The organism is Microscilla marina ATCC 23134, from assembly GCF_000169175.1.
Classification (GTDB): Bacteria; Bacteroidota; Bacteroidia; order Cytophagales; family Microscillaceae; genus Microscilla; species Microscilla marina.
This window is the reverse complement of record NZ_AAWS01000021.1, coordinates 1-115343: the sequence shown is the minus strand read 5'-3', so window position 1 is coordinate 115343 and position 115343 is coordinate 1. Positions and strand designations below refer to the sequence as shown.

At 39.7% G+C, this 115343-nt stretch carries 84 protein-coding genes, 1 tRNA gene and 1 pseudogene; 33 read left to right on the top strand and 53 right to left on the bottom strand.

Going from position 1 to position 115343, the window contains the following annotated elements; all coding sequences use genetic code 11:
- Window positions 1-15: 15 nt before the first annotated feature.
- From M23134_RS19740 to M23134_RS19720, 5 genes are all read right to left on the bottom strand, one after another.
- Window positions 16-1677: a DUF4836 family protein gene (locus M23134_RS19740; RefSeq protein ID WP_157558557.1), complete on the bottom strand. Its 1662-nt coding sequence runs from the start codon at window positions 1675-1677 to the stop codon at window positions 16-18.
- Window positions 1678-1778: 101 nt separating this feature from the next.
- Complete coding sequence (locus M23134_RS19735) at window positions 1779-3332, bottom strand: hypothetical protein (RefSeq protein WP_002699117.1); 1554 nt, start codon at window positions 3330-3332, stop codon at window positions 1779-1781.
- A 398-nt stretch (window positions 3333-3730) separates the two neighbouring features.
- Entirely contained in the window at window positions 3731-4936 is a 1206-nt protein-coding gene (locus M23134_RS19730) for a proline dehydrogenase family protein (protein WP_002699116.1), read from the bottom strand.
- 230 nt (window positions 4937-5166) lie between these two features.
- Complete coding sequence (locus tag M23134_RS19725; protein ID WP_002699115.1) at window positions 5167-5664, bottom strand: GNAT family N-acetyltransferase; 498 nt, start codon at window positions 5662-5664, stop codon at window positions 5167-5169.
- A gap of 55 nt (window positions 5665-5719) precedes the next feature.
- A complete protein-coding gene (locus M23134_RS19720) occupies window positions 5720-6217 on the bottom strand; it encodes a GNAT family N-acetyltransferase (protein WP_002699114.1) in 498 nt (165 codons plus the stop codon).
- 317 nt (window positions 6218-6534) lie between these two features.
- Between M23134_RS19720 and M23134_RS19715 the strand changes: the two genes are divergently transcribed.
- Window positions 6535-7329, top strand: a complete 795-nt coding sequence (locus M23134_RS19715) for a formate/nitrite transporter family protein (protein WP_002699111.1) — start codon at window positions 6535-6537, stop codon at window positions 7327-7329.
- Window positions 7330-7415: 86 nt separating this feature from the next.
- On the opposite strand, the gene M23134_RS19710 is transcribed toward M23134_RS19715, so the two are convergent.
- Together M23134_RS19710 and M23134_RS19705 are read right to left on the bottom strand one after the other, a co-directional pair.
- Window positions 7416-12383: a phage tail tape measure protein gene (locus tag M23134_RS19710; protein ID WP_045113927.1), complete on the bottom strand. Its 4968-nt coding sequence runs from the start codon at window positions 12381-12383 to the stop codon at window positions 7416-7418.
- A 13-nt stretch (window positions 12384-12396) separates the two neighbouring features.
- Entirely contained in the window at window positions 12397-13734 is a 1338-nt protein-coding gene (locus M23134_RS19705) for an insecticidal toxin complex (protein WP_002699106.1), read from the bottom strand.
- 510 nt (window positions 13735-14244) lie between these two features.
- Here M23134_RS19705 and M23134_RS19695 point away from each other — a divergent pair.
- Complete coding sequence (locus M23134_RS19695) at window positions 14245-16509, top strand: SpoIIE family protein phosphatase (protein WP_002699102.1); 2265 nt, start codon at window positions 14245-14247, stop codon at window positions 16507-16509.
- Here M23134_RS19695 and M23134_RS19690 read toward each other — a convergent pair.
- Together M23134_RS19690 and M23134_RS19685 are read right to left on the bottom strand one after the other, a co-directional pair.
- On the bottom strand, window positions 16504-17646 hold the full coding sequence (locus tag M23134_RS19690) for an amidohydrolase (RefSeq protein WP_045113926.1): 1143 nt from the start codon (window positions 17644-17646) through the stop codon (window positions 16504-16506). The genes M23134_RS19695 and M23134_RS19690 overlap by 6 nt on opposite strands.
- 378 nt (window positions 17647-18024) lie before the next feature.
- Window positions 18025-19266: a leucine-rich repeat domain-containing protein gene (locus M23134_RS19685; protein WP_198145058.1), complete on the bottom strand. Its 1242-nt coding sequence runs from the start codon at window positions 19264-19266 to the stop codon at window positions 18025-18027.
- Window positions 19267-19698: 432 nt separating this feature from the next.
- Here M23134_RS19685 and M23134_RS19680 point away from each other — a divergent pair, with 432 nt between their 5' ends.
- Window positions 19699-19938 carry a hypothetical protein gene (locus M23134_RS19680; protein ID WP_157558556.1) on the top strand — a complete coding sequence of 80 codons (240 nt, stop codon included), beginning with the start codon at window positions 19699-19701 and terminating at the stop codon, window positions 19936-19938.
- A 19-nt stretch (window positions 19939-19957) separates the two neighbouring features.
- On the opposite strand, the gene M23134_RS19675 is transcribed toward M23134_RS19680, so the two are convergent.
- Window positions 19958-20815, bottom strand: coding sequence for an RpnC/YadD family protein (locus tag M23134_RS19675; RefSeq protein ID WP_045113925.1), 858 nt, complete (start codon window positions 20813-20815; stop codon window positions 19958-19960).
- A 369-nt stretch (window positions 20816-21184) separates the two neighbouring features.
- On the opposite strand from M23134_RS19675, the gene M23134_RS41255 reads away from it, so the two are divergent.
- The gene (locus M23134_RS41255) at window positions 21185-21706 is read left to right on the top strand and encodes a hypothetical protein (protein WP_002699090.1); all 522 of its coding nucleotides are present in this window, start codon (window positions 21185-21187) and stop codon (window positions 21704-21706) included.
- Window positions 21707-21765: 59 nt separating this feature from the next.
- Here M23134_RS41255 and M23134_RS19665 read toward each other — a convergent pair whose 3' ends face one another.
- The 8 genes from M23134_RS19665 to M23134_RS19625 form a co-directional block, all read right to left on the bottom strand.
- Window positions 21766-23979 (bottom strand): NHLP family bacteriocin export ABC transporter peptidase/permease/ATPase subunit, encoded by a 2214-nt coding sequence (locus M23134_RS19665; protein ID WP_002699088.1) that lies wholly within the window; start codon window positions 23977-23979, stop codon window positions 21766-21768.
- A 41-nt stretch (window positions 23980-24020) separates the two neighbouring features.
- A complete protein-coding gene (locus tag M23134_RS19660; RefSeq protein WP_002699086.1) occupies window positions 24021-25274 on the bottom strand; it encodes an NHLP bacteriocin system secretion protein in 1254 nt (417 codons plus the stop codon).
- A gap of 240 nt (window positions 25275-25514) precedes the next feature.
- Entirely contained in the window at window positions 25515-26081 is a 567-nt protein-coding gene (locus M23134_RS38525; protein WP_002699084.1) for a hypothetical protein, read from the bottom strand.
- Window positions 26082-26195: 114 nt separating this feature from the next.
- A complete protein-coding gene (locus M23134_RS19650; protein ID WP_002699082.1) occupies window positions 26196-26909 on the bottom strand; it encodes a hypothetical protein in 714 nt (237 codons plus the stop codon).
- Between the two features lie 404 nt (window positions 26910-27313).
- Window positions 27314-28483, bottom strand: a complete 1170-nt coding sequence (locus M23134_RS38520; protein ID WP_002699079.1) for a translocation/assembly module TamB domain-containing protein — start codon at window positions 28481-28483, stop codon at window positions 27314-27316.
- 791 nt (window positions 28484-29274) lie between these two features.
- The gene (locus tag M23134_RS19635) at window positions 29275-29715 is read right to left on the bottom strand and encodes a DUF3592 domain-containing protein (RefSeq protein WP_045113923.1); all 441 of its coding nucleotides are present in this window, start codon (window positions 29713-29715) and stop codon (window positions 29275-29277) included.
- Between the two features lie 101 nt (window positions 29716-29816).
- Window positions 29817-30557, bottom strand: a complete 741-nt coding sequence (locus M23134_RS19630) for a class I SAM-dependent methyltransferase (protein WP_002699075.1) — start codon at window positions 30555-30557, stop codon at window positions 29817-29819.
- Between the two features lie 120 nt (window positions 30558-30677).
- Window positions 30678-31577 (bottom strand): aldo/keto reductase, encoded by a 900-nt coding sequence (locus M23134_RS19625; protein ID WP_002699074.1) that lies wholly within the window; start codon window positions 31575-31577, stop codon window positions 30678-30680.
- Window positions 31578-31969: 392 nt separating this feature from the next.
- Between M23134_RS19625 and M23134_RS19620 the strand changes: the two genes are divergently transcribed.
- Entirely contained in the window at window positions 31970-32962 is a 993-nt protein-coding gene (locus M23134_RS19620) for an MBL fold metallo-hydrolase (RefSeq protein ID WP_002699070.1), read from the top strand.
- Window positions 32963-33195: 233 nt separating this feature from the next.
- Here the strand turns inward: M23134_RS19620 and coaBC are convergent, their stop codons facing one another.
- The 4 genes from coaBC to M23134_RS19600 all read right to left on the bottom strand — a co-directional run bounded on the left by coaBC (window position 33196) and on the right by M23134_RS19600 (window position 39212).
- Window positions 33196-34410 carry a bifunctional phosphopantothenoylcysteine decarboxylase/phosphopantothenate--cysteine ligase CoaBC gene (coaBC, locus tag M23134_RS19615; RefSeq protein ID WP_002699069.1) on the bottom strand — a complete coding sequence of 405 codons (1215 nt, stop codon included), beginning with the start codon at window positions 34408-34410 and terminating at the stop codon, window positions 33196-33198.
- A gap of 841 nt (window positions 34411-35251) precedes the next feature.
- Window positions 35252-36004, bottom strand: a complete 753-nt coding sequence (locus M23134_RS19610; RefSeq protein ID WP_045113922.1) for a slipin family protein — start codon at window positions 36002-36004, stop codon at window positions 35252-35254.
- Window positions 36005-36369: 365 nt separating this feature from the next.
- Entirely contained in the window at window positions 36370-36999 is a 630-nt protein-coding gene (locus M23134_RS19605; protein WP_002699067.1) for a CatB-related O-acetyltransferase, read from the bottom strand.
- Window positions 37000-37301: 302 nt separating this feature from the next.
- Window positions 37302-39212 carry a tetratricopeptide repeat protein gene (locus tag M23134_RS19600; protein WP_075164047.1) on the bottom strand — a complete coding sequence of 637 codons (1911 nt, stop codon included), beginning with the start codon at window positions 39210-39212 and terminating at the stop codon, window positions 37302-37304.
- A gap of 140 nt (window positions 39213-39352) precedes the next feature.
- On the opposite strand from M23134_RS19600, the gene M23134_RS42760 reads away from it, so the two are divergent.
- A complete protein-coding gene (locus M23134_RS42760) occupies window positions 39353-39574 on the top strand; it encodes a PspC family transcriptional regulator (protein WP_075164046.1) in 222 nt (73 codons plus the stop codon).
- Window positions 39575-39658: 84 nt separating this feature from the next.
- Here M23134_RS42760 and M23134_RS19595 read toward each other — a convergent pair whose 3' ends face one another.
- The 3 genes from M23134_RS19595 to M23134_RS19585 form a co-directional block, all read right to left on the bottom strand.
- Window positions 39659-40669, bottom strand: a complete 1011-nt coding sequence (locus tag M23134_RS19595) for a glycosyltransferase family 2 protein (protein ID WP_002699065.1) — start codon at window positions 40667-40669, stop codon at window positions 39659-39661.
- Window positions 40670-40774: 105 nt separating this feature from the next.
- Window positions 40775-41107 (bottom strand): YbaB/EbfC family nucleoid-associated protein, encoded by a 333-nt coding sequence (locus M23134_RS19590; RefSeq protein WP_002699064.1) that lies wholly within the window; start codon window positions 41105-41107, stop codon window positions 40775-40777.
- A gap of 83 nt (window positions 41108-41190) precedes the next feature.
- Entirely contained in the window at window positions 41191-43125 is a 1935-nt protein-coding gene (locus M23134_RS19585; protein ID WP_002699063.1) for a T9SS type B sorting domain-containing protein, read from the bottom strand.
- A gap of 234 nt (window positions 43126-43359) precedes the next feature.
- Here M23134_RS19585 and M23134_RS19580 point away from each other — a divergent pair, with 234 nt between their 5' ends.
- Complete coding sequence (locus M23134_RS19580) at window positions 43360-43893, top strand: DUF2911 domain-containing protein (protein ID WP_045113920.1); 534 nt, start codon at window positions 43360-43362, stop codon at window positions 43891-43893.
- Window positions 43894-44365: 472 nt separating this feature from the next.
- A complete protein-coding gene (locus M23134_RS19575; RefSeq protein WP_045113919.1) occupies window positions 44366-46168 on the top strand; it encodes a tetratricopeptide repeat protein in 1803 nt (600 codons plus the stop codon).
- 42 nt (window positions 46169-46210) lie between these two features.
- On the opposite strand, the gene M23134_RS19570 is transcribed toward M23134_RS19575, so the two are convergent.
- Window positions 46211-46489 carry a hypothetical protein gene (locus M23134_RS19570; protein ID WP_157558555.1) on the bottom strand — a complete coding sequence of 93 codons (279 nt, stop codon included), beginning with the start codon at window positions 46487-46489 and terminating at the stop codon, window positions 46211-46213.
- 187 nt (window positions 46490-46676) lie between these two features.
- On the opposite strand from M23134_RS19570, the gene M23134_RS19565 reads away from it, so the two are divergent.
- On the top strand, window positions 46677-48347 hold the full coding sequence (locus M23134_RS19565) for a DUF1800 domain-containing protein (protein WP_002699057.1): 1671 nt from the start codon (window positions 46677-46679) through the stop codon (window positions 48345-48347).
- A 127-nt stretch (window positions 48348-48474) separates the two neighbouring features.
- Here M23134_RS19565 and clpB read toward each other — a convergent pair whose 3' ends face one another.
- From clpB to M23134_RS19545, 4 genes are all read right to left on the bottom strand, one after another.
- Complete coding sequence (clpB, locus tag M23134_RS19560; RefSeq protein ID WP_002699056.1) at window positions 48475-51096, bottom strand: ATP-dependent chaperone ClpB; 2622 nt, start codon at window positions 51094-51096, stop codon at window positions 48475-48477.
- 371 nt (window positions 51097-51467) lie between these two features.
- A complete protein-coding gene (locus M23134_RS19555) occupies window positions 51468-51938 on the bottom strand; it encodes a hypothetical protein (protein WP_045113918.1) in 471 nt (156 codons plus the stop codon).
- Window positions 51939-52382: 444 nt separating this feature from the next.
- Window positions 52383-52466 (bottom strand) — tRNA-Leu (locus M23134_RS19550).
- Between the two features lie 86 nt (window positions 52467-52552).
- Window positions 52553-52846, bottom strand: a complete 294-nt coding sequence (locus M23134_RS19545) for a putative quinol monooxygenase (RefSeq protein ID WP_045113917.1) — start codon at window positions 52844-52846, stop codon at window positions 52553-52555.
- A 183-nt stretch (window positions 52847-53029) separates the two neighbouring features.
- Here M23134_RS19545 and M23134_RS19540 point away from each other — a divergent pair, with 183 nt between their 5' ends.
- Window positions 53030-53866, top strand: a complete 837-nt coding sequence (locus tag M23134_RS19540; protein ID WP_002699053.1) for an SIR2 family NAD-dependent protein deacylase — start codon at window positions 53030-53032, stop codon at window positions 53864-53866.
- A gap of 1 nt (window position 53867) precedes the next feature.
- Here the strand turns inward: M23134_RS19540 and M23134_RS19535 are convergent, their stop codons facing one another.
- Window positions 53868-56798, bottom strand: a complete 2931-nt coding sequence (locus tag M23134_RS19535; protein ID WP_082226601.1) for a CHAT domain-containing protein — start codon at window positions 56796-56798, stop codon at window positions 53868-53870.
- 347 nt (window positions 56799-57145) lie between these two features.
- Between M23134_RS19535 and ligA the strand changes: the two genes are divergently transcribed.
- Window positions 57146-59221: an NAD-dependent DNA ligase LigA gene (gene ligA / locus M23134_RS19530; protein ID WP_002699050.1), complete on the top strand. Its 2076-nt coding sequence runs from the start codon at window positions 57146-57148 to the stop codon at window positions 59219-59221.
- Window positions 59222-59298: 77 nt separating this feature from the next.
- On the opposite strand, the gene M23134_RS19525 is transcribed toward ligA, so the two are convergent.
- Entirely contained in the window at window positions 59299-59817 is a 519-nt protein-coding gene (locus M23134_RS19525; RefSeq protein WP_002699049.1) for a DUF1439 domain-containing protein, read from the bottom strand.
- A 217-nt stretch (window positions 59818-60034) separates the two neighbouring features.
- Between M23134_RS19525 and M23134_RS19520 the strand changes: the two genes are divergently transcribed.
- Both M23134_RS19520 and dapA read left to right on the top strand, forming a co-directional pair.
- Window positions 60035-60571 (top strand): DUF6913 domain-containing protein, encoded by a 537-nt coding sequence (locus tag M23134_RS19520; protein ID WP_002699048.1) that lies wholly within the window; start codon window positions 60035-60037, stop codon window positions 60569-60571.
- Entirely contained in the window at window positions 60571-61464 is an 894-nt protein-coding gene (gene dapA / locus M23134_RS19515; RefSeq protein ID WP_002699047.1) for a 4-hydroxy-tetrahydrodipicolinate synthase, read from the top strand. The genes M23134_RS19520 and dapA overlap by 1 nt, the downstream gene beginning before the upstream one ends.
- Window positions 61465-61576: 112 nt before the next feature.
- Here dapA and M23134_RS41250 read toward each other — a convergent pair whose 3' ends face one another.
- Window positions 61577-61750 (bottom strand): lipocalin-like domain-containing protein, encoded by a 174-nt coding sequence (locus M23134_RS41250; RefSeq protein ID WP_002699046.1) that lies wholly within the window; start codon window positions 61748-61750, stop codon window positions 61577-61579.
- 938 nt (window positions 61751-62688) lie between these two features.
- Between M23134_RS41250 and M23134_RS19505 the strand changes: the two genes are divergently transcribed.
- Entirely contained in the window at window positions 62689-63876 is a 1188-nt protein-coding gene (locus tag M23134_RS19505; RefSeq protein WP_002699045.1) for an IS4 family transposase, read from the top strand.
- 245 nt (window positions 63877-64121) lie between these two features.
- Here M23134_RS19505 and M23134_RS19500 read toward each other — a convergent pair whose 3' ends face one another.
- Entirely contained in the window at window positions 64122-64370 is a 249-nt protein-coding gene (locus tag M23134_RS19500) for a hypothetical protein (protein WP_002699043.1), read from the bottom strand.
- 748 nt (window positions 64371-65118) lie between these two features.
- On the opposite strand from M23134_RS19500, the pseudogene M23134_RS42850 reads away from it, so the two are divergent.
- Window positions 65119-65286 (top strand): annotated as a pseudogene (locus tag M23134_RS42850) (IS1634 family transposase); the annotation flags it as partial.
- Window positions 65287-65724: 438 nt separating this feature from the next.
- Here M23134_RS42850 and M23134_RS19490 read toward each other — a convergent pair.
- The 5 genes from M23134_RS19490 to cas6 form a co-directional block, all read right to left on the bottom strand.
- Entirely contained in the window at window positions 65725-66804 is a 1080-nt protein-coding gene (locus tag M23134_RS19490) for an acyltransferase family protein (protein ID WP_002699039.1), read from the bottom strand.
- A gap of 44 nt (window positions 66805-66848) precedes the next feature.
- Window positions 66849-68321 carry a sigma-54-dependent transcriptional regulator gene (locus M23134_RS19485; protein ID WP_002699037.1) on the bottom strand — a complete coding sequence of 491 codons (1473 nt, stop codon included), beginning with the start codon at window positions 68319-68321 and terminating at the stop codon, window positions 66849-66851.
- Between the two features lie 95 nt (window positions 68322-68416).
- Window positions 68417-69541: an ATP-binding response regulator gene (locus M23134_RS38515; RefSeq protein WP_232296821.1), complete on the bottom strand. Its 1125-nt coding sequence runs from the start codon at window positions 69539-69541 to the stop codon at window positions 68417-68419.
- A 16-nt stretch (window positions 69542-69557) separates the two neighbouring features.
- A complete protein-coding gene (locus M23134_RS19475) occupies window positions 69558-75866 on the bottom strand; it encodes a PAS domain-containing protein (protein WP_002699034.1) in 6309 nt (2102 codons plus the stop codon).
- A 659-nt stretch (window positions 75867-76525) separates the two neighbouring features.
- Window positions 76526-77311: a CRISPR-associated endoribonuclease Cas6 gene (gene cas6 / locus M23134_RS19470; protein WP_002699033.1), complete on the bottom strand. Its 786-nt coding sequence runs from the start codon at window positions 77309-77311 to the stop codon at window positions 76526-76528.
- Window positions 77312-77704: 393 nt separating this feature from the next.
- Between cas6 and M23134_RS19465 the strand changes: the two genes are divergently transcribed.
- On the top strand, window positions 77705-78847 hold the full coding sequence (locus M23134_RS19465; protein WP_045113913.1) for a PP2C family protein-serine/threonine phosphatase: 1143 nt from the start codon (window positions 77705-77707) through the stop codon (window positions 78845-78847).
- 10 nt (window positions 78848-78857) lie between these two features.
- Here the strand turns inward: M23134_RS19465 and M23134_RS19460 are convergent, their stop codons facing one another.
- The gene (locus M23134_RS19460) at window positions 78858-81644 is read right to left on the bottom strand and encodes a CHAT domain-containing protein (protein ID WP_002699030.1); all 2787 of its coding nucleotides are present in this window, start codon (window positions 81642-81644) and stop codon (window positions 78858-78860) included.
- Window positions 81645-81760: 116 nt separating this feature from the next.
- On the opposite strand from M23134_RS19460, the gene M23134_RS19455 reads away from it, so the two are divergent.
- From M23134_RS19455 to M23134_RS19440, 4 genes are all read left to right on the top strand, one after another.
- Entirely contained in the window at window positions 81761-82144 is a 384-nt protein-coding gene (locus M23134_RS19455; RefSeq protein ID WP_002699029.1) for a hypothetical protein, read from the top strand.
- A 24-nt stretch (window positions 82145-82168) separates the two neighbouring features.
- Window positions 82169-82570 carry a cupin domain-containing protein gene (locus M23134_RS38510; RefSeq protein ID WP_002699027.1) on the top strand — a complete coding sequence of 134 codons (402 nt, stop codon included), beginning with the start codon at window positions 82169-82171 and terminating at the stop codon, window positions 82568-82570.
- A 191-nt stretch (window positions 82571-82761) separates the two neighbouring features.
- Window positions 82762-83322 carry an exosortase K gene (gene xrtK, locus M23134_RS19445; RefSeq protein WP_002699026.1) on the top strand — a complete coding sequence of 187 codons (561 nt, stop codon included), beginning with the start codon at window positions 82762-82764 and terminating at the stop codon, window positions 83320-83322.
- Window positions 83319-86201: an MSEP-CTERM sorting domain-containing protein gene (locus M23134_RS19440; protein WP_002699024.1), complete on the top strand. Its 2883-nt coding sequence runs from the start codon at window positions 83319-83321 to the stop codon at window positions 86199-86201. The genes xrtK and M23134_RS19440 overlap by 4 nt, the downstream gene beginning before the upstream one ends.
- Window positions 86202-86286: 85 nt before the next feature.
- Here M23134_RS19440 and M23134_RS19435 read toward each other — a convergent pair whose 3' ends face one another.
- The 9 genes from M23134_RS19435 to M23134_RS19395 form a co-directional block, all read right to left on the bottom strand.
- Window positions 86287-86679: a DUF1987 domain-containing protein gene (locus M23134_RS19435; RefSeq protein WP_002699022.1), complete on the bottom strand. Its 393-nt coding sequence runs from the start codon at window positions 86677-86679 to the stop codon at window positions 86287-86289.
- 238 nt (window positions 86680-86917) lie between these two features.
- Window positions 86918-87874, bottom strand: coding sequence for a hypothetical protein (locus M23134_RS19430; protein ID WP_045113911.1), 957 nt, complete (start codon window positions 87872-87874; stop codon window positions 86918-86920).
- Entirely contained in the window at window positions 87871-88935 is a 1065-nt protein-coding gene (locus tag M23134_RS19425) for a cytochrome-c peroxidase (RefSeq protein WP_002699019.1), read from the bottom strand. The genes M23134_RS19430 and M23134_RS19425 overlap by 4 nt, the downstream gene beginning before the upstream one ends.
- Before the next feature lies 1 nt (window position 88936).
- Window positions 88937-89803 (bottom strand): MbnP family protein, encoded by an 867-nt coding sequence (locus M23134_RS19420; protein ID WP_002699017.1) that lies wholly within the window; start codon window positions 89801-89803, stop codon window positions 88937-88939.
- A 185-nt stretch (window positions 89804-89988) separates the two neighbouring features.
- Entirely contained in the window at window positions 89989-90315 is a 327-nt protein-coding gene (locus M23134_RS38505; protein ID WP_157558554.1) for a hypothetical protein, read from the bottom strand.
- Window positions 90316-90507: 192 nt separating this feature from the next.
- Window positions 90508-92568, bottom strand: coding sequence for a tetratricopeptide repeat protein (locus tag M23134_RS19410; protein ID WP_045113910.1), 2061 nt, complete (start codon window positions 92566-92568; stop codon window positions 90508-90510).
- Window positions 92569-93052: 484 nt separating this feature from the next.
- Window positions 93053-95116, bottom strand: a complete 2064-nt coding sequence (locus tag M23134_RS19405) for a tetratricopeptide repeat protein (protein WP_045113909.1) — start codon at window positions 95114-95116, stop codon at window positions 93053-93055.
- 254 nt (window positions 95117-95370) lie between these two features.
- Window positions 95371-97425 (bottom strand): tetratricopeptide repeat protein, encoded by a 2055-nt coding sequence (locus M23134_RS19400; protein ID WP_045113908.1) that lies wholly within the window; start codon window positions 97423-97425, stop codon window positions 95371-95373.
- 355 nt (window positions 97426-97780) lie between these two features.
- Window positions 97781-98704: a glycerophosphodiester phosphodiesterase family protein gene (locus tag M23134_RS19395; RefSeq protein ID WP_002699007.1), complete on the bottom strand. Its 924-nt coding sequence runs from the start codon at window positions 98702-98704 to the stop codon at window positions 97781-97783.
- 421 nt (window positions 98705-99125) lie between these two features.
- On the opposite strand from M23134_RS19395, the gene atpD reads away from it, so the two are divergent.
- The 6 genes from atpD to M23134_RS19360 all read left to right on the top strand — a co-directional run bounded on the left by atpD (window position 99126) and on the right by M23134_RS19360 (window position 104602).
- Window positions 99126-100643 carry a F0F1 ATP synthase subunit beta gene (gene atpD, locus M23134_RS19390; protein WP_002699000.1) on the top strand — a complete coding sequence of 506 codons (1518 nt, stop codon included), beginning with the start codon at window positions 99126-99128 and terminating at the stop codon, window positions 100641-100643.
- A 112-nt stretch (window positions 100644-100755) separates the two neighbouring features.
- The gene (gene atpC, locus M23134_RS19385; protein WP_002698998.1) at window positions 100756-101022 is read left to right on the top strand and encodes an ATP synthase F1 subunit epsilon; all 267 of its coding nucleotides are present in this window, start codon (window positions 100756-100758) and stop codon (window positions 101020-101022) included.
- A gap of 98 nt (window positions 101023-101120) precedes the next feature.
- Complete coding sequence (locus M23134_RS19380) at window positions 101121-101468, top strand: MazG nucleotide pyrophosphohydrolase domain-containing protein (RefSeq protein ID WP_002698992.1); 348 nt, start codon at window positions 101121-101123, stop codon at window positions 101466-101468.
- Between the two features lie 1183 nt (window positions 101469-102651).
- Window positions 102652-102999: a hypothetical protein gene (locus M23134_RS19370; RefSeq protein WP_002698989.1), complete on the top strand. Its 348-nt coding sequence runs from the start codon at window positions 102652-102654 to the stop codon at window positions 102997-102999.
- A 277-nt stretch (window positions 103000-103276) separates the two neighbouring features.
- A complete protein-coding gene (locus M23134_RS19365) occupies window positions 103277-104275 on the top strand; it encodes a sodium-dependent bicarbonate transport family permease (protein ID WP_045113936.1) in 999 nt (332 codons plus the stop codon).
- Window positions 104276-104287: 12 nt separating this feature from the next.
- Window positions 104288-104602, top strand: a complete 315-nt coding sequence (locus M23134_RS19360; protein WP_002698984.1) for a P-II family nitrogen regulator — start codon at window positions 104288-104290, stop codon at window positions 104600-104602.
- Between the two features lie 271 nt (window positions 104603-104873).
- Here the strand turns inward: M23134_RS19360 and M23134_RS19355 are convergent, their stop codons facing one another.
- Window positions 104874-105353 carry a GyrI-like domain-containing protein gene (locus tag M23134_RS19355; protein WP_002698982.1) on the bottom strand — a complete coding sequence of 160 codons (480 nt, stop codon included), beginning with the start codon at window positions 105351-105353 and terminating at the stop codon, window positions 104874-104876.
- Between the two features lie 756 nt (window positions 105354-106109).
- Between M23134_RS19355 and M23134_RS19350 the strand changes: the two genes are divergently transcribed.
- The 5 genes from M23134_RS19350 (at window position 106110) to M23134_RS19330 (ending at window position 110838) form a co-directional block, all read left to right on the top strand.
- Window positions 106110-107162 (top strand): IS110 family RNA-guided transposase, encoded by a 1053-nt coding sequence (locus M23134_RS19350; RefSeq protein WP_002697850.1) that lies wholly within the window; start codon window positions 106110-106112, stop codon window positions 107160-107162.
- Window positions 107163-107661: 499 nt separating this feature from the next.
- Window positions 107662-108315, top strand: coding sequence for an MBL fold metallo-hydrolase (locus M23134_RS19345; protein WP_002698975.1), 654 nt, complete (start codon window positions 107662-107664; stop codon window positions 108313-108315).
- 15 nt (window positions 108316-108330) lie between these two features.
- Complete coding sequence (locus M23134_RS19340; RefSeq protein ID WP_002698973.1) at window positions 108331-108792, top strand: DUF3592 domain-containing protein; 462 nt, start codon at window positions 108331-108333, stop codon at window positions 108790-108792.
- On the top strand, window positions 108789-109481 hold the full coding sequence (gene pssA, locus M23134_RS19335) for a CDP-diacylglycerol--serine O-phosphatidyltransferase (protein ID WP_002698971.1): 693 nt from the start codon (window positions 108789-108791) through the stop codon (window positions 109479-109481). Before M23134_RS19340 ends, pssA begins: the two co-directional genes overlap by 4 nt.
- 175 nt (window positions 109482-109656) lie before the next feature.
- Entirely contained in the window at window positions 109657-110838 is a 1182-nt protein-coding gene (locus M23134_RS19330; RefSeq protein ID WP_002698969.1) for a BamA/TamA family outer membrane protein, read from the top strand.
- Between the two features lie 2 nt (window positions 110839-110840).
- Here the strand turns inward: M23134_RS19330 and M23134_RS19325 are convergent, their stop codons facing one another.
- The 3 genes from M23134_RS19325 to M23134_RS19315 all read right to left on the bottom strand — a co-directional run bounded on the left by M23134_RS19325 (window position 110841) and on the right by M23134_RS19315 (window position 113598).
- A complete protein-coding gene (locus M23134_RS19325) occupies window positions 110841-111755 on the bottom strand; it encodes a DMT family transporter (RefSeq protein ID WP_002698967.1) in 915 nt (304 codons plus the stop codon).
- Window positions 111756-111862: 107 nt separating this feature from the next.
- Window positions 111863-112762, bottom strand: a complete 900-nt coding sequence (xerD, locus tag M23134_RS19320; RefSeq protein ID WP_002698965.1) for a site-specific tyrosine recombinase XerD — start codon at window positions 112760-112762, stop codon at window positions 111863-111865.
- 242 nt (window positions 112763-113004) lie between these two features.
- The gene (locus M23134_RS19315) at window positions 113005-113598 is read right to left on the bottom strand and encodes a NifU family protein (RefSeq protein ID WP_002698963.1); all 594 of its coding nucleotides are present in this window, start codon (window positions 113596-113598) and stop codon (window positions 113005-113007) included.
- A gap of 496 nt (window positions 113599-114094) precedes the next feature.
- On the opposite strand from M23134_RS19315, the gene M23134_RS19310 reads away from it, so the two are divergent.
- Both M23134_RS19310 and M23134_RS19305 read left to right on the top strand, forming a co-directional pair.
- Window positions 114095-114649 (top strand): hypothetical protein, encoded by a 555-nt coding sequence (locus tag M23134_RS19310; RefSeq protein WP_002698962.1) that lies wholly within the window; start codon window positions 114095-114097, stop codon window positions 114647-114649.
- 288 nt (window positions 114650-114937) lie between these two features.
- Window positions 114938-115219, top strand: a complete 282-nt coding sequence (locus M23134_RS19305; RefSeq protein ID WP_002698956.1) for a GNAT family N-acetyltransferase — start codon at window positions 114938-114940, stop codon at window positions 115217-115219.
- Window positions 115220-115343: the final 124 nt, after the last annotated feature.

The following is a 115343-nucleotide window of genomic DNA, read 5'->3' as shown; positions in this document are numbered from 1 at the left end:
CATTGATTTCAAAAACTATCGTGCTGATAAAAACCCTGGTACTTCAGAGAAGTTCATTTTACGAATCATTTCTACTAATGAACGTAGAGAGTTTTGGTCTTTGTTAGTAAACTCTATGATTACCTTGGTGTGTGAGATATTCTTTTTGGCAGGAGATGTTTTAATAGAAAAAGACTCTATTGGAGTATCTAGTTTTTTCAATGAAGGGCCTAAACCAAAAGGTACCAAATCCAGGTTTTCTTCAGGCAGTTTTTTCAGAATTTTTGGGGTCAAGTCGGCATACATCGAGAAGGCACTGCTCCTCCCCAGGTCTACAAAGTTTTTATCTAACCTTGCCCCCTTGTTTTCCATGACTGCATCTTTGATGGTTTTGGTCAATGAGCCAAACAACATTTTATCTTTTACAAACAAGTAATGGGTATTGTCAGCAATTTTAAAGGTATATATATCACCTTTTTTATCTAAATACTTATCAGCCACCAGCTTACCCAACAGTTTGTCCATCGACTCTACATTGTTGATGTCTGCTCCTAACAAAAACTTATAATTGGTTTTGGCAATCGTGCGCGATTCCAGGTTACCGTCTTTGTCTACAGTTTGCTCGGTTATATCTTGTTTTTTTATATCTATCAATGCAGCCATTAAGTCACCGCTTAGCATGTCAAACAACTGATCGGCGTCTAACCCCGTTTCTTTTCTCAAAAATGCGCTTACTCTTTTGGTTAAACCAAAGTTGTCTAATATACTTTTAAACCCTTGTATGTGTAACCCTAAACCAAGCAAAACCATTGGTTTTTTGGCGGGCACATGCGACAATAATTTATTATCTATTTCATTTTTGAATAAACCTTTGTATTGGCTGAGCGCTTCGGTCATATGCCACTTTATATCAGCCACTGCTCTTCCTTTTTCAAACTTGGTAATGCCTATAATGTAGTTTTCTTTGAAGTTGACTCCGGCAAAAGTAAGGTAGTTGTAATAAAATTTGAGGGTGGGGTTTCTCTTAAGCTGCTCTACGGTATTGCCCCAGTTGAGCCAGGCAGCTGCATCATAGTCTTGCTTTTCTATTTCTTCAAAGTACTTGTTGTTTGCCAGTAACGATTCGCTTTCAGGCTGATCACGTAGTTTGAGCAATTGATCTACCCATACTTTTTCGGCTTTTGGGGCATTGGCAGCCAAAGTTATCACAGCACGGTTTGCCCACCCTACAATTACTTTTCCATCAATGATCGTGTATTTCACACCTTCTGACGACTTTATTTTGAGGGGTTTTTCTTTGCGGTATTTTCTCAAAAAAGAATCGAATTTGCTTTCATCTTGCAACATGAAAGTAAATCCCACGTAATTTTCTTTCTCTTTGCCTTTTTTAGGGTTCCATTTTGCAAAAATATACGCTTTACTATTAAAATCTAATCCTGAGTTTTGAATACGCTTGGAATCTTTATCCAGCAAATCGGTAAAGCTTACCATTTTGGCTGTCATCTTCTTAAGGTTCATACAAACCACTGCGGAGGCATCTTTGGGAATAAATTTGTTGTTTTTAGGGGGTTTACCACAACTGCTTAGCACCAAAGTCATCATGACAGCTGCAAGGAGTGAATGTAGGTTTTTTGATTGATAAGTGTTTGTTGAGTTTTGCAAATAACGAAGACTATTTGAGCCATTCAGGATTCTCATAGTGTTGTAAATTTTAAAGTGCAAACTTGATGTCTACAAGTATATGTATTATTTTAATTTTTAAGAAATTTTCAACTCGATTTAGTCTTCGTATGCTTCATTTATTTTCCTTTACGTGCACTCTTTAGCAAGTCTTTTTTAAATGCATTAAACAAAACCACCAATGCGTTCTCACTTTTGTTCTTAAAATTGATGACGCATTTGCCCTGAATAGTTTTTTTGTCTTCGTTGGTAAAGTACATTCTGATATTATTGATGGCAGGAAACTTAAGATCCCTGAGTATTTTCATAAAAGTAGCCGACTGCCCAAGCTTGCTGGCAAAGTGTGCATTTGTTTGAATAGCACCACTCTTGCCCTGCATAAATTGAAGAATTCCACTATTTTGCATGCGTTGATCGTTCAATATACCTGTTCTTAGGCGAGCATTATTGGTAAAATACAGCACTTTGTTTTTTTCAATCATAAACAATTCTTTGTAAAAGGTATAATGTCCTCCATCTTTTTGTACCATACCACTTTGCAAAAAGGTTTTCATCAAACGTTTATACACGGCTTCATTCTCTACCCCTGCTGCTATTACAAAATCAGCCACTGGACGGGTTTCTTTTTCTATAAAAACCTCCTTAGTATATTCATCTATAATCTTTTTTTCGCGTTCTACCATACGTATATCGCTCAAACCAAACACCAGCTCTCCGTTTAGCATGTTAGTCAATTCCTGGAAGTTGGTTCCCAACGACCGTACACTCTTATCTACTCTTGCGTATAGTTTTTTATCTTTTAGCAATTGCTTGATCCCTTCCATACTAAAGCTGGTAGCTGCCAAAAACAAAGGGTTATCTAATGGAATACTATTGACAAGTTTACTTGTAATGGCAGATTTAAATAAATTATTATAGCTCTGTTGGGTACTGTCTCCAGCAAAATAATTTACCTCCATTTCTATTTTACCTTTTTTATAATTGGTAAACACATGACTGTAATTATCTGTCAAGTCTGCTTTGCTGGTAACTAACTGTATTGTTTTGGTTTTATTCAGTTCAGCCATATTGAGCCACAACCCCATGTCTGACTTGGTTTTTTGAAAAACCTTGAAGTTTTTATTGGCACTGAGCAGCATTTTACGCCCACTCAAGTTGTGTAACCTAAATAGTTCCTCTTTAAGGTTTCGGTTGTCTTTCAGTTTTACTGAAGTGAGAAATAACAGGTTCTTAGTATCCCAACCCAAGATATTGCCGTTGCCCAGCTCCATATACTTTACAGTTTTTTCGGTCTGAATACGCGCTGTTTTATCCATTTTTAGAATAAACTCTTCTAATTTTTTGGCGTTATTTAGCGGCAATGCTATGGCAAAATAGCCTTTATTCAAGGCTGTTTTGCCTCCAAATATATAAGGAGTCAAAAAATTGATTCCTGTATTTTTCATTTCTCCAAAGTTGTCTTTGCTTTCATTGCCCATCAATTCGCCTAACACTTCATTAATAAAAGCTTTACGACGAGGAATTTTCAAGCCAATTTTTACCATATTGGCTTTGCCTACAAAGGTAGCATTATGAGGAATTACAGTAAGATGGGTAGATTTTGTACAGGCGCTCAGACATACCATTGCCAATAGCAAATAAAACAATGGTGTTTTTATATGTTTTCTATTCATTGTTACTTATATATACAAAATTATTTTTAGGGGATGTCCCTCACGGTTAAGTTATTTGGTCAATGACATCATTGTTTGTAGGGGCTTGATCGGTGCTTCAATCCATTACTCCTTATTTTATATAATAACACATATCGTACGAAACTATTATAAATATGGGTAGTGAACTACTTTTTAACTCTTTTTTATGCAATTTCGAGAGATACTTTACTATTGATAAAAAGAGAAAAGGCTTTCAGACAATGTTGGGCCTGGCAGATAGGCAAAGTTACTATTTTGGCAGGTAAAATTAAGCTTAACCGGACAAGATTCTATTTTTTTATTTTTCAATCACTCACATGCAAAAAGCCTGGTTGACAACAAGTAATTTGTTATTAACCAGGCTCAAACACTATTGCTTATTTTGCTTTACGCCTTTTTCGTTCTGCTTGAATTAGCATAAACTCCCGGCTACTTTGCCCGGCTACTGAAGTATTTTCGTCTGCACGACGAATCAAGTAAGGCATTACAGATGCTATGGGGCCATAAGGCACATATTTAGCCACATTGTAACCAGCCTTGGCAAGGTTAAAAGAGATATGATCGCTCATACCAAACAATTGAGAGAAGTAAGTATTAGGATCGTCTTTCGCCACACCATATTGATCCATTAGTTGAGTAAGCAGCAAACTACTTTGCTCATTGTGTGTACCTGCACACAAGGCAATCTGGTGACGTTTTTCTACACAAAAAGTAATACCAGCATCAAAATCCTTGTCTGAAGCAGCTTTATTGGGTTGAATAGGGTCAGAGTAACCTTTTTCTTCGGCACGGGCACGCTCTTTTTCCATATAAGCCCCCCGCACAAGCTTGGCTCCCAGCCAATAGTTGTTTTGCTCTGCGTCTTTGTAGGCTTGCTTTAAGTTAGCCAACGATGCCACCCGATACATTTGGTAAGTATTGTATATAATGGGCATATCACGATTATACTTTTGCATCATAGTATAAGCGAGCTGGTCTATAGTGTCTTGAATCCAGGTTTCTTCACCATCTATAAAAATACGCACCTTTTTTTCGTAAGCCTGTTGGCAAACATTATCTATTCTTTGCTGGGCACGTTGCCAGGCTTGTTGTTCAGTTTCAGAAAGCTGATCATTTGCTTGTACTTTTGCCAATAAGTCAAAAGAAGCTAATCCAGTGACCTTAAATACACAAAAGGGAATTTTTTCGGGTTGCTGAGCAGCTTTTTCTATAGTAAGGATGGTTTCACGGGCAGTTTGCTCAAAACTTTCCTCGGTTTTTTCTCCTTCTACCGAATAGTCCAGTATTGTGCCTATATTAAATCTGGCAAGGGTGTCAATGGTTTTTTGAGAGTCTTCGATGCTTTGCCCTCCACAAAAGTGGGCAAATACGGTATTTTTGACCGCCCATTTTACTACAGGCAAACGGAACTTGAATGCCCATTTTACAAATCCAGTACCGGTTTTAACCATCAAGCGACGGTTCATCATAGCAAATAGCCAGTACATCTTACGTAGTTCTTTGTTTGACTTATGAGCAAACGCAACAGAAGTATCTTCAAATGATAATACTTGGTCTTGTTCCTTCGATCGTGTGATTTCCATTGTAAATGTCTCAAAAGGTTTAAGTATGTAAAGATGAGTCAAATTGCTGACTAAAAGAACGCTTTGTAATATTTTCACATAAAAAAGACGCTCTTTAACGTACAAATAACCACTCTACAATACTTTATTAGCTTACCGTAGTATTTTTTTGATCTCATTGAACTAGTGTTCATAAAATGACAGATTGAACAAGTTGTTTGCTTTACCTATTTAAACAGTTGAAAAAAGTGTTACTTGTACACCTTCTCCATTTTATGATCCGTCTCTGAGTGGCCGTTATCATATTGATGAGTAACAGTATCGCTAATGGTATACCCCGCTTTTTTATAAAAATTAATTGTATCTTTATTGCCTATATTTACAAACAAGTCTACTAGGTTTGCCCCTTTTTCCTGAGCAACTTTATCCACAAACTCTAAAGCTGCCTTGCCTAGTTTTTTACCTCTAAACTTCTTCAAAACATATACTTTACTTAGGTGAATACGATCATCCAACAATTGTATACCCAAGTATCCGGTGACTTGACCATTGAGCCATAACAAATAGTACTGGTAATGTGCTTCATTAATTTGCCTGGCAATGGTGTGAGCTGTTTGAAAAGTATCCAGAAAAAAATCTACATGGGCTGGTGGCACAATGCCCTGATATACTTCGGGCATAATCTCCTTGGCCAACTGCTCTATGACTTGATAGTCCGCAGTAGTTTTTGCTTGCTTTAACTCAATCATGATTGCATTTATTTTGAACCTCAGTTTCTTTTTGGTGTAAAACAGACCGACCGCATTATGCAAGTGTTTTCACCATTTTGTACTCTTTTTCTATATATCCATCACCATAGTCGTTATCGAGCGTTTCTACAATAGCATAGCCTAATTTTTTGTATACCTCAATGCTACCTGTGTTTTTTATATGTACAAACAAATCTATAAAATTCACCCCTTTTTCTCTGGCGATTTGGTCTATAAACCCCAACGCTGTTTTGGCCAATTTTTTACCTCTAAATTCTTTAAGCACATATATCTTACTTAAGTGAATATGTTCAGCGTGAAACTGAATGCCCAGGTAACCACCTACTTTTCCCTGAAAAGACAATAAATAATAGGTATAATTTTCTTCATTTATTTGCCTTGTAATGGCTTCAACTGTTTGGTAACTATACAAGAACGACCTGAGGTGGTTAGGCTTCACTATTTGCTTGTATGCTTCAGGCATTACTATGTGTGCTATTTGCTCTATTGTCTCAAAGTCTTCCCTGGTTTTTGCTTGTTCTAACTTAATCATTATGTTTGTTCTTTTTTTCAAAATACTGTTGATGAACGCCACCAAAACTATCTACCACATTTTTAAACTGACAAAACAAAGCCGTTTCTGCCAATAACTACATCTTCAGTTATTTTTTTAATTGATTTTTTGAAACATTCATACACAAATAAATCTTGGGTTAAACAAATATCTACCATCTTAGCTTTTACTTTACGTGAATTATGCGTGAATTTGCAAAATACCCTATTTTTGTTTTCAAAACGGGGCAAAATATTCGTATCATCACATGATCTACACTGTTTTTATTAAGTTTCATCAATAAAACTTCAAAGCTCTTGAAAAAAGGTTATAATCACCCCAAACAAGTAGACGAAATACTCGATCAACAAATCAATACTGCTATTCATGAGTATCGCAGATCGAACTTCAGGTTGCTCGTTTCTGCTTTTTCTGCGGGTTTAGAAGTGGGCTTTAGTGTGTTTCTAATAGGCGCTTTATACTCATTGTTTCACGGTGAACTGAGTAGCGCCACCCTGCACATAATCCTGGCTTTTGCCTACCCCATAGGATTCATTTTTGTAGTCATAGGCAGATCAGAGTTATTTACTGAACATACTACTATGGCTATTTTACCTGTGCTTAATGGCAGCTCTAACCTCAAAAGTTTATTGGTACTTTGGGGCATTATTCTTACGGGCAACCTTACAGGTGGTTTTTTGTTTTCATTGTTATTGGTAGATTTTACCACGGCAATGGACATCATCAAGCCTGAAGCCTTTGCTTACCTTGCCGAGCACCTCATCCACTACTCATGGAACATTATCTTGGTGAGTGCCATCTTTGCTGGATGGTTGATGGGGCTATTGTCGTGGCTATTGGCTTCGGTGAGTGACTCCAGCAGTCAAATCATTGTTGTAATTTTGGTCACCGCCACCATTGGTATTGGAGGTTTGCACCACTCTATAGTGGGCTCTATAGAGGTTTTTTCGGGCATGTTGGTCAGTCCAAAAATCACTTTCGCTGATTATCTCTCTTTTGAGATATGCTCGATTGTGGGCAATGCCATTGGTGGGGTTTTCTTTGTGGGTATTGTAAAATACGGGCAAAAAAGTGACAAAATTGAAGAGTAGCCAAATGTTATTGACTGGTTTAAACCTATTTTAAATAAAAAAGGCGTATTCTCGCAAAGAGCATACGCCTTTTACCTTGTTTACTTCTACCAAAATTTAAGGCTCTTCCAAAGCTTTTTCACCACTTTGTCTACTTCCTTACTGGCATATCCAGCACCTTTCAAAGCATCTTTGAGCCCACTTTTGCCCAATTTAAATGACTTTTTAAGGTATTTACTGGTATCTTTGGTACTTAGCTTATAAGCATTTTTCAATACCTTACCCACATCCTTAGCACTTTTACCTATATCTTTAAGCGTACCAGCGGCTTGTTCAGCAGATTGTCCATATACGTTTTTCAACGCACCTCCCACCTCATCTACTCCTACACCTACTTTGTCCAACACTTTTGCCATGTCTTTGGCCGATTGCTTATAGCTCGACTTCATTACATTGGCAATTTCGTTGGCGCTCTTACCGATCTTCTTAAAGGTTTTTGCGGTATTTTCAGCGCTGAGCTTGTATACTCCTTTCAACATATTACTCATGTCGTGGTTGCTAATACCTGCTCCGTTCAATAAACGTAGGGTTTGCTCAGCGCTTTGCTTATAGGTGTTTTTCAATGCATTCCCTATATCATTGGCACCCTTACCTATACTTTTAAAGGTATTGGTAAAGTCTTTTGTCGACATTTTAAAGGTGTTTTTCAACGCTTTGCCTATTTCGCTGCTGCTTACGCCTATACTTTTCATCATATTGGCGGCTGTTTTACCACTGTAGCGGAATCCAGTTTGCAAGGCTTTGCCTATAGCCTCGCCTCCTTTGCCAATGTCTTTCATTGTTTTTGCGACGTCTTTGGCCGATTGCTTATAGGCATAACGCAAGGCTTTGCCCACTGCTCCGGCATCAACGCCTACCGAGTCGAGAGTTTGTGCTACTTGTTTGGCCGACTGCTTGTAGGCAGATTTCAACCCTTTGGCAATAGTGGTGGCATCTTTGCCAATAGACTTCAGGGTTTGTGCCGCTTGTTTAGCCGATTGTTTGTAGGCAGACTTCAACGCACCAGCTACTGCTTCGGGCGACTCTCCTACTTCGTCCAGTATCTTAGCCACGTCTTTGGTACCAGTTTTGAAAGCATTTTTCAGGTCTTTAGCTATTTCATTTGCTCCAGCCCCCAAGTCTTTCATAATAGGCGCAAAAGTCTTGGCTGTAGTGCCATACACTTTCTTAAAAGCTCTCCCCATTTCTTCGAAGTTCTCACCTGCTTCGTGCATCAATTCGGCAGCTTCTTCTACGCTTTTCTTATAACCTTTACCCAAGACTTTTGCCACTTGCTCGGCACCTTTTCCTACTTCAACAAAGCCATCGCCTATAGCATTCATCCACTCTTCGGCAGTATCAAACAAATCGGTTACAATCTGCTTGATCTCATCAAAAACCCATTCGCCTGCCTTTTTCATATCGGCATTGGTAGCTTTCAGCTCTAGCTTAAAGTTGTGTTTGATGTCTTGCAGTTTAAAACCTCCACTAAAGTTTACAAAAGCTTTTTTGCCGTCGTAGCCCAGTTCCAGGTCAGCGTCTACGTTCAGGTCTATTTTAATCTTCCCCATATCGTCTACCACATCTCCCAGAAACCCTAACTTGGCAAGGTCTATTTTACCTTCAAATTTAAGGGTAAACTCTCCACCTGCGCCAAAGTTTTTCACCGACTCAAAGTGCCCATTGATGAGCGATTCCATAAACACTTTACCAGAAAACGCCTTGCCTGGTATTTTGATGTCAACAGTACGACTTAAGGCAAAAGCAAAACCATTTTTGGTGGCTTTCACAAAGCTTTCAGACTCTAGTCCCAGTAAAAATAAGCGTCCACTAAAGTACAAATGAGGGGGGCGCAGTTCCGGGTTTTTGAGTTCGTTTTGAAAGAAAGTAGACACCGAAAAGAAAGGTCCCGACTTTCCTTCTACGTCTGACAGTTCAAAGAAATTTTTATTATAAATCACCAGCGGCTTGTTGAGGTAAGACTGGGCAGCCACCCCTTTGTTGGTGCGTATGTCTATTTGGGTGCTCCACTCTAAGCCTAACACTGACAATGTACCGCTCATAAAATAGCCCTGTGGAAACACCAGCGTACCCATTTGTGCGCCAGCTGGTGCCAGATAAATTTGTGGGTTCAATGACACACGCAGGTTTTTGCCCACTTTTTCTATTTGATAGTGGCGCATATTATTAGGCATATCGGTCAGGCTCCACGACTTGCCTGGTTTATTTACCACAAACAAAGCAGAGGTTTCGGTAGAGGGTACCGACACTGTACCATAGGATTGGAAAGCTGCCGATATGGCCGTCAAATCCTGGTCATCAAAGTTATCAGCCTCGGTTAGAGGAATATCAAAAGGGCGGTTGCCTTTTACCTCTATACCATCCAAAATGCCTTCTATATCGTCCGGGATGTCAGTCTGAGCAATGGTTTCGGCAATATCTCCCAAAGACAAATCGCTGATGGCACCCGCCAACAAACTCTTAGAAGGGTCGGTGGAGTCGAACAATACAGCAATAGAACTGGTAAAGTCGGGTAAGTTGATGGTACCCGCAATGCCCAAACTTGGAATACCACCCCAGTTGAACCCTAAAGCCAAGGCAAGGTTGCTCAACTGCAAATCGCCAAACTGAAGGGTGCCTTTCATGCTTCCAGAGAAGAAGAAACCTCCCTTTACTAAGCTCATTGCCACATCAAACTGGCACATTTCACCCTGAATTTTCATTTGCAACATTCCAGCAAGGAATAGCTCAGGGGTGCCGTTATTCATGGCGAAACCAAACTTTGCCTGAAACGGATGCTTGCTCATAAGCTCGGTAGTATAACTCACAAACAAACGGGTGTCTTTAGAAGGATTTTTGCCTACCTGAAGCGTTACCCCCAGTTCAGGGTCAAGCCCTAAAACTTGCTTGAGTAGCTTCATTTCCTTCTTTTTAGTATCTATCTTCCACTTGGCGTATACGTTCAGCCCAGCCACCAAACCTCCTGCCTGAGCAGGCATTGGAATGTTAGACGAGGTAAGCGCAGGGTTAGCAAACTGCTCCATTCCAGGAAACTTAAAAGCGGCATCGCTATAGCTCGCCAGCACCAAGGTAAAGTCTTGTAAGTCTACCACTTTCTCAAAGGGTTCAAGAAAACTCATCCCAGGTAATTTAGATGGTTGAGCATCTAACAAAGAAAGTCCTCCAGCAACTCCCCACTTCCCCTCTACTTTTTTTATCTCGAGCGCAAAGTAAGCATCATCTTCGTAGCGGGTGCCCATTTGAAAAGCCATTCCTCCACTGTCTTTCTTAAGCAAAACAGAAGAGTTGTAGAAAGTCATATCAAAGCCACTGGGCAACGATAGTTTTTCCTTAGATAGTTTGCCTACCAACTCTTTAAAATTTAGCTCATCACACTCAGCTTTTATTTTAAAGTCCCCCGGAATGGCATAAAAACCCTTCAGACGTATATTTTTACCAATGCCTACTTCCCCTCTAAAACTCCCTCCTATTTTGCCTGCTTTAGGTATTTTCAGGTCAAAACGAATATTAGAAAACGTAAGGTTTTGTGGTCCCAGGTCTAGCGACCAACTATCTGGTTTTTCCATCAAACCACCCGAAAACGAAATAAAATTTCCAATAGACACCATCAACACCAGGTCGTTTACTACCATATTGGGCAAAGCAGGTATTTCAGGGGCAAACTTTTTCATTAAGCTTCTTATAGGCAGCGTTTGCGCTTCGCCCAACCGCATAGAAATAAGGTAAGCATCACGGCTATTGGCTTCGAGGTCAATCTCTACCCCTTCTATTTCAGTTTTACCCCAAAAGCCAGTCTCAAATTGAGGGTTGTTAAACGGGTTGTTGATCGCAAAACGACATCCAAGCTCGTTTACCACAATATGGTCGTCCCATATTTGCCAATTAAGGTTTTCCATCGCCACTTGCACTGCAAGGTAGCCAATACTAAAACCACTGTTGCCATAACTAAACGAGAAGCCCAAGTTGGTCAACTCCAGTTTTTTTAAGGCATTGAGGGGTTTGGTCATTATATCAGGCAACGTATCGCTCAAACTATTGTCACCTCCCGAAATATCGGCAAGGTCAGCAAGATTGCCTACCGACACTCCCTCACATAAAGCTTCTACAGCAATGGTTTCATCACTTATTTCTCCTACAATGTCTAGGGTAATGTCAGCTTTGGGCAGATCAAGTGTGGCTGTATATGCAGCAATTGGCTGATAGCTCTTGTCCAGATTTTGCCATCCTAGTTTTAAGGGTGTATATATTTGATAAATACTGTTTGTGAGCTTTACCCCTCCCATTGTCATATCTATGCCCAGATCAACATGCAAGTGAATTCCTGGCAACTTATTGCCCGTGAGCCAGGGAAACCCTCTCCTACTGGCTACATTTCGTTCGAGCGCAGGGTTATACATATATTTTTCGTCGGAGGGCACATTGATAAAACCGGACACCGTCAGGGCATCTGTTTCGCCCAAACTATTCTTTAAAATGCCCAGTTGCGCTGGTGGCTTCATTATACCACCAAAGTTTATCCCAGCATCCAAGTCGAGCCCCAGGGAGGTGTCATACCCAGCGTGAGAAGCTACTACAAAAGAGGCCTCTTTAAACTTCAGATCGTCAAGCAAAGACCCTGATGCTGCTGACGCATCACCAAAAGCAGGCAACGTTTTAAACGAATCGCTAAACTTCCAGAAGCCAGATGTTTTGCTGGCATCAATGAGCATATATTTCAATACAGCCCTTATCTCACCCTCAGCATCTACTGCAAAAGAAGCTGTTAAGGGCATACTCGGCACGTTCATAAAACTTGATACACCTGTAATAGTGACCAACTGTAGTTGTTCGTTGGTTTCTATACTTACTTGGTCAATGGCAATGACACTCCCTTCTTTGAAATAGACATTCTTTAAGAATGCATCAAAGTTGTCGGTAAGTTTACCAAGCGGCAGATTAATCTGACCATTGTGTGGGGTTAATTGGTTTACAAGCTCCGAAAAACCTGTGGCTACCATTATATCTTGTGTTTCCATAGTTAGTTTGCGATTAGCCTACCACAGTAGGTTCTTTGTAATGTTTTCTGAAAGGATTGTTTTTAGGATTAGAAGCAATGATGTATTGCAAATATTTATCTTCACCCAGGTCTTTAGCCCAACCAGGGTTCAAGCATACCCTAAAATTTGCATTCACTGCCTTGTCTATCAAGCCTTTAAACTCTCGCTTGACCGTTTCATAATCTCCGTTGCCATCTATGGTAATAATTCTGCTTTTATAGGCAGTGGCCACCTCGTTGTTATCGGGCAAAAAAGCAATAAAAGGATAGTCTACATCATCTATTTTTGGGCGCCCAGCCTCATCACTATGGTGTACCAAGTTGCCCATATTATACCCGCAGTTTTTTTTGAACTTTTCATTCAATATATTTTTAAGTAAAGAGAGGCGGGGAGTAATGTTACCCACCTCTGCATCTTCGTGCACTTCGGTGGCAGAGTAACTAAAGAGGGTAAGGGTAGCCGCTGGGCGCATATCCATTTCTCTGGACATCAACTCCAGCTCCTCAGCCTTTTCGGGCTTTCCATCGAGTTTGTATTGCGCCATTTGCTGCTGCACCAAAGTGCGGTCTACCCACACCGAAAACAAGTCAAAATCGGCAGTAGTGGCATATAAGTGAATAATTCTGTCACTCATATAATCATCCATATTTACTTTTTTAAAGTTAGGATCAACAAATGACTTGACAGGTAAGAATACGGCTGGTTTTTCGGGAACGGTGTAGTATACCTCCCAGAGTTTGGGCAATGAGGTATTGACAAAAGCACTTTGCCAACTTGTAAATTCGTCCGAAGTACGCAAAAAACGTTCTTTGAGGTAAAAACGATAACCTGAAGCTTCTTTGACATAATCGCCCTTGACGTGGGTCATTAGTGGCGAAAACTTGTAACAGGTTGGGGTCAAACCATTTAGCTTGTTCATTTCACGAAATAGCTTCAAACCTGAATCTTCGGGTACTTCTCTTAGCAATCTTAAGTCATTGATGAGTTCCAGACGACGCGCTTCCGAAATCACCACCTGAGTGGATTGTGCCCCAGCTTTGAACGCTTTTTTAATGCTTTTTTTCTGGCTATTTTGTCCGTCTACAGTAAGCCCCGCCTTGCTAAATAATGGATGAGTATTTACAAAACCCGCCATAGGGCCCCAGTTACAAGACTTGGCTTTATTATGAAAGCCCTTAGAGGCATATCCTTCTTCTATAAGCTTAGTGGCATACTTGCCAGGTGCTCGTGACATGATAATGGTTTTTTGTTGCTCGGCAGCATCCAAAAACTGTCTTCCATGACACTCAGGCATGCCTACTGCTTTAAGTGCATTGTCTCCTGTTTGCATCAATAAATTTGTTTAAAGTTTGTTGATTATTTTGTGATTGAGTCAGACACCTTTCCTGAGAAATCTTCTCAAGGTCAGGTTATAAAAAAAGCTTCTCAGAGATACTTTCAGGAACTGAAAGTACCACCATAAGAAGCCCGATATATTGCCATTGGCAAACCAGTGTTTACCAAAAAAATTATACTAATTAATGAATAGTTAATAATACAACCATTTGCCCAAAGTTGCAAAGCAATGTGTTTGAAAAGAAAGAAAATATTGTACACAAGAATGTGTTTTGGTGATTGTACTAAATAATACAACCACATGGAGTATAAGTATTAGGTTTGTTTTAAAAGTATAAAACAAGGCGATAGAGTTTGTAATAGTTTTTTGAAAAAAATATAGGGGAAAAACAGTTTTTTGTATCTTTTTTGGATAAAAGCTTACTCAATACAGCTGGTTTTGCAAATATGTCTTAAGTTTATCATATTCGTTGCCAGGCTTTGCATCATAACTTAAGTTTTTTTAATGACTCACGCTCTTGCTACATATACCTCATTATGGCTTATTGCTGCATTATTGCTGTTAAATATACATTTGCCTTTTGCTCAATCTACCACGACAAGTGAGCCACTACTAACCCTTAATAACTCTGATTTTGATGATTTAGACCTTACACCTTACCTTCAAGTACTTGCCGACCCTACCCACAAGTTATCATTTTCAGATATTAAACATCAATACAACCGACAGTTTACTCCCCTTCGTGGCTACCAAAAGCCTATCAACTCAAACTATACTTATTGGGTAAAGTTGAGGTTGCACAATACCAGTATTCGTTTTATCAAAGGTTTTTTACACTTAGGGGTCAATGATACTACCCATGTGTATATATATGACCATCAGGCAGCCGCTTTTCAAGATAGACAAAATACTGGGGTTATGATTGACTTTAAAGACCGACTGCATGGGTTGGGCAACTGGTACGATCAACTTGCCGAAGTACGCCTGACTCCTCAGGGCTTGTATACCATCTATTACAAAATACACAATTACCCTTCTCAGGTTATAGATTTTCAGACCAAGCTAGTAACCGACCAAAGTCAACAAGCCCATAACAAACGACAAAATTTTACGCAAGGGGTATTTCATGGCTTTTTTTGGCTTATTTTTTTCATTGCCATTACCGTTTTTATTAGTACCAAAGAGGTAGTTTATCTGTTGTTTGCCTTACAAACTATTAGTTTTTCTATAGGCTACCTCCCTAGTTATGGGTATTTAAGTTTTATAAGCCACAATAACATTCATGATTATATTATATGGCTGGTGGCAAGCCAATTAGCAGGGATTTCTTATATCCAGTTTATGCGGGTGGTGCTTCATACTCGCCAACTATCAAAGTATATAGACTATGCCCTTGTGTTGATGATTATCACCCGCTTAATGGCTTTGTTCATCAGTGGGGTATTACTCTATCAATACAAGCACGCTGTGGCTACTAATATGTTGTCAATCATCAACCTGGTAAATATGGTAGCAGGCATCACAATAATAGTGATTGTTTATAATAGGGGAGCTACTTTTGCCAAGTACCTGTTGGTGGGTAGTTTTTTGTTTTTGGCTGGTTTAACCCTCAACAGTGTCGCTTCATTGGGGCTTATTACTGATATTGAACCAGGTTTATTTTTACAGGCAGGCATTTTGTGGCAAAACATTATGTTTGGTGCTGGATTGGGACACAATATTTACCTTAATTTTAAGAAAGAACAAGAAGCCCAGCTCAAGATTCTCTCACTGGAAAAGAATGCCAAAAGAGAGCTGGAACAAAAAGTAGCAGAACGTACTCAAGAACTCAAGAAAGCCAACAGTGAGATACTGACCCAAAATGAGGAACTACAACAACAACAAGAGGAGGTATTGAGCCAACAAGACTTTATTGCGACCAAAAACAAAGAACTTGCCCGTACCAACCACAAACTAGATAGCAGCATCAGGGCCGCCAATAATATTCAGCAAGCTATTTTGCCTCACCAAAGTAAGTTTGATCAACTCCTCAACGACTACTTTATCATCTATCAGCCTAAAGATGTGGTGTCGGGCGATTTTTATTGGATCAACCCTATCAAAACTCACCCACATCAAGACACTTTTCCTCGCCCTGCCAACCCTTCAGTGCTTACCCATACTCACAAGGTAGTGTTGGCAGCAGTAGATTGTACCGGGCACGGGGTACCAGGTGCTTTTATGTCGTTGATTGGGCACATGCTGCTCGATCGAATTGTAAATGTTCTAAAGATTACTAATCCAGCAAAAATCCTGACACGTCTGGATAACGAAGTATTGAATATATTAACCAAAAACGGGGTGCATAGCGATGGAGGAATGGATATGTCTATAGTAGTAGTAGAAAAACTGCCTGATGGGCAAACCCAAATCGATTTTGCTGGTGCTAAAAGTCATTTGGTTTATGTTGATGCAAACGATGCTACCCTTAAGGAAATAAAAGGCAGTAGAAGAGCCATAGGCAGAGAAATAAAACACCCTTTGGGCTTTGAAAACCACCGCCTTACCCTGCCTGCCAATAGCTTGCTCTACCTCAAATCAGACGGTTTTACTGATCAAAATAATGTCAAAAGGCGAAAGTTTGGTACTCGTCGTCTCAAACACACCCTGGCAAAAATACACCACTTGCCTTTGCTCGAGCAAAAAGTATTTTTAAACACGCTACTGGAACGCTACATGCGCGATACCGAGCAACGTGATGATATTTTATTGATTGGAGTAAGGCTATAGACTCTCTTGTATAATGCCCCAAAACATGGCTATACCTGTAGATAATATTTCGTCTGGAAAGTCATAATCTGGATTATGTAATTGTGGGTGATGCTCGCCTGCCCCTAATCCAAACAATGCCCCTGGATAACGTTCGGTAAACTGACCAAAGTCTTCTGACCATTTCATAGGGGCAGTTACCTGTTTCAGCTCCAGTTCGTGGCTTTTGGCTACTTTTTTAATAGTTTCTACACAAGCCACATTATTCACTGCGGCAGCAAAGGCTTCAGTCCAGGCTATTTCAATGCCTAAGTCATATTTTTGAGCAATGGCTTGGGCCTGACTTACTGCCTCATTGGTAAGCTTTTGCATGTCTTTGTTTGAGAAAGTACGCAAGGTAGCCCTTACTTCGGCATAGCCCGGAGTAGTACCAAAAGCTATTTCGCCCAAAAGGGCATGGACAACAGTAATAAGTGTGAAATCTTCAAAACTGTGGGCTGTGGGTAAACCATCCAACATTTGCACAATAGCTGCCATTGCCAATGCCGGGCTTTTACCATCTTGAGGCTCAGCCGCATGCGATGTTTCTCCTATGAGCCTAACAATCATCCCTTTAGATGCTGCACTAAAAGCACCCGGTTTTACTAATATTTGATGTAATGGGCTGCCTGGTAGGTTGTGCAGCGCAAACACATAATCGGGCTGAATTGCCTTAAATTTTTCGTCGTCTAACATTTGTAAAGCCCCCTCTCCAGTTTCTTCAGCAGGCTGAAAAAGTAAACTTACCTTGCCCTTTGGCAAATCTTGTAAAAAAGGCGCCAAGCCAGCTACTATCGCCATATGCCCATCGTGCCCACACTTATGCCCCACTCCTTCGCTGATAGACTTATGGGCAAAATCATTGATTTCGGCTATGGGCAAAGCATCTAGCTCGCAACGAATCAATACATGTTTGCCTGGCTGAGCTCCTTCAAAAGTGGCTACTACACCAGTGCCTCCTACTTGCTCTAGCAATTGCTTGGGCGAGTATTTTTTAAGAAAATCAACTACCCGTTGGGCGGTTTGATGCTCTTGGTTTGACACTTCTGGGTATTGATGCAGGGTTTTGCGAAAGTGACTGAGTTGAGAGGCTGAAAGTGTTTCGGATACTGTATTCATCTTTTTGTAAAATAGTTTGATTGACAATAGTCCATAGTATTTAGTCGATAGTCCATAGCTGATTCGAGTAAATGTTCACCTTGTTAAATGCTGTAAACCAGTATTTTATATTAAGATTGCATACTCGCTTTATTTTTAAAAGTGTTTCGGTTTTATGCCTAAACACCCAATTAAATAGTTTTTAAATTCATCAATGACTGATAACCGAGCCTCTGGCGAGCTCAACAAAGTTAAACAGCAAACAACTTTGACTAAAATCACTGCGGAGCATTGATTGAGTAACTTTTGGTAATGTGTATTATAAACATATTAAGCCCTTAAGCAAAAAATGGTTTTGTAAATCTTCACAAAACCATTTAAAACAAACAAAAAGTAACCTTAAAAATCTATAGTACAATTAGGTAGTCGTTTTTGAATTTTTTTCAGTTTTTTCTTTGAAATAGGGTTGCCTTCCAACACTAAATATTCCAGGTTGGGCAGGTTTTGAATCTCAATAGGTACATCGGTAAGTTTGTTATTGATCAATGACAAGGTGGTGAGATTGGTAAGCTTGCCTATAGACTTAGGTAACTTGATGAGTTGATTGTCGTTGAGCGAAAGTACCTCTAACTGTTCAAGGTTACCCACATTTGCGGGTAATGACGTTAGCTGGTTACTGTCTAAAGCCAATGATTTAAGCTGGGTAAGCTTAGTAATTGCTATAGGAAAAGTAGTGATTCTATTATGTGATAGATTAATGTCTTTCAGGTGTTGAAGTTTGCCAAAACCAGGTGGCAAACCAGTAAGTTTGTTATACAATAAGTATAAATCTTTGAGGGTTTTGAGTTGAGCAATGCTTGCGGGCAAAAAAGTAAGGCGGTTGTGCGACAAGTGAAGTTCTTTGAGGTGCTCTAGTTCGCCTATGCTTTCGGGCACTACAGCCAGGTGGTTTCCATCTACCGAAAGGTACTTCAGGTTTTTGAGTTGGCCTATTTCTTCGGGTATACTTTGCAAACGATTCGATTGAGCATCGAGGTATTGCAGGTTTTGCAACAAGCCAATGCTTTCGGGCAGCACTGCGAGCTTGTTTTTGTTGAGGTAAAGACTCTTCAGGTTTTGTAGTTTGCTTATGCTTTCGGGCAACTCGATGAGGTCGTTGTGCCCCAGGTTTAAAATACCCAAATGTTCCAGTTTACCTATGCTTTCGGGCAAAACAGTCAGTTGGTTATGGTCAAGCCATAAATCTTCCAGATGATCGAGCTCGCCTATACTTTCGGGCAACTTAGTTAGGTGATTATGGTTGAGCCAAAGTTCATGGAGTTTTTTTAGCTTACCTATGCTTTCGGGCAAAGTATGCAAATGGTTGTGATTGAACCAAAGTTCTTCGAGTTGTTGTAACTTGTCGATCGTAGAAGGCAACACCTCTATCTTGTTGCCCGAAACCCCCAACACCAACAAACCAGGGAGGCGGTCAATGCCTTTGGGTAAACTTGTGAGTTGTTGATTGCTTATATTGAGTTTGTGTACAGCTTCAGGATTTTTAAGGGCGTCTTTCATAGACTTATACCCTTTGTATTTTTGTGCTTGGGCAGCAAACATAAATACTATTAGAAAAGAGAAAGAACAAAAGAATGTTTTCACAGGAATTGTCATTGGTTTAACACAAAAAAAAATACACCTGGTTAGGATTGCCAGATGTAGATTCCTTTTTCTGTACAATAAAAGCACCAATTTGGCTTATTCCAGCATTTTTCCTGTTTTTGGTGAACATTATGTAATGATCACTTTGTGGGGCGTCACCTGTAGCAATGGTTATTTAAGGTGATTTATCTGTGCTGTAAATCTTCGCCAAGGCAAACACTGGGGGTAAATAGAAACATTTAACTAAGTGGGTATTAACAAACATAAATCACTGATTACAAACACTTTAATCCAAAAAAACCTCTTGTAAAAGTGTTCGTTTTTAGTTATATTTGTTACATATTCTCACGGTGAGAATTAGCCCAAGAGGTAAGTTTTGACCGACCTCCTCAAGGGCTTTTTGCAAAATATAAATTTTACAGTATGCAAGGTATGAAATTAAATTTGCCTGCCCAACCAGAAGCGATTCCATCATCAATGATTGACTTGTTTGCCCAAAGTTTAAGGGTACGGCTAGAGGTGGTAGTGTTAGATGCCGAAATTCCGCTAGAGCACTTGCGTCATCATCGTCACAAACAACTCAAAAATTATTTGCAAGCTCATCTCACAGAGGTGCAATATTTATTCAACAATTTTGAGCTGCTTGAGTCGCTACGTGTCAAAAAAGAATAACTCTACTGCCCGGTTCTTATCAGGAGTCGGGCTTTTTGATTTGATCAGCCATTTTTTGAACGTCTATTACAGAAAGTTCGGCAATACGCGCTACTTCTTCCAAAGGCATCTTGCCTGATTTGAGTAAGGCAATGACCATTTTAACTACGCCTTGTGTAATACCCTTCTCTATTCCTTCTTGATGACCTTTTTCTATTCCTTCTTGTTGGCCTTTTTTCACCCCTCTTTGGTAAAAAACATCCTTTTCAATGTCATAAGTAAGTCCCATATATTCTAATGTTTGTTCGGTTTCAATTACTAAATTTCTCAATCGGGCAAAGGTAGCAAGTTGCCTGATATACTTTTGTAACGTACCAGGGTCATCAATTAGTTTGACAATTTTTGAAATTATTTGTTTCAAAACAGTTGATACTTTTTTTTGCTGAAAATCACCCAGTACCGCCAGCAAGACTTCTTCAGGAATATCTGATTCAAGCCATTGGGTATAACTGACTTGCCTCAAGTCAAGCAATTCAAACCCTGTAAAAACCTCTTCTGGCTTTAGGCGAGTACGCATTTTGGGCGGTTTGCTGCCTACATAAATCACAAACTGGCGTATGGGAAGTTTATATTTCTGTCGCAAAATAGCAAAATACAGTTGCATTCGCTCTGCCATGCCCTGTTCATCGGTAGACTGAAATTCCAACTGAATAATCATTTGTTCACCCTTAGGTGTCGTTATTTTTCTCAAAAAATCAGCTTCTCGCTCCAGCGTAGTTTGCAATTTATCTTTGAGTTCTTCACTGCTTGCTACTTCTATACCTAAGTAGGTTTTGCTCAAAGACAAAAAGTGTTCGCCAATGTTTTCCTTAAATATCTTGTCATATTGATTGCTCATATCATAGCTTTTGCTCAGTTCAAAGCTACCACAATAAAAACATTTAGACACAATATAAAATCAAAATGTTTAATTTATTTTTTTCATCAAACTCACCCAGAGCTTGTTTAAACTTTCGCAGAATTACTTTACTACACCGCTAAAGTTTATCCCCGACTCGACACTTGACTAAGTACCAGAAATATAAAATTGACTCACAAAATGATTGGCAAATGAATTAATAAGACCAATCTTTGTGTAATTAGAACTTCAATTTAAGCAAAGGCTATTTATAACCTGTTAATTATCAATTATTTAATCACAATAAACAAAAATAATTGGCACACGTTATAAATTAATTGATCTATTCATTTCCAAACTAGTTGAACAATGGCAAAACAAAAAAAGACTGAAAAAGAAAAATCGGCAAAAGCGACTACAACAAAACCTGTAGCCAAAAAAGAAGCGACCAAACCAGCTCCAAAGGCAAATACTGCAAAAGCAAAGCCCGCAGCAAAGAAAGAAGCGACCAAACCAGCTCCAAAGGCAATTACTGCAAAGGCAAAGCCCACAGCCAAAAAAGAAGCGACCAAACCAGCTCCAAAGGCAAATACTGCAAAAGCAAAGCCCGCAGCAAAGAAAGAAACAGCCAAACCAGCTGCAAAGGCAAGGCCCGCAGCCAAAAAAGAAACAGCCAAACCAGTCAGCCAAGCTATAGCTGAAAAAACAAGCAATACAGTTTTTATAGGTTCTATCAGTGATGTGGCAGCTGTTCAACCGATCACAAATATTTTAAGCTTCAGCTTCTTGAGCAATATCCTGGAAGATATTTGTAATGTAGCACAAGGTTTAACCAACAAAGAAGAAAGCATTACACATACTATAAAACAGGTAGCCGATACTTTAGCTTAAGCACAAAAAAGGGGCTGTATCAACCAATACATCCCCATTAGCTTCTTTTATTTTTTATATCACATCTTTATTAATGCAGCATAAGCAGCCTCCTTTGCTTTGAGTTCTTCGTGAGTACCCCGCTCTACAATTTTGCCATAACGCAGCACAATTATTTCATCACTATCACGAATGGTACTTAAACGATGAGCTACTACCAATACTGAGCAAGAGCGACGGCGGATGTTGTTTTCTATTTCTTTCTCAGTCAATGGATCGAGCGCACTGGTTGCTTCATCCAACACCAGTACCGACGGATTACCTACCAGCGCACGGGCAATCTCCAGGCGTTGCCGTTGTCCTCCGCTCAGGTTTTTGCCAGCTTCGGCAATATACCCCTCATAACCATCTTTACGTGAACCTATTACATCATGAATACAGGCATCTTTAGCAGCTTGTGTAATCAAATAATCAGGAATGGTATTGTCCCATAAAGTCAATATTTCTTTGGTAGCACCTTCAAACAGAAAAATGTCTTGGTCTACCATAGCCAACGAGTTATTGACTACTTCACGTGGGATAGAATTTCGGGGTTTGCCATCTAGTAATATCTCTCCACTCCAGGGTTGATACAACCCTGCCAACAACTTGGCAAGAGTAGATTTACCGCTACCCGATCCACCTACTAAAGCTACCCGTTCACCAGGTTCTATTTTTAGATTAAAATCTTCTATCAAAGGCTCAGCATAACGACTGTAGCCAAAAGTAACATTACGAAACTCAATATATCCCTCCAGTTTTTTAGTAATAATGCTGTAGTCAAAACTTTGACCATGCTCAAACTTATGCGCGTTTTGCTCGGTTTGCTCGTCAATAGGGGCTTTCATTATATCATCGAGGCGGTTCATATCGCCCTTAGCTTCCTGTAGCTTTCCACCCAGGTTTACCAGGTTTTCTACTGGTTCTGAGAAACTCGCCATCAGGCTCTGAAAAGCCACCAACATACCAATGGTCATGTAGCCATCCATTACCCGTATACTGCCTAGAGTCAATATAGTAATGGTAGTAAGTGCACTCAGTACAGTAGGCACTGCATTGAGGAATATACCCCAGCTTGCATTTTTTTGTTCAGCATTGACCACCTTGGTCATATAACCCGCCCATTTTCTAAAAAAATCATCCTCTCCTCCACTTGCTTTGATCGTTTCTATCATTTGCAAACCACTCATAGCCACACCAGTCAATTTACCTTCTGCTTGTTGAAACTGACTATAACTTTCTTCGCGTTTCTCTGCCACTAATCGAAGCGCCAGAATATTGACCAAAGCAAACCCTAAGCCTACCAATGACAATACCACATCGTACTGTAGCATAATTACAAAGAAAAATACGATGAGCAGCAAATCAAGAAAATTGCGGGCAAACTGCCGAGAAAGCAATTCTGAGACATCACTGTTGGTTTCTACTCTTGAGCCAATATCTCCAGCGTAGCGTTGTTGAAAAAAATCGACAGGCAACCGCAATACATGCCAAAAAAACTTTGAAGAAGTAGCCAGACTCATTTTGGTTTCTAAACGCAGTAAATAACGGTTTTTGAGCCACTCAAGCACCCCCTGGAGCAACGCTGCAACCCCCATACCCATAATCAATGGAATGAGCCAATCATTAAGCCCTTCTACCAGAATTTCGTCTACAAAGAGTTGTAAAAATACAGGAATGGCAAGTCCTGGTACAACCATCAATAGCCCCACCAATACTACAAACAGCAAATCTTTTTTATAGCCCTTGATACGTTCTCTAATGGCATGCCATATTTGGGGTTTTCGTCCACCTTTCGTAAAATGTGGCTCAGGCTCAAAAGTAAGGACTACTCCAGTAAAAGCTTCGTCAAACTCGGCATAAGATACCACCCTGTGCCCTTGAGCGGGGTCGTTGAGATATACCCGATCTTTGCTTCGGTTGATGCCTTCCAGTACCAAAAAATGGTTAAAGTTCCAGTGAATAATAGTGGGCATAGGCATTTGCAACAACTCTTCGGGGTCTTTGCGATAACCTTTGGCTTTGAGCCCCTGCTTACGAGCAGCTTTTAGAATATTACTTGCCTTGCTACCATCACGAGTTACATCACAATCGTAGCGCAATTGCTCTAAAGGTAAATATTTGCCATAGTGCCCCAACACCATCGCCAAAGAAGCAGCTCCACATTCTACGGCTTCCATTTGCAGCAAATTGGGGGTTTTGGCTCTTTTAGTTTTTTGAACCTTAGCCGTAGTATTTATCTTTTGTTCGCTCATAGTATAGTATGCTATAGATCAACGGGGATTGGTTTGAATAATTAATTGCTCAAACCAGGGATGAGCAAGCCTATAGGTTTTTCTTTTTTAATGATAATATTTGCCGAACACAAGGTTCCTGCATTGATCTTGATTTCAGGTGATCTTTGGGTGGTCCATACATAACCACTATAAGCAGTAGAGTCCTGCTCTAAAGCTACAAACACCGCAATTGGAGGGTCTTGTCCAGTAAATGCCTGCACCAACTCCTGATTACCCAAGATACGGGTCATACCATATTTGGTAGAAGGGTAACCCGACACTTGTACTACTTTACCTTTGATGTAACCAGTTTCTTCTATTTTGACTGTAGTGGGAGCTATTTTTACTTCCATCCCTTGAGCTACTTTTTTACCGTCTTCGGGCGGAATATAAATCACAGCTTCCAAACCTTCGTACTTATGGTCTTCTACCTCAAGACTTATAATAGGCGCCCCCTGCTCTACAAGCTGGCCTTTTTTTGCCATCAACTCTATCACTTTGCCTTCGTAAGAGCTTTTGATGTAAGTCAGTAGATTAAACTTTACGTTCATTTCACTGATATTCCCTCTCAAGTCATTTATATCTGACTCTAGTGTTTCCAACTCTTGGTCTTTTACCCCTGGCAAGGCAAAAATTTGTTGGTTATAACGCTGTAACACTGTTTCTAATGAGTCGTAACGGGTTTTAGTGGTCAGATAAATCAAGTGTGCTTTGTCTACTTCGGCTTTGGGTATACGCTTCCTCTGTAGTAACAACTCCAGGTTTTTAAACTTCAACTCTTGCTGCTTGAGCAACCGCTTGATTTTGCCCTGTTCGTTGTCTTCCAATGCATACTTTGCCTTCAGTAGCTGTTTTTTCCTGGCTGATTTTATGGTATAATTGATAATTCGGTTACGCTTTTCTTTCAGGTAGGTCAGCTTTTCTTGAGCGTTTTCTATTTGCAGTCTTAGTTCTGGTTGTGCTACAATGGCAATGGTGTCATTCTTAGAAACACTTTCACCTTCGCGCACCAATACCTGGCCTACAATACCTGAGCCCATAGAAGTAATGTCAGCAATGCCTCCCGATTGAATCAATATGCCCTTACCCCTGACAGTTTTGGGTAGCTCACCAAAGAAACTCCACAACAACAAGGCAAAGATAAGCCCACCCAAGGCAATCAGAGCCAACCAACTACGGGTAGATGTCACCTGTACCAACTCTTGTATGTTATCGGGCGAAGACAAGCGTTCTAAAGCCTTTTCCCGAAAAACCTGTTTTTTTGTGTCAGCCATGTATTTTGTTGATTAATTGTTTAAATAGTAGCAACTTAAGTGATTAGTGACAAGCGACAGTTAGTGAGTGATGTTGAACATTTGACCTAAACTTGTCATGCAAAACCAATGTTGGGTTAACACTTGCTTGTGAACAGTTAGCATAAAATAAACCAAAACCCATACAAATAAAAAAGACTTTCCACAAAATGCAGAAAGTCTTTTATCTATTGAATAATGGATTAAAATATATAATGATGTTTAACGGAATCTTCTCTTACGGCAACGAGGACCTTTGCCTCCACGACGACGACCAATATGGGGGCCACGGCGGCGGCGGCGGCGCCTTCGTCCAGCTCCTCCGGCAACTGCCTCAAGCTCATCTTCACTTAGCTCACCATCTTCATCTTCAGTTTCCAACGATGGAATCAACAAGTGCCATTCGGTCGCTGTATTTTCGTGAAAATATACCTTAAACTCGTCAGGTACATAAAAATCTGGAAGCTCTTTTGCCAACACACCTTTGGGGTCTATCATCAGCAAATCTTTGAAACTTTTATCTGCCATTGCCTTGTCTAACACCACTTCCATTGGGTCATCATCGGGCATGTCTTCTCCCGAAACTTCAGCATCAGGCAATAAAATAATGTGCATTTCATTGGTGGTGTTCTCATGCACGATGAGGCTTACATTATCAGGAATGGTCACACCAGAAAGTTCTTGTGCAAGGGCTTTACGAGGATCTTTTTTGAGGGCGTTTCGGAAGTTGGTGTCCGTAATCAACTTTTCCAAACTACCGAATCTGTCTAATATCTCTTGTTGGGTCATAATGAAATGATTGTTTAGTAGTCATTTTTTTTAACTACGTGATAACTCTGTGAATAGTTGTTGTTGTAAACGGCTAAAGCAAGCCGTTTGTTGGATTAAAACTAATACCATCAATTATTTATAAATTGATAACCCCAGGGTTACTTCAAAACGAGAAATATCAGAAGAAAGAGTTTCGTTAAGGCTTGTTAACTGTGTAGAGCTTGCCCCGTCAGCTGTAAACCTGCTTAAGGTACCCATAGTATAAGACAAAGCCAGACCAATTCCCAGATTTTGGCTAAACATCAAATCCCATCCTGCTGTCCAGGTAAGCCCAAAGGCGTTTGATTTGACCACAAAGTCATCCCCAAAGAAATTTACCCGATTGGTATAATCTACATACCCCATAGCAAACCCCAGGGTATATATATTTTTGGCATTGTTTGATAAGATGCGTGTAGTAAACGAAGGTCCATAAAATAGATTTACCATATTCTCTGCATAGTCTTTGGTGGCAGAGGCACTATTGTTTTGTAATACCGATACTGTGGTAGTAGCACTTGACTGAAATGAAGCAAACTTGATCCCCCAACCTGTAAACTCACTAGTAAAATAATATAAATCGGCTCCATACTGTAGCCCCGACTGCATCTGCTCTCTTGCTTCGCTTAGGTTGGCATTGGCTTCTCCAGTATTGCTCCCCGTCAAAAAGCTCATTCCACCTCTCAGGCTTAGCCTTAACTTTTTGTGGTCTTCCAGGTATTTAATCTCATCCTTTTTTGGAGTATATTGAGCAAAAGTAAAGTTTGTAATGAGTAAGAATAAAATAGTGTTAGATAGTATTTTCATAATGCAAGAATATTTTAATAAAGTGAAATAATACATCTCGCTATAGTGCCATTAGTATTATGATTGATTTACTGGTGCATTCCACTATTTCTTTTTTATTTTTCAAAAAATAAAAGAAAAGTTATATGCTATCTAACCACTTTTTTATTCTAAATGTTGAGGTTTTAAGCTTATATTTTTTGGTTATTCCTTACTGTTTTTTTATATCAGAAAAAATTACTATATTAAAAGTCGGCTCGCCTATTGTACCACTACTAAATACTGATAGTGAGTTCATTAAAAAGGAAATATACTCTATTATAATAGGCACATACACGCATAAAAAATCCCCACAAAGCGCCTACCTTGGTACTTTGTGAGGAAAATATATTTATCCCAGTTTTTTTCTCTAAAACCTGATAATATTAGTTAGCTTTAGTTACTATTACTTTTGCTCTATAATTGGCTTTGTTGATGGTAGTACCTACACTAGGGTAAGGGGTTACTTCTACCAACTTAACTACATAGTCATTGATAGTGGTCTGAGCCAACTCAGGTTTTCCAGCTTCTTTAGTCAATGTAAATCCAAACCCACCTACTTTGAAGTTTACTTTTACATTGCCTGCCCAAATGCACTGTGCACCTTCAGGACATCTGCTATCTTCTACCTCGTTGAAGGTAAGATCAAAATCCTTGATGTTGACAGTAGTTCCATAGCTCATTTCAAACTCGTTACCAAAAGAAGGTGATTGGGTAATAACAAGGGTAGCCTTGTATATACCTTGGTTTGTTGTACCTGCTACTGGGTAAGGTACTACTTTTAATAGTTCGATGGTAAAACCTTGGTAGTCAAACCTTGCCAACTGAGGTTTACCTGCTTCAAGAGTTAAATCCATTTTTTGGTCATTATTGGCAACAAACAACAATTTTACTCTGCCAGCAGATATACAGTTGGTTCCCTCTGGGCATCTGCTATCTTCCATTACCTCTTTGAATTCAAGGTCGATTGCGCCATTTCTAAACCTGGCATTTGCTCCCAACTTCAACTCGAAAGGAGTATTTAAAACAACTTTTACAGGTGCTGCATCTTTGGTAAGTACTAAAGTGGCTTTGTAGGCGCTTTTTGGAAACTTTATATTCACTGCCGGATAAGGGTTTACATCTATCAGCTTTAAAGTATAACCATTAAAAGTTCTCTGTACAGGTGCAGAGGTAGGCAATACGTTTACAGTTTCAAGATCAAAATTAAAATACTGACCTTGGTAAGCCGAAAACGATACTTTAGCTCCACCAGCGCGTACACACATCATACCTTTTGGACATCTTGCATCTTGTACATTATCAAGACGAATCACAAATCTTGCATCCAATGAATAGCGAATGTCATCTAATCCAATCTCAAAAGGAATACCTAGTTGAATCGCCCCACTTGTTCTGGCATTTGGGTTTGCCTGAGCATTGTCCAAAACGGTTTTTAACTCACCTGATTTTTGTGATTGCTTTACCTTAGCAGGGGCTACATTCTCTTTTTTAGCACAGCTTACTATAAAAGCAGTAAAAACTACAAATAATACAATTTTCTTTAAAAATAACATGTTTTAATGGTTTGTTAGTTGTGATGTGTATATTATTATACCTTTCCTTAATTACCACATATAATCAATATTATATGTAACAATCTGGGCGCAAAGGTAGAAATACATCTAAAAAAACAAAACTTTATTTCAGCTTTCACAAAACCATAAAAAATGATTTAAAATAACATTCATAAACCCATAATAATTTAATACAAAATAATATATTTAAACACTCTATGATTCACCTAATAAAACAAAGGTTTTTATCACCAACTGAATAGTTTTTAATGGTCTAAAAACCTAAAGAAAACAAAGGAAAGTGAGGTAAGTTGATAGTAAAAAAACACTTAAACTTAACATGAGACACAAGAACTTACAAAACATAAGTTGAAACCTATGAATACTACTAAAAAGAAGGGAAATGTGGCGCTTACAATAAAATTAAAATTGCACTTTATAAATTTTATTCAGTTATTAATTTCAGATAGCTCAACTTTACCTATACAATGTTTTGGGAAAGAACAATTGACAAAATAGCAGGAATATAAGAGTAAAAAACCCCTAGAGTAAGTAAACCCTAAATACTTACATAATTAGGGTTTTATTTTTGGGTGTTAAGTAATGCTGCGTTCCTCTATCAAGGGTTACATTTATTTTTATGATAATGAACTCTTTTCCTTAAATCACTATTGAGTGGACACCTAAAGTACACAACAACGGCCATAAGTTCTTTTTTACATATCGGAATATAGCTATCCAGCCTTGAATATTTGTTATCCAAATGCAATACAGCTCTTATACGAGTCTTACTAATAGCGGGCTTGTCTACGTACTTTACGAATAAAAAACCAACGCACCATTAGACCTACAAACATTATAATAACCCCAAGTAGAGTCAGGTAAAGTTCGGCCATGTTATTTTCCCAAAATTTATCTATACGGGCATTGTGAGGGTTGTATTTGTGATAAATTACATCTACCTCCTGACCTATTTTATAATTAAACAAGTCTACGTTTACTTCCAGTTTACTTCTAAATCTGATTTCTTCGTCTTTTTTGGTTGTAAACTTCACAAAAGGAAAGCGGTAAATTGCCTTGGAGCCTATCTCATATACTGTGCCTTTCGTTCTAATACCATTTTTTTTCAGGTTCTGGGTTTTTTGCCAAAACGTAAAGCCATAGATGGCTACTCCACCTCCTAAAATAAACAACACAACTCCTACATAAGATACTCGTCTGTATGCGCTCATAATGATCGTAATTTTTGATTAACCTTGTCTATATTCCACCCACTTCTTTGAAACATTGAGCGTTTCACCAAAGATGGCTTCACATAGCATCAACAAATATATTAACTACTAAAAGATAACTGCTTTGTGCCAAACACTCCTGTAGCACAACCAAAAAAATAAGTCTTAAAATGCGCATCTAGTCCGGCTTCAAGTAAAAAACGATGAAACTGACGGGCATCACCAAAGTCGCTGCAATATTTACCCAACATTTGATAATCGGTCGCATTGCCCAAAAACACCCTCCCAATGAATGGAATAATTACTTTGAGGTAAAACATATAAAAAGGTTTCAGCAACCAACTGTTGGGTTTTGATATTTCTATAAGGGCAAAAGCCCCACCTGGTGCCAATACATGGGCTATTTGCTGGGCGAGCCGCTGTTGTTGGACAACGTTGAAGGTTTTGATACCAAAAGTAGACACTACAAAATCGACTGAATTACCCTTCAGTTCACCTTGTAATACATCAAGTGGTTGGAGGGTTATATTTTTCACCTTGAGTTGCTGTAGACGTTCACCCGCTTTTCGGTTCATTTCGTCTGAAATGTCTACCGCGATAATCTGCCCCTGACTACCTACTTTGCGTTGAATCACCCCCCAGGCTTCTCCCATGCCCGACATGAGGTCATAGCCTTTGGCCTGAGAACCAATGGGCGGCAAATCACTGATACACTGCCGCCGCCACCTTTCGGTAAAGCCAAAAGAAGACAAATAGTTGGCAGTACCATAGGTCTTAGACATACGATCAAACATGCCTTTGACATATTGTGGATCATAAATATCGGTAGAAGCCTTCTTCATAAAAACCAGGTTTATTTCCAGAACTCAAATGTTTTTTTTTAGTAAAGCACTCATGTCCCGTGAGAAATCATAAAATACGCACTTGTTTACAACTTCCCTATTGTATGTCTCACTTATTTTTTATCGGTGAGCGGTATACTGGCTGGGAGCCACACTATTTTGCAGCATTGCATAATCGTCTGTTGTCAAAGCAGGCACTTGGTTTCCATTAGTGCAATCTCTTAGTTGCTCATTGGTGCGAAACCCCACTACTGCTGAAGCCACCACAGGTTTTTGCAACACATATTGACAAGCTGTAAGGGCTGGGGTTATCTGATTTTTACTCCCTATTTTTTGTATTGTTGCCGCCACATTTTGTATAACTGTTGTTGAATGATCTAAATACGACTGAGCAGATTTGCCTGCAAGCAAGCCTTTAGCAAGCGATCCACGGGTAATTACTGATACCTGACGCTGGTAGAGTAAGTCTAAGCAAGTTTCTTCAGGGCGACGATCGAGTAAACTATATTGCATCATTACACTGTCAATATTCGAGCGGCTTACATATTCTCTGATTACATTAGGACGAATAGACGAAATACCATAAGCCCTTATTTTACCGTGGGTTTTCAATTGCTCAAACGCTTCTATTACCTCATCTATGGGGTCGTCTATAGTACCTCCATGCAGTTGGTATAAGTCTATATAATCAGTACTAAGACGCTTTAGGCTATTTTCTATGGCGGTGATGATGTAGTCTTTACGTGGGTTCCAGTTCCAGGCAGTGCCTTCTGCATTCCACTGATTGCCTACTTTGGTAGCAATAATTACTTCTTGGCGTTTTTGCCCCAAGGCACGGCCTAGTAAAATTTCATTTTTACCTTGCTCGTATAAATCGGCAGTATCAAAAAAATTAATCCCCAAGTCTAAGGCTTCTCTTACAACACGTACTGGTTGGGCTTGCGTACTTTGTAACGACATACACCCAAAAGCTATTTGGCTTACTTGCAGGCTCGAGCGCCCTAATTGATTATATTTCATATTTAAGTTGGCTACTTACTAAAGATTACAACAAAAACAACTGATAGCTCATGAATTAAGGCAAGTTTAGATGATCAAGTCCAATGAAAACTTTGTAACTATATTGATTGTTTTAGCCCAAGGGCAAAAGAAGATACTCCACTACTTTTCAACCGATCTCCAACACGTGTAGTTGACGTAAAATAACAAATACAAAACTTTGGCTGAACTTCAGTTGACTGATTCTAAACAACCCTGTGAGTTTGGTAAAACTGCAAAAATAACCTACTCTACCAAACATCACCACTGATCGATATAAGTTGAAATAAACAAGTATTTTATTTCCTTGAAGCACTTTATTTTTTCTGTTTTATTTAGCTTTGCTCAAACACATAAATTAATTATTTATTTCCATGAAGTCATTACTACTTATTTGCTCTGTATTTATTACAGCCCTGACTGCCTGCCATCGCTCCTCTACCAATACTACAACAAAACAAACCCAACCAAATAATACTCAACCAACGCCTGTCAAAGCTCAACAATACTTGGTAGTGCTTGGCATAGCACAAGACGCAGGGTATCCACAGGCAGGTTGTACTAAAGATTGTTGTAAAGATGTATGGCAAAACACTCACAAGAAAAAACTTGCCGTAAGCCTGGGGGTTGTAGACCAACAAGAAGGCAAAAAGTGGATGATAGAAGCTACCCCTGATTTTCGTGAACAATTACAGGTATTGAATAAGTTTCAGGCTTCAAAGTCTATGCTTCCTCAGGGCATTTTCCTTACCCACGGTCACATAGGACACTATAGTGGACTTATACACTTGGGAAGAGAAGCCATAGGAGCCCAAGGAGTATCGGTATACGTTATGCCACGAATGAGGCAATACCTCACCAATAATGGTCCCTGGAGTCAATTAGTGAATTTGAAAAACATTCATCTCCAACCTATTCAGGCAGACTCCAGCCTTCAGTTAAGCCAACAAATCCAAATCACGCCTATACAAGTGCCTCATCGTGGTGAGTTTACCGAAACAGTGGGGTATCAAATAAAGGGTAGTAAAAAAACAGTGTTGTTTATTCCTGATATTAATAAATGGCAAAAGTGGGAGCTAAAATTGACAGAAGTAATTAAAACAATAGACATTGCTTTAATTGATGGTACTTTTTATAAAAATGGTGAAATAGCGAACCGCGATATGTCACAAATTCCTCATCCATTTGTAGAAGAAACCACCGCTTTGTTGAAAGATATGCCTACCTCAGAAAAATCTAAAGTTTATTTTATTCACCTCAACCATACCAATCCATTGATCAACCCTGATAGTAAAGAAAGAAAAGAAGTAAACAAACAGGGGTTTAATATAGCACAGGAGGGGCAAATCATTCGTTTAGATCAATGATTATTTAGAAACACCCCATACTTGGCATAATATTTTGTATAGGGTATAATAAAAAAAGGCAGATTTTAAAAAAATCTACCTTTTCAGCGAAACTATCTTCAAACTTTTACTAAAACTTACTTTGTTAAAACTATCAACAATAAACTTGCTGATAATCCCATAGAAGAGCCTATGTGTCTATACTAAGAACCGTTTTATTAGTCTAATTATTGTATTATTTAAAAAAAAATTATTTAATTGCCCTTTAGTTTTGTCTCTATCAATTTCACAATATCACTCGCAACTTCTTTTTTAGACTTCAAAGGCAACTGATTTACAGCATCTTTACCTCTTTCTATAATAGTAACCTTGTTGGTGTCATGCCCAAAACCTGCCCCTTTTTCATTTAAAGAATTTAGTACTATCATATCAAAGTTTTTCTTTTCCAACTTGCGATTGGCATTTGCTAACTCATCCTGGGTTTCCATAGCAAAGCCTGTAATCACCTGGTCATTTCGTTTAATAGCTCCTAGGGTTTGGGCAATATCTACTGTACGCACCAGCTCAATTTGCATTCCCTCCTGCCCTTCTTTCTTCTTGATTTTTTGGTTTGCCACAGTTTTTGGGGTAAAATCGGCTACTGCTGCTGCCAATACAACGGCCCTTGATTGGTCAAATTGTGCACGGGTAGCTTCAAACATTTGTTGGGCTGAGGTTACCCTTACTATATTTACTCTGGGATGGATGAGGCTCAACTTACTTGGTCCGCTTACCAGCGTAACCTCTGCGCCTTGTTCGGCAAGGCGCTCAGCAATTGCGTACCCCATTTTACCAGTAGAATGGTTTCCAATATAACGCACTGGGTCTATAGCTTCATAAGTAGGGCCTGCAGTTACTATAGCTTTAATGCCTGCCAGAGGTTGTTCTTGGGCAAATATAGAAGTCAAAAAAGCCACAATATGCTCAGGTTCTGCCATTCGTCCTTGCCCTACCAACCCACTGGCAAGCTCGCCATGCTCGGAAGGAATAACGGTGTTGCCAAAAGCTTGTAAAAGCTTAAGGTTATTTTGAGTAGAGGGATGCTGGTACATGTCAAGATCCATAGCCGGGGCAAACAACACCGGACACCTTGCCGAAAGATAGGTAGCCTGCAAAAGGTTATCGCACACCCCATGAGCACACTTTGCCAACACATTGGCAGTGGCAGGTGCTATCAGCATTACATCAGCCCAAAGTCCTAAATCTACGTGATTGTTCCAAGTTCCGGTTTTGTCTTTTACAAAATCTGACAATACTGGATTTTTGGAGAGGGTAGACAAAGTAAGAGGAGTGATAAAACCTTGAGCTGCTTCGGTCATAATAATTTTCACTTCTGCACCTTCTTTTACTAACAATCGGGTTAATAAGGCTGACTTGTAAGCGGCTATGCTTCCGCTTACTGACAACAGTATTTTTTTACCTTTCAGCATTTGTTAAAAGCTTGTTTTTATAATGTAATATGAATAAACAGGCATGTCTATTGAACTATACCAGCATTGCCCGTGCACACAGGCGAGTTATCAGGGCAATATTACTACTTTTTTATTACTCTGTTTCTCAGGTTTTCACTGAATAGCCCTAAAACAAAGAAATTATGGGCTTGAAGGCAAATAAAAAGCACCACGAGTTGTCACGGTGCTTTTTATTATAAATATCTGATTATAAAAGTATTACTTCTTATGTTTGAGCTGGTAGCACCACATTAAAGTGTGTATGGAAATTGTCACTAGTGAACAAAAAACAGGTAACTACCTGATTTTCAAAGTAAATCAAAGTAAACATCCTTTGTCATTGGCTACAAAAAACAAATGACTCGTTTATTTTTTTACATCTAAAAAAATGCTTTTAAACACTGTTTTTAAGGTTTTAGAAAGCTTTTTCAATCATACACGGTTAAAGGTAGGACTACCTTTGAGCTTACAAACCTCTCCTCCTATCAAAAATGTATGATTGCTTGGTTTAGTCATTTTGGTTATGGCATTTATCTAGTACTCTGGACACTAAATATGTAAAGCGCTATTTCACGCCTTTTGTTCACTAGCTTCTCTTCAAAAATATCCCATAGCTACGGCTATGCTCAATTTTTGAAGATCGCCAGTAACCAAAACCGAGCTTTTCGCGAGCTCAACGTAGTTAATCCATCAAAATTTCTACTTTACCTACTCAGAAGCCAGAGCACTAGCTAGCCATTTACTGCATTCAAAATCTTTGTTTTAACTACCTGAATTAATACCTTCCAATTCAATGCCTGTAAATTAGGTCTACATCTATTTATTTTTTGTCGCTTGGCTGGTACAGCTCCCCGCCTATCATAAAGGTATGCTTGCCCGAAGCAGCAATTTGGGTAATTGTTTCCATCATTTTCAAAAACTTGATGTTTTCGTTATCACTCATCAAGTCAGCCGCATTTTTCAAAGCTCTTGCCGTAGCCACCTGAGTGCGCGCTTTGTCTAAATCGGCTTTGGCGCGAATATTTGCCTCTAGTTGTTGAGCAAACAGCTCTTGTATCTTTTTAGGAAACATAATATTATTCAGCAAAACTTGGGTTATCTCCACTCCCTGATTAACCAGTTGTTGCTGAATATTGTGTTTTAAGTTGCCTAATAGTTCTCCACGCTGTTCGTTGAGCAACTCACTTTGAGCACTTGCCAATGTGTTACGCACCAATGTTTGGGCTATATTTCTTATTTGCAGATTGATATTTGTAAATATGTTTGTATTATACGCGTTGCCTGTTGACAAATTTGCGTAGGGACGAAATGCTCCATAATCTGTAACTTTAAACTCTATTTCGTAAGACACACGCAATGAGATGTTATCTTGAGTGAGCACCTCCTGGTTTACTATCGAAATCCATTGATTAACCATTGGTATTGGATAAATGTCAACAACATTGTCCGAGAATTTGGAGAATTTATACACTCCTGATTCTACTGTACGATCAAACTTCTGATTGATATACAAGTAGCCTTTATGATTGGGCCACACTTGTTTTTTATAATGCAGTTTAAATCTAAATTTCACTCTAGTCTCCTTTCTGAAAAACATATATAGAAGAAGACCCTTTACGGGGGAAAACAAATTGAGTAAAACGTGGTTTTACGGTATCCTCTGCTTTACAAACCCACAAAGGGCATCAGTTTCTTCTACTAAACGAACCGTTGTTCAAACGTCTTGATTATGAGTCAAGATTTGTGTAACCAATACAAGCACGGAATCGAACCGTTTAGGGCAATCACCCGCAATACCCTGTAATTTATGTTGCCCCATTTAGGTTTACAGGTGGCGGTTTTCTTTATGCTTTAGAATATGTTTAAAAATTAGTTTTTTGCCTTACTTTCAATACTTTGCAAAGCTAAACATACGCTTATGCTTTTGTGGAAAGTCAATTATTTGCAACTATTCAATGCTTCTGCATCGTTGCTAGTCAATAAATGAACATTTCGGGTAATTTTTTCCAAATCCCAATTCCACCATTGTATTTTCAACAATTGGCTGACTACTTCCGGAGCAAAACGGAGGCGAATTTCTTTTGCCGGATTGCCTCCTACTATAGCATAAGGTGGCACATCTTTGGTGACAACTGCGTGACTACCAACGATAGCTCCATCGCCAATAGTTACTCCTGCCATTATGGTGGCTTTATACCCCAACCACACATCATTGCCAATGGAGATGTTGCCTTTACTAGGGTAGTTTTTACCTTCCATTGCTCCTTCCCACCCACTGCCAAAAACAGCAAATGGGTAAGTAGATATAGCATCAGTCAGATGATTGGCTCCGTTCATAATAAACTGTACGTCGGAAGCTACCATACAAAACTTCCCAATAATGAGTTGGTCACCCATAAAATCAAAATGATACTTTACATTTTTTTCAAAGTTTTCTACATTCTCAAAATCATCATAATAAGTATAGTCACCCACTATGATGTGGGGGTTTTTAATAATGTTTTTCAAAAAACACAAACGGTCATAATGTGTCAATGGATACACGGTGTTAGGGTCGGGTCCTTGCATCAAGTCAGCTTATTAAAACGTGTAAATGGTGGGTAAATCGTTTTTAAAGGTGTAATTATAAAGCAAACTGCATTGCTTGCCTTCAACCAAAAGTAGTAAAAAATAAAGTAAGTTACAATGCTTGCTGTTGCACTAAAAATAACATATCAGCTCAGGTAACTATTGCCATTCTTCTAAAGAAAAAAAGCCTGCTCTTTTCAGAACAGGCTTTGTATATTTTAAGTAGCAAGTTACAAATGGTATGCTTCAAGTAAATAATTTATCAAAGTATCCAGTTTGTAAATGCCCCTTTAAAATCAACATTACTTGATAGCATCCATAAATGAAGCCTTGGTTTTGTACTTAAAGAATTCTGCATCTTTCAACGCTTTTGCCTTCAAGTCACTCTTCAATTCTACTGCTTTTTTCAAGTTTTGAGTAAGCTCTCCTTCGTTGCCCTGACGAGCAGCTACTACTGCCAATGCATAGAAAGTAGTGGCATCTTTATCATTCATTTTTGCCGCAGCATTGAACGAAGCCTTTGCTTGCTCGTAGTCGTTGGCTTCTAACAAGTAAGCCAAACCTTTGTTGAAATAGTTAGGTACAGTACTGGCTGCACTGGCTAACAACTCATAAGCTTCTTTGTATTTGCCATCGTCGCGAGAAGTAGCCTGCTGAATCGCATAGTAACCTTTGATTCCATTCAACAATCCAGTCATCGCAGGGTTGTCACCCGCTCCTATTTCTACGGCTTTCTTAAAAGACTCTTCTGCTTTGGCGTTGTCACCTTTCATCAAGTAAGCCATTCCCATGTTGTAGTAAATCTCACCTGATTCTTTTTTACCTTTTGCCTTTTCAAAAGAAGCCAATGCTTTATCAACATAAGAGTTGTCTTTGGTCAATAAGGCTACATCTAAGTAAGCAGCACCCAAGTTGTTGTTTACTTTCCAGGTATCATATTTAGTTACTGCTTTTTCTAACCATTTTACACGGTTGGTGTAGTTAGGGTTGTTGGCAGCCATATACAAGAACTCAGTCTCAGTCAATTTGTCTGCTGGCTCTTCTCCTTTTACAATTTTATCCAACATGTTCTCCATGTCAGCTTTAGACTTAGTAGTACCTGGCACAGTGATGTCCATTTTTGCGTAACGCATTTTTGGGTAAATCTCGTCCATCATTGTATTGTAGTAAGCAAGGCCTTGTAGTTTCTTTTCTTTTTCTACAAATCCACCGCTTCCGTCTACGATACCTACTACCTCAGTCTTTTGGTCATCGTTCAAAGAACTTCCTTGTACCAAAGTTTTGAATTCTGGCCAGGTAGCTTCCAAAGTTTTGTTATCAAACTGAAAGTCAAACTTCTTTACTTTCTTACCATAATCAAAAGCTTTCATCATCATCTTCATTTGATTACCAACTGCGCTTGAACGCTGACCTGGCAAGTTTTGGTTGATGGCTACACGTCCTTCAGGAGAGTGAGAGCTTGCCCCATTTGCTTTGAACTCAGGGATGTTATCAACGTTTTCAAACTGAGAAGCCATTGCTTTGAAAGCAGCTTTGGCAAGATCAATTGTATTTTTATTGTCACCAGTGGTGGCGGTTACGCGAGCGCTTCCTTGCTCAAAGTTGATGTTGTAAGAAGTAGTTTTATCACTTTCTTTTGTCCAACCATCCTGAGCGTAAGCAAATGGGCTTTTACCAGCAGCGTTAGAAATACCATCTACGGGATTTTTAACCAAACGGCTGGTAGTAGCTACACCTACTACAGGGCTACCAGCGCTCATTACACCAATAGGACCAAATCTTTTGCTTTTTTTACCTTTGCTGGCTACACCATAAATGATAACGAAACCTTGCTCATGCTTTTCTTCGTAAGCAAAGTTCATTTTTTTGCTGATTTTTGGCTCTTCAGTTCCACCAGCATACTTATCACCATCAAATTCAATGGTTCCAGCATTGGTTTTATCTGCAGGATCTTTACCCTTTACAAATTTAGTAGCATCGCCAGAAGCGTAAGCTACTTCTAAGGCATACTTAGTGCCTTTTTTCATCATTTTTACGGGTAACTTTGCTGACAAAGTAAATCCTACATTACTTCCATGCAATTCAAGAGGGTTAGGCTCTACCGTGAGTTGTTGTTGCTCCGCTAACTTGGCCATTTCTGCAAGAGGATCACTACATCCTGTTACAAATGCAATAGCAAACAGAAACGTAAGTCCCAGTAAGCTTCTTTTCATTTGACTCATGATTTAAAAAAATTTAGGTTTTTTAACTTTTAAAGTAGTTTATTGCTGATGCAATTTTAATACTTATTTTTTGTAAAATAAAAAAAAAAATCGCTATTTTGTACAGTTCCTAGTTCACTTTATCGGTTATGATACAGCGAATTCAATCATTTTTTGAGAAACAAGCTTTTGGAGTTTGCACATTTTTAGGAGAAAAGATGGGGATAGCAAAATCAAGCATCCGACTATTCTTTATTTATACCTCCTTTTTAACATTTGGCTCACCCATTATCATTTATCTCTCTATTGCGTTTGTTATGAACATGCGTAAACATTTCCGTAAGGGTAAACATCCTTCTGTTTGGGATATTTAATCCTTAAGGTGGATAAAACTTGCCAGAAACTCAAGCTACTTTTAAACATTGCACAAAGGGTTGAATACTTAGAAAGCGACAAATTTAAGAGATTAAATCATGAAACCTTCTTTTCTTCTTAAAAAAGTACGCAAAAACTAAACTTTGTCTCAACATTTGCGGATGTATTGAATAATTTGGGTTGCTTTTTCGCTTCTTTTGCCAAAACCTTACGTTGGTATAAAATTTCCAATAAGCCTTCGAAATAGCCAAAGCGTCTTTTACCTGCCCTTTGAGCATAAAATGTAACCAAGCCACTCCATCTAACCAAAAACGCCAGCATAGGGTAGTCCATACTTTGCCTTTTGGTAAGTTTTTGTACAACAAAGCCAGGTTGTTTCTAAAATTGAGGAAAGTTTTGCGAGGGTTAGACTTGGGCAATGTGCCCCCCCCTACATGGTACACTTCGCTGGTTCCGACATAATATACCTGATAGCCTGCATTTTTGAACCTCCAGCATAAGTCAATCTCCTCCATGTGAGCAAAAAAATCATTGTCTAAGCCGCCTTGTTGCCAATAAAGTGATGCCCTCACAAACATACAAGCACCTGTTGCCCAAAATATTTCATAAACATCGTTGTACTGCCCTTTGTCTGCTTCTATCTCGTCAAAGATGCGTCCCCGGCAAAACGGGTAGCCCAACTTATCTATAAAACCTCCGGCAGCCCCGGCATATTCAAAGTCAGATTTACGATGAAACGCCTTAATTTTGGGTTGACAAGCTGCCACTTGAGGGTGGGCATCCATAAACTCTACCATAGACTGTAGCCAGTGTGGGGTTACTTCCACGTCGGAGTTGAGCAAGACATAATATTCAGCCTCTATTTCTTTGAGCGCAATATTGTACCCTTGGCTGAACCCAGTATTTCTTTCCATTTCTATTAGACGTACCTCTGGGTAAGTGTTTTTCATAAAATCAATAGAGTCGTCAGTAGACGCGTTATCGGCTACTACAATGCTATGGTGGTCACTATATTGGATAACTGAGGGAAGAAATTTTTCCAGAAAAGCTCTTCCATTATAGTTCAGGATTACTACGGCAACTTTGGGTGTCATGTAAATGGCTACAGTTTTTTGGCAGGTATATAAAAAGTAAAACCTCTTTGACTATATCCAGCAAGGGACTTATATCAAAGAGGAATAAATGAGTAAAAAATAAGTTTACATCATGTTATTGAGGTCGAAACCAGGGATATTGGGCATCACTCCCTGAGTAGCTTTTTGCATTTCTTCTTTGGCTACCACGTCTGCTTCTTCTAAAGCTTTATTTATTGCTGCCACAATCAAGTCTTGCATCATGTCCTGATCTTCAGGTTTTACAAGGTCTTTATCCACCTCTATTGAAATTACCTGCCGTTTACCATTCACAGTAGCTTTTACCATTCCAGCACCCGACTCAGCAGTTACTTTTACCTGGGCGAGGCTATCTTGCACTTCCTTCATCTTATCCTGCATCTCCTTCACCTTTCCCATCAAATTATTCAAGTCAAACATATTTTTGAGGTTTATATGATTCGCATCTTTTTACAAAAATAACCAAAAAGAATTGTTTTCATAGTACCATTACTAATTCGGGTTTAGCGAATCAACGTAAAAGTACCTTTGGTTTTAAAATCATTACCCAGCAAATCGGTCATTTCGATGGTATAAATATATACATCAGAAGTAGCCTCTTTGCCATTAAAGTTACCATCCCAGCCTTGGGTAATATCTTGCGAACGATATACCACTTTTCCCAAACGATTGTACACTGTCATATTGAAACTCTTCACAAAAATGGCTTTTGGCTCAAAAGTGTCATTCAACCCATCACCATTTGGAGTAAAAGCATTGGGCACAAATATTTTAAACTTACGCTTGACCTCTACTATATTTGAGTAACTTACCAGGTTTGTGGCAGGGTTTATATAAGTTTTTACACGGTAACGCAACACTTGGCGCTCCAAGTCTTGCTGAGTATCGGTATAAGTGGTATCAGTAGTAAGGGGCACTGTTTGATACACTGTACCATCTTCTTCTAGCTTCTCCAGTTCATAATTACTAAAACGCTGTTCAGCATTGAGGTAGTGTGTCCATTGCAATTGTACACTTTTGGCTGTTATGCTTGACGCCTTCAACAATACTGGGCTGGTAATCAACGATCTTGCAGAACTGTTACCACACTGGTTGGTATAAAAAATCTTATAGAAATATTGATTATTGTCGGCATCCAGGTTTACATCTATTGCCTGAAGTTCGGTAGTACTTAACCTTAATGTGGTATCGGTTCTGCTCACCAGGTATTCGGTAATACGTGGAAAAGTCTCAATGTCCCAAAACACCCTGATGCTATTGTCTTGCTCTACTGTAGAGTTAAAAATGGTAATGGTAGGGGGAATATCTTCTGAATAAGCAATGACACAGTCATTATTAGACGCGATAATCAATTTACTGGTAACGCCGGTTTCAGCCTCAACACTATAACAATACTGCTCGTTACAAGTAACTGCTGTATCGATATAAGATAAGGTGTTAATGTCGTTAATTACTTGTATGGGGTTTTGATTACGATACAACACATACCGTTGAAAGTTTGAGCCTGCATAGGGAGTCCATTGCACCGTATTCTGATTGTTTTGGGCAGTGGCAGACAAACTCATATTGCAAAACACTTCCGACTCTACCTTGTTAGCACACAAGTCTTTGGTGGTGACTTTATAGCAATAAGACAAGTTTTCGGTGTCCAGGTTCTGAAACTTTTCGGTAATGACCCTGCCTGCAGTATTTACCACAGTTTTAATCAAAGTAAAGGTACTTTCATTACTGGCTTTTTGAGCCACCTCATACTCAAAGTTCTCATTGGTTCCAAAAACAATTTGGGTCACTCCATTGGTGGGGTCTTTGGCCAAGGTAGATACTGATTGAATATCGGCAGGAATAATATTAGCAATTGGATTGACAATGACCGCGTTACTACCCCCGCAATTTCCCGGATCGTAATTGCCAGTAACTGTAATGGTTACCGGGGCAAAGTTATATTTATGAGGAGGGATATTGACTGCGCCTCTGGATACTGTTTGGGTAATGCCATCTCCCCAGTTGATGATATACTCTTCATAGTTTTGGTCAGGAATAGATAAAAACACTGCATTATCGCTACACAGTTTTAAATCAAACGCGGGTTGAGGTGAAGGCAATACCTCTATGTAGTTTTGCACCTGTAAACTATCTGCCTGGGTTTGGCCAGGTTTCTGAATATATTGAGTTACCGCATAAAGCCCAGGCTCGTTATAAGTATGGGTGTTTTGCTGGGTTTGGGTACTACCATCACCGTATTTATAAAAAATAGTAGTTGCTCCCGAACAATCAACCAACTCCACACTAAAAGGAGCACAACCTCTGGTAACATTGTCTTTTGCCCTAAAACAAGGAGTTTGGGCTTGGGTATTTGCTACAACTCCTGCTAAAATAAGACAGGTAAAGCAAAACTTACGAATTGTATTTGTAGTAAGGAGTTTCTTAAATTTATACATTGTCAACACTTTATGATAATAGCAGTTTTAAAAGTTTATGAGGGCACCTGAAAGACCACTGTGGGATTTTTGCAAAATAAAGCAATTATTTGTTAATCTGTTGGTTTTCACTTCTTGAATAAACGCTGTAGAATGTAGGTTTTATACAAGAGCTCTTTAATTTATCTTATACATTTTTATTTTCAGATAGATTTATACACCAAAATAACCGTTAAAAAGCATAAATATTCATCTATGAGATATTTAACACTTGTTGCCTTGTTAGGGATCGTACAACTTGGCTGGGCACAAAAGGTTGTAAAACCACCCAGAAAGTTGAGCCCTATCACAATGACCACCTTCAAGAACGAACGAAATTATTTGAAAGTTACTTATGGTCAACCTTCTAAAAGAGGTCGTCATGTTTTTGGGGCATTAATTCCTTTTGGCAAGATATGGCGAACCGGAGCAAACGAAGCTACTGAAATCACCTTAATTAACGATGTAAAAATAAATAAAAAACGAATTAAGGCAGGCACCTATACCATATTTACCATACCTGGTAAAGACTACTGGACAGTAATTTTTAACCGGGAACTGGGTCAGTGGGGGGCTTTTGACTACCCTAAATACAAAGATAAAGACGCTCTGCGTTATCAGGCAAAAGTACTTTCTATTGATGAAGTGTATGAGGCATTTACGATTTTTTTTCAAGAAAGAAAAAAGGGGGTAAACCTGGTCATGACCTGGAGCAATACGATGATTATAGTCCCCATAGATTTTGTATGATTTCAAGATACTATCAGATTGTTGTATGATCCAACCATAAAATTATAGCAATGACCTAAGCCAAAGAAAAGCGCTTTTATTGACTATAAGATAAAAACGGAGTTGTCTATTGAGCATAATATTATGCCTTGAACCATTGAGACGCACGCTTTTTTTTCTTATTTTTGGTTGGATAAGTTTTTTTAGAATGTGTTTCAAATTTAATATTTGAACATAAAATGGGGCTTTAAACGCTGAACTTCGAGACAAAAATGCTCATTTAGCAATGCTAAACTCCGTTTTTCGTGTCTGGTTCTACCCTCAAACCCCTAATAGAAGCTTTAAACATATTCTTAATAGAAACACTCAAACAAAACTAATGATCAGTTTTGTCATGAATTATCCGCCATAAACTTGTACACACACATAATAATTGAGCTTGCTTCTTTTTCACGAAGTAAAGACTTTGTTGCAAAAACAGATATAAGCTGTTATGATAAAATCAAATATTGCGTTCATACTATGTTTGTTGAGTAGTATTGTATGCTTCAACCACCCAGCCCTTAGCCAGGAACAAGAACAAGATTACGAAATAGCCTACAAGAAGGCAGTTCAACTGATGGATGCAGGAAAAATTCAGGAAGGTTTCGAGTACCTTAATAAGTCCATTGGAATCAATCCTCGCTTTTATGACGCACTTTATGCCCGTAGTTATTACTTTATGAGAGAAGGTAAATATCTCAAGGCGATTCGCGACTATGATTTATTGATTCTTTTATACCCCAATGTAGCCTCTTTATATTTGTACCGAGGGCAAGCCAAGTTTTATTTAGAGAATTACGAAAGTGCCGAAACTGATTACCGCAAAGGCTACCAATTAGACAGCACTTATATAGAAGTAATCAATGCATTGGGCAGCTTGTATTTTGTCATGGACTTGTATAAGGACGCCACCACTTACTTTAATAAAACGCTCAGGTTAGATGCTAAAAACGTATACGCTTATTATTACCGGGCTTCTACTTATTACTATACACAACAATATGACCTTGCACTCAAAGACATTGCCTCTTGCTTAGGGTTAGCTCCTAAAGACGCTGATGCCAAACGCTTGAAAGCGCTGGTACACCTGGGCATGAAAAAGCCTAAAAAGGCCATTGATATTTATGAAAAACTACAAAAAGAGAAAGCCGCCTTCGAAGAAGAAGATTTTTATAACTGGGGGCTTGCCTATTATCAATTGCGTAAATACAATCGAGCCTTGTTTTACCTGCAAACTCCTCAAAAACACGAAAACAGTAGTATTTATCATTATATAGGCAAAACCAAATATAAACTAAAAGACACAAGAGCTGCTTTGAGTTATTTGAACAGGGCTATCAAACTGGTGGGTAAAAACAACGAGGCAAGCGCTACTATGTATTATGACCGTGCCGTGGTATATTACCGCATGCGTAGACCTAAACAAGCCCGAAAAGACTTTTTGGAGGGTATTTTTCTAATGCCTGAACTGTTAACAGATAAAGAGTTGATTACAAGAATGAATTTGCTGGGCAATGCAAAAATCATGTTAAAACTGGATGATAGAAAAGAAAAACCATTGCTTGACAGCATTAGTACACAAGGGTATCAGGCCAGGGCAGAAACATTTATTAGTTTAGGCGATTCTAAAAATGCTTTGGTAGAGCTCAAAAAAGCCATCGAGTTGGCACCTAACAATTCTTACTCTTATACCTTGCGTGGCATAGCTCATGCTATGCGCAATGCTTATAATGAGGCTGTGCAGGATTTTAACAAGGCTTTGAAGCTACCTAAAAATCGTAATGCTGAAAAAACTTATTATAGCCGGGGACTTACTTACAAAGAGCTGGGAATGTATAAAGAAGCACAAGCAAGTATTACACAGGCCATTACGCTTAACAAAAAAGTGGCTGAATACTATTACGACCGGGCAATTATAGCTTATGAGGTAAGAAACCTAGAGGGCGCCCTGCAAGATATCAATGAGGCGATTAAGCTTGCGCCAAAAAAACTGGACTACTACACCGACCGGGCTTTGTATTTATCGGAAAAGAAACAATATAAAGAAGCGTTGGCAGATTGTAACCGAGTATTGAAAGAAGACAGCAATAATGTGATGGCTTACTATAGTCGAGGGTTGGCTTACGACGGGTTGGGCAAGTATGCCGAAGCAGTAGCAGATTTTTCTAAGGTGTTAACTGTATACCCCAACGACCGCGAAGTGAACTTGTTGTTGCGTAAATCGCTTAGCAAGATGCACCAAGAAAAAAACTAACACTACAAATGGCTGATCGTTTGAGCAAATGAGCAGCCATTTTTATTTCATTTCTTCAAAATCTACATAGTCGCCTCCCCTAAAGTTTTTGCTTCGGCGACGATCTTCTTGCTCTTCTTCGGGTACATATTCTACCTGAATGCCTTTTTTACGTCTCCGGGCGCGTTTCTCTTTTTGTGGTGGGGTAATGCCAAAGGTTTTGAGCGCCCGACGAATCAAGAATGAGCTAAATTTGTTGATGAGATAGCCAATAAGAAAAAGTATCAATAAAAATTTGAGCAGTGCTCCCATAGTTGTACGTGCTGTTTTGATTGACAACAAAATTAACGATTTTAGTTAAGATTCTCAATAAATCTAATTAACCAAACACTACAGCAGCACTAAAGGTTATATATTTTGCCCACAGATTCTTCATTTGGCTAGAGGGGGTTTGCTCCATTTCTTTTTATTTTATCAGCTAAGTTATTAAATTACCCATAATCTCTCACTTGATTACCCTCATAATACTATGGCTAAACAACGTCGTGACTTTTTGCAAAGTTTGTTTCCTTCTAATACGATCAATGACCTGCTGAATCCACCTCAGACAGCACCTGTACCACCCTCACCCGAAGTAATTGCCTTGAACCGCATGGGGTATGGTGCCCGACAAGGAGATATAGTTACTCTTAAGAAAAAAGGGTTGCCACGCTATATAGAAGAACAACTCAACCCAAACAATGGTCAGGATGCTTTATTGAAGGAGCAATTGGCAAAAGCCACCCTAAAAATAAAATATAAGGCTAAAGCCGGAAAGTATGGGGCAATGGATGAAAATCGTCCTCTGAAGCTACTCAATGCTTCTATAGAAGAGTTATGGAAATTAAGCGACCGTAAGAAAACACCTAACAAAGAACGTAACCGACCCGCACAAGAGGTAATGGCAGCTACCTGGCTACGTGCTACTTATAGTAAATGGCAACTGCAAGAGGTGATGACAGAGTTTTGGCACAATCATTTTAATGTAAGCGTACAAACCGATTGGCGTATTGCACTTACCTTGCCTGTATACGACCGAGAAGTAATTAGAAAAAACTGCTTTGGTAACTTTCGTGATTTTTTGGAAGATGTGGCAAAAAGTACCGCCATGCAGTATTACCTTGACAATGTATATAGTAAGGCAAGCCCTGCCAACGAAAACTATGCCCGCGAATTGTTTGAGTTACATACATTGGGAGCCGATCACTACCTCAATCATTTGTATGATCAATGGCGACAAGTGCCAGGAGCTACCAAGGGCAAACCCAGTGGGTACATAGACGAAGATGTATACGAGGCGGCAAGGGCATTTACAGGGTGGACTATAGCCGATGGTTCGAGGATTAAAGGAGGCGAACGTTTGCCTAATACGGGCAAGTTTTTTTATTATGAAGGTTGGCACGATAACTACCAAAAGCGGGTATTGGGTACTGAATTTTCGTCAAACCAACCACCTATGGCAGATGGCAAAAAGGTGCTTGATCTGGTGGCTTACCACCCTGGCACAGCAAAATTTGTTTGTACTAAGATCTGCCGCCGTTTGGTGGCAGATAAACCGCCCCAAACATTGATTGACAAAGCTGTAGCTACTTGGATGAAACACCAAAAATCACCTGATCAGATCAAGCATGTGTTGCGCACTATTTTAAACGCTCCTGAGTTTACCCAAAACTGGGGCGATAAGGTCAAACGTCCGTTTGAGTTGGTTGTTTCATTTTTACGGGCTACCAATGCTCAGCTCACCCCACACCGCAATATGCATTATTTGCTTACTAATATGGGCTATCAAATGTTTCAATGGGCTACACCTACCGGGCACCCCGATGTAGCGAGTTATTGGATTAACTCTCACATGATGCTCACCCGCTGGAATGTGGTGTCTACTTTAGTATTTGGGCTACGTTGGCATAAATCGGCCAAGTTTGATTTGAAAGGACAAACTCCTACCAATGCCAAGAGCGCATTCCAAATCACTGACTATTGGATAGAACGGGCGTTGGGCAGGCAAGTAAAACCTCAAACCCGGGGTCTGTTGGTCAATTATCTGGCGGGTGGAGGCAGCGCAGCTGAACCTCCATTTGGTAAACCTAAAGACATCAACTTTCGATTAAGGGCAATGGTTGCTCTGATTGGTATGACGCCTGAGTTTCAATGGAGGTAATCTCTAAATCTTTAATCATTACATAGTTTTATGAAATTCTACCAGGCCACCCTGCATATATATTAAACCCATAAAAAAAGCGTAAATCCATCATCGATTTACGCTTCTACCAAGTGGTCTAGTGGTCTTATATCCCTCCATTGTCAATCTCTATATCATCCAGGTTCATAAATTGTACCCGGTCATACTCGTCCAAAGTAATGGCAATTACGGCATCTTTGTTGAGCTTGCCCGCCAGTATTTCTTTTGACAAATCGTTGAGCAAACGTTTTTGCAATACCCGCTTGAGTGGTCTTGCTCCAAACTCACGTTGATAACCCATTTCAGCAAATGTATTGAGAACATCGTCGCTTGTTTCCAGATGAACCCCATTTTCGGCAAGCTGTCGCTGAATTTGCTTAAATTGTATTTTTACAATATGGCGCATGTCTTTAGGCGACAATTGACGAAATAACACTACCTCATCTATTCGATTCAAAAACTCAGGTCTTACCCCTTGCTTCAGCATATCCAGAATATCTTCTTTGGTATTTTCCATAATGTCAAACTCTGTATCAAGGGTTATTTCTTCAAAGTTTCTATGGATCAACTCTGAACCTACATTTGAGGTCATAATAATGATGGCATTGCGAAAGTTCGCCAATCGTCCCTTGCTATCTGTCAAACGTCCTTCGTCGAGTACCTGTAGCAAAATATTAAATACATCGGGGTGCGCTTTTTCAAATTCATCGAGCAAAATTACCGAATAGGGTTTGCGTCGTACTGCTTCGGTCAACTGTCCGCCTTCGTCGTAGCCCACATAGCCTGGAGGCGCCCCAATCAAACGGCTCACTGCGTGTTGTTCCTGGTACTCCGACATATCGATGCGTACCATCGCATTTTCATCGTTAAAAAGAAACTCCGCCAAGGCTTTGGCAAGTTCGGTTTTTCCTACGCCTGAGCTTCCTATAAATATAAAAGAACCTATGGGGCGTTTGGGATCTTGCAACCCGGCACGGCTTCGGCGCACTGCATCCGAAATCACCTTGATGGCTTGCCCCTGACCCGCCACTCTTTTGGCTAGTTCACCTTCCAGTTCTAACAACTTTTCCCGCTCGCTTTGTACAATCTTTGCCACCGGAATTCCCGTCCATTTTGCCACTACTTCGGCAATGTCTTCGCTGGTTACCTCTTCCTTTACCATCGAGTTTTCGGGGGCATTTTGCATTTCTTTTTGTAGCTCTATCAGCCTTTCTTCGCTTTCGCGGATTTTGCCATAACGTAGCTCTGCCACCTTACCATAGTCATGCTGGCGTTCGGCTTGTTCGGCTTCTAGTTTATAGCGTTCAATATTTTCTTTTTCTTTGTGAATACTCTCTATCAGGCTTTTTTCACTACGCCACTTGGTCCTTAGTTCATCACGTTTTGCCTGTAGGTTTGTGATGTCTTTTGATAATTGCTCTGCCTTGTCCTGATCGTTCTCTCTTCGAATGGCTTCGCGTTCAATCTCCAGCTGCATCACTTTGCGGTTTACTTCGTCCAGTTCTTCTGGCATCGAGTCTATCTCGATCCGCAATTTGGCAGAAGCCTCATCCATCAGATCAATGGCCTTATCGGGCAAAAAACGATCAGATATGTAACGATGTGACAACTCTACTGCAGTAATAATTGCGTCGTCTTTGATGTGTACCCCATGGTGTAGTTCATAACGCTCTTTGAGCCCTCTTAAAATAGAAATGGCATCCTGTACATCAGGCTCACCTACCATTACTGCCTGAAAACGACGCTCTAGTGCTTTGTCTTTTTCTATGTATTGTTGATACTCTTTGAGGGTAGTAGCTCCTATGGCGTGTAACTCTCCTCGTGCCAAGGCAGGTTTCAACAAGTTAGCCGCATCCATTGCCCCATCGCCGTTACTGCCTGCCCCTATTAAGGTGTGTATTTCATCTATAAATAACACAACTTCTCCATCTGAGTCCACCACTTCTTTGATTACTGCCTTTAGGCGTTCTTCAAATTCTCCTTTATATTTGGCACCTGCTACTAACAAGCCCATATCAAGCGACACTATAGTTTTAGACTTCAGGTTTTCGGGTACATCACCAATCACTATGCGCTGGGCAAGCCCTTCGGCAATCGCAGTTTTACCTACTCCTGGTTCTCCTAACAAAATAGGGTTGTTTTTGGTACGGCGCGAGAGTATTTGCAGCAAACGGCGTATTTCATCGTCGCGCCCTATCACTGGGTCTAGTTTTCCGGCTTTCGCCAATTCATTTAAATTGTTTGAGTAACGCTCCAGCGATTGGTAGTTGGCCTCAGCGTTGGGGTTGGTTACGTTTTCGTTGCCGCGCAGTTCTTGAATTGCTTTGATGAGGTGCTCTTCGGCAAAGCCCATATCTTTAAGCAACAAAGCTACCTGGTCGCGCCCAGCAAGTATACCCAACCAAATATGTTCTATAGCAATGTACTCATCGTTCATTTGCTTGGCGTATTCTTCTGCTTTCTGAAAGGAATATACCATGTCATTCGACAAATACAATGAGCCTTCTACTTTGGGGTAAGCGGTTACTATTTCGTCAAGCTTGGTCTTAAAGTATTTGGGATTTACATTCAGCTTACGTAAAATAAAATTAGACAAGTCTTCATCGTCTTCCAAAATAGCCTTTATCAAATGACCATTCTCCATTACCTGGTTGCCATACCCAGCAGTTATTTGGGTAGATTTTTGAATCACCTCCTGGGCTTTTATTGTGTAATTACTGAAGTTCAAAGCGTTCACAGATTAGAGTTGTTAGTTTTTTATCAATTTACCAAGTTATAGGGATTTTAGTACCCTTATGCAGTTTGCCTGATACTTGATTGAGTACCAAATGAATTTACATAATTAGCCAAATATTAACAAATTATGCTCCATTAGTTGTATAAGGTAATTTTGACAAGGCAGGGGTGACAAGCTGACACTAAAGGAAAATAAGGTAGCAACAATGAAGTGCTTTTGGTATTATTGTTGAATAACCCCAAGTGCTGATATGACATAGCGTCAAAATAAAAAAACGCGATACCAAGGTACCGCGTTCTGATATTAATTAAAACTTACGTTTTAGCTTCTGTATTGGTCGTTTGACACTTACAAATTGGTTTCTACCTACTACTGATTGGTTGTTGATTTTTAACCTTGTATAGGTTCACATCTTCATATCGTTTCAGTAAAGTACTTACTGAAATCAGACCATTGGAGAAGTCTTCTCCCCCTTCTATATACTTGATAGTGCCATAAGGCGCAAAATGCATCGCTATAATCAAGTTAGTCTTATGAAGCCAAATGCCTCTGCGATAAGTAAATTCGTAACGGTGACCCATGGTCTCATACATTTGAATTAACTTACGCATAAGTTCGTCTTGCTGTTCGCAAGTCATCGGTCTTTTGTAGCCGTGTTTTGCAATCAAGTGATCTGTCACCTGATATTTGCCATAAGTAATACCATAAGGATCTACTACCTGGCACTGAAAACGGCTCTCCTTTTCTGCGATTATGTACATTAAACGATCATAATCGTACGAAAACTGGGTATTAGCGTTTAATAAAACTTTAAGAATAAGTATGTATAACATAAAATTGCATACTAATTTGCAACTCCCTTTCTTTTTTATTTAAATGTAGGAAAGGACCACTACATTACCGTTGTTTATTAATCCGGTTTGTCATTTTTGTTTGAATGTCTTTGGTATATATTTGGGCTATTAATGCAGACCACTTTGTTAAAGTAGTCTTAACAAACGGTAATATTTTGAGCAGGTGTAGTTACACAAGAATACCTTCCTACTTGGAATAGTAGATTGTAGAAAGTTTTATAATATAATTCCCTAGTTTTGAATGAAGCGAAGAGCTTCTGACAGGTGAGTAATAATTGAGGTATGGTTATTCTTAATCGGTGTTATAGTATAGATGACAACACACACTTTTTCTTTTGCTACAAAAGAGCTTAAAGAGTACAACCAACATGTAAGAAAACGTAGTATTTTTGAAAAGTATACCAAACTTTACAAGAGAAAAAATACCCAGGGCCGGAGTCGAACCGGCACGGTATTGCTACCATTGGTGTTTGAGACCAACGCGTCTACCAATTCCGCCACCTGGGCTTGTTTTTTATTGCGTTGCAAAGGTAGTAAAAAAGAAATCCTACAAACAAGAAATCATTAAACTTTTTTTAAAAATTTGTGAAAAGTCATACTTTTTCTACCCTAAGTACCGAAAAAGCGGCTGTTTTTGCTGCAAACAGGGGTTTGGTATACGCCCATACTTCTTTAAATAATGCAGAATGTCTGTAGGTATTGAGGTGCTCTTCAGACTGCCAATGACTGTAGGTTACAAAAATATTAGGGTCGTTGGCATCACGCCAAAGCTCTAAATGTTCGCATCCATCAAAGCCTCTTATCTTATGTTTAATCTGCTCGAAGTTATCAACAAAGGTTTGTACTTTGTCTTCTTGAAAGGTCATTCTTACAATTCTGATTAGCATATTTGGGTGTAAGTTTTAAATGTGTTTTCACAAAATATTATTCTAAATAAAACACAAAAATCAATATTTAACCATCACACTACCTATTTACATCGCACTTTAGTTCTAAAAAATTAACGCAGTTAAAAAGTAAAAGACATAGTGCATTCAAAATTATATAATTGTTGAAACATTGCCTTACTTATGGAAAAAACTTTAGAAAAAATCAAGCTTTTGTGTGCTCAGGCATTAGCACAGGACAAACTCATCACTTTTTTGACTGGGGCAGGTATTTCTGCCGAAAGCGGCGTACCGACCTACCGTGGTACTGATGGTATTTGGGTAGAAGGTTCACGTAATTATAAACCAGAAGAGTTTGCCACCCTACGCTTTTTCAAAGAAAACCCCGCAGAGGTCTGGAAGTTTGTCTTGTACCGTAAGGTGAGCTTTAGAGATTTGCAGCCCAATGCCGGACACTTGGCGTTGGCATCTACTGAGGTGTTGTTGCCCAACAATTTTCGGCTCATTACTCAAAACATAGACCGATTACATATAAAGGCTGGCAACACTCAGGCAAAAGTACTTGAGATTCACGGCAATATGGAAACTGTAAGGTGTAGTGAAGAATGCAGTATGGATGTTTACCCTTTTCCATTAGACATAGGTACTGCTCCTTATGATGCCAAAATGATCACTCAACAGTGGGAACAACTCAAATGTCCGGACTGTGGTAGCTTGATGCGCCCCAATGTATTGATGTTTGATGAGTATTACAACGAGCGACTTTACAAGCAAGAAAGTGCCATAGAAGCAGCACTCAATACTGGGGTACTATTTGTTGTGGGTACATCGGGCGCTACTAACCTTCCCCATCATATCGCCTCTACTGCTACTTATCGTGGGAGTAGCCTGGTAGATATAAATATTGCTGACAGTGCCTTTACAGATATGGCAACTAGTGAGCCTGATAAGCTAGTGCTTAGGGGCACAAGCGGTGACATATTGCCCCAAATAAAACAACTCATACAAGCATTGGTATAGACTACTTTCCAATCATGACAATACCCGACCAATGCTTAGGGTGTACCCCTTTAGCCACCATTTTTTGCTGAGCAATTTGTAATGCCCGTGAATAACTCATGGAATGGGTCAAGAACTGTTGATAAAAAATCACCATGAGTTCTCTGGTGTAGTAATCGTCTATCTCCCAGAGAGAGAATACAATATTGCGGGCTCCGGCATATAAAAAACTACGCGCCAACGAAAAAACTCCTTCACCTTCTATCAACTTACCTACTCCCGATTCACAACTACTCAACACCAACAAATCGGCATTCAGCTCCAGGTTGTATACTTCACTTGCTAACAAACAACCCGAAAAATTTTGGTTTTGGTGATTAAATTCGGCAAAGTGAATTTTTGCCAGCCCCACATGCTGGGTGTTTGCTTCACTATGACTGGCTATGTGTACAATATGAGCAGTTTTTACTTTTTGGATAAAATAATCTTTAGTTGCCGCTTTTGCCAGACTTACCTCAGCAGATAAATTCTTAGACTTAAAGACATTGTAAATAGACTTGACTTCTAATCCACTTTCGGGCAAATAGTCATTAGCACCACGAATGGTATTAAAAACTGCTCCCTTGCCAACACTAAACGGGGCAAAAGCCAAAAAGTGTAGCTCAGGGGCAACTGTTTGTTCAACAACTTGGTTGATTGCTTTGTACCAGAGCGTTGCTGAGTAGTGGTAACTGATCTGGTAATGTTTGCCCAAGTAGTTGAGCTTAGAAAAATCATCTTGTTGTAGGCTCTTGGGCAATTGAGTAATCATTGCCTCAAAAGGAATGTTCTCGAGGGAAGGAGCTATCACCACTAATTTTCGGATTCCCTTTAAGTATTTTTCTGCGGGTTTGAATAGCGCCTTGTACCCTTGATAACTTGCAGGAGCAAAGTTACGTAAACGCTTCTCGCTTGACAGTTGGTTATAGTAATGGCTAATGGCAGCCTGAATATTGGCAGCTTTAGGAAGCAGCACAAGTTGGGCAGTATTTTTAGTAATTACAAATACGTAGTTATTGCTTTGTACACCAAATGTGTACATTAATGTAGCAGTTTGTGCAGGCATACTTTGCTGAAGTTGCTGAATCGTTACTTGTTTCACATCTAATTTTAATTGGGCATAACGAGGGTATTCTTTTTCTAATTGAGCGATCAGCGTTTCATAGTCCATATTTAGCCTAACCAAAGAATCTTGCTTGTTTTGCCCTTGCTTATGCTCATAATATACTATCTGTTTTCTGAGCGAACGTTCTTTGTCAAGCAATTTGCGAGGAATATCACTTATTTTTTTAGCTTCAGCTTCAGCCAAAGCCTGCATTAAAAAACTAGAGTTGCCGCGTTCAATAAAATAGAAAGCTTTCTCAAGGTATTTTGCTTTTTTGGTTTGACGGTATAGTTGGCTACAGGTGTATACTGCGCTTTTACCCTGTATCCCTATATTCGCCTGGTTAATCAAGGAAGCCGTAAAAAGATGACTTTGTTTACGAAAAACCCTATTTCTGCAATGCTTAATCAATGAATCGGCTACTTCAAAATGATATAGAGATGCTTTTAAGTCTTTCAAGTCTCCCGACCGATTGGCAAACGCCATTGCCTTGCTCGTACAAAAGGCATGAAAATAGCCCGGGTGATAATAATCTTTGACAGGTGGTGCTACAAAAATATCTTTGTTATTGAAGTTTTTTGCATTAGACAACAGACCTTTATGTAAAATTTCTAACTGTTGGCTATATTTTTTTAATACACAAACCAATGCTCCCCAATAGTTATAAAGAGGCACCATTTCGGGATGTGTTTTTCCGTACACTTTGCTTAAAATTTCATACGAATGTTGGAAGTACTCTTCAGCTTGCTCATACTTTCGGATATGGGTATACAAGTAGGCCAAATTGCTATAAATCCTGCCTATTTGCTCTTTAAAACAAGTGTTCTTTTTTTTGTACAGCTTCAAACTTTGACGGTAGTAAACAAACGCCGAGTCCAACTCAGGGTACTTTATGGGTTTGTCAGTTATTGCCCTTTGCCTACCAAGCGAGTATTTTTTGGCAGCGTGCATAGCGTATAGTCTCCCTATTTGCAAAAGACTAGAAGCTACTTCTTGATGAGTATTTCCAAAAACCTGTTTGTTCAACTGTAAGGCTACCCTGTAATACTGGTATGCTAAAGAAAACTTTTGCTGGTTTTTGTAAATGAGCCCTTGCCTATATATAAACCTTGATTGCCAGTACAGGTTCTGTTTGGTCGTTGGCAAACGCTTTAACAGTTTGAGTGATTTGTAGCAAGTTTCCAGAGATTTGTCAAAAGCTAACTTTCCCCCTAGCTCTATAAAAGACTGTATAGCGTATAGTTTCACTCGCAAGTATGCTACACGCACAGACTCGGGGCGATGGGTTTGTAAAGTGGCCATACAAGTATCAATCAAGCTCAATGATTGATCAAAGTATGCCAAACGAGACACAAAATCGGCCTTGAGTACATGAAGATCTATTTTGTCTAAAGTAATAGCCTCAACGCTTTGATATGCTTTTTCGGCTTTCTCACAAAGCCTGAAGCCTACTTTGTAATGTTTTTGAGCATACGCCAATTTTGCCAGGCTTTGCAATAGTCGGGCTTCTACCTCTGGATTAAAAAGGTGGACTGATGCCCTCAACTGTTGGTCAAGTAAGCGTTTTGCCTGGGTATACTTCCTTAAATTAATCAATTGTTCGGCTATTTTTGCCTCAGTAAAGTAGTACTGTTTGGGGGCTTCATTTTTATAAATAGCTGCTAACTTTTGATAGTATACCAAAGCACTGTCAGGTTGCATATTGTGGACAAAGAAATGCGCTTTAGTATTGAGTTTATTGGCTGGTTGAGATTGGCTGGTGGTAAAAGAGAAGGATAATAGTAGTATACAGATATATATCCTGGTCATTATATAGTATTATATTATAATTTGATTGTAGGGTTTTAATTTTCAACTGGTTATTAAACAAAGTTACATTTTCAAACACAAAGTATCTATTGGTTTTGGCATAGCATACTTCTTATGTAACTTTTCCTGCATTCCCTCTTTTATCTTAGGGCATATTTGCAAATCTACCAAGTAAACCTTACCTATTAAAATGTAATTTGTTGTTTTACTTGCTCAACTTGATTCCTCCTATTTTTATCACATGGTTTCCCTATGTAATACTGGCTTTTTTTTGGCTGATGGAGATTTATTTTATAAATATAATCCGTATTTTTAGCAAATTATTGACCAACCAATTGTAGATATTAATGACTAATCAAGAAGCTCAAGAGCGCATCAGGGAATTGTCGAAAGACTTACACCATTACAACTACATGTATTATCAAAAACACGTATCTGTAGTAACAGATTATAAGTTTGATAAATTACTGGAAGAATTGATTGATCTTGAGGAAAAGTTTCCTCAATTCAAAAAAGATGATTCTCCGTCACAAAGGGTAGGTGGGACTATCACCAAAGATTTTCCTACAATCAAACACCGCTATCGTATGTTGTCGCTGGGCAACACCTACTCGAAAGATGACTTGCTTGATTTTGATAAGCGCCTAAAAAAGCTCCTGGGTGACGATAAAGAAATAGAATATATCTGTGAATTAAAGTTTGATGGGGTATCAATCAGCCTGACTTACGAAAACGGGAAGTTGGTAACAGCAGCTACTCGTGGCGATGGGGTACAAGGAGATGATGTAACTGCCAATGCCAGAACAATCAGAACAGTACCTATTAGCATTCAAGGCAATAGCTTTCCGGCTAACTTTGAGGTAAGGGGTGAGGTTTTTATGCCTAACAAGGTGTTTGAAGCAATAAACGCACAACGAGTCAAAGAAGGCAAAGACTTGTATGCTAACCCTAGAAATACCGCATCAGGCACGATGAAGTTACAAGACTCCGCAGAGGTGGCAAAGCGTAAACTAGATGCTTACCTCTATTTTTTATTAGGCGATAATCTTCCTTACAAAACCCATGAAGAGGCAATAAAAGCGGTAGAAAGCTGGGGCTTTCATGTATCGCCTACTTATAAAAGGTGTACAGGCATTGATGCAGTAATGGAGTATGTAAACCACTGGGAAAAAGAGCGCAAAAACTTACCTGTAGACACTGATGGAGTAGTAATTAAGGTAAATGATATTGACCTACAGGAGCAACTTGGTTTTACCTCTAAAAGCCCTCGTTGGGCTATAGCTTATAAATACAAAGCCGAGAGCGTATCTACTGTACTTAACTCTATTACTTACCAGGTAGGGCGTACAGGGTCGGTTACTCCAGTGGCTGAACTTACTCCAGTACAATTGGCAGGTACCACCGTAAAACGCGCGTCGTTGCACAATGCCGACGAAATAGAGAGCCGTTTGCAATTGCACGAAAACGATACAGTATTTGTAGAAAAAGGAGGCGAAATTATTCCTAAAGTAACAGGAGTTGACTTAACCAAACGTGCAGCCAATGCTCAGGCAGTTAAGTTTATCGACCATTGCCCCGAATGTGGTACTGCGCTGGTGCGTAAAGATGGCGAAGCCAATCATTATTGCCCCAACGAAAAGGGCTGCCCTCCTCAGATCAAAGGACGCATTGAGCACTTTATTCAACGTAACGCGTTGGATATAGACAGTATGGGCGGCGAAACAATTAATCAACTGTTTGAGAAAGGCTTGGTGAAAAATGTAGCGGATTTGTATGACTTGACACTTAAGCAATTGCTTTCGCTGGATCGTTTTGGCGAAAAGTCGGCACATAACCTGATAGAAGGACTCAAGCAGTCGAAAAGTATTTCCTTTGCCAGGGTGTTATATGGTTTGGGGATCAGGTTTGTGGGTAAAACTGTAGCACAAAAGCTCGCAGTTCATTTTAAAACAATGGAGGCTATTCAAAAGGCATCGCACGATGAGCTGGTGGCAGTAGAAGATATAGGAGGACGCATTGCAGATAGTTTGATTGAGCATTTTAAAGATACCGAAAACCTTGACGTGATTAACCGTCTGAAGGCAGCCGGACTACAGTTTGAAGACAATACTCCTGTGCTGCAAAAGGACAGTGATAAACTGGATGGAAAAACTTTTGTGGTATCGGGTACTTTTCAACAGTTTAGCCGCGACGAGATCAAGCAAAAAATAGAAGCCAACGGAGGCAAGGTGGTTTCGTCTATCTCAAAAAAACTGGATTACCTGATTGCAGGAGATAAAATGGGGCCATCGAAGCTAGATAAAGCAAAAAAACTGGATGTAACAATGATCTCTGAAGATGAGTTTGTCCAGATGGTTGGTGGACCACCACAAGCCACTCCTACTGCCAAATCAGTAAACCCTACTCCGGGGTTGTTTGATTAGATGAGTTCGCTTTTCATAATATTTACAGATACAATGGCAAGGTTAAAGTTTTCTTCAACCTTGCCATTTTTTTACCCTTAAAAACTCAAGGTAACTACCAACTTGTCGCCTACTGTTTTTAAGTCTTTTAATAACATTCGAGCAATGTTTTGTTTGTAGTCTTTTTTCTTGAGTTTGTATACCGGAAAACTGGCAAGATAGGCAGCCATGGCTTTTTTGAATACCTTCACCAACCTCTTTTTTTCGGCTTCTTTTACATTCCCTGCATCTATTTTCAAAATATCAAATTCCTTAAGGTAAAAAGCCTTTTTATCTTGTTTGTAAGCCACTCTTCCTACTACACCAACTTGCCCTTGAATAGATTTTTTCCAGGCATTGCCACCAAAAGACATCTCTACAAAAATTTTATTTGCACTAATGCTTACTTTAGGGTCTGTAAAAGCTACTTTGGCTATAATTGCGTTTTTTTGGTAGGGAATTTTTTTGTCTAAGGCTTTTTGAATTTGTTCTTGGGAGATGTTAATCACCACGGGCGATTTGTTGCAGGCGCTGAGACAAAGCACTATCAAAAATGCCAGCCAATATGAGTTTTTCATTGTATGAAAGTGGTTAATTTTTTATCAACAAATAAAATAAACAAACCTTTGAAGTTTTGATACCAAAGGTTCTAGCTCAAAACAAGTACTTGTATGTATTTTGCCTATACACAACTTAGATTCTTTTTTTTAAGTATATTTTTTGCTAAATCCTTACAATTAACTACAAATAGAAAAAAACCTTATAATTTTGTAGAGAACTTTTTATGTAGGAATTATGAGTAGTAAGATTAGTGATTATGTATTTAACCTAAGAAATCGTTTTTCATCTAAAGAAAAAAGCGATGCTGAGCGGGCTACCTCTAATTATCAGGAAGCTAAAAGCATTGGAATTCTATTCAAAATAGAAGATGACGAAAAGCACGATTCATTGAATAATTTTGTAAAAAAACTGCAAAATGAAGGCAAAGAGTTGATGCTGCTGACTTACTTCGAACGCCTTGATAATAGCCCATATAACTTTAAATATGATTTTTTCTCTAAGAAAGACATCACCACGCTGGGGAAAATAAAATCGCGTGCAGTTCAAAAATTTATAGACACTCCTTTTGATTATTTATATTGCATTACTGTAAATCATTTTTTGCCTTTTGATACTATTCTAACGAAAAGTAATGCCAAGTGTCGAATAGGACGTTATTTTCCTGAACAAGAGGATTTCTATGAATTGATGCTTGATTTGCAAGAAGGCGAGGGGGTGGATCATTTAATTGAGCAAATGCTACATTATACTAAAAAATTAACCAAAAATTGATGGTACACGAAAAATTTATCGGAACTGGTGTAGCCTTAGTCACACCGTTTAAAGAAGATCATAAAATAGATTTTGATGCCCTCAGAAGCGTATTAAACCACACATCACAGGGCGGAGTAAACTATTGGGTGGTAATGGGAACTACTGGAGAGTCGGCTACACTTACCAAAGAAGAGAAAGTGGCAGTGCTGGAGTTTGTCCTTCAAAACAATCCTTTGAACTTACCTATTGTATATGGCATTGGGGGCAACAATACCCGCAATATTATAGAAGATATAGGGCATACTCCACTAGATGGTGTAGACGCTATTTTATCGGTAAGCCCTTATTATAACAAGCCATCGCAAGAGGGCATTTACCAACACTATGCGATGTTGGCTGACCAGTCTCCCAAACCTATTATTTTGTACAATGTACCGGGGCGTACTGCTTCTAATATATCGGCACATACTACGCTTAGACTGGCACAACACGAAAACATTGTGGGAGTAAAAGAGGCTTCAGGCGACTTGGTTCAATGCATAGAAATTGCCAAGAATAAACCAGAAGATTTTCTATTGATTTCGGGTGACGATATGCTTACTATTCCTATGATGTCGGTAGGTGGTCAAGGGGTCATTTCGGTGCTTGCCAATGCTTTCCCATCTATTTTCTCCGAAATGGTGGCAGATGCACTCGCGGGCAACTACCGCAAGGCTTCGCAAAACCTGTATCAACTTAATAGCATCAACCCGTTGATGTATACTGAGAGTAATCCAGTGGGTGTAAAACACGCCATGGCACTACAAGGCGTTTGTGGCAATACAGTAAGGTTGCCTTTGTTGGCTGCTTCAGAAAAGCTTCAGGCTCAAATAGCCGAAATGATGCCTTCAGCAGTTGAGGTGCAAAACTAAGCAAATGGACAAAAAGAGAGCTTTGCCTACCACTTACTGCTCTCTTTTATTTTAACCTCATCTCGGCTTTTAATAATAGGCTGCAAATCGTTCAAAAATGGAGACGATTTTTTTATTGAGCTACAAAAGCAATTTTATTTCCATCTTCTTTTTGTAACACCAACAATCTACTCGTCAATTTAATAATTTTGAATACCTCTTTGTCTTCTTGGTTGGCTCCTATGCCCGATAAGGTTAGTTGATTCCCAGCCCGTTTCCACGACCCATCATGTTGTTGTATGTTCACTTTTCACTTGAACTGTCTAAAAGTTGGGAGTTAATAATGTAACAAATTCAAACCTCTACCTCACGCGAAGGCCTTACCGCAGGGTGACCTGAGCAATGCCACTCGACAAGTAAAAAAACAACTTATTTTTGAAAAGCCTCACAGTTAGCCCTAGAGTTGTCAAGTATTGGTCTGACTAAAGCCTTAAGACTAACACGAGGAAGTTGTTTTTTGGGCTTGAATTGTCTACGATGGCACACGCAAGGACGACGTGCACCAGCAAGGGATAAAACCGCTAGCTGCATACTCGTAATTAGCCAAGGCAGAGCTCCCTGCGGTCGGTTCGTAATTGAAAAATTCGTAATTAATCTGTCTTACCACAGAGTGACCTGAGCAAGGCGAACCAGCTACTTGAAAACCGACTTATTTTTGAAAAGCCTCAGCTTTTGGGTTAGCAAGTGTTCCGTCATTCGCCGGAATAGTCAGGCTTATTGGTCAGGCTAAAGCCTTAAGACCAATATGGGAAGGTTATTTTTTGGGCTTGAATTGTCTACGATGGCACACGCGAGGACGATGTGCACCAGCAAGGGAGATTCGATCGTTTTTTTAACAAAGCAAATTCAATTTAAACCACCACCTCACGCGAAGGTCTTACCGCAGGGTGACCTGAGCAATGCCACTCGACAAATAAAAAAATAACTTATTTTTGAAAAGCCTTACAGTTAGCTCTAGAGTTGTCAAGCATTGGTCTGGCTAAAGCCTTAAGACCAATACGGGAGGTTATTTTTTAGGTTGAACTGTCTACGAAAACCTGCCAAGATTTTTTGAAAATCAACACCTTATACAGTAAAATCACTAGCTGCATACTCGTAATCCGTAATTGAAAAATTAGGAGTGTTCAGAGAAATTTTTTAACATATATTGATTGGTTCATCTTCATTCTCCTTATATCTAAATTTATGGGTAAAGTTAGCGTTTCGGATTTATTTTCCCTTCTACCTGATGATTTGCTTGATAACTTAAGTCAGTCTACTGATGTAGATAAGTGGGTAAGCAAATTACCAGGCAAACTATTTATTAAGCTACTGCTATACAGCGTGTTAAACAATGAGCGTCTTAGCCTTCGGGAAATATCATCTGAGATGAGCAATCCTATATTTCAAAGTTTTTCATCTGAGATGGTCGAACAAATGGCTGGTTGGACTGGTATTCGGGAACGTTTGCGGCATATCAAGCTTCCTTTTATCGAGCAGGTATATGAACATTTTTTTGCAGAAGCTCATGCTTTATATGGAGAGAAAAAGCTTCTTGATTACCATATCAAACGTTACGACTCTACTTTGATTAAGGTATTTGGTCATTTATTACAAGGAATGAAAGTAGGTAATACATCTAAAAATAAATTTCAAGTAAAACTGACTACTGAGCACACTGATGGTTTTGGTCTCCGTGTGAGTTTCCATCAAGATCAGGCTCATTTAAGTGAAGAAACCGCCTTGCAAGAACAAATTAATCTGGGAAAACACAGTTCCCAAGATATTATAGTTTTTGATAATGGTTTGAAAGGGCGTCGTAAGTTTAAAGATTTTGATGAAGCATCTATACAGTTTGTGACCAATATAGGTAAAAAGCCCCGTTATCAGGTGAATCGTCCTCATCAGCTCCTAGATCGCCACCACCCTGATTTAGACTTTATACAAGACAGTGTTGTACAATTATTTGAGCGTGGACAACCTACCAATTCAATGGAGCATGAGTTTAGGTTGATAGAGTTTAGAGTTAAGGAAACGGGGAAGCACCTTTTTATCCTGAGCAATCTTTGGGATTTACCCGCAGAAGTGGTGGCTCAGGTTTACTTGATGAGATGGGATATAGAAGTGATTTTCAGGTTTTTAAAACAAGAAATGAACCTTACACACTTTGTTTGTAATGATCTGAATGCTATAAAAGTAATGATTTATGTAAAGCTTATTGCAGCAATGATGATCCTTATTTTTAAACAAAAAAATGCCATCAAAACATATAAAAGAACCAAAAAACTCTTTTTGGAAGACATCTATCTTTTGATTGTAGTAGAAATGATGGAAAGTCCAGACCTGAGTCAATGGTTTCTAAAAAAAGCAAAAAAAAGACTGAAAAGAGAATAGATAATATTTCTCTGAACAGCCCTAATTGAAAAATTCGTAATTAAATCGTCTGACCTGAGTAATGCAAACCCGAAACTTTATAAATAACTTGTGCAGAAACATTTGGTTGAGCAAGTGTTCCACTATTCGCCGGCAGGCGAGCCCAAAACTTACAAAGCGTCATAAAACATCTTTTATGTTTGTTTTCGTGTAGCAAATTCAATTCAACTAAAAAAACCCTGATACAAATCAGGGCTTGGATGTTTTTAAACTGTTTTTTGTTCTATCCTACCCAATATTTCTACACTGTTAAGCGCATATTGCATTTGCTGAATGTTTGCCTGTAGAAAAGTTTTTACTTGAGTGTATTCTTGGTTTTCAAACAACTCTAACGAAGCGTTCGCGTCAAACGCCAATGCCTCTAGTTGAGCGTACAGACTTTGAGCAAATATGTTGATGATAGATTGAGGGATGGCAATGTTTTGTACCTCTTGATTTAAATCAGTAGATTGCATACTGTTAAATTTAAACGTTTGACAAAAAGCCCTTGAGGTAAGACGTCCAAATCATAACCTCTTGGGCTACTTTCACCATGAAAGTATAAACAAATATAAGAAAAAAGCCCTCCTTTCGCAAGAAAGGAATAACGTAATTTACTGTAAATCAATACTTTATACAATAAAACCTCTATTCTTTTAAGTCTTCCTTTGGGAGACTTAAAAGCGTTGATGAATACAAGTCTCCGGACTTGTTTGCGAATGCAAAGCTTGGTAATAGTTCAAGTCTATTGAGCCATTCAGCTAGAAAGCCTGTCTTGTAAAGATCGGAGACTTCTTTTCATCTATAAGTTTCAAGTGTCCTTACGGAACACTTAAAACAGCGTGGGAAAACCAACTTATTTTTGAAAAGCCTCACAGTTAGCTCTAGAGTTGTCAAATATTGGTCAGGCTAAAGCCTTAAGACCAATACAGGGAGGTTATTTTTTAGGCTTGAACTGTCTTCGAAAACCTGCCAGGATTTTTTAGCGTCTCATAAAATCCTGGCAAGTTTGGAGCTAGTTTTTAATAAAGTAAATTCACCTCAAACCTTGTGATAAAATCACTAACTGCATACTCGTAATTAGCCAAGGCAGAGCTCCCTGCGGTCGGTTCGTAATTGAAAAATTCGTAATTCAACTGTCTTACCGCAGGGTGACCTGAGCAAGGCGAACCAACTACTTGAAAAACAACGTATTTTTGAAAAGCCTCAGCTTTTGGGTTAGCAAAAACTCAAAAACCCACAATGAAATGGATTTTCGAGTTTTTTAGAGGCATTCACTGCTTGTGGGTTAATCAAGAACAACCTATGCTCATTCTTAATATGAATGAGATGCATACAAAGGTCATTAGGTTACTGGGGCAAGAAGTTAGGAAATACTATCTCCTTGAATAAACGCCTCATAAACAGTGGTTTAATAAATTACTCGGTTTTAGCTACACAGGTGCGGAAAGTCGGTTCGATCATTTTTTTAACAAAGCAAATTCAATTTAAACCACCACCTCACACGAAGGTCTTACCGCAGGGTGACCTGAGCAAGGCGAACCAGCGACTTGAAAACCGACTTATTTTTGAAAAGCCTCAGCTTTTGGGTTAGCAAGTGTTCCGTCATTCGCCGGAATAGTCAAGCTTATTGGTCAGGCTAAAGCCTTAAGACCAATATGGGGAGGTTATTTTTTGGGCTTGAACTGTCTACATACACGCGAGGACGCGTGCACCAGCAAGGGCTTAAGACCAATACAGAGCTTACTTGTTAGTTTGAATTGGCTTCTAACCCAAAAACTACCTACTGAAAATTAGCGCACTACAAATTTTCTAATCCCTAGAACTTTGTCATGACTGTGAACCATTAATCAACCAACGTCCGATTTTTTGGGCAGGTTGTTCTACCAACCTCAACGACGCCCACCCCAACACCGAGGTAATGCCCACCACTAACAAAAGTCGAACGGTATAATTAAGCATAGCCCAAAGTGGGGTATGATGGGGCAATGGGTTTGCCCAATGAAAAATAGTGAGCCAATGAATGACGGCAAAATGAATGAGGTAGGCGCTGTAGCTGATTTTGCCCAGAAAACGGGTCAATCGATTGACAAACAAAGAATATTCACAGCGAGACAAGGCAATGACCAATAGCAAAAAACCCAGCCCAAAAAGTACATGTTCGGGGATGACAGGGTACCATACTAAGTGGCTCAACACCAACACAGCCAGGCTACCCAGGTAAAACGCTGATATTTGAGCGTCTTGCCTGATGATAAGAAAGTAGGCAATGATACCAAAGCCAAATACAGGCAATTGGTTGGGAAAATATAAGTAAAGGTAATTTGTCCAAAGGGTGGAGTTGTCAATCAAAGGGTAAGCAAGTAATAGGCTATTTAGCGCAAGCGAAAAGAGCAGACTCCATATTGTAAAACCTACGGCTTGGTTGAGAGACCTAATGCGAGCAATCAACCACGGAATACATAAATAAAAGGTCATTTCGACGGTGATAGACCAACCACCGGGCACTACGCCCAACATCCAATAAGGGTTGATGCCGTGGGCAAAAACAACGTTTGAAGCAATATTGGGCAAAGAGATGGGTTGATCGTTGCCCAGCCAAAACCGAGCAGCAAAACCGTCTTGCAAGAGGTAATATACAATGCCTATATAGTATAAGGGAGCTATTCTAAAAAACCTTCTGACAAAAAAGTTTCTGGCAGTGTGTACTTCATTTTTTTCTCTGGTTTTGTAAGATAAAAACAAAGTAAAGGCACTGACCACAAAAAAAAGTTGTACCCCTTTAGCTCCTTGGTCTATCAGGTTAGAAAAAACAACCGGGTATTTGTTATAACCACTGTGTCCGGTATGCACCGCCATTACACCCAAAATGGCTATGCCTCTTAAGGCGTCAATATATTTTAATTTCATAAGAGGCAAATACTCATGCTTGGCGGTAACCCAGCCACTATAGATTAGTTTTTATACCGAATGCCCAGTTTTTCCATGCGCGAACGCAAGGTAGTGGGCTTGATGTCGAGAATCTTGGCGGCGCCCTTTTCTCCACTTATTTGTCCTTTAGTCATTTTGAGCACTTCATTAATCAATGCTTTTTCTGACTCTACCAAAGTGAGCGTCTTTTTGGGTTTGCGGGCTCCGTTTACATTAAACCAATTGCCTACCTCAAGTTTGCCGCTTTGACTAATAATGACCGCTCGCTCGATGATGTTTTCAAGTTCGCGAATATTACCTGGCCAGTCATAACTGGTCAATTTATCGGCGGTACGCTTAGGTATAGACTTGATGGTTTTACCGATTTTTTTTCCGTATTTCTGGGCAAAAAATGAGGCCAACAAGGTCACATCTTCCTTACGCTCACGCAGTGGCGGCACATTGATCGGAAACACGTTCAAACGATAGTACAAATCTGAACGAAACGTGCCTTTTTCTACCTCTTTATCCAGGTCACGGTTGGTTGCCGCAATAATGCGTACATCTACTTTGGTAGTGCGTGGGTTGCCCAGGCGTTCAAACTCCCCCTCTTGCAGCACCCTTAAAAGTTTAGATTGCAGTTCGAGCGGAAGCTCCCCTATTTCATCTAAAAAAATACTGCCCTTATCGGCAAGTTCAAAACGCCCTATTTTTTTGGCTATAGCCCCAGTAAAAGCTCCTTTTTCGTGCCCAAACAATTCGCTTTCTATCAGGTTGGCGGGCAACGATGCGCAGTTTACTTTTACCAGCGTTTTTTCGCGGCGCTGGCTGTTGTTGTGCACCGCCCTTGCCAGCAATTCTTTTCCGGTACCAGTTTCGCCCAAAATAAGCACGGTAGCATCAGAAGGCGCCACTTGTTCTATTTGTTGCAATACCAGCCTAAAGTCATCGCTTTGGGTTACAATTTCTTCAAAGTTGTTGTTTACCCTTATTTCTTGCTTTAGGTACAAGTTTTCTTGCTGAAGTTGGTCTTGCACCTCCTGCAGTGCCTGCTTAAGTTCCGAAGTACGTTCATTTACCTTATGCTCCAGGTTTTGGTTGGCGTCTTCCAGAGATTTTTGCAGCTTACGAATGGTCAAGTGTGCCGATACTCTGGAAAGTACTTCTTTATGTTGGATAGGCTTGGTTACATAGTCTACTGCCCCCATACTAAAAGCTTTCACCTTGTTTTCGGTATCCGACAAGGCAGTCATAAAAATGATAGGGATGTCTTTGGTACTGTCATCTTCTTTTAAGCGGTGACAAGTCTCAAACCCATCAATACCAGGCATCATTACATCTAGTAAAATGAGGTCGGGCTTGACAAAAGCTACCTGTTCAATGGCGCTTTCTCCATCTTCGGCTACCAATGTTTTATACCCTTCCTGGCTTAGGTGTTCTACCATTAGTTTTATATTGGCTGGGGTATCATCTACCACCAATATTTTACCTTTCTTTGTAGTTTTATCTTCTTGCATTTTAACAAATCAACTCATTAATTGTGGTTCAGAGATTATTTCTATCAGTTGCTCAAACGATGATTGATAGTTTACGTATGTGTACGTTTTCACCCTTACTTTATATCTTTCTTATAAGGCAACATAATGGTTACCTCAGTAAATTTATCTAGTTTACTGTCAATATATATTTTCCCTTTCATTTTATCAATAGCTTTTTTTGCTACATATAGCCCCAAACCATTTCCCTGCGATTGTTCGTTGGCTCGAAAATACATATTTAACACTGTGGCAAGGTATTTTTCATCAATTCCAAGCCCATTGTCTTTTACTACAATTTTTAAGCTATTTTTTTCCAGGGTAATACTTACCTCTATCCATGGGGCTTGGGCTTGGGCAAACACTACCGAGTTTTCTATCACGTTGAATAAAATTACCTCTAAAAAAAAAGGGTGATAGTTTACTTCTTCGGGTAATGAGTGCGTAAACTTAAAGTTGATGGATTTTTTTTGTAAAAGCCCACTAAAACGTTTTTTTATTTTCGCCATGATCCGTTCTATGTTCATGGGTTTGGTCACTTCGGCCGATGACTGGTTGATTTCGCTTACCATCTGAAGCTTCTTAAGCAAATGATCCATCTGCACTGCCGTGAGTCTTACCTGGGCAAATAGTTCACGTGCTTCATTGTCTGCCAAGGTAATATTTGCTATCTCTACCAAACCTAACAAGGTGGTGAGGGGGCGTCGCAAGTCGTGTGATGAACGATACAAAAACCGATCTAATTCTTCGTTTACTTCCTGCAATTTAAGTGTTCGCTCCCTTATGCGGTCTTCGAGTGTCGCATTGGTTAGTTTTAGTTCTTTTTGAAGGCTTTCCATCTTCAAATGAGTTTTGATCCTTGCCAGTACCTCCTCCTGCTGAAAAGGCTTGGTAATATAGTCTACTGCTCCTAATTGAAACCCTTTTACTTTGTCAACTGTTTCGTTAAGTGCAGACATGAATATAATGGGTATATCGGCAGTTTCTTTGTTTGCCTTCAGTGAGGTACAAGTTTCAAACCCGTTCAACCCTGGCATCATGATGTCCATCAGTATAAGGTCTGGTTTCATAAAACCCACTTGCTCAATGGCACTTTCGCCGTCTTCAGCCACCAGCATTTTATAGCCTTGGTCTCGTAAATAGCTCAAGATAACTCCTATATTGGCAGGGGTATCATCCACAATCAAAATTTTACCTTTCATGGTACTTTTACCAGAGTTATTCATCAGTTTTTAATTGAGACTTTATAAACTGCCGTATCAACTTCATCTTGTACTCGCGCGCAAATGTACGTATTTTTGCCACAAACGGTACAAAACCCTCATCTTCCTCCTCTAACCCAGTCAATCGCTCTACCAGTGACTCTACATCACCAATAAGCGCCAGTTTATATATTTGTTGTAACACCTCCTGACTAGGAAATATCATTTCTTTGTTTTGCGGTACCACTTTGGCACTACTGTTCGACACCACCTCCAGGGCTTGCTCGTATACCCACTCTATCGCCAAGTGCCTTGCCAGGGTGGCCAGCATTTCGGCAATGTTTACAGGTTTGGGCACAAAATCGTTGCAACCCACTGCCACACTTTGGTTGCGGTCGTAGTCGTATACACTTGCTGAGCAAGCAATAATTTTGATTCCCTTGAGGCTGGCATCTTCTCTAATCAGCTTTACTGCTTCAAAACCATCCATATTGGGCATGACCAAATCCATAATCACACATTCAGGCTCGTATTCCCTGGTTTTATTTACAGCATCTTCTCCATCTATGGCTTCGTATACTTCAAAACCCAACGGACTGAGCATATTGTTCAAAACCATTCGGTTTTCTTCTCGATCGTCTACCACCAACAACTTGATAGTATCGCCTTGGTAACCCACAATATTTCTCTCTTCTTGTGGCGGCTGAGGCAACTCGCTATTGGTTACGGGCATATCTATAGTGAGCTTAAACAAACTCCCTTTGCCCAAGGTGCTTTCTACTTGAATAGAACCATCCATGAGTTTTACCAAACGGTTACAGATTGCCAGTCCCAGTCCTGTACCTTCTGCCTGGTGGCGACTACCTCGTACCTGATGAAAAGGCTCAAATATTTTGGCAATAGTGTCTTTGGGTATTCCAGTACCCGTATCTTCTACCTCGAACACAAAAATATGATTCAATACTTTGGTTGGGTGTGGGGTATGGGTAATCCTAAAAGTAACTCCTCCTTCATCGGTAAACTTAATGGCATTGCTCAACAAGTTGAATAATATTTGTCGGATGCGTTTTTCATCACCATTTACAAAATAAGGCAGCTGAGCCGGGCTCTCGAAACGGTAGTCTATATTTTTGTTTTCGGCCCATACCCTGGTAATGCTTACTACATTTTTTACAAAATCGGCAAAATTGAAATCATTGTTTTCCAGCTCTAGTTTGCCTGATTCTATTTTTGACAAATGCAAGATATCGTTGATCAACAACAACAGTTGCTCTCCACTGCGTTCTATGATCTGCAAACCGTCGCGTTGGGGTGGGGTAATATTTTTTTCTTTTTTAAGAATTTGAGCGTATCCTAAAATCCCGTTCAATGGCGTACGTAAGTCGTGGCTCATACTTGCCAAAAACACACTTTTTGCCTGGCTTGCTGCTTCTGCTGCAGCTTTGGCGCTTTGCAGATCTTCTTCATAACGTTTACGCTCATCTATATTGGTCATCGTACCAATGGTGCGAATGGCCTTGCCCACCTGACTAAATTCTACGGCTTTGCCCCGGTCTAAAAACCACTTATACTCACCATCTTTGCACTGCATACGATATTCGATGGAGTAAAACGGGAAGTTGAGTTCTTTGTACTGATCAAAAGCAGTAATCACTTTTTCTTTGTCTTCATGGTGCAAGAGTTTGCGCCACACTTGTCCGTTTACGTCAAATTCGTCAGGCTCAAAGCCTAACATACGGTAATAGTTACTACTGGCAAAGGTTCTATCTTCGAGCATGTCTATGTCATACAAACCATCACGGGTAGCTTCCAATGCATATTGCAAACGGGCTTCGCTTTCGCGTAAAGCTTCCTCAGCGTGCTTTTTCTCATGAATGTTGATCAACGATCCGGCTACTTTAGACGGGTTGCCATATTCATCACGTGCCACAATACCGCTTTCTCTAAACCAATGATATTCGCCATTGCCCATGAGCATTCTATACTCTACAAAATATGGCTGAATCCAATCAGGATTATTGATGTAAGTTTCAAAACGCTGAATTACTTCCTCGCGTTCTTCAGGGTGAATTTTATTGTGCCAGGCGGTCAGGTCAATATGGTTATCGGGTGAGGTAATGTCTAATATGTTTAACATTTTGGGCGACACCCAAGCCAACGCCTCTTTGCCCAGTTTTTTGTTTTGGGGCACAAAGATTTCCCAGAGCCCCTCCCCTATTCCCTGGTGAATAAGCTCAAAGCGACTATGGGCTTCGTTCAACTCTTGCTGCTTTCGCTCTAGTGCTACATTGGTTTTATTGAGTTGCTCTACGTTTTGTCTGAGTTCCTCTTCTTGTGCCTTGAGGGTTTCCGCATTTTCCTGTGACTCTTGCAACAACAAACTTAACTGATGGTTAGACTCTCTCAGTTCTTTGGTACGTTGGGTCACCTGGCGTTCCAGGTCATTTTTCAACGCCAGGAGTTCTTCTTGAGCATTTTTACGATCAGTAATATCAGCAATGAAACCCTCAATCATAGGCTCTTTTACATCACCAGGTTGCCCCGTCAAACGCCCCTTTTCCCACAACCACTTGATCTGCCCATCTACCATTACCGGGTACTCTACCTCAAACGGGCGGTTTTCTTTGAGCGCGGTTTGGGCTTCTTCCCATAGGATTGTCTTGTGCTCTGGCAATATGATATCATTAAACTTCCGTTTACCTTCGATAAACTCTTCTGGGGTAATGCCTGTTAATGCGGTACTACCTTCACTTACAAACACCATCGGTCTTTCTTGGTTGTTGTGGCAACGATATACCATTCCAGGCAGGTTCGACATCAAGGTAGATAGTTGTCGTTCGCTTTCGCGTAAACTTTGGGTAGCCTGTTTCAACTCCGAAATGTCGGAGATGATACCAATCATTCGTTCGGGGCGACCTTGCTCATCTCTGGCTACAGTTTTACCCTTGGCAAAAAACCATTTATAGGTACCTTTCTTGGCGCGCATTCTATACTCTAAGCTATAGTCAGGGGTTTCGGCGGTTAAATAACGCTGCTGAGTATTCAGTACATTCTGAACATCGTCGGGGTGAATAAGCGACACCCAGTTTTCGTGGGTAGCCTCAAACTCATTGGGGCGATAGCCCAACAAGTGGTAATACTGAAAACTATTGTATTTATTGTTTTTGGTATCCCAATCCCACAAACCTTGTTTAGCAGCATTCATTGCCAGCTTGAGTGTTTCTTCACTATCGCGCAAAGCGTATAAAGCCTTGTTACGATCGGTTACATCTACTCCTACACCCCAATGTGCCCAACCCGCTATAGGATAGTGTTTAGAGTTTTGAGTCCAGGATATAATTTTTTCGGTGCCATCTTTACATATAATTGCCACCTCCCAGTTCTTAAAATCTCCTTTGCGCACCAACCATTGCCTGTATACTTTTTTACGGTATTTGTCATCAGGAATCAACATTTGAAACACATGACGGTTGCCAATAATTTCTTGCGATGAATACCCGGTAATGCGCTCACACTCGGCATTCCACATCACAAAGTTGAGCTTTTCATCCAAAGCGTTGATCATTACTGGCACATTTTGCACCGTCATTTTCATTTGCTCCTCACTGCGTCGCAACAGCTCGTCGGTGTGTTTCCTTTCGGTAATATCATTGATAATGCCTACCATTCGTATAGGAATGCCCAAGCGATTTTTCTGCACAATTTGTCCTTTAGAGGCCACCCATTTGTAGCTACCGTCTTTGCACCTGATCCTGAGCTCTACCTCATATTTAGGAATTTCCTCGTCCAGGTATCGTTGTTGAAAATTGGCCACTTTTGGGCGGTCATCGGGGTGTACATGCGACAGCCACTGGTCGTAATCGGGCTTAAATGGAATGGGAGGGTTTTCGTAGTATTGATACCCCAAAATGCGGTAAAAGTCGGGGCTGAGGTAGTTTTCGTTGGCACGAATGTCCCAGTCCCATAAGCCTTGATGGGCGGCTTCAATGGCAAGCTTCAAACGGGTTTCGCTTTCTTTCAGTGCTGCCTTGGCAATGCGATTTTTGGTAATATCACGGCTAATAATCAACAAGTGGGTACAGTCGCCCTGTTCGTTGATAATGGGGGTGAGACGGTTTTCTCTAAATAGCACTTTGCCCCCGTCCAGGTCTAGCCTGTCGGTAAACAACACTTCTTGTTTTTTCTTCAATACTCTTTTTACCCGTTGAATCTCACGGTGTAGCTTGTCATCGTCCTGATAAAAAGCCCTTTTATAATATTCGTCTATTTTGACGCCTATAAGTTCAGCTGGAGTGATTACTTCGCCTCTAAACGCAAACATTTCGATGACATGTTGATTGGTAGACTCCAGCACTGGCATCCCTTCTTCTTCTACCTTAAACAAAGTCATTAGTTCATGGGTGTTGTTATAAATCAGCTTGAGCTGTGCCTCGCTTTTTTGGGCTTGCTCTTTAGTTTGCCTCAGGTTGTGGTACGCCAGTCGCTTTTCATAAGCGTTAGAAATAATATTGGCAATGGTTTTTATGAGTTCTATTTCGTTTTCGCTCCAGTTGCGTTTGATCAAACACTCGTCAAAACCAATCAAGCCAAAATGTTTGCCCTGTACATACAACGGTGCCACCAACAACGATTTTATTCCTTGTGCTTTCAACGATTTTTGTACTGCTTCGGAGCCTTCGGTATCGGCATCGGTAATAATAAAAATGCCTGATTCTTCTATCACTTTTTTGTAATAGGGAACCCTGGCATAGATTAAAGTCCGGAATTTATGCTGGCGATTCTCGATACCTTTGCGACACCACTCAAAAGTGTTGAGGCTTTTTTCTCCATCACTTTCATCTTCGTAAATAGATACCCGGCTTACGTTGGTGTGCCCCCCCAACAGGTGCAATACTTCTCTGACCTGTTCGTCGAAACTATCCAGGGAGTTAAAAATAGATGATATTTCGGAGAGTGTAGTTTGACGTAGCAGGTTATTTACAAGTTGCTCGTTCGACTGGGTAAGCTCAAGGGTTCGCTCGTCTACCAGTTCTTCCAGGTGGTCACGGTGTTGGTTGAGTTCAGTAATTGTAATCATCAAGATTTCTTTTTGAGAGCGTAGTTCTTCGTTTTGCAACTCAAATTTTTCTTGCTTGACCCTTAATGCATTTGTTTGGTTAATCAACTCTTGGTTAATCGTATTTTTTTGGCGATTGCTTCTCACAAGAAAAAGGCCCAAAATGACAACTATAGAAATGAATATAATACCTCCTCCTATAATAAACCTGTTGAGCTCTACTTTTTGCCTTAGCAAACTATTTTCGGTGGTCGTTTTCTTGATCTCATACTGTGACTTCAAACTGGCAATGCGTACTCTGGCATCAGAGTCTCTTATTTCATGTTCCATTGCCCTTACCTTAAGCTGGTAGTTATACGCTTGTTTAAAGTCGCCTTTGGCTTTGTATAAATTGGCCATTTCTTCATAACTGGCAAGCACCCGCTCTTTTGCTTTCATTTCGTGCCCCAGTTTCAAAGCCCTTGAGAGGTGGTCAACTGCCTTGTCGTAATTTTCAAGCAAAATTAACACCTTGCCAATATCATTATTTGCGTCGGTTTCAAGGTCTTGGTTTTTAAGCTCTTTGGCTATGTCTAGTTCCTGATAGAGCAACTCCAACGCCTTTTTGTTGTCGCTCAGCAAGGCATAGAGGTAAGCCAACCTGCCCAACGAGCGTGCCTCGCTTTCTTTATAGCCAATTTTTCGGGCTACCTTCAGGCTTTTGTTCAATAGCTCTTTTGCCCTGCCGTTGTTATTGCTATGAATGGCAATCTGTCCTTGGTTACTCAATATGTTAGCTATTCCCTTTTGATCGTTTAAATCTTGAAAAATCACCAACGCATCGTCATAGTGTCGATCTGCCTCTTTGTATTTACCTTGTCGCCGCAACACATTCCCCATATTACGGGAGCTTTCGGCTGCTTCGAGCAAATGTTTGTTTTCAACAAAAAGGTCATGTGCTTTGAAAAAATACTCATAGGCCTGCTGATAATTGCTGATGGCAAAAAAGTAATGCCCAATATTGGCGTAGCTACTTGCTACCCCATAACTATCGTTCATTCTCAGCGAAATTTCCAAGGCTTTTTGGGCGTATTCTTCTGTCTTGATGGGAGCCGAAGAGTGGCGTAGTAAATAAGCCAAATGGTTGAGTGCTCTAATTTTTTGTTTGCCCTGCAGTTTAGGCAATAGCTTCCGCAGACTATCTTCTCCGGCAACTTGAGCAAATAGTAAATGATTGAAAAAAAATAAAGCAATAATGGTTATTCTTACAAATATCTTATACTTGCGCATTGCAAAAAATTTGAATACAGGAATTGATAGCGTTGTACTCTACCCTACTATTTTTCGCCCTGATTTGTGTCCTCACAACCGAGTTTACGAGTCCTTAGATACCGATGAATATCAGTGCTCAGCGAAGCTAAGGAACGTGATCGCCCCGTAAACGGGATTTCGGGCATAGCCCTCAACAATAACTGTCCGGTTTAGAACATATCCTCTTTACTGACTTTCGTTACTTTTAGCCTTTGGCAGAGCTCGGCGCAGCAGGGCTGCAGCCATCGGTTTTCGCCGTAGCTATGGCTACGACTGCAAAAAGTGCCTCAGCCAGCCTCGAGTATACGCCCTCAATCTCGACACTTATTTTGAACATGTTCCTAAATCAAACCACCCAAAAAACAACTTATTTTAGGGTTTCGATCAGTTGGTGAAGACACACAACCGAGGCGAGGATGATGTTTTTTAAAAAAAGCTGGGTAGAGTAGTAGCGTTGGTTTGTCGATAGTACTTACAAACTATTGTTTGTCTGTTACTTAAAATTTATAAAGCAATAGTACTATGACAAACCGCTGCTATACCTCAAGATAATTTTTTATACATTCTTATTCAAAGAAAAACTTTTAGAATATAGAAAAAATTAAACTCTAAATAAAATCCTGTGCTTTTTTTGCACCTCAATACACCGTTTCACAAGCTCCAAAGCCTAACCTGTTTTTCTCGCCAAAGCCAGTAAGCAACCCAAGCTCTATGATTTCTTTGGGAGCAGTAAGCCTAAACTCATACATAAAGCCCCTGATACGCGCCTCGTTGGTGGTGTGCGCTTTTACCGTAATGAGTCTTGACTTTATCTTTTTGTAATGGTTTACCTCAAACTCTATCCTTTGGTGCGTTGAGCTTTCAGGAGTTTGGTTAGTTTCCTGCAACACTTTTACATACTTGCCAAGCAATGCTTGTAAAAAAAGGTTTTCGTACTCAGGGTGTTCAGGAGGCAAATAGTCTACATTGCCTCGGTTATTGAGCTTACTGATCAACAATGGAGACAAAGTTTTAAACGATACCGTAGTACTTGGCATGCGCAAAGGCAAAGGCTCTACGTTTTCTACAATAAAGCGTGCCTGAGAAAACTTGTCGCCCAGATACATTTGTCTGTCCAAAAATAAATCCTTGATAAACCGCTCAGCTGAAGGGTCTAAATAAAATGATATAATAAAAGAGATTTTTGGGCTAATGACCTGCAAACGATCGGCAAATATTTCGCGCCGTGGCACGTATAAATTTGAAAATGAAAACCATTGAAAGTTTTTCCTACGGGCAGGGAGTTTGTGCTGCTTCAAAAAACGCTGGTACTTGGTATTGGCATCTTTGCAAATACCCAAAATACACGAAGATAGCTCATACTGATAGTTAATTGGAATAACAGTATAGGCATCGGTAGTTTTGAGGGTGATTTTGTATCTCATAACTATTTTGGTTGATTAAAAAGGATGCTAAAGCCGGGTAATATAGGAATAATAACTATGTTGATACATAAAATCCCCTATTGACCCAAGAATTTAACTGATGGCAAAATACAATTTTTTTATCACTTTTTTAAATGATTTTATGAGATGTGTTACATTATCTTGACTGCTGATGTTTGACTATGGGTGTTTTTATCAAAAAACCGGTGTTCGTATCAGGTAAGTCAACCCTTAACTTTTTCATACACAAATGTTTAATTTATCGCCAGGGTGGTTTAGCCACGGACAAAAACTAAAATAAAATACTCCTGGTATTTGTTTTAAAAAGTGTGACTATTTCGTTAGATTTATCTATACCTATTGTATGTCTACAAAAGAGCAAACGATCACTTTATGCTGTTGAATATTGTATTGGTACTCATTGCGGGACTTTTGGTTGTTGTTGCTGTACTTCAGCGAAATACGATCTACACACAAAAGGAAGAAATAACACATCTTCAGTCTCAAACGCAACATCAGGAAGAGCAATTGACCCAACAAAAAAAAGAGTATTTAAAGGGATTGAAGGCACTTGAAGTTGCCCAAAAAAACCGGGATGAACAACAACAAACGCTAGAGTTTAATAACCAGAAAATGCACGCAAATGAACAGGTGCTCATCAAAGCATACAACCAATTGAAAGCGAGCCAGGAAGAAATAAAGTACCAAAAAACAATGCTCGAAGAAACGTTTGAAGAACTTAAAATAAAAAATAACCGCCTCACCGACAGCATCATATATGCCAAGCGTATTCAGCAAGCTATTCTTCCTAATCACATCGAAATCAAGAAGTCTTTTAGTGATGCTTTTATCATTTTTTTGCCCAAAGATATGGTATCGGGTGACTTTTACTGGTTTACTCAAATAGGCAACAAAACATTTATTGCTACGGTTGACTGCACGGGACACGGTGTACCCGGAGCCTTTATGAGTATCATAGGGCACACTTTGCTCAACCAGATTGTGCGTGAAAAAGAAATATTTGAACCCAGTGAGATTCTCGAAACCCTGGATACCGATATTTATACTGCGTTGCATCAGCAAGAGTCTAAAAGCATAGATGGCATGGACTTGAGTTTGTGCTGTATAGAAACACCTATGGGGTCTACCCGGCTCAAGCAAGCCAACGACAAGGTCAAGGTAGTATTTTGCGGAGCCAAGTCTACCCTTTATTACAGCCAAGTGGGTCAAATATTGAAAATAAAGGGCAACCGACGCTCTTTGGGAGGGTGGCTCAAGCGTAGCAAGTACCCATTTACCAACCACGAAATACATTTGCCCAAAGGAGAAATGCTTTACCTTACTACCGATGGCTATACTGATGCTGCCAACCCACGACGCAGGCATTTTGGCACCACCAAGCTGGTAAAACTGATGACTCAAATACAAACACTTCCGCTGTATAAACAAAAGCAATACTTTGAAAAACGGCTCCAAAAACACCAGAAAGGTACTGAACAACGCGACGATATTACAGTTATGGGCATTAGGATTTAACCAAGCCAGCCTATTTCATCTTGCTCATCATGGTAAAACCCGCCCACCATTTAGGCCAGGCTGTTTTGGGATCTTGCAACATCGACAACTTGGCAAGGCGCAATGCTTCACGGTAGGTTTTGTTTTGATTGAGCAGCTTGTAAAAACGAATCATCAATTCGGCCGCATCCTTGTCGTTTACCGACCATAAGGTATAAATAATATGAGGCACCCCCAAATATACAAACCCTCTGGTAATGGCCAGTATTCCTTCGCCTTTTACATTGCGTCCGGCCCCCCCCTGACAACTGCTCAAGACTACCATGTCGGCTTTGAACTTGAGGTTAAATATTTCTTCCAGCGACAATTCACCATCATTTGCCTGGGCTGAGTCAATGACCTTGTCAGGATAAAAAGCCAGAATGGGGGTGTCATCGTCCAGCATTCCGTGGGTAGCAAAATGCACAAAACGATAGTATCCTGTCAGGTTTTTGATCATTCGTTCCGACACTTGCTCGCCTGTATATATTTTGCTGGTTCTTTTTAAGCTGGTAAACAAGCGATGGATGTTTTCCACTTCGGTTTTGGTATAGGGCAAAGCACTCAGGTTGCGTCTAAAAATACCACTTGTTGCGTATTTGGTCTGAAAAACCGGTGCAAAACCCATAAACTCCTGGGTATGCGTTGCTTTACGCCGTTGTTGTTTTAGCAAGGCAAGGCTTGCCGATGGGTACAAAGTAACCCCCCACCTTCGGATCAGGTAAGGGTATTGGTGTTGTTTACCATTGGGTGGGTGGGGCTTGGTAATAAATGCCTCAAAGGGCAAATTACTCAACAAACCATCTGGCACAATCAATAAATGTTTTTTAGAGGAGATATGCTTTTCGATGGGTTGAATAAACTGTTTGAAAAAACGATGCCCCCGCTCCAGGTAGCTGTCATCAGTACCCCCTTTGATGTTGTAAAACCATTTCTTTATTTCTGCTTCGGTCTTTTTGCGGTTGACAGCCTGCTGCTTCACCCAAAAACCTGCTTTGGTAATGACAAAACTATACAGTTGTTCGTCGGTGAGCACATACTCTATCAGTGCCGTTTTTTCGTCTAAACGCTTTTGTACATCGGCTACGGTAGCGATATAAGTGTTGTGTTTGAGGTCGTAATAATCAGGGTAGCGTTGCTCAAGCCCTCGCAACAAGTCATCGTATTTTCTTCTGAGGTCAAATATGCGGTTTTCAAACGATTGTTTTTGCACGCTGTCTTTTTTGTTGAGAGCTTTTTTTATTTGAAAGCGGTTCAATTGGCGTTGATAATACAAAATAGACCCATTCAGTTTACGCTCCTGGTTGAGCACTGCTTCGGGAATATTGCTCTTGATACGGGCGGAGGCATCGGTAGCCAGCTTACGCAATACGCTCGACTTGCCCTTTTCGGCAAAGTAGAAGGCTTTCTTAAGGTAAGGGTTGTATTTGTTAACAGTGGCAACCCCATTACCTGTTTGGCTTTTATTCTCTTTTTGGTTGCCTACTTGTTGAGTAGCGTCATATTGGCTTAGTTTCCAGCATAGTTGCAGGGCATTGTCGTACAAGGAGGCAACTTTAGAGGTAAGGCGTAAACCATCGCTCTTGCGGGAAAGATTTTCCCTCATTTTATCGGCTAATTGATCAGCTAGTTCATAGGTTTTATAGGCTTGTTCTAGATTATTTTTACTGCGAGAAACTTTTTCTAGCGTAACCGATTTTTCAGTGAAGCTTGTTAATAAAGTACTATTACTATATACTTGATCACTGCTCGTTGGCAAAGCATATACATTGGCTGTATCATTGAATATACGGTGATTAGAGACCAATGCCTTTTGATAAAACCGAAGGGCTTGACCGTATTTTTTTTGTTTGTAATACAGGGCTCCCAGTTGATTATATAACACTGCAACAAAAGGATGCTTTTCGCCCAAACGGTTTCTACGCAGTTCTAATGCTTTTTGGTAATTTTCCAATGCTAAGCCATATTTTTCAGTCTTATTATAAGTATCGCCTATATTAGTATAATTTGCGGCTCCTCCACCCAACTCTTCTAGTGACTTTTTTAATGCCTTCTGCAAATAGTTTAATGCAACATCATACTCTCCTTTTTGTTGGTATAAATCACCCATATTACTTAAGGGGTACATTTTAAATTTAGACAAATGTCCAGGTAATTGAGTATAAATGCTTAATGCATTGTTATAACAGCGTAAAGCTTTTCTATAATCCTTTACATGCTTATAGGCTAAACCTAAAGTATTGTACGCATGGGCAGTTAAAACATGGTTAAATCCAAAAAGTTCTTTGCGCAAATTCAAGTACTTAGTACGATAGTCTAATGCTGCATAAAAAGCCCCTTTTGCATTATATATTGTAGCTATTTTAGAAAACACTGTGGCAACATTACCTAACACACGTTTTTCTAATGAATCAGGTATAAGCTTTAAACAAACAGGGTAGTGTCTTAGACCTTCCAGTAATAACTCTAAACCATAATTGTATTGATAGGTTTGCTGGGCATAAGACCCTAATAAATATAAATTATGAAAATAAGTAACGTAATCCCCCAAAACCTGTACATGCTCATTACTTTTTGCTAAATAATGTAATGCACTATCAGGCATTTTTTGTTGGGAAAAATAGGTATGCCTGGCGTTATAATAAGCTAACTCTTGTTTATTGACTTCTTGTGTAATATGCCATGTTTGCGAAAAAACCTGTCCTATCATTACCAAGTTCAGTCCCACTAGCCAAATACTTGCCTCCCAAAACTTACAAATACTATTATCCCCCCACATATTGATTTATATCTTTTTGTTGTGTACCAGAAATAAAACTTGTTTTTTAGATATTATCCTTCTAATTTATGAATTTTATCAACAACCTTACATCATTAATATAAACACTCAAAGGTATGAATACAAAAACTACTGCTCTCAATTTTGAATATGGCATTGCTTCTGAGCTTGATACCAATCAATTACTTACTGAACAAGATCAAGCTTGCTTTGACGAAATCCAACAGGTTCTCAAAAAGCACCAAGCACTTGATCGCTTTGGCGTTACTTTGCTTGATAATGACGCCTTGCCTGACAACACTATCCGCCTTGAGACAAATTCGATGGCAGAACGTACATTGATCAGCAGAATAGTGAACAAAAACCACTCAAAAAATAAGTCTGTTGAAACAAATTGGACATTAAACAACTCCAAAGTTCTAGCTGCTTGTGACAAAAGCTGTGAGGCTCCTAAAGGAAAACATGGACCACACCACGCAGGCGGAGGCCAAGCTCAATAAAATAATACATAGCAAAGCATTTTAATGAAACTAAAGTTACTCTTATTTACTACCCTTTGTTTTGCCCAGTTGGGCTATAGCCAAAACCTGGTGCAGCTTGCCAAACTTAAGCCCGCAGGGGCTTATGAAAATGTAAAGGTGCAAAAAATTTATTCCAATAAACATACCTCAAGCTTTGTTATTTGGATAAAAAAAGGCGTAAAAGCCCATAAACACCTAAAACACACCGAGCAGGTGTACATTCTTGCTGGAAAGGCTCGCATGCGATTGGATGATCAAACTTTTGAGGTGAAAAAAGGTGATTGGATAGCCATACCCGAAGGCAGTGTGCATGCTGTCACGGTTACCTCACGCAAGCCCTTACAGGTATTTTCGGTACAATCGCCTGAGTTTTTGGGCAAAGATCGTGTGTTTGTCAAAGAATAAAACAAGTACTACTCTGGGCTTTAGTTGCCAGGCTTTAAGCAGTGTGGTATCCTTCAACCATTTGCCCACCTACTTTTCTAAATAGCTGTTTTCATTTCTACTCAAGTTATTTAATTTCACAACTTTTTGTGACTTAATTGCGTTATTCAGGCATATCTACTTACTTTGCATCTCAAAGTACTTTACAATATATGAAAACAAATCTCAAAAACGGGCTTATACTGGGTGCCATGGCGCTGGTGGCATTGGTGCTCAAAAAATTTTACCAAACCGCTGAAGTTCCCGATTTGCATTGGATACTTGCCCCCACTCAGGCAGCAGTTCACAGCTTTACTGGTCTCCAGTTTAGCTATGATGCCAGCCAGGGCTACATCAATCAGGCACATCAGTTTGTCATTGCCAAGAGTTGTGCTGGGGTTAACTTTCTCATTATTGCGTTTTGCACTTCGGTTTTTGGGTTTACGCCAAAAATAAAGGGCAGCCATTGGCAATGGCTTTCGCTGCCAGTGTTTTTGGTCATTGCTTACCTACTTACTGTGGCAGTCAATGCCTTTCGTATTGTCAATGCTTTGTTATTGAAAGGCACCTACGCTGCAATACTTCCGGCTAACCGCTTGCATGCTATAGAGGGCGCCATAGTATACCTGGCGTTTTTGCTGATGTATTACCTCTTATTACACTATTGCTTTACAGTTTATAAAAACAAACAATCGCCTACACCTTCTGACTTACCAAACAATGTTACTCTATGAAAAACCTTATCAAACCTTATTGGATTTTACTTACCGTAACGCTGCCCCAATTGCTGCTGTTTGGCTTATATAGCAGCAGTTTTAGCATCATCAAGAGCTTGCTATCGCCCCAAAACCTGTATTACTGGCAAGCCTACGGGCTGATTTTGGGCAGTGCCTGGGGGTTGGCTACCTGCTACAGTGTTTGGGCAACCATTCGCAAAAAAAATATCAATGCTTATTTTAGTTTCATTGCGTTGAGCTTTTATGTGCCTATACTCTATTTCTTTTTAGCAGATCAGCACAAAATAATTCCGGGAAGTGTCCCCAACTGGATGCTGAGCACCAGTGATTTGCCGCTGTATGTACTGACTTTCCTGATGCCCGCCATTTTTCATAGTGTGCTTAGGCTGGTGGTGTTTTTTACACCCGGCAATACCCAACACCCCAACTGGTGGAACTTTGGGTTGGTTGTGGCTATTCCGGTCAGTTGGTATTTGCTATTTACCATTGTTTTGCCCGCTATTAACCAAGGGGGCATCAACAAACCTTTGTTTCAGCATATTATGCTATTAATTTTTGCCTGTAGCACCGTGGTGTTCTTTTTCTTTTTGATCAGGGGAGTATATAGCGTAAGTATTACCCGAAAAAACTTCTTGAGTGGTCAATATCAATTGCTTTGGCAAATACCAGTGTTTGTCATCTTTCCAGTGGCGGGTTTGTACCTCAACCAAGACCTGGGAATGGTATTTGGAAATTTTGCGGAACCCGTTTTTTATGGGTTGGCAATGGCCAATGGCTTGCTGATGTTAATCCCGGAAAAAAAGATAGGCAATGATATCATTCGTCTGGCATTATTTACTGCCCGTAGCATTACTTTTAGTTATATCCTCTATTTCTTTTGGGTATTTTTGCCTTTACTGCCTTTTTCTATCATTGCCATCCTTATTATAGGGGCTGGTTTTTTAATGCTTACTCCGGTGCTCATTACCATTCTTCAGGCCAACACGCTTCGCTTGAGTTTTATTCACCTATCGGCAAGGTTTTCTCCTGCTATAGTGATTGTTTGTTTGCTCGGTGGGCTGACAGTATTGCCCTTGTGGGTGACCCAAAGTTATCGCCAGGACAGAAAACAGTTGCACGAAGCATTGGCTCTGGTGTATGCTCCCAACATCAGCGAAAGCGCCCACCAACTGACGAATATCAACCCAAACAGAATAAAACGAGTGCTGAAAAATGTACACAAAAACAAGGGGCGCACTAGCCAAAATGGCTTTGGCTTCGGTTTCGATGCCAAACAAAAACCTTATTTGAGTACTTTTTATAAATACATAGTACTGGACAACCTTACGCTGAGTAATAAAAAAATACGTGCGCTGCATAAAATATTTTTGGGTACCAATGTCAAACAAAGTGACCATACACGTACTCGCCGTTTTGTAGTGGGTCCTTCGCATAGCGACCAGGTAACCATAGATTCGGTACAAGTAAAGTCAAGCTTTGATGCTGCTCACCAATACTGGCGCACTTGGGTACATTTAGATATTCAAAACGCCACCAAGCGGCAACAAGAGTATAGAACAAAGTTTACCTTACCTGCGGGTACCTGGATCAGCAACTATTACCTAATGATGGAAGGTCGCAAAGAGTATGGAATACTTGCCGAAAAAAAAGCCGCTATGTGGGTATACAACAATATTGTGAGTCGTAGGCGCGACCCTGGGCTCTTGCATTATACCGAGGGCAATCAGGTGAGTTTTAAGGTGTTTCCTTTTGCTCCTGAGCAAACCCGCAAAACCGGGATCGAGTTTGTTCATAAAGAGCCAGTGCAATTAACCATTGGCAAACATACCCTTACACTGGGAGACAGCAGCCAACAAAAAAGCCTTACTCAGGCAATATCTACTCACCAAGGGGTTTATGTTTCGGCACTGACCAAACAACAAGCTCCTGCAAAGGTACTAAAGCCTTACTTGCACTTTGTGGTAGATTTGAGCGCTCAGGCTGTCAAAGACAAGGCTATGTATGTACAACGTATTCGGGAATACCTTAAAAAATATCCACAACATAAAGCAGGGGCAAAAATCACTTTTGGTAACTTTGCTTACAAAAGTATTGCTCTGAATGAACAAAGTCGGTGGGAACAACAACTGCATGATTTCCCGGTGCAAGGGGGCTTTTTTATAGAAAGCATGTTCAAGCGCTTGTTTGTACAACCTGCGCCCAAGGGTACTTATCCAGTAGCGGTATTGGTGTCTGACCACCTCGATAAAGCAGTATTTGAGCATGCAATGGCAGGTTTTGCCCACCAGTTGCAAGGAAGTCGATATTTTTATGCGCTCAAACCAGACCACACCCTGAGCAGTTATTCATTGCTACACGCTCCCTTGAAGAAGGTAAAAGCCAACGCTGCCATACCCGCGAACAAAAAGGTGCGGGAAATTAACACCCTATCAGGTATGCTCTTGGTAGCTGACAATGACCAGGCGTCTTTTTATACCTTGCCAAAAGGAGGAAAGGGGGTGCCCCAGATAAGCAAAAATGCCTGGAACAATGGAGCTGAGTTATGGAGTTTTTGGCAATATTACCTGCTACACCCCAACGACCGACCGCAGTATAAAGCATTCGTTCATAGAAATAACATCATTAAGGGAAGTTTTCAAGCGCATATTATGAGCCCGGTTACTTCGTTTATTGCAGTGGAAAACGAAGCGCAAAAGGCAGCTCTTAAAGCCAAACAAGAGCAAATTCTGAAGGGCAATCATTTGCTTGACGCTGGTGAAGAGCTACAGGCCATGTCAGAGCCTGAGTTATGGTGGCTATTGGGTATACTGGGGGTATTTTTTGGCTGGAAACAATGGCAACGCAAGCAAAAAATGCAAAGTGGACTCCATCAGTAACTTGTTACTGATCACAAAATAAGGAGGCTTTAACTTGCGAATAGGGGGAGTTGAAGAATAAATAAAAACAAAGTGTTGCCAATTGCTAAGCGGCGGCTTGTATTGGTAACACTTTAAAACAGAGGTTGCAAAAACTAGATTTCAAAAAATGGGCATCGTTGATCATTTCGTTGTCGTCTTGGCTGGCAAACCAGTTTACGGTCACCTCTTCTCCTATGTTTGACTGGTATCGCTCCAGGGTGGTGAGTAACTCACACAATGGAGAATAAGTGGATGTGTTGAAATAGCTGAACTGAATATTTAAGGTAATAGGGAGGCGATTTGTAGAAAGGTAATTGCGCAACCATTGCAAAACAGGTTCATAAAACTCGTTGGGTAATACGCTGTAAGACTCACCTGAGATCTCAAAAATGTTGTTGTTTGTATCAAAACACACAAAGGGAGTATCTTTGCCCGATTTTATTATTAAACTGTCCATAATATGTAAGTTAAGGATCTTAGTAATGTCACTTATAACTACCTCCTTTCACTTTAAACTGTTCATAATACTCGACAAACTAACCATTTTCTTCGGTAAAGCGTTAGGTAAATTTCAAATTTTGTTTATGTAACTACCTTGGTACTCCCTGAACGCTGTTGTTGAAAAAACACCTCACTAAAGATACAAACAAAGCAATTGCTCAGGTGCTTTCTTTTGGTCAGGTGCTTTTTAATATTTATTTTTTGGGCGTTTTCTTTTTACGCTTTTTCAGCGAAAAGTTGTACAACAAACCTACACTAAAACGGTTTTGAGCCGAAATATTGGATAACTGATCGGTATTGAAGTTTTGCACCCAAGGCATTTGATACGTAAAGTTTACGCTTAGGTTATTACGAAATACCTGCAAACCCACGGTTCCAAACAGTGAGTTGCCTCCAGTATTGAGTTGTTCAATGGTTTCGTTGGTATGCTTTTCGGCTTGTTCATAATAAACACCTGCAAAAGGCAAAAAGGCCACTTGTGGGGTTTCAAGCCATTGGAATAAATACGCACTGGTATTGAACTGATTGCCAAAACGGTAGCCTTCGCTGTTTTTTGTATTCATTTTGTACCCCGACTCGATATTTACCCCCGTTTTCTTGTAACGCAGTGTATAATTCATTGACAGTAAGTAATCGAGGCTACCTGATCCTAACTGAAAGTTTGGGTTAATGATTAATCCATCGTCTAGTTTTTGGTATTCGCCTACCGGCATTTTCAATCCTCCACCCAACGATAAAGAATGTTGCCAAAAAGATACTCCACTGTTGGCAGTGTTAAACAGGTTATAGTACAACAACACCATAGGATCGCCCATTCCGGCGCTTTGTACCTGTTGATGGCTACCGTTCATGTCGTTCATCAGGTAAGGCACAATAAAGTTTACCTGAAGGCGGCGCGATATGCTATATCTTCCCATAAGGTCTACCCGACGATAAATGTCTTCGGAAGACTCATTGGCAATGTACTGGTTGTTGCCATAGGTAACCGAAGCCTTAAAAGCTGCCTGGCTGTAACGCAAGCCTATAAAATGGGTGGTATGCATAGGTAAAATTCCAAAGTATACACCTCCTAACCTACAGCCGCATACATCGCATGCCTGACTTGACAAGGCAAAACTGGCGAGTATTATAATTAAAACTATCTTTTTCATTCTTCATTTCTGTTTTGAAACCGCTCGTCTGAACGAAAATCATTGTCAGTAAGTGTTCGTAGAAAAGCAATAATTTTTCGTTGCTCTTCACTTGTCAAGGCAATGCCCAACCGCCCATTACGCTGTAACGAAGCATCGAGCGTTGCAGAAGGTTGTACCCCTTCGGCATAATGTTTCAATACATCTTCCAAAGTTCTAAACTTTGCGTTGTGCATGTATGGAGCAGTCAATGCTACGTTTCTTAGGCTGGGCACTCTAAACTTACCAATGTCTTCGGTTGCTTCAGAAATGCGCGCCCTGCCTTCGTCGCTAAAGGTGGTACTAATGCCATTATTTCTATAACTGAAGTCGGTAAACAATGCTCCGGCATGGCAACTACCACATTTGGCTTGAAACAAAGTCAATCCTGCTTGTTCGTCATCGCTCAATTGCTCCCCTTCGCCCCGTTGGTATTTATCATAACGGGAATTGGCCGACACCATCATCGTCATAAACTGTGACAACGCCTGCAACATATAAGGGGATGTCACTTTGTCTACCCCAAAAGCTTTTTTAAACAAAGCGGGGTATACTGTGCTTTCATTTAGTTTTTTTACCACGTTCTCCATCGTTTCATCCATTTCAAAGACAGCTTCTATGGCATTGATTGGAGCAAAATCTAAGTGAGTGACGCCTCCATCCCAAAAAAACTCAGGCATAAACGCCAAATTTGCCAACGCAGGTGCATTTCGGGTTCCTACCCTGTTTTCTACCCCAATGCTCAGCGGATGCTGTTGGGCATCGGCAAAGGCGGTAGACTGAATATGGCAGTTGTTGCACGATACACTTCCGTCTTTAGACAGTAACGGGTCAAAAAACAGCCTGCGTCCTAACAAAAACCCTTCTTTAGTCACCGGGTTGTTCTTAAAAGTATAGGTAGGTTCAGGAAAGTTCGCAGGTTTCACAAATACATAGGTATTATCAGGGGCTTCGTTTTGTTTTTGGCACCCCACCAACAATACAAAAATGCATACCCAACACAAGGTGGGGTATGCTTGGTATAATTTATAATTCAATGGCATTTTATTGGTGTACATGATGAAGTATAAAAGCATTAGATAATTGCTCTGCCAAGGGCTTGCCCAATGCTGGAGCATGGATGGCATAAGAGGTAGCAAAATCAATATTTACCCCGTCCAATACTTTCAGCGCATCTACTACGATATGTGCTTTTGGCTGAAGCTTTTCAGAAACAGTCACAGGTGAGTCTAGCGCAAGTGTTAACGTTTTTACATTGTTTACAAACTTTTGCGTTTGTCCACTGGCAGGCGCCACGTCTTTCCATCCACCTACGTGCAAGGCAAACGATTTTTCGTGTATTTTCCACCCTTCTCCTACTACTTCTTTTTGGCTTGAATTAGGCGAAGCACCTTCTATGGCAAATCCAATATAGCCCGCGTTCCAGTTCCAAAACCAAGCACCTTCTGCTGGGTCTAACACTCCACCGGCGGCACCTTCCTGCACACCGTCTTCATCTACTCCAATTGTAAAAGTAACCTTGGTATACTTTCCGGCAGGAATATTTTTAAGGGTGATCAACTGAGACGAAGAGTTGCTTTCCAATACGTGGTAGTACCCTTTTACTTCGGCAGCATTGGCACTTACATTCATTTCATCCTCATGCACAGTTCCATCTTCGGTCTCTAGTTTAATTTTACTGACGTAATATCCCATTTTGGTAATATTGAAGGTTTGCCCACTGGCAGTTTTGTAAGGGTATACAGTTCCCCCACTCTCGGTCAAATTCAATTCTTCTGAACCTACTTTATTGTCAAATTGAAGAATCATTTGTCCTGTTTCGCTGGCAGGGGTAGCAGTGTCTTCTTTTTTGCAGGCAGCAAGTAATGCTATAGATAAAATACTTATGATTAATATATTCAATGATTTCATTGCTTATTCTTTTTAGATACAGGCAAATACAAGACGGTTTTGTTCACTATTTTTTTTAATGAACCAGTCATTAGTAAATCGCCTTTATTTTTGATAAAAAAGGTGACATAGCGGGTTGAAAAGGCATACCTCTCCCTTGCTTTTTAAATAAAAACTTGAAAAACAGGGAATAGGGGAATAAAAGGTTAAGCAATGAATTGTGGGGGGTGGAAAATATCTGCAATAAACCCTTGGTGGGCAGACCGCAGATAAATGCTCTGGCGAGCAGGGAGGGCACAAATCAATGAGCGTTTTACCGAAAGTCGCTGGGCAGTGCATACAAATGTTTCACTTTTGCCTACAATTGACAAAGGAATCTGTTTTTGCTCTTTTTCTGTAGCGTCTTTTAGTTCACGCTCCAGATGACATCGACCAGCACAAGCAGACTCGGGCTCGCTACGATTAATGCATAATACTTTGGCTATAAAATCCTGGTTAATTTCAAAAGATATAACAATCCATAGCTTGCTCATGGGTTGCAAAAGCACCAGAAAAATGAGAAATATGGAAACAACTTTTTTCAATAGATTAACCTTGGTTTTTGTTTTCGAGTGCAAATGTAATGCTTTTCCCGAATTATAATAACTCCTGGTAGGTAATCCTTGCGCATGTTTTTGTTAAATTATACTATTAGCCAAACGCTTTGTATTTTTTAGATTTAGAGCTTACAGCTTTACTCCCATCAACAAAATATCATCGCGTTGCTCCGTGTCTCTCATAAACTCATCCAAATCATTGTCCAAGACTTTTTTCTGTTTATACAAAGGATACTTGCCAATCATATAGATTAACTCAAGCAGTCGTTTAGTGCCAAACTTCCGGCGGGCTACATTGTTTTGGTCGGCAAAACCATCGGAACTCAAATAAAGTTGAGTTCCTTTGTCAAACAAGTACGTTTTGGTTTCTATGACTCTTTTGTCTTGATAGGTAAGCCCTATTGAAACCCTGCTACCCTCTACTACCTGTAAGCGTGAGCAATCTTTGGTCATATACCACAATGGACGCTTGGCACCAGCAAAGGCTACTTTCACCTTGCCATCACTCTGATCCTCTACGGCTATCAATCCAGCATCCATTCCATCCTTGTTGCGGGTTTCTTCCTGGCTCAACGCTTTTTTCACTTCGAGCCTTAGCCTGGTGAGCACTTCTCCAGGGTTGGTTACTTTCTTAGTTTTTATAATTTCATTCAGCAAAGCAAAACCAATCATACTCATAAACGCCCCTGGCACTCCGTGTCCGGTGCAATCAATGGCACCCAAAATACGGGTATTGCCTACTTTGCCTGCCCAGTAAAAATCGCCCGACACTACATCGCGTGGACGGTAAATCACAAAGTATTGCTCAAACATTTGCTTGATGCGTTCTTCCTGAGGAAGGATTGCCTCTTGAATAGTTTTGGCAGCTTGAATGCTTTGGGTAATGTGTCGGTTTTGTAGCTCTATAGAATCATGTTGAGCCCGTATTTCTTCTTGTTGGGCGTGTAACTCTTTGTTTTGCACAACAATCTCGTAATTTTTCTCTGCAATTTCCTGGTTTCTGTTTTGTAACAGGTGGTTGGCTTTTTTCTTACGAAGGTTGCCCCTAACCAAGGCTGTAATCAAGCCACCCAGTAGTACTATAGCCGCAAACAAGGCATACACCAAACTTTGCCTTAAGCGGTGTTCTTTTTGTGCCTGCTGCAGCAATTGTATGTCTTTATCTTTTAGGTCAAGCTCTACTTGCTGTTTTTCTAATTGATGACTATACCTCAACGCATCCAACTGGTTTCCTCTTTGTTCATTCAAAAAATCTTCGAGCGTGCTCACGTATTGTTGCTGATAGTAGTAAGCCTTGACATAGTTTTTTTGTTTTTCGTAGGCTTGCTGCAACAAGCGGGCAGTACGATACATGATAGGCTTTGCCATTATTTCTGAGGCGTGTTGCCAGGTATCAGTTGCCTGCCTGATTACTTCCTGTGTCTTGTTTTGTTGTAAATAAATGGCAGACATGTCGTTTTGTACACTACACATTCCACGTATGTCCTGATTGACCACGTCCTGCCTGAGTGCCTTGCCTAAATACAGCATTGCTTCTTTGTATTTATGTTGAACTCCATACAATACACCAATCCGTTGCAGTGGGGCACTTAGATCGGCTTTTGCTGCTTTCATTTTTTTTCTAAGATCAAGGGCTTTAAAAAAAGCAGTCAATGCTTCGTCATACTTCCCTTCTTGCTGTAGCACTTCGCCAAGCCTCAAGTAACCATAGGCCTCTCCCCGATCATTTTTAAGTTGGACAAACAGGTCGATGGCACGTTGTATATTTTTCCGGGCATCCAACAAGTTACCCTGCCTCCCCAACAAGTCGCCAATATTGTTATAACAATATGCTTTTTGGTCGATCACCTGGTGTTGTTGGGCAAGGGTGAGCGCTTTATAATGATAACGCATTGCTTGAGAGTAGTCTCCCAAATTACGATAAATAATTCCTACATAATTATTTGCTTGCGCCAATGCTTGTGGATTCCCTGACTTGCGAATCAAAGCGATGTGTTGTAAACCATAACTCAGGGCTTTTTTTAAGTCTGAATTACGAAGTTGCCAGGTAAGCTTGCTTAAAATATCTATTCGATGGGAGGTTTTTTGAGTAGTAGGCAACAGTTTTTCCAAACTATCAGTGCTGAGGCTTCGCGCCTCTACATTACAAACAGTAATCAGGGTTAAGATAATAATAAGCTGGATCTTCATAATAAATGGGTAATAATAGCTGTATGGTGTGTAACCAGTACACACCTTGGTAGTTAGTTATCAAATTATTTGACAGTCTTTGGGTTAGGTAAAGGCTGTCTTTATTTTATACATTGTGTCACCAACGATTGAAAGAATATTTCAATTTCCTTTTGATGTAGCTTTGCTTAAATTTCGCTCATTTTATAGCAAAAAGTCAAAAAACAAGGGTATACAATAGGTAAACATCCCATTATTTTAGATTTACAGATAAGTCAAACTTACTGAGAGTCAGCAAGGTATATTACAAAATTATTTTTCAATAATTGACCAGTATGGCTTGCTTGCCTTTGCTCATATCTTCTGTAAGTATAGCATATAGTGCTTTTTCACACAATTTAATCCGCTTATTTGGGCAAAAAACGCTCCCAAAACCCTTATTTTGATCATAAAAAAGCACTTGTCCATTATGACCTTGTTTAATGTATAAAATGCTCAAAACATATTATAACCTCACTCCCATCAGCAAAATATCATCGCGTTGTTCAGTACTCGTCATAAAATCATCTAACACTTTATCCAATGCTTGTTTTTGCTCAGATAAATCTTTATTACTTATGGTATAAATCAATTCGGTGAGTCTTTTCACTCCAAACTTTCGACGATCTACATTGTTTTGGTCAGCAAAGCCATCTGAGCTCAAATAAAGTAAGGTACCTTTGTCAAATATATAAGTGCGGTTTTCAATCACTCTTTTGTCCATATAAGCCTGCCCTATTGATACCCTACTGCCATCTATTATTTCTACACTTTCACTCTCTTTAGTAATATACCACAAAGGGCGCTTGGCACCAGAAAACTCCAGCTTTACCTTGCCATCAGGCTGGTCTTCCACAGCTATTATTCCAGCGTCCATTCCGTCTTTGTTGTGGGTTTCTTCTTGTCGCAAAGCTTTTTTTACTTCCTGCCTCAGGTAGGTTAGTACTTGTCCTGGATGGGTGATCTTTTTTGTATTGATGATTTCATTCAACAACGCAAATCCAATCATACTCATAAAAGCCCCGGGCACCCCGTGTCCAGTACAATCAATGGCACCCAAAATGCGGGTGTTATCTACCCGCCCTGCCCAATAAAAATCACCTGAAACCACGTCGCGTGGACGATAAAGCACAAAATACTGTTCAAACATTTGCTTGATGCGTGTTTCCTGAGGCAAAATGGCTTCCTGAATGGTTTTGGCAGCTTTAATGCTTTGGGTGATGTGGTGATTTCGACGCTCTATGGTATCATGCTGGACACGTATTTCTTCTTGTTGAGCCTGTAACTCTTTGTTTTGAACAATGATTTCCTGACTCTTCTCTGCAATTTCCTGGTTCCTGTTTTGTAATAAATGATTGGCTTTTTTCTTGCGCATGTTACCCCTAAAAAGTACTGTAATCAGGCAAGCCAATAAAAATATACCTATCAACAGTGCATACACCAGCCCTCGCCTTAATCGATGTTCTTTTTGTGCCTGCTGCAATAATTGAATGTCTTTGTCTTTTAGGTCTAGTGCTACCTGTTGCTTATCCAATTGATGACTGTACTTAAGTGCATCTAGTTGATTGCCTCTCTGCTCATTTAAAAAATCTTCCAAGGTATTAATATATAGCTGTTGATAATAATAGGCCTTAGTATAGTTTTGTTGCTTTTCATAAGCTTTTTGCAATAGGCGAGCACTTCGATACATAATTGGTTTTGCCGTTACTTCTGAGGCTTTTTTCCAGGTTTTGGTTGCCTGGCTGATCACCTCTTTCGTATTATTTTGCTGCAAATAAATGGCTGATATATCATTTTGTAAGCTGCAAATACCCAAAATATCATTTTTAGTCTCATACTGCCTCAACACCTTGCTCAAATACAACATGGCTTCTTTATACTTACCTTGCACACTATACAATACTCCAATACGATGCAATGGCGCACTCAAGTCAGCCTGTTTGACATCCATCTTTTTTCTGATGGTGAGCGCTTTCAAAAAAGCCTTTAAAGCCTTCTGATAATGCTGTTGCTTTTGCAATACCTCTCCCAACCTTAGGTACCCATAAGCCTCCCCTTTTTTGTTTTTGAGGCGGACAAATAGGTCAATCGCTCGTTTTATATTCGTTGTTGCATCAGAGAAATGATTTTGCCGTTGAAGTATATCCCCAATATTATTGTAAGAATAAGCTTCTTGAATGAGTACCTGATGCTTTTTTGCCAATTTTAGTGCTTTATAATGATAGATTATTGCCTGAGAATAATCTCCCAAATTGCGGTAGATCACCCCCACGTAACCATTTGCCTGGGGCAATTCTTTTTTGTATATAGATTGTTGGATTAAAGCTATGTTGCGTAAACCATAATGCAGGGCTTTTTTCAGATTAGAGTAACGAAATTGCCAGGTAAGTTTGCTCAAAATGGCGATTTGTTGAGAAGTATCAGTGGTGAGAGGCAATAGTTTTTCCAAACTATCTGTTTTTGCGCTTTGGGCTTGCAGGTTGTCATAACCAAACATAAGGATAAAAATGACAGTAAACAGGAGTCTCATAGTTGTATCGTTCTTGTTTAACTTGTACTTACAGCATAGATAAAATGCTCTTGAAGCAATTTGTGCTTAGGTAATGTCATTCCTACTTAGGAGCTAGAGTACTAGTTCACCACATCAACCTATCTACACATTAGTTCTTTAATTTACTAAAAGTAAACCAAACACTTGGCATATATGCCCATACAATTCAACAAAAAACAATCCTAAAATACCCTCAATCCTCTAACTTTCGCCTCCTGAACTGCCCCGAACAGTCACAACTTTACTCCCATTAGCAAAATATCATCGCGTTGCTCGGTACCTGCCATAAACTCATCTAACGCCTCATCCAATGCTTGTTTTTGCTCAGATAAATCTTGATTACTTAAGGTATAAATCAATTCGGTAAGCCTTTTCACTCCAAATTTATCACGGGTTACCTTGTTTTGGTCAACAAAACCATCGGAACTTAAATAAAGTAAAGTACCCTTATCTAGTATATACGTGTTATTTTCAATGGCTCTTTTATTCTTATAAGTAAGCCCTATCGACACCCTGCTCCCCTCTACTACTTGCATGGCGTCACTATCTTTGGTAATATACCACAAGGGGCGCTTGGCACCCGCAAAATCTACCTTTACCTTGCCATCAGGCTGGTCTTCTATGGCTACCAGCCCAGCATCCATTCCATCCCGGTTGAGGGTTTCGTCTTGTTTTAAAGCTTGTTTAACCTCAAGCCTAAGCATAGTGAGTATTTCTGCAGGGTTGGTTATTTTCTTTGTATTGATAATTTCATTCAGCAAAGCAAAACCAATCAAACTCATAAACGCCCCTGGCACTCCGTGTCCGGTACAATCAATGGCACCCAAAATACGGGTATTGCCTACCTTGCCTGCCCAATAAAAATCGCCCGACACCACATCACGGGGGCGATAAAGTACAAAGTATTGGGCAAACATTTGCTTGATGCGCACTTGTTGGGGCAAGATAGCTTCCTGAATAGTTTTGGCGGCTTGAATACTTTGGGTAATGTGTCGGTTTCGCAGTTCTATAGCGTTGTGTTGTGCCTGTATTTCCTCTTGCTGAATATGCAACTCTCGATTTTGCACAACAATCTCATGGTTTTTCTCCGCAATCTCCTGATTTCTGTTTTGCAATAAACGATTGGCTTTTTTCTTACGAAGGTTGCCCCTAACCAAGGCGGTAATCAAGCCACCCAATAATACTATAGCCGCAAACAAGGCATACACCAAACTCTGCCTCAAACGATGCTCTTTTTGCGCCTGCTTTAACAACTGTATGTTCTTGTCTTTTAGGTCAAGCTCTACCTGTTGCTTTTCTAATTGATGGCTAAACTTGAGGGCATCCAGTTGGGTACCTCTTTGTTCATTCAAAAAATCTTCGAGCGTCTTGATATATTGTTTTTGATAGTAGTAAGCTTTGATATAGTTATTTTGCTTTTCGTAGGCTTGTTGTAACAGGCGAGCGGTTTTATACATAATAGGCTTTGCCATTATCTCAGAGGCTTTTTGCCAGGTTTTGGTGGCTTGCCTGATCACTTTTTGGGGGTTATTTTGCTGTAAATAAATAGCAGACATGTCATTCTGCACATTGCACACCCCCAGAATATCCTGTGTAATTATATCCTGGTTGAGTGCTTTATTTAAGTACAATATAGCCTCCTTATATTTGCCTTGTTTGCTATATATGTTACCTATGCGTTGCAACACAGTGCTCACGTCTGCATTGGGTTGACTTTTAATCTCAAGCACCTTAAAAAAAACCTCCAGAGCCTCTCGATAACGTTTTTGCTTTTTAAAAACTTCACCCAATCTTAAGTACCCATAGGCTTGCCCTTTTTTATGGTTGAGTTGGGTAAACAGGTCAATGGCCTTTTGTATGTTAGTGATCGCGGCTGAAAAATGATTTTGCCGCTGAAGCACGTCTCCTATATTGTTATAAGAATAAGCTTCCCGACTAACTATCTTATACCGTTTTGCCAGTTTTAGTGCTTTATAATGGTATGCCATTGACTGTGAGTAATCGCCCAGATTGCGGTAAATTATGCCTACATAACCGTAAGTATCTGGCAACTTTTCGGGGTACTGAGATTGCTGAATCAAAGCTATATTGCGTAAGCCGTAGTCTAACGATTTTTTCAGGTCTGAATTACGGAACTCCCAGGTAAGTGCATCTAAAATAGCTATTTTCTGAACAGTATCGGTGGTAATAGACAACAGGTTTTCCAAACTATCTGTTTTTGTGTTTTGGGCTTGCGAGTTGCCATAACCAAACATAAAGGCAAAGGTGATAATAAACAGAAGTCTCATAGTTTTATAATTCTTATCGAAATTGCACTTATTGCATACAGGCAATAATCAGAGCATAAACCAACACCTACCAAATGGTGCTGCCTCTTCTGATAAAATGACCTACAATGAACTTAGTAAAAGAATGGTTCATATAACGACGGTTCAAATGTAGGTGCTTTGCCCCCTACATCTATATTTACCTAAATTTATCAAAATTCAAGTAAACATCCCCTTTTTCGGATGTATATGTTTGCCTATGCCCTTTTGGTGTGCTTGTCATTTCAATACAGAATACTACCACAAGCGTTTATAAAAACTACGATGATGTCTGTTCAACTAACAGATAAAGTGTTTGTTGAAGGAAATTATCCGCTTACTTAATTTGCCCCGGATAGTCGGTGATTAAACCGTCCACTCCCATTTTTTTAAGTGTATCTGCTGTTTCTTGTGTATTCACAGTCCAGGGAATTACCTGAATTTGCCGGGCGTGTGCTTGAGCAATTAATTGAGGAGTGACTAATTGATAATAGGGGCTGTATACAGCTGGAGCAAACCCCAACTTTTGCAGGTTTTCTTCAAAGCTTAACTTATTGCTTACCAATAGAACCAGCTTTGATTGGGGGTTCAACTTTTTGAATGCCTGCAGGGTACGTATATCAAACGATTGAATAAAGGCACGGTGTAAAACGTTCAATTTACTCAACTCTTTGAACAACAAACGGGCAAATACTGTTGGGGCAGGGTGATAAGTGCTATCCCATTCGGGGCGCGACTTGGTTTCTATATTATAATACACATTGCGTATACCACGACTGTGTACGTAGGCCTCTATAGCACGAATAGCAATTGACAAGGCAGGTTTAGATACTTTGCGTTTCTTCTGTTCTTTGAAGTTAGGATTGCCCAAACTACCACAATCACACTTACGTACCTGTGCCATAGTCATTTGGTAAATGTTCCATTTCTTTTCATCTGCTTCAGCTATAGCTTTGCCCGCAGTATCTAAACATATGGTATGATTTAAAAAAGGCTCGTGTGATACTACCAACTGACTATCGGCGCTTACTACTACATCTAACTCTATAGTGCGCACTCCGCGGTTTACTGCTTCTAAAAATGCAGGGAGCGTGTTTTCGGGGTAAAACCCACGAGCGCCCCGGTGTCCTTGCAAATCAAACACTTTACTTATTCTATCTACCGACGTAGTATCATGTTGGGTTTGTTGGTCAGATTTGGTCACATTACAAGCAGTGAACATAAACAGTGCAATGCTTAAAAAAGCGAGTAGTTTAGTCATTGGTGTATATAATAGTATTGTGGGTGATGAGAAATAATGCCCGCAATTTTCAATTTTATTGTGAAGCAATCAAGGCATCATACAAATTAACTAATGAAAGGTCAAGTTGTTGATTTTTAGCCCAAACTCTTTTTTAGGTCAAAAACCAAGGCTCATTAGCTCAAAACAGGGTGTTGCAACGGGTGAAGCAAGCAGGATAGTATGCACTTCCAAAGATTTTTTTATAATAATGACGGTATTGCAGGTAATTTGCTCAAAAAATCTACCTTAGAAACGTTATTTTTTATAAGTTTGCGGCTGAATTAATATAACAAAGCCTATAGCTATTGGTAAAGCTAGCTTTATCCATTAGTTTTGTGTCTATATATATTATCTCAAACTTTTAGTTAGATTGTAATTTTAACCTTATAAATAAAAATCAATGGCAAACGTTGGTAAAATTACGCAAGTAATCGGTCCCGTAGTAGACGTTAGTTTTACAGATGAAAAGAGTCATCTACCTAAAATATTGAATGCCCTTGAAGTAACCAAAGAAAATGGACAGGTAGTGATTTTGGAATGTCAGCAACACCTTGGTGAAGACACCGTCCGTACCATTGCGATGGAAGGTACTGAGGGCTTACAAAGAGGAATGGATGTAACTGACAAAGAAGGTCCTATTTCTATGCCTACTGGCGATGGAATCAAAGGCAGACTGTTTAATGTGGTAGGTGAAGCCATTGACGGTATTGAAAACCCCAAAACTGATCGTCGCGTGTCTATCCACCGTGCTGCTCCTACCTTTGATCAGTTGACTACTGAAACTGAGGTACTTTTTACAGGTATTAAAGTAATTGACTTACTCGAGCCTTATGCCAAAGGAGGTAAAATTGGTTTGTTTGGTGGTGCTGGAGTAGGTAAAACCGTATTGATCCAGGAATTGATCAACAACATTGCAAAAGCTTATGCAGGGGTTTCTGTATTTGCTGGTGTAGGTGAGCGTACTCGTGAAGGTAACGATTTGCTTCGTGAGATGATCGAATCAGGAATTGTAAACTACGGTGAAGAATTTGAAAAGGCATTGCATGAAGGTGGTTGGCCTTTAGACAAAATTGACCGCGAAAAGTTGAAAGAATCAAAAGCAACTTTCGTATTTGGTCAAATGAACGAACCTCCAGGGGCACGTGCTCGTGTAGCCCTTTCAGGGTTAAGTATTGCTGAGTACTTCCGTGATGGTGATGGTACTGGCAAAGGAAACGATATTCTTTTCTTTATTGATAACATCTTCCGCTTTACTCAGGCTGGTTCTGAGGTATCGGCTCTTTTAGGTCGTATGCCTTCTGCGGTAGGTTACCAACCAACACTTGCCACTGAGATGGGTGTAATGCAGGAACGTATTACTTCTACCAAGCGTGGTTCTATTACTTCCGTACAAGCGATTTATGTACCTGCGGATGACTTGACTGACCCTGCTCCTGCAACTACATTTGCTCACTTGGATGCAACCACGGTACTTTCTCGTAAATTAGCTTCTCTTGGTATTTACCCTGCGGTAGACCCACTGGATTCTACTTCTCGTATCTTGACTGCTGACATTTTGGGTGAAGAGCACTATAACATTGCTCAGCGAGTAAAAGAAACTCTACAACGTTACAACGAACTTCAGGATATCATTGCGATTCTTGGTTTGGATGAACTTTCTGACGATGACCGTAAGGTAGTAAACAAAGCTCGTCGTATCCAACGTTTCTTGTCTCAGCCTTTCCACGTTGCTGAGCAATTTACTGGTTTGACTGGTGCATTGGTAGACATTAAAGATACTATCAAAGGATTTAAGATGTTACTTGATGATGATTCTTTGTTGAAGTACCCAGAACCTGCGTTCAACTTGAAAGGTACTATCGAAGAAGCCATTGAAGCAGGCGAACAAATGCTTAAAGAAGCCGCCGAGCGTTCATAACCATTCTTATATTCATATTAAAAGGGTGCTTGTATGAGCACCCTTCATTATTTTTCAAAGCACATTTGATCACCAGGAGTCTCACCTCCCTTTATTCTAAAAAAGTCAAATTATGCAAGTAAAAATCATCACTCCTGACAAAACTGCTTTTGAAGGAGAAGCACAAGCCATTACTTTTCCAGGAAATAGTGGAGAGTTTGAAGTACTAGACCAACACGCAGCCATGATCAGTTTGCTAAAAAAGGGCAACATGCGTTTGAAAGCAGGCGGCAAAGACCAAAACTTTAACATTGATGGTGGTGTAGTAGAAGTGCTCAACAACAAAGTAGTTGTTTTGGTTGAGTCTATCGAAGATGCTCAACAAGGTGTAGAGGCCTAGCCAAACCGAAAATATAAAAAATGATGCTCTATCATATTTAGTAGCATCATTTTTAGCTTTAGCCCTTTTGCCTCACTTATAGATACTTACTAAAAACTATGGCTCACCTGAAAGACAAACCTACTCTGGCCGATTTGCAACAATACATGGATGCAGTATGTACAGAGCGAGGCTGGAACAAAAATAACCCGTTAGAGACATTCCTACTTTTTTCGGAAGAGGTAGGCGAACTTGCCAAAGCCATTCGTAACCAACGTGGTTTGTATCAGGAAGCAGCCAAAGCACACCAAAAGCCCTCTTCTACAAAACAAGCATTAGAGGAAGAGTTTGCTGATGTATTGGGGTACATATTCGACCTTGCCAATCACTTTGAGGTAGATTTAGAAAAAGCTTTTCGTGCCAAAGAAGCGATCAATGAACAAAGAGACTGGGGCAAGTCTAAATAACTGCTCAAATATTTACTTCCCTGCAATTTCTCCCCTTCTTTTATATTTTTTATTTAATAAGTGAAGCCACACAGACCTACTTGTTTTGATGGTTATATGGCTTTATTGCTAAATGGTTGGGCTACGCATTGCGCAACAATAGAAACACGTGACCTTCAGAAAACTGTGTAACTTGAGTTAATAAGTGATTGCCTTTTTTTGTATTTTTCAAAAACCACCAAGGCGCTTTATTTTTTAGCCGCTTCTACTTTCAATACTCCGCAGTGATTTTAGTCAAAGTTGTTTGCTGGTTATCAGTCATTGATGAATTTAAAAACTATTTAATTGGGTGTTTAGGCATACAACCGAAACACCTTTAAAAATAAAGTGAGTACGCAATCTTAATATAAAATACTGGTTTACAGCATTTAACAAGGTGTACATTTACTCGAATCAGCTATGGACTATCGACTAAATACTATGGACTATTGACTTTATCATCTCGCGATTTTCTTTGAATATCCACCATATATTGACAAACATATAAAGAATGTTTACTTTTTATGCTTAAAAATAAAATGTGATTTAAGTCACATTTATAACAAACTATAATCACAAAATACCGTAACTAATCTACTTTTAGTTACTCATTAAAACTTGTTCCTTTGTATCAATGCTTAGGAAAAGACACATATTGTCACTTTTGGGGTCTATACTCATCATTGCTTCTCTATTCAGCGAGTTGCACCCATTGCTGCCAAAAGACACAGATAATATTGTAAAGCGTGAGCTGGAAGAAAAGCTAAAAGAACAACTTGCAGACGTTAAGGCTCAAGTTAAAACTTTAGGGTCTGGCTCTGGTGATAATCATTCTGCTATATTTTTTGCACCTACTCTTTGGGTTGGTATACCAAGGTTCAACACCTGCAAGCTCCCTGCTTACACCACCATTGCTCAACACTCCTCTCCGCTTCCTCTGTTTTTATTGTACTGTTCTTTTAAGGTACATTGCTAACTCTTTCTCTGTTTCATAGCCCAGTACCGGGCTTTCCCAAAACCTCTGTATTTTTTTATTTACAGTACCTTGCATCTATACACACGAGTGTAGGTATACTGGTACTACAATTATAGCCATATATAAGATTGTCAACGATGATTTTATCTTTTGTGTGTGGCTCAAAATTACGCATCCATGTCTCATAAAATGTACATATCATATATACTAGGGCTCATTTTCACCTTGCTTCCTATTATGAATGGGGCACCTTGCCTGTGGATAGAGGCTTTAGATAACATTGAGGAAAGAGAGCTGGAAGAAAAGCGTCAGAAAGGCAACAAAATAATTAAAGAAGGAGACACAAGACAACACAGTGGAGGAGGGAATAGTGATGACTTTGTGAGTGCATATTCATATTATTTGCCAGAAAGGCAGTCCACCCCCATTCCTTTTTGTGCACGCAACACAGGGCAAGGTGCCCATCACCGCCATAAAAAAGGGCAAAAGATTGCCTTATTTCTACGATATTGTTCCCTTAAAATCTACTGTAGCTAACTGCTCACTACTCCTTCCGAATGCTCCTATCAATTGAGCATTTATCTATCTTTTTGTACAGGTGCTTGTTTGTAAGAACCAAGGCAGAATTAAATATACCTAATGAGTAGGTGTAACAACCATATTATGAATGAGTTACCCTTACTTGTCGCTTATAGCTAATTACTTGCTACTACTTACCACCACCTTATTTTGCTTTTTTTTTTGCTGGATTCAGGCAAACATCAACTCAACCAGCCTACTGATAAACTTTCACACTTATAAACTGAAAAAAATCATGGATATTCATTTAGCCATTGCCAATATATTATCGCCACCTGTGCTTTTCTTTTTTTTAGGAATGGTGGCAGTTTGGGTAAAATCTGATCTTGAAATACCTAAAGCGCTTTCTAAGTTTTTCTCCCTTTATTTATTACTCGACATAGGGTTTCATGGAGGGTATGAACTCCACCACAACGGTTTTTCGTGGAACATAGTCGGAATTTTAGGCACCTGCTTTTTGATGGCTTCTATTGTGCCTTTGTACGCATTTTTTATTCTCAAACGCAAATTTGACACTGCCAACGCTGCTGCTATTGCGGCCACTTTTGGTTCTATCAGTGCCGTTACTTTTATTACAGGGATTGCGTTTTTAGAGTCCGCAAAAATTTCGTATGGAGGCTATATGGTGGCAGGTATGGCATTGATGGAGTCGCCCGCCATTATTATTGGTGTCATTCTGTTTCAAGTATTCAAAAGCAAAGAAGCTACAGCTACTCTCAACGGCAACAACAAGGGAGTATACCAACGTCCAAAATGGGGTAAAATATTGAACGATGCTTTTTTCAATGGTTCAGTGCTATTATTGGTAGGGGCACTTATCATTGGTATTATTACCGGAGATGCAGGCTGGAAAGCTTTTAAACCTTTTGATGCAATTTTTAAAGGCATCCTGACTTTTTACTTACTTGACAATGGCATTGTAGCTGCTAGTCGCCTAAAATCACTCAAAGGTTCGGCAGGCTTTCTCATTGGGTTCAGCATATTGCTGCCTGTGTTCAATGCTACAATAGCTATTTTTGTGTCCAACCATCTACTATTTCTTGGCGAAGGCGACGCCCTTCTGTTTACTATACTGGCTGCCAGTGCATCTTATATAGCAGTACCCGCTGCTATGCGCCTGGCAATACCAGAATCTAATCCGGCTTTTACCATCCCAGTGTCATTGGGTATTGTGTTTCCATTCAATGTAATAGTAGGCATCCCTTTATACTTTTATTTAATACACCTCATTTAAAAATAAAATACGATGAAGTTTGAACAAAGAAAAAAAATAGAAATTCTAATCGAAGCAGTCAAGCTAGACAGCGTCATTTATCAGTTAGAAGAAATAGGCGTGCCGGGGTATACTGTGGTGGGCAACATTTCGGGCAAAGGTGCCAATGGAGTACTAGACCATAATTGTAAGGCCAAAGTATTTGAGAACACCTACATTTTTACCGTTTGTACAGCAGCACAAGCCACTAAAGTATTAGAGTATTTAGATGAGGTACTACATTATTTTTCGGGGGCATGTTTTATATCTGATGTACAAGTGCTCAATACCACCAAGCATAAAAAATAAACCTGATGATTTTTTATGTGAAGTATTTTAGCCTATAAAAAAATGGAATCAAATCACCTGCTGACGCGTCCTCACGTGTGATTATCCAGCCAATTCAACAATGTTGGAAGGTCTTAAAGACAAAAATCTGCACAAGACAAACACAAGGGTACACGTGTCAGCAAGGATTTTTTTTGGGTGTTGAATATAGTTTTAGTCAGGGCAATCACTCCGATAAACCGCAAACTTCTACTGCATTACCGTCAGGAAATAACGCCCATATAAGCAACAGTTACGTTATCGGTATCCATACTTCTTCTTCTGCGTTGGGGTCAGTGGGTACGTAGCCTTCGGGCAATAGCTCAAAATGTGGGCGTTGGTCAAGTGTATACGCAGATTTAGGCAGCCACTCGCCAAAAATATAATCAAAAGTAGGTTTAAAGGCACTGGCGGGTCCTTTATGAATAAAAACAGCGTATTTGCCTGAAGGCAATGTAAATGCGTGCATACCTTTGGGTACATTTTCAAAGCTACTTACTTCTACCGCTGCCCATTTGGTAAAAACAGTGTGTGGAGTAAAGTTTTGCATAGAAAAACCTGGTGCATATACTTGCATAGAGTAAAAACTTTGCCCTACCCGTTGGTGTACTTCCTGACGGCGCGGCATAAATTGTTGCCAAAGTGATTGTGTTTTGTTGTCTATCAGCGACAGGTCTGTATGCATGCCTATAAGTTTACATTCGGGTATTTCTGTAATACTTGGGGGGGTCATTTTACATTAATTTAATAAATGATTTGAGAAGAGTTTACCCACACAGGTTTTATCACTTATGTGGATGTAAGATAACACCTTGAACAATTGGGTAAAGTATCATCCATCTTATTTAAGTAGCAACAAGTAATTAGCTATAAGTCCTTAGATACCGATGTATATCAGTGCTACAAATAAGGGTAACTTATTAGGTATATTTAATTCTACCTCGGTACTTAATAAAAATATACTAGTGCTTTGGGAACTAAGTAGTTTATACATTATTTCGAGTTTATTTTGGTGGCTGTCAAACCTTCAAAAAACGAGCATAGCCTAAGCTATGTGAGTTTTTTTAGGTGAAGTCAGCAGGCAAAAGAAGCCGAAAGGTGTGAAAGGAATTTAGTACCCGGAGCACTAGTACTCCAGACACCAAATATGTAAAGCACTATTTCGCTTCCCCAAATCAAGTTCGGGACTTATACCTTTGTATTAAATAAAAAAAGTACAATATAACGTTAACAATAAAAGCCTAAATAACAGGTAGTCAACAGATCAATAAACTCTTTTTCTATAAAGGGGACTAAGTACTATCATACGATAGATACAGACTCGTAGATATATGCTACCTGTTTTTCTACTCCGAAATAGAATTAAGTATCTAAGGCATAAATGCGTTTTATAGCCCGCGTTCTAATAAGTAACATTGAGTAAGATAGGCTTCAATAAATGGTATGGTTCCCCCGATAAATCGGGAATTTCAACTTAAATGGTGGATAAATGAAAAAACACTCATACATTCAAATGGGTCTGGGCATGGACATAGCAAAATCGGATTTTAGTGCTTGTATCATGGGTTTTGAGGGTAAAAAGAAATACAAGGTTTTAGCCAGTTCCAAGTTCTCTAATACCCCCTCTGGCTTTGAGAAATATTGGAGCTGGAGTCAAAAACACTTGGGCAAGCATGACTGTGAAGATATAGAATACTTAATGGAGGCTACTGGGGTTTATCATGAAAATTTGGCGTGGTTTCTCTATGACAAATCTGTAAAGGTTGTTGTCGCCTTGCCTAGCCAGGCAAAGGACTTTATGAAGGGCGAAGGGATTCGGAGTAAAACTGATAAAATAGATGCTCAAGGGTTAGCTAAAATGGTTCTAGTCAAAGACTTAAGGGCCTGGCAACCAATATCTTCCTCTATGCAGGCATTACGTTCTCTTACCCGTCACCACGAAACTATACAAAAAGACCTTACTCAAAGTCGGAATCGCTTACATGCGCTTGATTATAGTCATAACCCTGATAAGTTTGTTGCCAAACAACTCAAAGCTCAGATTAAGTTCCTCGAGAAACAACGAGATCAAACACATGATCAAATAGAAGCTACAGTCAAAGAAGATGAAAAGCTGCATGAAAAAATAAAACATTTAACCAGTATTCATGGGGTTGGCTTGCTTACCGCAGCAGTAGTTGTCGCCGAAACTAATGGTTTTGAGCTATTTACAAGTGAAAAGCAGCTTACCAGTTATGCCGGGTACGATATTGTGGAAAACGAATCGGGCACCCGCAAAGGAAAAACAAAGATTTCAAAACAGGGAAATGCTCACATAAGGCGTATTTTATGTATGCCAGCATTTAACGCTATAAATGTTGAGGGTGTTTTTCTGAATTTGTACAACCGGGTTTTTGAGAGAACTAAAGAGAAAATGAAAGGCTACACTGCAGTACAACGGAAGCTCTTGTGTATGATGTACACATTATGGAAAAAAGATGAGGACTTTGATTACAGCATTAATAACAAAACTGTAGAAGAGCAAAATGCCCTCCTACACTAGGTAACTGCTAAAGCAGCTCCTTTTGGGTTAATGCAAATATAACCAGTTGTTGGTATATATTCAAAATCTTAAAATATTTATATTAAATTATTTGTTTTTTAAGATAGTATCTATGAGCTTTTGCTCTTTAAAAATATCGCGTAACTAAGGTTCCGATAGACATCGAAATTCAGAAAACAAACTCTGCTAGTTCCCTGCGGGATAAATTTTAAAGATCGTCAAAGAACAAAACCGAGCTTTTCGCGAGCTCAACGTAATTAATCTAACCAAATTGTTAACCTACTTAGAAACTATAGTACTAGGGCGAAGCCAGTGAAAATTTCTGAAAGTTTTTGGGTTCATATTTTTTGCGTCGTTGAATTGGGTTGTCAAAAACTACACAGCTTTGCTCCTGAGTATCGCACGAAAGTCGCCTATCCTTACCAGAAGTAACTATACACATTAACTTCTCCAAATTTATATTAACTTGCGCTCATATTTGCAAAAAACATTAAGACTTATGATTCAGATTCAAAAATTCACTTTCAATCCTTTTCAGGAAAACACTTTTGTACTATATGACGAAACCAAGGAGGCAGTAATCATAGACCCTGGTTGCAACTCGTCGAGCGAACACAAAGTATTGACTGATTTTATTGAGCAAAATGAACTGAAAGTAGTCAAACTATTAAATACCCACTGCCACATAGACCACGTATTTGGCAATCAGTTTATCAAAGATAAATACAAGGTGCAGTTACACATGCATCAGTTAGATGTACCTACTTTACAAGCAGCAAAAACAGCCTCTGATATTTATCAAATCAAGCCATTTATTGAGTCTACTCCAGATGTTTTTGTGAGCGAAGAAGACACCATTGAATTTGGTAACTCCAGCCTGGAAATTTTATTTGTACCTGGACACGCCCCTGGACATATTGCTTTTTTGAATCGTGCTCAAAAGTTTGTGATCAATGGTGATGTGCTATTTAAAGGCAGTGTTGGGCGCACCGATTTCCCTGGCTGCAGTCACGAAGACCTAGTCAATAGTATTCGCACTAAAATGTACGCATTAGACGATGATGTAACAGTGTATACCGGGCATGGACCTGAAACAACCATAGGGTACGAAAAACAATTTAACCCTTTTGTAAACCTTCAAAACATTGGCTAACCTGTCATTTAGAAAATGAAAAAGAAACGCCCTCCTTTTTTTTGGACAATAGTGATATTGGCCATATTTGCCGTATTTTCGTGGTCAGCAGCTGCATTTTTTTATTTCACACAAAAGCAATTTGTAAATAAAGCGGTCAAAACACAAGGAAGAATCATTGCCTACAAAAAACAACGCAAGGTATACCGCCCTGTAGTACAGTATATAACAGCAAAGAAAGATACCATCATACATACCGCTGCTTTGGGCAAAACCGATACTACTCTCATTCCAAAGGGGAGCTCACTCAACTTGTTGTACTTACCCCAAAAACCCCAGATCGTCAAAGTCAACGACTTTTGGCAACTGTGGTTTCAGCCTCTGGTGATTGGTGGTTTTGGTTCTGCACCTTTGCTATTTATATTATTTTTGCGTTGGGTGCTGGTGCCCAAAAATCACGCTCAACAAGAAGAAAAAGAAATACTTGATAAGCTATGAAACAACATATTCCTAATATGATTACCTGTGGCAACGTGCTTTGTGGTTGTGTAGGTATAGTAGCCGCCAGTCAGGGTAAGCTCATCGAGGCAGTTTACTTTATATTGGCAGGAATGGTATTTGACTTTGCCGATGGATTGGCAGCACGCTTGCTACGGGCATATTCTGACATAGGCAAACAACTTGATTCGCTCGCTGACATGGTCACTTTTGGCGTATTGCCAGGAATGGTGCTGTTTCAATTACTTGCCCAAAATGAGCCAAAATGGGCAGCTTATGGGGGCTTTTTATTGACTATTTTTTCGGCATTGCGGTTGGCAAAATTCAATATAGACACCCGTCAAACCGATTCATTTATAGGTCTTCCTACACCCTCAGCGGCTTTATTTGTAGGTTCTTTGCCGCTCATCATTCACCAACAACCAGCTTACAAAACCTTTATTGAACAACCCGTTACTTTGTTTGCTGTAACAATTTTCTTGTCTTTTTTGTTAGTAGCAGAGTTACCGTTGTTTTCACTTAAGTTCAAAAATTTTGGCTGGGCTGATAATAAAATCAGGTATATATTTATGTTTTTGTCGGTATTACTTTTTGTACTATTTAAGTTTTTAGCGATTCCGTTTATTTTATTAATGTATGTTTTACTTTCTTTCTTGTCGTCAGTAACAAAAGCAAAGGTAAAAGCATAAAAGCGTTAATTTTTCTGCTAATTTTGCTCCTTATTTACGTTAATATCGTAGGTTAATATATACAATACATACTCTTATGCCATTATACTGGTCTAGATAGTAAGCATACAACCACAAAACGCTTGGTATTTTTAATATTGATGAGATGGTATAATCCTTAGAATCTAACTGCCCTATGGGTATTATCAGAAAAACGCTTCATACAATCACCGCAATCTTACTTACCATACAAGTAGGTCTTGCTCAAGACACACTGTCTACCCCTGCTGACTCTTCATCAAGGATCGGTCGTGTATACACGCAGGCTTTAGTAGATTCCTACACCCCCGTCAAGAAAAAAGAAAAAAAGAAAAATGGCTTTTTAGCTTCTCCTTTCATTTTTTATAAACCTGATACAGAATTAATTTTTGGAGGGCTGGGTATTTATTACTTTCGCCTGGGCACCAAAAACAGGGCAAATAAAGAAACACGTTTATCGTATGCTCAAGCTATTTTTGAGTACACACTCAACAACCAGGTGGATATTCAAGCTGGGTGGAATATATTTTTACCCAATGAATCATATATATCCAAAGGTTTTTTCAGGTTTAAGGTATACCCTGATTTGTTTTATGGGGTAGGCAATAATACCAAACAACACAATGAGTTGTCGTATGTACATAATACGCTTATTTTTAACACATCTTTGGCAAAAAAGCTCGCGCCCAACGTTTTTCTTGGTTTAGAATACCGCTATGCCAATACTTACAATATCAATTTTGAAAACTCGACCTCTGAGGTATTAGACAACGTACCAGGTATTTCTGGAGGACTTAACTCAGGGCTTGGGCTCATTTTTACCATCGACAAACGCGACAATGTTGTCAATGCTACTAAGGGTTTTTTGTTGGAAGTCTCAAAATACAACTACAACTCCAAACTTGGCAGCACTTTCAACTATTCTAATGTTAACTTTACTTTTAATAAGTATTTTGACCTCGGCAACAAACAGGTATTGGCTACCAATACTGTAGCTAACCTTAACTCAGGTGATCCCTCGTTTCTTTTTATGGCTTTTGCCGGAGGCGAAAAGATTCTGAGAAGTTATGCCATGAACCGTTTTCGGGATAAAAACTTTGTAGGCACCCAAATAGAATACCGCCGTCATTTATTCTGGCGTTTAGGTATGGTAGGCTTTGCTGGCATAGGCGATGTTTTTGATCAAACCAGTGATTTTTCATGGAGCAAAGCCAAGTACTCTTATGGTATAGGGCTTAGGTTTATGATAAACAAGCAAGAAAACATGAACTTCCGTTTAGATTATGGACGAGGACGCGACAGTCAGGCAGTGTATATGACTGTTACTGAGGCATTTTAACTCTATTTTCGGTTGACAAGCCACACCCCCAGAATAGTAATTGTCATGCCTATGTAATGACTAGGGAGTATCTCCTCTTTATCTAATACCCCTAAAATAATAGCCACCAATGGAATCAAATAGGTCACTGAGCTGGCAAAAATAGGGTTGGTCATTTGCAACAGTCTGTTGAATAAAACCAACGCTATAGCAGTACCTGCTATGCCTAATATAGCAATGTATACCAAAGCTAAAACACTTCCCTCTTTGTGGGTATAAATGGTGGTAAAGTCAGAGGCAAATAAATATACTAAAGCAAATGGTCCTACCAGGCTGATAGAAAACACTGATATATCCAACGACTTCATATCATGGAGATAGTGCTTGATATAGTTGAGGTTGAACCCATAACACACAGTAGCTGCAATGGCAAACAAAGCATAAGCATTGAAACTCACCCCTCCGTTGGCATTTGTAAAGATCAAGCAAATAATGCCCACAAAACCTATCAAAATACCTATTACTTTTGTTCTGACAGTTTTTTGGCGAAAAATAACTACACCCAAAACCAAAGCTGACATAGGAGTAAGTGCATTTAACACGCCAGTAATGGCACTGTCTACGTGGGTTTGTGCCAATGGAAACAAAAAGGCTGGAATAAAAACACCTACCAACCCTGACACAAACAAAGCTTTCCATTTATTTTTGGGCACTTTTCGGAAACGAACCACCGCTAAACCTACCAAAAAAATAAAGGCAAAACCTACCCTCAAAGCCGCTACCTGTAGGGGTGGATAGACCAACAAGCCTTTTTTCATTAAGATAAAAGAACTGCCCCATACTATGGCGAGCAAAATAAGAATTGCCCAAGCCAGCATTTTTTGCCGCCCCAAAAGCAGGGGTGCTTCATCTTTTGGTTTTAGTGTAGTGTTTGACATACCATCTGTTATTAGTGTATAAGTAAATCTACTCAAATGATTGTAACCGTTTTGGATGGTAAAATAGTTCTAAAAACAAATGATATTATTAGAGAAAGTAATAGTTTTTAGCTTCTGGGGTGAAATTCGAGCAAGGTCTGACGCAAAATGTCCTGGTCTAAACGCTTGTATATTTCGGTAGTGGTAATATTTTCATGCCCCAACATTTCTTGTACAGCTTTGATGTTGGCTCCGCCTAATATAAGATGAGTAGCAAAAGAATGACGAAAGGTATGTGGGCTGATGTTTTTTTTGATGTCGGCAAGAAGTGCAACCTCTTTGATGATCATAAATACCATTACCCTGGATATTTTGGTACCTCGGCGATTTAAAAACACAAAATCTTCGTTGTTGGGTTTTACAGGTACATTGCTTCGTATATTTTCTATGTAGCTGATCAAGTAACGGGCTGCTTCCCGACCAATAGGAACAAAACGCTCTTTGTTGGCTTTACCTATAATTCTCAAAAAACCTATATCAAGGTACAGGTTACTAATTTTGAGTTCTATCAACTCTGTTACCCTCAAACCAGAGCTATACAATACCTCAATCATTGCCCGATTGCGGGCACCTTCTGGGGTAGACAAATCTATTACCGCCAACAAATCTTCTATTTCTTGCAGGCTCAATACGTCGGGTATTTTTCGGTCAATTCGGGGAGTGTGTACGTTTACACTAGGGTCACGCTCTATGGTTTCTTCGAGCATCAGGTATTTGTAAAAAGCTTTGATCCCTGATAGTATTCTTGCTTGCGAACTAGCTGCAATGCCTAACTTGGCAAGGTATGACAAAAACTTTTTGATATGGTCTGCTTTTACCTCGGCAGGAAGTATACTGAGGCCTGCCATCTCCAGATAATCGCTGAACTTTTGAATATCGTGTAAATAAGCTTCCAGAGAATTTTCTGACAAGCTTCTTTCCAGCTTAAGGTAAGTACCAAACTCTTTTATGTAGGATTGCCAACCCAAGTTGCTAATTTTTTGAGTAATTGAATAAACAGCTAGGTTTAAAGGTACAAACGAAACTATTGACTATCAAAATTTTACCAAATTAAAAAGGGAGCGACAGCTTCTTGTCCTCCCTTAGTAAAATAAAAAAATAAAGTAATCCCAAAGAAGGCAGTCTCTGTTTGTTTCGCCTTGCGGAATCTCTGTTTGAAGAGTACAACAATCAGAGGCGAAGTTCAGTGGGTAAGGTGAGTTTTGTAGTTTTACACACCTTCTGCTACTACCTCTTTTACATCTTCGGGCAACATACGTTTAAGCAAGTTTTCGATGCCTGACTTAAGGGTAACCATAGAAGAAGGGCAGCCGCTGCAAGAGCCCTGCAAAAGTACTTTTACAGTACCGTTTTCATAAGAATGAAAATTGATGGCTCCGCCATCAGACTCTACCGCCGGGCGCACATACTCCTCGAGAATACCTTTGATTTTACGATCTATTTCAGGTTCATCTTTATTCAACTCTTTATCGTATTCATCCTGAATATCTTGAGTCAACAAAGGTTTTTGCTCTTCAAGGTAGCCCTGCAAAAACTCTTTTACCTCACCCGCCACGTCATGCCAATCAGCCTCCTCTTTTTTGGTTACTGTTACAAAGTTGCTCATCATAAACACCCGGTCTACATAGCTAAACTTACTGAATAGCTCGGTCGCCAATGGCGACTGTTGGGCAGTTTCGGCATCCGGGAAGTCAAACGTAGTACCATCGGGCACCAACATATAGTTGATGACATATTTCAGAGAATTAGGGTTTGGGTTTGACTCTGTGTATATAGTAGTATATTTTGGAGTTGCTTGTTTCATATTTTATCCAGCTTAATATTTTATATTAACTATGAAAACACAAAAATAAGGTTTTTAGTTTGAACTCTCCTCAACTTTTGCCTTCAGATAACAGGCAGGGCTACTCTACCCTACTATTTTCCGCTCTAATTTGTGTCCTCACAACCGAGTTTACGAGTCCTTAGATACCATATCGGTACTCAAAAAAACAGCTTATTTTAGAGTTTCGATTGGTTTAAAAGGATACTCCCTAACCACAAGCTCAGAGTTGTGAACCGAACTTGTATTCGGAGGAGCAGGCAAGGGCGGTATTTTAAAAAATACTGGGTAGCATAAGGCAGGGCATAATTTCATATTGGGATACCCACCTTGACAAGAAAAACACAAAGAGGAGTCTAAAAAAAATGGTATTTTTATGAAAAGTGGTAACTTAGGGCGTTCAATGACAGATAAAAAAGGGATTGAAACGGTTTTGGCAAGTAAAGGCAGTAAGTAACTCTACAACAAAGATTAAGCAATGAACAAAATACCATTACTATCTACTTTGATATATTTCGTGCTTTTTATGGCAGCTATATTTTTGGCCATCCGATTGAATAATATTTGGGACACCTACCAGCATCACAACAAAGCCCAGGTGATATTTAAAGATATTATTGCAGAAGTGAAACAAAACCAAGCCTTGCTCAACACCAGTCAACCCAAAAATAACCAATTGCTCCGTAACATCCGTCAACACCTTAAAGACTCTGTCTTATCTATTTCTAAACTTAGGTTTGCCCCAGTGTATTTAAAATACACTGCTTGGAACACTTCTCGTTACCTACAAATGCCTCGACACTGGCAACCTGACATTCTTTATAATGTAAGCCAGATGTATGAGTTTCAGCAACTGCACAAAGAGCATACCCAGGCTTTATCTCGCATGGTACGCTCTATAGCTTTTTATGAGCATCAGCAATTACGAACAAGTTTAGATGCTTTTGAGGCAAATTTGAGTGTGTTGTGCAATATAGACACTCAACTGCAAGCGCTTTATAAAACTTTTTTGTTAGTACATCCTACGCAATAGCACTTTTTTAGTCTAATCATTTTAAGCTAGTCAAATATTTATTATTATTACATAAGCAATCCTACAAAAATAAATTGCCATTGCAGCACTGTGTTTTTACAGATTGCTTACACTCAAGCTTTTAATATTTTGATGCAAGCTTGAGGTATTATGTGACATTTATTCAACACTTACCTATATATCAAATAATTAATGACTTCAAATTTTGCTAATTCAGAAATATTAATTGAGTCAGAAAGAGTAAAGTTGGTTTCGACTCAAAAAAACGATGTGTATAAAATTATGAGTATGGAAACTCATAGTGACAATAAACCTTACCTGACTCCTTACTCTTACCAACGGCATGGGCAAGTAATAAACAATGAAGATGAGCTTCATGTTTCTATTTGGCATGCAAAAAACAATGAGTTGCTCGGTTTTGCTATTCTTGCGGGGTTGTCTAACCCCAATCAAGTCTTGGAATGTCGCCGCATTGTCATCAATAAAAAAGGGCAGGGTTTTGGTCACGAAACCATCCAATTGCTCAAAAAATATTGCTTTGAGGAGCTCAATACCACAAGTTTTGGTTAGATGCACTAGAGGGCACCAACGTGCCATTCATTTGTATGAGTTGATGGTTTAAAAAGATGGATATTGAGAGAGCATGTAAAAAAGAACAGGCACCATCTCTGATTTGTTCTCTATGCTGCTCTGA

Coding starts and splice junctions, on each gene's coding strand:
- M23134_RS19740 (WP_157558557.1), bottom strand. CDS start 1,677: ATGAGAATCCTGAATGGCTCAAATAGTCTTCGTTATTTGCAAAACTCA.
- M23134_RS19735 (WP_002699117.1), bottom strand. CDS start 3,332: ATGAATAGAAAACATATAAAAACACCATTGTTTTATTTGCTATTGGCA.
- M23134_RS19730 (WP_002699116.1), bottom strand. CDS start 4,936: ATGGAAATCACACGATCGAAGGAACAAGACCAAGTATTATCATTTGAA.
- M23134_RS19725 (WP_002699115.1), bottom strand. CDS start 5,664: ATGATTGAGTTAAAGCAAGCAAAAACTACTGCGGACTATCAAGTCATA.
- M23134_RS19720 (WP_002699114.1), bottom strand. CDS start 6,217: ATGATTAAGTTAGAACAAGCAAAAACCAGGGAAGACTTTGAGACAATA.
- M23134_RS19710 (WP_045113927.1), bottom strand. CDS start 12,383: ATGGAAACACAAGATATAATGGTAGCCACAGGTTTTTCGGAGCTTGTA.
- M23134_RS19705 (WP_002699106.1), bottom strand. CDS start 13,734: ATGCAAACAGGAGACAATGCACTTAAAGCAGTAGGCATGCCTGAGTGT.
- M23134_RS19695 (WP_002699102.1), top strand. CDS start 14,245: ATGACTCACGCTCTTGCTACATATACCTCATTATGGCTTATTGCTGCA.
- M23134_RS19690 (WP_045113926.1), bottom strand. CDS start 17,646: ATGAATACAGTATCCGAAACACTTTCAGCCTCTCAACTCAGTCACTTT.
- M23134_RS19680 (WP_157558556.1), top strand. CDS start 19,699: ATGAAATTAAATTTGCCTGCCCAACCAGAAGCGATTCCATCATCAATG.
- M23134_RS19675 (WP_045113925.1), bottom strand. CDS start 20,815: ATGAGCAATCAATATGACAAGATATTTAAGGAAAACATTGGCGAACAC.
- M23134_RS41255 (WP_002699090.1), top strand. CDS start 21,185: ATGGCAAAACAAAAAAAGACTGAAAAAGAAAAATCGGCAAAAGCGACT.
- M23134_RS19665 (WP_002699088.1), bottom strand. CDS start 23,979: ATGAGCGAACAAAAGATAAATACTACGGCTAAGGTTCAAAAAACTAAA.
- M23134_RS19660 (WP_002699086.1), bottom strand. CDS start 25,274: ATGGCTGACACAAAAAAACAGGTTTTTCGGGAAAAGGCTTTAGAACGC.
- M23134_RS38525 (WP_002699084.1), bottom strand. CDS start 26,081: ATGACCCAACAAGAGATATTAGACAGATTCGGTAGTTTGGAAAAGTTG.
- M23134_RS19650 (WP_002699082.1), bottom strand. CDS start 26,909: ATGAAAATACTATCTAACACTATTTTATTCTTACTCATTACAAACTTT.
- M23134_RS38520 (WP_002699079.1), bottom strand. CDS start 28,483: ATGTTATTTTTAAAGAAAATTGTATTATTTGTAGTTTTTACTGCTTTT.
- M23134_RS19635 (WP_045113923.1), bottom strand. CDS start 29,715: ATGAGCGCATACAGACGAGTATCTTATGTAGGAGTTGTGTTGTTTATT.
- M23134_RS19630 (WP_002699075.1), bottom strand. CDS start 30,557: ATGAAGAAGGCTTCTACCGATATTTATGATCCACAATATGTCAAAGGC.
- M23134_RS19625 (WP_002699074.1), bottom strand. CDS start 31,577: ATGAAATATAATCAATTAGGGCGCTCGAGCCTGCAAGTAAGCCAAATA.
- M23134_RS19620 (WP_002699070.1), top strand. CDS start 31,970: ATGAAGTCATTACTACTTATTTGCTCTGTATTTATTACAGCCCTGACT.
- coaBC (WP_002699069.1), bottom strand. CDS start 34,410: ATGCTGAAAGGTAAAAAAATACTGTTGTCAGTAAGCGGAAGCATAGCC.
- M23134_RS19605 (WP_002699067.1), bottom strand. CDS start 36,999: ATGCAAGGACCCGACCCTAACACCGTGTATCCATTGACACATTATGAC.
- M23134_RS19600 (WP_075164047.1), bottom strand. CDS start 39,212: ATGAAAAGAAGCTTACTGGGACTTACGTTTCTGTTTGCTATTGCATTT.
- M23134_RS19595 (WP_002699065.1), bottom strand. CDS start 40,669: ATGACACCCAAAGTTGCCGTAGTAATCCTGAACTATAATGGAAGAGCT.
- M23134_RS19590 (WP_002699064.1), bottom strand. CDS start 41,107: ATGTTTGACTTGAATAATTTGATGGGAAAGGTGAAGGAGATGCAGGAT.
- M23134_RS19585 (WP_002699063.1), bottom strand. CDS start 43,125: ATGTATAAATTTAAGAAACTCCTTACTACAAATACAATTCGTAAGTTT.
- M23134_RS19580 (WP_045113920.1), top strand. CDS start 43,360: ATGAGATATTTAACACTTGTTGCCTTGTTAGGGATCGTACAACTTGGC.
- M23134_RS19575 (WP_045113919.1), top strand. CDS start 44,366: ATGATAAAATCAAATATTGCGTTCATACTATGTTTGTTGAGTAGTATT.
- M23134_RS19565 (WP_002699057.1), top strand. CDS start 46,677: ATGGCTAAACAACGTCGTGACTTTTTGCAAAGTTTGTTTCCTTCTAAT.
- M23134_RS19555 (WP_045113918.1), bottom strand. CDS start 51,938: ATGTTATACATACTTATTCTTAAAGTTTTATTAAACGCTAATACCCAG.
- M23134_RS19545 (WP_045113917.1), bottom strand. CDS start 52,846: ATGCTAATCAGAATTGTAAGAATGACCTTTCAAGAAGACAAAGTACAA.
- M23134_RS19540 (WP_002699053.1), top strand. CDS start 53,030: ATGGAAAAAACTTTAGAAAAAATCAAGCTTTTGTGTGCTCAGGCATTA.
- M23134_RS19535 (WP_082226601.1), bottom strand. CDS start 56,798: ATGACCAGGATATATATCTGTATACTACTATTATCCTTCTCTTTTACC.
- ligA (WP_002699050.1), top strand. CDS start 57,146: ATGACTAATCAAGAAGCTCAAGAGCGCATCAGGGAATTGTCGAAAGAC.
- M23134_RS19525 (WP_002699049.1), bottom strand. CDS start 59,817: ATGAAAAACTCATATTGGCTGGCATTTTTGATAGTGCTTTGTCTCAGC.
- M23134_RS19520 (WP_002699048.1), top strand. CDS start 60,035: ATGAGTAGTAAGATTAGTGATTATGTATTTAACCTAAGAAATCGTTTT.
- dapA (WP_002699047.1), top strand. CDS start 60,571: ATGGTACACGAAAAATTTATCGGAACTGGTGTAGCCTTAGTCACACCG.
- M23134_RS19505 (WP_002699045.1), top strand. CDS start 62,689: ATGGGTAAAGTTAGCGTTTCGGATTTATTTTCCCTTCTACCTGATGAT.
- M23134_RS19500 (WP_002699043.1), bottom strand. CDS start 64,370: ATGCAATCTACTGATTTAAATCAAGAGGTACAAAACATTGCCATCCCT.
- M23134_RS19490 (WP_002699039.1), bottom strand. CDS start 66,804: ATGAAATTAAAATATATTGACGCCTTAAGAGGCATAGCCATTTTGGGT.
- M23134_RS19485 (WP_002699037.1), bottom strand. CDS start 68,321: ATGCAAGAAGATAAAACTACAAAGAAAGGTAAAATATTGGTGGTAGAT.
- M23134_RS38515 (WP_232296821.1), bottom strand. CDS start 69,541: ATGAAAGGTAAAATTTTGATTGTGGATGATACCCCTGCCAATATAGGA.
- M23134_RS19475 (WP_002699034.1), bottom strand. CDS start 75,866: ATGCGCAAGTATAAGATATTTGTAAGAATAACCATTATTGCTTTATTT.
- cas6 (WP_002699033.1), bottom strand. CDS start 77,311: ATGAGATACAAAATCACCCTCAAAACTACCGATGCCTATACTGTTATT.
- M23134_RS19465 (WP_045113913.1), top strand. CDS start 77,705: ATGCTGTTGAATATTGTATTGGTACTCATTGCGGGACTTTTGGTTGTT.
- M23134_RS19460 (WP_002699030.1), bottom strand. CDS start 81,644: ATGTGGGGGGATAATAGTATTTGTAAGTTTTGGGAGGCAAGTATTTGG.
- M23134_RS19455 (WP_002699029.1), top strand. CDS start 81,761: ATGAATACAAAAACTACTGCTCTCAATTTTGAATATGGCATTGCTTCT.
- M23134_RS38510 (WP_002699027.1), top strand. CDS start 82,169: ATGAAACTAAAGTTACTCTTATTTACTACCCTTTGTTTTGCCCAGTTG.
- xrtK (WP_002699026.1), top strand. CDS start 82,762: ATGAAAACAAATCTCAAAAACGGGCTTATACTGGGTGCCATGGCGCTG.
- M23134_RS19440 (WP_002699024.1), top strand. CDS start 83,319: ATGAAAAACCTTATCAAACCTTATTGGATTTTACTTACCGTAACGCTG.
- M23134_RS19435 (WP_002699022.1), bottom strand. CDS start 86,679: ATGGACAGTTTAATAATAAAATCGGGCAAAGATACTCCCTTTGTGTGT.
- M23134_RS19430 (WP_045113911.1), bottom strand. CDS start 87,874: ATGAAAAAGATAGTTTTAATTATAATACTCGCCAGTTTTGCCTTGTCA.
- M23134_RS19425 (WP_002699019.1), bottom strand. CDS start 88,935: ATGCCATTGAATTATAAATTATACCAAGCATACCCCACCTTGTGTTGG.
- M23134_RS19420 (WP_002699017.1), bottom strand. CDS start 89,803: ATGAAATCATTGAATATATTAATCATAAGTATTTTATCTATAGCATTA.
- M23134_RS38505 (WP_157558554.1), bottom strand. CDS start 90,315: ATGAGCAAGCTATGGATTGTTATATCTTTTGAAATTAACCAGGATTTT.
- M23134_RS19410 (WP_045113910.1), bottom strand. CDS start 92,568: ATGAAGATCCAGCTTATTATTATCTTAACCCTGATTACTGTTTGTAAT.
- M23134_RS19405 (WP_045113909.1), bottom strand. CDS start 95,116: ATGAGACTCCTGTTTACTGTCATTTTTATCCTTATGTTTGGTTATGAC.
- M23134_RS19400 (WP_045113908.1), bottom strand. CDS start 97,425: ATGAGACTTCTGTTTATTATCACCTTTGCCTTTATGTTTGGTTATGGC.
- M23134_RS19395 (WP_002699007.1), bottom strand. CDS start 98,704: ATGACTAAACTACTCGCTTTTTTAAGCATTGCACTGTTTATGTTCACT.
- atpD (WP_002699000.1), top strand. CDS start 99,126: ATGGCAAACGTTGGTAAAATTACGCAAGTAATCGGTCCCGTAGTAGAC.
- atpC (WP_002698998.1), top strand. CDS start 100,756: ATGCAAGTAAAAATCATCACTCCTGACAAAACTGCTTTTGAAGGAGAA.
- M23134_RS19380 (WP_002698992.1), top strand. CDS start 101,121: ATGGCTCACCTGAAAGACAAACCTACTCTGGCCGATTTGCAACAATAC.
- M23134_RS19370 (WP_002698989.1), top strand. CDS start 102,652: ATGTACATATCATATATACTAGGGCTCATTTTCACCTTGCTTCCTATT.
- M23134_RS19365 (WP_045113936.1), top strand. CDS start 103,277: ATGGATATTCATTTAGCCATTGCCAATATATTATCGCCACCTGTGCTT.
- M23134_RS19360 (WP_002698984.1), top strand. CDS start 104,288: ATGAAGTTTGAACAAAGAAAAAAAATAGAAATTCTAATCGAAGCAGTC.
- M23134_RS19355 (WP_002698982.1), bottom strand. CDS start 105,353: ATGACCCCCCCAAGTATTACAGAAATACCCGAATGTAAACTTATAGGC.
- M23134_RS19350 (WP_002697850.1), top strand. CDS start 106,110: ATGAAAAAACACTCATACATTCAAATGGGTCTGGGCATGGACATAGCA.
- M23134_RS19345 (WP_002698975.1), top strand. CDS start 107,662: ATGATTCAGATTCAAAAATTCACTTTCAATCCTTTTCAGGAAAACACT.
- M23134_RS19340 (WP_002698973.1), top strand. CDS start 108,331: ATGAAAAAGAAACGCCCTCCTTTTTTTTGGACAATAGTGATATTGGCC.
- pssA (WP_002698971.1), top strand. CDS start 108,789: ATGAAACAACATATTCCTAATATGATTACCTGTGGCAACGTGCTTTGT.
- M23134_RS19330 (WP_002698969.1), top strand. CDS start 109,657: ATGGGTATTATCAGAAAAACGCTTCATACAATCACCGCAATCTTACTT.
- M23134_RS19325 (WP_002698967.1), bottom strand. CDS start 111,755: ATGTCAAACACTACACTAAAACCAAAAGATGAAGCACCCCTGCTTTTG.
- M23134_RS19315 (WP_002698963.1), bottom strand. CDS start 113,598: ATGAAACAAGCAACTCCAAAATATACTACTATATACACAGAGTCAAAC.
- M23134_RS19310 (WP_002698962.1), top strand. CDS start 114,095: ATGAACAAAATACCATTACTATCTACTTTGATATATTTCGTGCTTTTT.
- M23134_RS19305 (WP_002698956.1), top strand. CDS start 114,938: ATGGAAACTCATAGTGACAATAAACCTTACCTGACTCCTTACTCTTAC.